This window comes from Poseidonibacter lekithochrous, assembly GCF_018861145.1.
Lineage (GTDB): Bacteria > Campylobacterota > Campylobacteria > Campylobacterales > Arcobacteraceae > Poseidonibacter > Poseidonibacter lekithochrous_A.
In genome coordinates this window covers 1-115,343 of the sequence record NZ_JAHKQT010000032.1, presented here as the reverse complement: position 1 = coordinate 115,343, position 115,343 = coordinate 1, and the positions used below count along the sequence as shown (strand labels likewise).

The 115,343-nt window shown below is 28.2% G+C and carries 120 protein-coding genes and 5 tRNA genes (1 of these 125 running past the window's edge); 14 read left to right on the top strand and 111 right to left on the bottom strand.

The window, feature by feature from the left end:
- The 31 genes from flgL to KO488_RS12075 form a co-directional block, all read right to left on the bottom strand.
- Window positions 1–665: the 5' portion of a flagellar hook-associated protein FlgL gene (gene flgL / locus KO488_RS12225; RefSeq protein ID WP_216059095.1), read on the bottom strand. The gene continues 466 nt to the left of window position 1, outside the view; only the first 665 of its 1,131 coding nucleotides appear in the window; its start codon is at window positions 663–665; its stop codon lies beyond the left edge, outside the window.
- Window positions 662–1,966, bottom strand: a complete 1,305-nt coding sequence (gene fliI, locus KO488_RS12220; protein ID WP_216059094.1) for a flagellar protein export ATPase FliI — start codon at window positions 1,964–1,966, stop codon at window positions 662–664. Before fliI ends, flgL begins: the two co-directional genes overlap by 4 nt.
- Complete coding sequence (locus KO488_RS12215) at window positions 1,966–3,960, bottom strand: putative molybdenum carrier protein (protein ID WP_216059093.1); 1,995 nt, start codon at window positions 3,958–3,960, stop codon at window positions 1,966–1,968. The genes fliI and KO488_RS12215 overlap by 1 nt, the downstream gene beginning before the upstream one ends.
- Window positions 3,961–3,963: 3 nt before the next feature.
- Window positions 3,964–5,013, bottom strand: coding sequence for a flagellar biosynthesis protein FlhB (gene flhB / locus KO488_RS12210; protein ID WP_216059092.1), 1,050 nt, complete (start codon window positions 5,011–5,013; stop codon window positions 3,964–3,966).
- Between the two features lie 11 nt (window positions 5,014–5,024).
- Window positions 5,025–5,774 (bottom strand): flagellar biosynthetic protein FliR, encoded by a 750-nt coding sequence (locus tag KO488_RS12205; protein ID WP_216059091.1) that lies wholly within the window; start codon window positions 5,772–5,774, stop codon window positions 5,025–5,027.
- Complete coding sequence (locus KO488_RS12200; RefSeq protein WP_216059090.1) at window positions 5,774–7,828, bottom strand: flagellar hook-length control protein FliK; 2,055 nt, start codon at window positions 7,826–7,828, stop codon at window positions 5,774–5,776. The genes KO488_RS12205 and KO488_RS12200 overlap by 1 nt, the downstream gene beginning before the upstream one ends.
- A gap of 3 nt (window positions 7,829–7,831) precedes the next feature.
- Window positions 7,832–8,293: a flagellar basal body rod protein FlgC gene (flgC, locus tag KO488_RS12195; RefSeq protein WP_216059089.1), complete on the bottom strand. Its 462-nt coding sequence runs from the start codon at window positions 8,291–8,293 to the stop codon at window positions 7,832–7,834.
- A gap of 9 nt (window positions 8,294–8,302) precedes the next feature.
- The gene (gene fliE, locus KO488_RS12190) at window positions 8,303–8,599 is read right to left on the bottom strand and encodes a flagellar hook-basal body complex protein FliE (protein WP_228319165.1); all 297 of its coding nucleotides are present in this window, start codon (window positions 8,597–8,599) and stop codon (window positions 8,303–8,305) included.
- An 8-nt stretch (window positions 8,600–8,607) separates the two neighbouring features.
- Window positions 8,608–8,937 (bottom strand): hypothetical protein, encoded by a 330-nt coding sequence (locus KO488_RS12185; protein ID WP_216059088.1) that lies wholly within the window; start codon window positions 8,935–8,937, stop codon window positions 8,608–8,610.
- A 66-nt stretch (window positions 8,938–9,003) separates the two neighbouring features.
- Complete coding sequence (locus KO488_RS12180) at window positions 9,004–9,822, bottom strand: P-loop NTPase (RefSeq protein WP_216059087.1); 819 nt, start codon at window positions 9,820–9,822, stop codon at window positions 9,004–9,006.
- Between the two features lie 3 nt (window positions 9,823–9,825).
- The gene (gene flhF / locus KO488_RS12175; protein ID WP_216059086.1) at window positions 9,826–10,977 is read right to left on the bottom strand and encodes a flagellar biosynthesis protein FlhF; all 1,152 of its coding nucleotides are present in this window, start codon (window positions 10,975–10,977) and stop codon (window positions 9,826–9,828) included.
- Window positions 10,974–11,366, bottom strand: coding sequence for a hypothetical protein (locus KO488_RS12170; RefSeq protein ID WP_216059085.1), 393 nt, complete (start codon window positions 11,364–11,366; stop codon window positions 10,974–10,976). Before KO488_RS12170 ends, flhF begins: the two co-directional genes overlap by 4 nt.
- On the bottom strand, window positions 11,353–11,730 hold the full coding sequence (locus tag KO488_RS12165) for a hypothetical protein (protein ID WP_216059084.1): 378 nt from the start codon (window positions 11,728–11,730) through the stop codon (window positions 11,353–11,355). The genes KO488_RS12170 and KO488_RS12165 overlap by 14 nt, the downstream gene beginning before the upstream one ends.
- 10 nt (window positions 11,731–11,740) lie before the next feature.
- Window positions 11,741–12,037: a rod-binding protein gene (locus tag KO488_RS12160; protein ID WP_216059083.1), complete on the bottom strand. Its 297-nt coding sequence runs from the start codon at window positions 12,035–12,037 to the stop codon at window positions 11,741–11,743.
- Window positions 12,037–12,810 carry an OmpA/MotB family protein gene (locus KO488_RS12155; RefSeq protein ID WP_216059082.1) on the bottom strand — a complete coding sequence of 258 codons (774 nt, stop codon included), beginning with the start codon at window positions 12,808–12,810 and terminating at the stop codon, window positions 12,037–12,039. The genes KO488_RS12160 and KO488_RS12155 overlap by 1 nt, the downstream gene beginning before the upstream one ends.
- Before the next feature lie 12 nt (window positions 12,811–12,822).
- Window positions 12,823–13,578 (bottom strand): motility protein A, encoded by a 756-nt coding sequence (locus tag KO488_RS12150; protein WP_216059081.1) that lies wholly within the window; start codon window positions 13,576–13,578, stop codon window positions 12,823–12,825.
- 3 nt (window positions 13,579–13,581) lie between these two features.
- Window positions 13,582–14,457 (bottom strand): FliM/FliN family flagellar motor switch protein, encoded by an 876-nt coding sequence (locus KO488_RS12145; RefSeq protein ID WP_216059080.1) that lies wholly within the window; start codon window positions 14,455–14,457, stop codon window positions 13,582–13,584.
- A gap of 11 nt (window positions 14,458–14,468) precedes the next feature.
- Window positions 14,469–14,777 carry a flagellin gene (locus KO488_RS12140; protein ID WP_216059079.1) on the bottom strand — a complete coding sequence of 103 codons (309 nt, stop codon included), beginning with the start codon at window positions 14,775–14,777 and terminating at the stop codon, window positions 14,469–14,471.
- Between the two features lie 92 nt (window positions 14,778–14,869).
- Complete coding sequence (locus KO488_RS12135) at window positions 14,870–16,873, bottom strand: tetratricopeptide repeat protein (RefSeq protein WP_228319164.1); 2,004 nt, start codon at window positions 16,871–16,873, stop codon at window positions 14,870–14,872.
- 8 nt (window positions 16,874–16,881) lie between these two features.
- Window positions 16,882–17,211 carry a hypothetical protein gene (locus tag KO488_RS12130; RefSeq protein WP_216059078.1) on the bottom strand — a complete coding sequence of 110 codons (330 nt, stop codon included), beginning with the start codon at window positions 17,209–17,211 and terminating at the stop codon, window positions 16,882–16,884.
- Window positions 17,212–17,278: 67 nt separating this feature from the next.
- A complete protein-coding gene (locus KO488_RS12125; RefSeq protein WP_216059077.1) occupies window positions 17,279–19,369 on the bottom strand; it encodes a flagellar hook-basal body complex protein in 2,091 nt (696 codons plus the stop codon).
- 83 nt (window positions 19,370–19,452) lie between these two features.
- On the bottom strand, window positions 19,453–20,934 hold the full coding sequence (locus KO488_RS12120; protein WP_216059076.1) for a flagellar hook-basal body complex protein: 1,482 nt from the start codon (window positions 20,932–20,934) through the stop codon (window positions 19,453–19,455).
- 9 nt (window positions 20,935–20,943) lie between these two features.
- Complete coding sequence (locus KO488_RS12115) at window positions 20,944–21,630, bottom strand: flagellar hook assembly protein FlgD (RefSeq protein WP_216059075.1); 687 nt, start codon at window positions 21,628–21,630, stop codon at window positions 20,944–20,946.
- A gap of 9 nt (window positions 21,631–21,639) precedes the next feature.
- On the bottom strand, window positions 21,640–21,927 hold the full coding sequence (locus tag KO488_RS12110) for a FliM/FliN family flagellar motor switch protein (protein ID WP_216059074.1): 288 nt from the start codon (window positions 21,925–21,927) through the stop codon (window positions 21,640–21,642).
- Window positions 21,928–22,007: 80 nt separating this feature from the next.
- The gene (locus KO488_RS12105; protein ID WP_216059073.1) at window positions 22,008–22,652 is read right to left on the bottom strand and encodes a FliH/SctL family protein; all 645 of its coding nucleotides are present in this window, start codon (window positions 22,650–22,652) and stop codon (window positions 22,008–22,010) included.
- Window positions 22,652–23,653, bottom strand: a complete 1,002-nt coding sequence (fliG, locus tag KO488_RS12100; RefSeq protein WP_216059072.1) for a flagellar motor switch protein FliG — start codon at window positions 23,651–23,653, stop codon at window positions 22,652–22,654. Before fliG ends, KO488_RS12105 begins: the two co-directional genes overlap by 1 nt.
- Window positions 23,654–23,656: 3 nt before the next feature.
- Window positions 23,657–25,384, bottom strand: a complete 1,728-nt coding sequence (gene fliF, locus KO488_RS12095) for a flagellar basal-body MS-ring/collar protein FliF (RefSeq protein WP_216059071.1) — start codon at window positions 25,382–25,384, stop codon at window positions 23,657–23,659.
- A gap of 16 nt (window positions 25,385–25,400) precedes the next feature.
- Window positions 25,401–25,808 (bottom strand): flagellar basal body rod protein FlgB, encoded by a 408-nt coding sequence (gene flgB, locus KO488_RS12090; RefSeq protein WP_216059070.1) that lies wholly within the window; start codon window positions 25,806–25,808, stop codon window positions 25,401–25,403.
- A complete protein-coding gene (locus KO488_RS12085; protein ID WP_216059069.1) occupies window positions 25,808–26,527 on the bottom strand; it encodes a flagellar hook-basal body protein in 720 nt (239 codons plus the stop codon). The genes flgB and KO488_RS12085 overlap by 1 nt, the downstream gene beginning before the upstream one ends.
- 10 nt (window positions 26,528–26,537) lie before the next feature.
- Window positions 26,538–27,584 carry a hypothetical protein gene (locus tag KO488_RS12080; RefSeq protein ID WP_216059068.1) on the bottom strand — a complete coding sequence of 349 codons (1,047 nt, stop codon included), beginning with the start codon at window positions 27,582–27,584 and terminating at the stop codon, window positions 26,538–26,540.
- 14 nt (window positions 27,585–27,598) lie between these two features.
- On the bottom strand, window positions 27,599–27,970 hold the full coding sequence (locus KO488_RS12075; protein ID WP_216059067.1) for a response regulator: 372 nt from the start codon (window positions 27,968–27,970) through the stop codon (window positions 27,599–27,601).
- Window positions 27,971–28,134: 164 nt separating this feature from the next.
- Between KO488_RS12075 and flgG the strand changes: the two genes are divergently transcribed.
- The 3 genes from flgG to KO488_RS12060 are packed head-to-tail and all read left to right on the top strand — an operon-like array spanning window position 28,135 to window position 30,353.
- Entirely contained in the window at window positions 28,135–28,923 is a 789-nt protein-coding gene (gene flgG / locus KO488_RS12070; protein ID WP_216059066.1) for a flagellar basal-body rod protein FlgG, read from the top strand.
- A gap of 15 nt (window positions 28,924–28,938) precedes the next feature.
- Entirely contained in the window at window positions 28,939–29,349 is a 411-nt protein-coding gene (locus KO488_RS12065; RefSeq protein ID WP_216059065.1) for a hypothetical protein, read from the top strand.
- A 14-nt stretch (window positions 29,350–29,363) separates the two neighbouring features.
- Window positions 29,364–30,353, top strand: coding sequence for a hypothetical protein (locus KO488_RS12060; RefSeq protein ID WP_216059064.1), 990 nt, complete (start codon window positions 29,364–29,366; stop codon window positions 30,351–30,353).
- 10 nt (window positions 30,354–30,363) lie between these two features.
- Here the strand turns inward: KO488_RS12060 and rimM are convergent, their stop codons facing one another.
- The 12 genes from rimM to KO488_RS12000 all read right to left on the bottom strand — a co-directional run bounded on the left by rimM (window position 30,364) and on the right by KO488_RS12000 (window position 40,489).
- A complete protein-coding gene (gene rimM / locus KO488_RS12055; RefSeq protein WP_216059063.1) occupies window positions 30,364–30,894 on the bottom strand; it encodes a ribosome maturation factor RimM in 531 nt (176 codons plus the stop codon).
- Window positions 30,895–30,903: 9 nt separating this feature from the next.
- Entirely contained in the window at window positions 30,904–31,143 is a 240-nt protein-coding gene (locus tag KO488_RS12050) for a KH domain-containing protein (RefSeq protein WP_216059062.1), read from the bottom strand.
- Between the two features lie 17 nt (window positions 31,144–31,160).
- Complete coding sequence (rpsP, locus tag KO488_RS12045; RefSeq protein WP_076088164.1) at window positions 31,161–31,388, bottom strand: 30S ribosomal protein S16; 228 nt, start codon at window positions 31,386–31,388, stop codon at window positions 31,161–31,163.
- Window positions 31,389–31,475: 87 nt separating this feature from the next.
- Window positions 31,476–32,828, bottom strand: a complete 1,353-nt coding sequence (gene ffh, locus KO488_RS12040; RefSeq protein ID WP_216059061.1) for a signal recognition particle protein — start codon at window positions 32,826–32,828, stop codon at window positions 31,476–31,478.
- 174 nt (window positions 32,829–33,002) lie between these two features.
- Window positions 33,003–33,755: a pseudouridine synthase family protein gene (locus KO488_RS12035; protein ID WP_216059060.1), complete on the bottom strand. Its 753-nt coding sequence runs from the start codon at window positions 33,753–33,755 to the stop codon at window positions 33,003–33,005.
- A complete protein-coding gene (gene waaA, locus KO488_RS12030) occupies window positions 33,739–34,890 on the bottom strand; it encodes a lipid IV(A) 3-deoxy-D-manno-octulosonic acid transferase (RefSeq protein ID WP_216059059.1) in 1,152 nt (383 codons plus the stop codon). Before waaA ends, KO488_RS12035 begins: the two co-directional genes overlap by 17 nt.
- Window position 34,891: 1 nt before the next feature.
- Window positions 34,892–35,620 carry a zinc ribbon domain-containing protein gene (locus KO488_RS12025; protein ID WP_216059058.1) on the bottom strand — a complete coding sequence of 243 codons (729 nt, stop codon included), beginning with the start codon at window positions 35,618–35,620 and terminating at the stop codon, window positions 34,892–34,894.
- On the bottom strand, window positions 35,613–36,368 hold the full coding sequence (locus KO488_RS12020; protein ID WP_216059057.1) for a Nif3-like dinuclear metal center hexameric protein: 756 nt from the start codon (window positions 36,366–36,368) through the stop codon (window positions 35,613–35,615). The genes KO488_RS12025 and KO488_RS12020 overlap by 8 nt, the downstream gene beginning before the upstream one ends.
- Window positions 36,369–36,377: 9 nt before the next feature.
- A complete protein-coding gene (gene glyQ / locus KO488_RS12015; RefSeq protein WP_216059056.1) occupies window positions 36,378–37,316 on the bottom strand; it encodes a glycine--tRNA ligase subunit alpha in 939 nt (312 codons plus the stop codon).
- A gap of 38 nt (window positions 37,317–37,354) precedes the next feature.
- Complete coding sequence (purE, locus tag KO488_RS12010; RefSeq protein ID WP_216059055.1) at window positions 37,355–37,849, bottom strand: 5-(carboxyamino)imidazole ribonucleotide mutase; 495 nt, start codon at window positions 37,847–37,849, stop codon at window positions 37,355–37,357.
- Window positions 37,850–37,886: 37 nt separating this feature from the next.
- Entirely contained in the window at window positions 37,887–39,194 is a 1,308-nt protein-coding gene (locus KO488_RS12005; protein WP_216059054.1) for a hypothetical protein, read from the bottom strand.
- 14 nt (window positions 39,195–39,208) lie between these two features.
- Window positions 39,209–40,489, bottom strand: a complete 1,281-nt coding sequence (locus KO488_RS12000) for a peptidase U32 family protein (protein WP_216059053.1) — start codon at window positions 40,487–40,489, stop codon at window positions 39,209–39,211.
- 140 nt (window positions 40,490–40,629) lie between these two features.
- Here KO488_RS12000 and KO488_RS11995 point away from each other — a divergent pair, with 140 nt between their 5' ends.
- A complete protein-coding gene (locus tag KO488_RS11995; protein ID WP_216059052.1) occupies window positions 40,630–41,307 on the top strand; it encodes a rhodanese-like domain-containing protein in 678 nt (225 codons plus the stop codon).
- An 11-nt stretch (window positions 41,308–41,318) separates the two neighbouring features.
- On the opposite strand, the gene KO488_RS11990 is transcribed toward KO488_RS11995, so the two are convergent.
- From KO488_RS11990 to rpsL, 20 genes are all read right to left on the bottom strand, one after another.
- Window positions 41,319–44,189, bottom strand: a complete 2,871-nt coding sequence (locus KO488_RS11990) for a cache domain-containing protein (protein WP_216059051.1) — start codon at window positions 44,187–44,189, stop codon at window positions 41,319–41,321.
- 118 nt (window positions 44,190–44,307) lie between these two features.
- On the bottom strand, window positions 44,308–45,468 hold the full coding sequence (locus tag KO488_RS11985) for an HD-GYP domain-containing protein (protein WP_216059050.1): 1,161 nt from the start codon (window positions 45,466–45,468) through the stop codon (window positions 44,308–44,310).
- 77 nt (window positions 45,469–45,545) lie between these two features.
- Window positions 45,546–46,328 carry an alpha/beta hydrolase gene (locus KO488_RS11980; protein WP_216059049.1) on the bottom strand — a complete coding sequence of 261 codons (783 nt, stop codon included), beginning with the start codon at window positions 46,326–46,328 and terminating at the stop codon, window positions 45,546–45,548.
- 36 nt (window positions 46,329–46,364) lie between these two features.
- Window positions 46,365–46,802 carry a DsrE family protein gene (locus KO488_RS11975; protein ID WP_216059048.1) on the bottom strand — a complete coding sequence of 146 codons (438 nt, stop codon included), beginning with the start codon at window positions 46,800–46,802 and terminating at the stop codon, window positions 46,365–46,367.
- Window positions 46,802–47,251 carry an MOSC domain-containing protein gene (locus KO488_RS11970; RefSeq protein WP_216059047.1) on the bottom strand — a complete coding sequence of 150 codons (450 nt, stop codon included), beginning with the start codon at window positions 47,249–47,251 and terminating at the stop codon, window positions 46,802–46,804. Before KO488_RS11970 ends, KO488_RS11975 begins: the two co-directional genes overlap by 1 nt.
- Window positions 47,248–48,063: a thioredoxin family protein gene (locus tag KO488_RS11965; RefSeq protein WP_216059046.1), complete on the bottom strand. Its 816-nt coding sequence runs from the start codon at window positions 48,061–48,063 to the stop codon at window positions 47,248–47,250. Before KO488_RS11965 ends, KO488_RS11970 begins: the two co-directional genes overlap by 4 nt.
- A 114-nt stretch (window positions 48,064–48,177) precedes the next feature.
- A complete protein-coding gene (gene soxB, locus KO488_RS11960; protein ID WP_216059045.1) occupies window positions 48,178–49,941 on the bottom strand; it encodes a thiosulfohydrolase SoxB in 1,764 nt (587 codons plus the stop codon).
- A 22-nt stretch (window positions 49,942–49,963) separates the two neighbouring features.
- Entirely contained in the window at window positions 49,964–50,617 is a 654-nt protein-coding gene (locus tag KO488_RS11955; protein ID WP_216059044.1) for a rhodanese-like domain-containing protein, read from the bottom strand.
- A gap of 82 nt (window positions 50,618–50,699) precedes the next feature.
- Complete coding sequence (locus KO488_RS11950) at window positions 50,700–51,125, bottom strand: hypothetical protein (protein WP_216059043.1); 426 nt, start codon at window positions 51,123–51,125, stop codon at window positions 50,700–50,702.
- Between the two features lie 12 nt (window positions 51,126–51,137).
- Entirely contained in the window at window positions 51,138–52,073 is a 936-nt protein-coding gene (gene soxA, locus KO488_RS11945) for a sulfur oxidation c-type cytochrome SoxA (RefSeq protein ID WP_216059042.1), read from the bottom strand.
- A 37-nt stretch (window positions 52,074–52,110) separates the two neighbouring features.
- Window positions 52,111–52,416, bottom strand: a complete 306-nt coding sequence (soxZ, locus tag KO488_RS11940; RefSeq protein ID WP_216059041.1) for a thiosulfate oxidation carrier complex protein SoxZ — start codon at window positions 52,414–52,416, stop codon at window positions 52,111–52,113.
- Between the two features lie 67 nt (window positions 52,417–52,483).
- Window positions 52,484–52,933 carry a thiosulfate oxidation carrier protein SoxY gene (gene soxY / locus KO488_RS11935; RefSeq protein WP_216059040.1) on the bottom strand — a complete coding sequence of 150 codons (450 nt, stop codon included), beginning with the start codon at window positions 52,931–52,933 and terminating at the stop codon, window positions 52,484–52,486.
- A 19-nt stretch (window positions 52,934–52,952) separates the two neighbouring features.
- Window positions 52,953–53,303 carry a sulfur oxidation c-type cytochrome SoxX gene (soxX, locus tag KO488_RS11930; protein ID WP_216059039.1) on the bottom strand — a complete coding sequence of 117 codons (351 nt, stop codon included), beginning with the start codon at window positions 53,301–53,303 and terminating at the stop codon, window positions 52,953–52,955.
- A gap of 13 nt (window positions 53,304–53,316) precedes the next feature.
- Window positions 53,317–54,387: a c-type cytochrome gene (locus tag KO488_RS11925; protein ID WP_216059038.1), complete on the bottom strand. Its 1,071-nt coding sequence runs from the start codon at window positions 54,385–54,387 to the stop codon at window positions 53,317–53,319.
- Window positions 54,368–55,693 (bottom strand): sulfite dehydrogenase, encoded by a 1,326-nt coding sequence (gene soxC / locus KO488_RS11920; protein WP_216059037.1) that lies wholly within the window; start codon window positions 55,691–55,693, stop codon window positions 54,368–54,370. Before soxC ends, KO488_RS11925 begins: the two co-directional genes overlap by 20 nt.
- A gap of 300 nt (window positions 55,694–55,993) precedes the next feature.
- A complete protein-coding gene (locus tag KO488_RS11915) occupies window positions 55,994–57,529 on the bottom strand; it encodes an AAA family ATPase (RefSeq protein WP_216059036.1) in 1,536 nt (511 codons plus the stop codon).
- A gap of 4 nt (window positions 57,530–57,533) precedes the next feature.
- Complete coding sequence (locus KO488_RS11910; protein WP_216059035.1) at window positions 57,534–58,400, bottom strand: NAD(+)/NADH kinase; 867 nt, start codon at window positions 58,398–58,400, stop codon at window positions 57,534–57,536.
- Window positions 58,401–58,592: 192 nt separating this feature from the next.
- Window positions 58,593–60,701 carry an elongation factor G gene (gene fusA, locus KO488_RS11905; RefSeq protein WP_216059034.1) on the bottom strand — a complete coding sequence of 703 codons (2,109 nt, stop codon included), beginning with the start codon at window positions 60,699–60,701 and terminating at the stop codon, window positions 58,593–58,595.
- Between the two features lie 6 nt (window positions 60,702–60,707).
- Complete coding sequence (rpsG, locus tag KO488_RS11900) at window positions 60,708–61,175, bottom strand: 30S ribosomal protein S7 (protein ID WP_121627994.1); 468 nt, start codon at window positions 61,173–61,175, stop codon at window positions 60,708–60,710.
- A 16-nt stretch (window positions 61,176–61,191) separates the two neighbouring features.
- The gene (gene rpsL, locus KO488_RS11895; RefSeq protein WP_152190696.1) at window positions 61,192–61,566 is read right to left on the bottom strand and encodes a 30S ribosomal protein S12; all 375 of its coding nucleotides are present in this window, start codon (window positions 61,564–61,566) and stop codon (window positions 61,192–61,194) included.
- Window positions 61,567–61,872: 306 nt separating this feature from the next.
- Between rpsL and KO488_RS11890 the strand changes: the two genes are divergently transcribed.
- Complete coding sequence (locus tag KO488_RS11890) at window positions 61,873–63,021, top strand: MFS transporter (RefSeq protein WP_216059033.1); 1,149 nt, start codon at window positions 61,873–61,875, stop codon at window positions 63,019–63,021.
- Window positions 63,022–63,033: 12 nt separating this feature from the next.
- Here the strand turns inward: KO488_RS11890 and KO488_RS11885 are convergent, their stop codons facing one another.
- From KO488_RS11885 to mraY, 24 genes are all read right to left on the bottom strand, one after another.
- Window positions 63,034–63,225 carry a YwbE family protein gene (locus KO488_RS11885; RefSeq protein WP_216059032.1) on the bottom strand — a complete coding sequence of 64 codons (192 nt, stop codon included), beginning with the start codon at window positions 63,223–63,225 and terminating at the stop codon, window positions 63,034–63,036.
- A 9-nt stretch (window positions 63,226–63,234) separates the two neighbouring features.
- Window positions 63,235–63,717, bottom strand: a complete 483-nt coding sequence (locus tag KO488_RS11880) for a hypothetical protein (RefSeq protein WP_216059031.1) — start codon at window positions 63,715–63,717, stop codon at window positions 63,235–63,237.
- A 51-nt stretch (window positions 63,718–63,768) separates the two neighbouring features.
- Window positions 63,769–64,581, bottom strand: coding sequence for a DUF2971 domain-containing protein (locus KO488_RS11875; protein ID WP_216059030.1), 813 nt, complete (start codon window positions 64,579–64,581; stop codon window positions 63,769–63,771).
- A gap of 168 nt (window positions 64,582–64,749) precedes the next feature.
- Window positions 64,750–66,954, bottom strand: a complete 2,205-nt coding sequence (locus KO488_RS11870) for a PhoX family protein (RefSeq protein ID WP_228319161.1) — start codon at window positions 66,952–66,954, stop codon at window positions 64,750–64,752.
- Window positions 66,955–67,015: 61 nt separating this feature from the next.
- Entirely contained in the window at window positions 67,016–67,885 is an 870-nt protein-coding gene (locus tag KO488_RS11865) for an EamA family transporter (protein ID WP_216059029.1), read from the bottom strand.
- Window positions 67,886–68,044: 159 nt separating this feature from the next.
- Entirely contained in the window at window positions 68,045–68,332 is a 288-nt protein-coding gene (locus KO488_RS11860; protein ID WP_216059028.1) for a YciI family protein, read from the bottom strand.
- A gap of 83 nt (window positions 68,333–68,415) precedes the next feature.
- Entirely contained in the window at window positions 68,416–68,820 is a 405-nt protein-coding gene (locus KO488_RS11855) for a hypothetical protein (RefSeq protein WP_228319160.1), read from the bottom strand.
- A 23-nt stretch (window positions 68,821–68,843) separates the two neighbouring features.
- Window positions 68,844–73,373, bottom strand: coding sequence for a DNA-directed RNA polymerase subunit beta' (gene rpoC / locus KO488_RS11850; protein WP_216059027.1), 4,530 nt, complete (start codon window positions 73,371–73,373; stop codon window positions 68,844–68,846).
- On the bottom strand, window positions 73,366–77,511 hold the full coding sequence (gene rpoB / locus KO488_RS11845; RefSeq protein WP_216059026.1) for a DNA-directed RNA polymerase subunit beta: 4,146 nt from the start codon (window positions 77,509–77,511) through the stop codon (window positions 73,366–73,368). Before rpoB ends, rpoC begins: the two co-directional genes overlap by 8 nt.
- Window positions 77,512–77,688: 177 nt before the next feature.
- On the bottom strand, window positions 77,689–78,060 hold the full coding sequence (rplL, locus tag KO488_RS11840; RefSeq protein WP_216059025.1) for a 50S ribosomal protein L7/L12: 372 nt from the start codon (window positions 78,058–78,060) through the stop codon (window positions 77,689–77,691).
- Between the two features lie 50 nt (window positions 78,061–78,110).
- On the bottom strand, window positions 78,111–78,599 hold the full coding sequence (gene rplJ / locus KO488_RS11835) for a 50S ribosomal protein L10 (protein WP_216059024.1): 489 nt from the start codon (window positions 78,597–78,599) through the stop codon (window positions 78,111–78,113).
- A 167-nt stretch (window positions 78,600–78,766) separates the two neighbouring features.
- Window positions 78,767–79,456, bottom strand: a complete 690-nt coding sequence (gene rplA, locus KO488_RS11830) for a 50S ribosomal protein L1 (RefSeq protein WP_216059023.1) — start codon at window positions 79,454–79,456, stop codon at window positions 78,767–78,769.
- A gap of 82 nt (window positions 79,457–79,538) precedes the next feature.
- A complete protein-coding gene (rplK, locus tag KO488_RS11825) occupies window positions 79,539–79,964 on the bottom strand; it encodes a 50S ribosomal protein L11 (protein WP_216059022.1) in 426 nt (141 codons plus the stop codon).
- A 100-nt stretch (window positions 79,965–80,064) separates the two neighbouring features.
- On the bottom strand, window positions 80,065–80,592 hold the full coding sequence (nusG, locus tag KO488_RS11820) for a transcription termination/antitermination protein NusG (RefSeq protein ID WP_216059021.1): 528 nt from the start codon (window positions 80,590–80,592) through the stop codon (window positions 80,065–80,067).
- An 11-nt stretch (window positions 80,593–80,603) separates the two neighbouring features.
- A complete protein-coding gene (gene secE / locus KO488_RS11815; RefSeq protein ID WP_216059020.1) occupies window positions 80,604–80,786 on the bottom strand; it encodes a preprotein translocase subunit SecE in 183 nt (60 codons plus the stop codon).
- A gap of 206 nt (window positions 80,787–80,992) precedes the next feature.
- Window positions 80,993–81,068 (bottom strand) — tRNA-Trp (locus KO488_RS11810).
- Window positions 81,069–81,108: 40 nt separating this feature from the next.
- Window positions 81,109–81,279: a 50S ribosomal protein L33 gene (gene rpmG, locus KO488_RS11805; RefSeq protein WP_216059019.1), complete on the bottom strand. Its 171-nt coding sequence runs from the start codon at window positions 81,277–81,279 to the stop codon at window positions 81,109–81,111.
- A gap of 9 nt (window positions 81,280–81,288) precedes the next feature.
- A complete protein-coding gene (tuf, locus tag KO488_RS11800) occupies window positions 81,289–82,497 on the bottom strand; it encodes an elongation factor Tu (RefSeq protein WP_216059018.1) in 1,209 nt (402 codons plus the stop codon).
- A 227-nt stretch (window positions 82,498–82,724) separates the two neighbouring features.
- A tRNA-Gly gene (locus KO488_RS11795) sits at window positions 82,725–82,801 on the bottom strand.
- An 11-nt stretch (window positions 82,802–82,812) separates the two neighbouring features.
- Window positions 82,813–82,897 (bottom strand) — tRNA-Tyr (locus tag KO488_RS11790).
- Window positions 82,898–82,956: 59 nt separating this feature from the next.
- Window positions 82,957–83,034: transfer RNA gene (locus KO488_RS11785), tRNA-Thr, on the bottom strand.
- Between the two features lie 11 nt (window positions 83,035–83,045).
- Window positions 83,046–83,121: transfer RNA gene (locus tag KO488_RS11780), tRNA-Phe, on the bottom strand.
- Between the two features lie 38 nt (window positions 83,122–83,159).
- On the bottom strand, window positions 83,160–84,335 hold the full coding sequence (gene murD / locus KO488_RS11775) for a UDP-N-acetylmuramoyl-L-alanine--D-glutamate ligase (protein ID WP_216059017.1): 1,176 nt from the start codon (window positions 84,333–84,335) through the stop codon (window positions 83,160–83,162).
- Between the two features lie 17 nt (window positions 84,336–84,352).
- On the bottom strand, window positions 84,353–85,414 hold the full coding sequence (gene mraY, locus KO488_RS11770) for a phospho-N-acetylmuramoyl-pentapeptide-transferase (RefSeq protein ID WP_216059016.1): 1,062 nt from the start codon (window positions 85,412–85,414) through the stop codon (window positions 84,353–84,355).
- Window positions 85,415–85,482: 68 nt separating this feature from the next.
- Between mraY and gpmI the strand changes: the two genes are divergently transcribed.
- The 3 genes from gpmI to KO488_RS11755 are packed head-to-tail and all read left to right on the top strand — an operon-like array spanning window position 85,483 to window position 89,641.
- Window positions 85,483–86,964: a 2,3-bisphosphoglycerate-independent phosphoglycerate mutase gene (gpmI, locus tag KO488_RS11765; RefSeq protein ID WP_216059015.1), complete on the top strand. Its 1,482-nt coding sequence runs from the start codon at window positions 85,483–85,485 to the stop codon at window positions 86,962–86,964.
- Window positions 86,965–86,970: 6 nt separating this feature from the next.
- Window positions 86,971–87,666 carry an ATP-binding cassette domain-containing protein gene (locus tag KO488_RS11760; RefSeq protein ID WP_216059014.1) on the top strand — a complete coding sequence of 232 codons (696 nt, stop codon included), beginning with the start codon at window positions 86,971–86,973 and terminating at the stop codon, window positions 87,664–87,666.
- 1 nt (window position 87,667) lies between these two features.
- Window positions 87,668–89,641 carry a transglycosylase domain-containing protein gene (locus KO488_RS11755; RefSeq protein WP_216059013.1) on the top strand — a complete coding sequence of 658 codons (1,974 nt, stop codon included), beginning with the start codon at window positions 87,668–87,670 and terminating at the stop codon, window positions 89,639–89,641.
- Between the two features lie 103 nt (window positions 89,642–89,744).
- Here the strand turns inward: KO488_RS11755 and glnA are convergent, their stop codons facing one another.
- The 4 genes from glnA to KO488_RS11735 all read right to left on the bottom strand — a co-directional run bounded on the left by glnA (window position 89,745) and on the right by KO488_RS11735 (window position 92,765).
- Window positions 89,745–91,172: a type I glutamate--ammonia ligase gene (gene glnA / locus KO488_RS11750; protein ID WP_216059012.1), complete on the bottom strand. Its 1,428-nt coding sequence runs from the start codon at window positions 91,170–91,172 to the stop codon at window positions 89,745–89,747.
- Window positions 91,173–91,299: 127 nt separating this feature from the next.
- Entirely contained in the window at window positions 91,300–92,091 is a 792-nt protein-coding gene (gene hisJ, locus KO488_RS11745) for a histidinol-phosphatase HisJ (protein ID WP_216059011.1), read from the bottom strand.
- Window positions 92,088–92,531, bottom strand: coding sequence for a molybdenum cofactor biosynthesis protein MoaE (locus KO488_RS11740; protein WP_323134187.1), 444 nt, complete (start codon window positions 92,529–92,531; stop codon window positions 92,088–92,090). Before KO488_RS11740 ends, hisJ begins: the two co-directional genes overlap by 4 nt.
- Window positions 92,532–92,543: 12 nt before the next feature.
- Complete coding sequence (locus KO488_RS11735; RefSeq protein ID WP_216059009.1) at window positions 92,544–92,765, bottom strand: MoaD/ThiS family protein; 222 nt, start codon at window positions 92,763–92,765, stop codon at window positions 92,544–92,546.
- A gap of 70 nt (window positions 92,766–92,835) precedes the next feature.
- On the opposite strand from KO488_RS11735, the gene KO488_RS11730 reads away from it, so the two are divergent.
- Complete coding sequence (locus tag KO488_RS11730) at window positions 92,836–93,483, top strand: MqnA/MqnD/SBP family protein (RefSeq protein WP_216059008.1); 648 nt, start codon at window positions 92,836–92,838, stop codon at window positions 93,481–93,483.
- Window positions 93,484–93,494: 11 nt separating this feature from the next.
- Complete coding sequence (locus tag KO488_RS11725) at window positions 93,495–94,280, top strand: undecaprenyl-diphosphate phosphatase (protein WP_216059007.1); 786 nt, start codon at window positions 93,495–93,497, stop codon at window positions 94,278–94,280.
- Here KO488_RS11725 and KO488_RS11720 read toward each other — a convergent pair.
- Both KO488_RS11720 and KO488_RS11715 read right to left on the bottom strand, forming a co-directional pair.
- Window positions 94,242–95,273 (bottom strand): UDP-N-acetylglucosamine--N-acetylmuramyl-(pentapeptide) pyrophosphoryl-undecaprenol N-acetylglucosamine transferase, encoded by a 1,032-nt coding sequence (locus tag KO488_RS11720; RefSeq protein WP_216059006.1) that lies wholly within the window; start codon window positions 95,271–95,273, stop codon window positions 94,242–94,244. The two genes, KO488_RS11725 and KO488_RS11720, sit on opposite strands and share 39 nt — an antisense overlap.
- 1 nt (window position 95,274) lies before the next feature.
- Window positions 95,275–96,522: an FtsW/RodA/SpoVE family cell cycle protein gene (locus KO488_RS11715; RefSeq protein WP_216059005.1), complete on the bottom strand. Its 1,248-nt coding sequence runs from the start codon at window positions 96,520–96,522 to the stop codon at window positions 95,275–95,277.
- Window positions 96,523–96,550: 28 nt separating this feature from the next.
- On the opposite strand from KO488_RS11715, the gene KO488_RS11710 reads away from it, so the two are divergent.
- The 3 genes from KO488_RS11710 to KO488_RS11700 all read left to right on the top strand — a co-directional run bounded on the left by KO488_RS11710 (window position 96,551) and on the right by KO488_RS11700 (window position 99,523).
- Window positions 96,551–98,425: a peptidoglycan D,D-transpeptidase FtsI family protein gene (locus tag KO488_RS11710; RefSeq protein ID WP_216059004.1), complete on the top strand. Its 1,875-nt coding sequence runs from the start codon at window positions 96,551–96,553 to the stop codon at window positions 98,423–98,425.
- Between the two features lie 14 nt (window positions 98,426–98,439).
- Window positions 98,440–98,940 (top strand): peptidylprolyl isomerase, encoded by a 501-nt coding sequence (locus KO488_RS11705; protein ID WP_216059003.1) that lies wholly within the window; start codon window positions 98,440–98,442, stop codon window positions 98,938–98,940.
- An 82-nt stretch (window positions 98,941–99,022) separates the two neighbouring features.
- Entirely contained in the window at window positions 99,023–99,523 is a 501-nt protein-coding gene (locus KO488_RS11700; protein ID WP_216059002.1) for a YgjV family protein, read from the top strand.
- A 119-nt stretch (window positions 99,524–99,642) separates the two neighbouring features.
- Here the strand turns inward: KO488_RS11700 and groL are convergent, their stop codons facing one another.
- The 6 genes from groL to KO488_RS11670 all read right to left on the bottom strand — a co-directional run bounded on the left by groL (window position 99,643) and on the right by KO488_RS11670 (window position 103,633).
- Window positions 99,643–101,277, bottom strand: a complete 1,635-nt coding sequence (groL, locus tag KO488_RS11695) for a chaperonin GroEL (RefSeq protein ID WP_216059001.1) — start codon at window positions 101,275–101,277, stop codon at window positions 99,643–99,645.
- Between the two features lies 1 nt (window position 101,278).
- The gene (gene groES, locus KO488_RS11690; RefSeq protein ID WP_152189856.1) at window positions 101,279–101,536 is read right to left on the bottom strand and encodes a co-chaperone GroES; all 258 of its coding nucleotides are present in this window, start codon (window positions 101,534–101,536) and stop codon (window positions 101,279–101,281) included.
- Window positions 101,537–101,691: 155 nt separating this feature from the next.
- The gene (locus KO488_RS11685) at window positions 101,692–102,552 is read right to left on the bottom strand and encodes a polyprenyl synthetase family protein (protein ID WP_216059000.1); all 861 of its coding nucleotides are present in this window, start codon (window positions 102,550–102,552) and stop codon (window positions 101,692–101,694) included.
- On the bottom strand, window positions 102,553–102,879 hold the full coding sequence (locus KO488_RS11680; RefSeq protein ID WP_216058999.1) for a YbaB/EbfC family nucleoid-associated protein: 327 nt from the start codon (window positions 102,877–102,879) through the stop codon (window positions 102,553–102,555).
- Window positions 102,872–103,255, bottom strand: coding sequence for an aspartate 1-decarboxylase (gene panD / locus KO488_RS11675; RefSeq protein ID WP_216058998.1), 384 nt, complete (start codon window positions 103,253–103,255; stop codon window positions 102,872–102,874). The genes KO488_RS11680 and panD overlap by 8 nt, the downstream gene beginning before the upstream one ends.
- 15 nt (window positions 103,256–103,270) lie before the next feature.
- The gene (locus KO488_RS11670; RefSeq protein WP_216058997.1) at window positions 103,271–103,633 is read right to left on the bottom strand and encodes a (2Fe-2S) ferredoxin domain-containing protein; all 363 of its coding nucleotides are present in this window, start codon (window positions 103,631–103,633) and stop codon (window positions 103,271–103,273) included.
- 148 nt (window positions 103,634–103,781) lie between these two features.
- On the opposite strand from KO488_RS11670, the gene KO488_RS11665 reads away from it, so the two are divergent.
- A complete protein-coding gene (locus KO488_RS11665; protein ID WP_216058996.1) occupies window positions 103,782–104,312 on the top strand; it encodes a peptidylprolyl isomerase in 531 nt (176 codons plus the stop codon).
- 25 nt (window positions 104,313–104,337) lie between these two features.
- Here KO488_RS11665 and KO488_RS11660 read toward each other — a convergent pair whose 3' ends face one another.
- The 12 genes from KO488_RS11660 to KO488_RS11605 form a co-directional block, all read right to left on the bottom strand.
- The gene (locus tag KO488_RS11660; protein WP_216058995.1) at window positions 104,338–105,693 is read right to left on the bottom strand and encodes a response regulator; all 1,356 of its coding nucleotides are present in this window, start codon (window positions 105,691–105,693) and stop codon (window positions 104,338–104,340) included.
- A 3-nt stretch (window positions 105,694–105,696) separates the two neighbouring features.
- Window positions 105,697–106,086 (bottom strand): response regulator, encoded by a 390-nt coding sequence (locus KO488_RS11655; RefSeq protein ID WP_216058994.1) that lies wholly within the window; start codon window positions 106,084–106,086, stop codon window positions 105,697–105,699.
- Between the two features lie 17 nt (window positions 106,087–106,103).
- On the bottom strand, window positions 106,104–106,580 hold the full coding sequence (locus KO488_RS11650) for a chemotaxis protein CheW (RefSeq protein WP_216058993.1): 477 nt from the start codon (window positions 106,578–106,580) through the stop codon (window positions 106,104–106,106).
- Between the two features lie 71 nt (window positions 106,581–106,651).
- Entirely contained in the window at window positions 106,652–107,905 is a 1,254-nt protein-coding gene (xseA, locus tag KO488_RS11645) for an exodeoxyribonuclease VII large subunit (RefSeq protein WP_216058992.1), read from the bottom strand.
- Between the two features lie 18 nt (window positions 107,906–107,923).
- Complete coding sequence (gene ubiE, locus KO488_RS11640) at window positions 107,924–108,634, bottom strand: bifunctional demethylmenaquinone methyltransferase/2-methoxy-6-polyprenyl-1,4-benzoquinol methylase UbiE (RefSeq protein WP_216058991.1); 711 nt, start codon at window positions 108,632–108,634, stop codon at window positions 107,924–107,926.
- 24 nt (window positions 108,635–108,658) lie between these two features.
- On the bottom strand, window positions 108,659–108,919 hold the full coding sequence (locus KO488_RS11635; RefSeq protein ID WP_228319159.1) for a hypothetical protein: 261 nt from the start codon (window positions 108,917–108,919) through the stop codon (window positions 108,659–108,661).
- A 5-nt stretch (window positions 108,920–108,924) separates the two neighbouring features.
- Window positions 108,925–109,716, bottom strand: a complete 792-nt coding sequence (locus tag KO488_RS11630) for a hypothetical protein (RefSeq protein ID WP_216058989.1) — start codon at window positions 109,714–109,716, stop codon at window positions 108,925–108,927.
- A gap of 5 nt (window positions 109,717–109,721) precedes the next feature.
- Complete coding sequence (locus tag KO488_RS11625) at window positions 109,722–110,363, bottom strand: 3-methyladenine DNA glycosylase (RefSeq protein WP_216058988.1); 642 nt, start codon at window positions 110,361–110,363, stop codon at window positions 109,722–109,724.
- Window positions 110,356–111,183 carry a TIGR00282 family metallophosphoesterase gene (locus tag KO488_RS11620; RefSeq protein WP_216058987.1) on the bottom strand — a complete coding sequence of 276 codons (828 nt, stop codon included), beginning with the start codon at window positions 111,181–111,183 and terminating at the stop codon, window positions 110,356–110,358. The genes KO488_RS11625 and KO488_RS11620 overlap by 8 nt, the downstream gene beginning before the upstream one ends.
- Window positions 111,184–112,003: 820 nt before the next feature.
- The gene (locus KO488_RS11615) at window positions 112,004–113,101 is read right to left on the bottom strand and encodes an aminoacetone oxidase family FAD-binding enzyme (RefSeq protein ID WP_216058986.1); all 1,098 of its coding nucleotides are present in this window, start codon (window positions 113,099–113,101) and stop codon (window positions 112,004–112,006) included.
- Window positions 113,102–113,130: 29 nt separating this feature from the next.
- Window positions 113,131–114,384, bottom strand: coding sequence for an ArsS family sensor histidine kinase (locus KO488_RS11610; protein WP_216058985.1), 1,254 nt, complete (start codon window positions 114,382–114,384; stop codon window positions 113,131–113,133).
- Entirely contained in the window at window positions 114,377–115,057 is a 681-nt protein-coding gene (locus tag KO488_RS11605) for a response regulator transcription factor (protein WP_216058984.1), read from the bottom strand. Before KO488_RS11605 ends, KO488_RS11610 begins: the two co-directional genes overlap by 8 nt.
- Between the last annotated feature and the right edge of the window lie 286 nt (window positions 115,058–115,343).

Sequence of the window (115,343 nt, the reverse complement as noted above, 5' to 3'; positions counted from 1 at the left end):
TCATCAAGTTTTTGGATATCTGTCTTTCCTGCATTTAATTCCCATATTGAACCATCTTGATCAATAATTGTATTACTCTGTGTATCTTTAAAACTAAAAGCTTCCCCAAACGTTGCAGTACTAGAAGGATAAGTCATTACATCATAACCAGTAACTCCACGTTCTCTATAAGAACCATCATCAACCGCAATTTTTCTTAAAGAATTATCTCCTTGATATGATATAACATCAGAGTCATTAGCAAATGGCTTTACTGAACTATCTGAACCAGAGAATAAATATTCACCTTCAATTTGTGTATTAGCTAAATCATAAAGATTTTCCTTAATACCAGCAATATTTAAGGCTATTGCTTTTCTTCCTTCATCACTTGTAGTATCAGTACTTGCTCTAATCAATTCTGTTTTAACTACTTCAAGTAACTTCTTCATTTCACCTATTGCTGAATCAGAAGCATTATTTTGTACAGTTGTTCTTTCAATTTGGTATTTTATACCCTCATAGGTTCTAATTCTATCATCTACAAATATTTCTCTTGAATATCCTGAAGCATCTTCACTACCATTATCAATTTTTTTTCCTGTTGCCATTTGATAGGATATTCTTGTTTGCTCTGCATTTAAGTTAGCTAATCTAAATAACGTTTGATCTGTTTGATTAATCATTTTAAAACCTTTCTAAGCATTGATACAATTTCATTGAAATCATATTTTTTATCAGTTCCCTGAACTAAAAATTCTCTGATCTTTTCTTTTTTTTCCATCGCACTATCTAATTCAGGATCCATACCTTGTTTGTATGCACCTACACGAACTAAAACTTCGTTCTCTTTTATTAAAGATAATACTCTTTTTAACTTTAAAAAGTCATTATAATGCTCTTTATCAACTACTTTATCCATTACTCTTGAGGCTGATTTTAACAAGTTAATTGGGGGATAAAATCCTTGCTCTGTTAATTCTCTAGTTAGCACAATATGCCCATCTAAAATAGATCTACTTTGATCTGCAATTGGATCATTCATATCATCACCATCAACTAATACTGTGAAAAAAGCTGTTATTGACCCTTTTTTATTATTACCCGCTCGCTCCATTAGTTGTGGAAGTAGAGAGAATACTGAAGGTGGATACCCGCGACTAACAGGTGGTTCTCCTGTACTTAATCCTATTTCTCTTTGAGCCATTGCAAATCTTGTAACTGAGTCCATCATAAGTAAAACATCATGTCCTTTATCTCTAAAGAATTCTGCAATTGCCATTGCAGTAAAAGCTCCATATTTACGCATTAATGCTGATTCATCAGATGTAGCTGCAATAATTACAGTATTATCTAAATTATTATCTAAATTATAATGAATAAATTCAGGAATTTCACGTCCTCTTTCTCCGATTAGTGCAACAATTTTAATCTGAGCTTCACAACCTTTTACGATCATTCCCATAAGTGTTGATTTACCAACACCAGAACCTGCGAATATTCCTACTTTCTGGCCTTTTCCTGATGTCAACATTGAATCAATAGATTTAACCCCTGTTGAAAATCTTTCTTCAATTATTCCACGTTCTAAAGGAGGCATTGAAAGTTTATTTATTGCTGAACTTTCTACTAAATCTTTTATTTTTCCTGCATCATCAATTGGCTCGCCCAATGCATTTACTACACGTCCTAAAAGTCCATATCCACATTTTACGGAAAGTCCTTCTTTTTGTAAATAAACTTTGTCATAGATTCTAAATCCTTCAATAAAAGAGAAAGGAACTATAGTGAATTCATCATTAGAAATTGACGCAACCATACCTAAAACTGTAGAGTTATGTTGTACGGATTCAATTTTTACGATATCTCCAACAGCTACTTCTAGACCAATTGCAGTAATTGTTGTTGTTGAAATGTTTTTTATTCTTCCAAAAGCAATTGAAAGATTTGTTGAATCGATATTTTTAATTAGATCTTCAATATCCATTACATTTCATCACACATTTTTTTATATAAACTATCTTTTGTATCTTTTACATCTTTACATTTCTGTATATATTCATCTTTTTTAATTTTATTTCCTGTATTTTCATATAATTTTAAAATATCATAATAGATTTTCACTTCATCATTTGGTTTTAATCTTCTCGTATTTTCTTTTGATTCTAATAAATAATTGATTGATTCTTGAAGCTTATTCTCATTTTTAGATACCTTTGACAATTCAATCTCTACAAAAGGAGAATAAATATTTGCTTTTAATTCTTTTTGTTTTAAATATAATTTATTTAAAACTTCATTTGCTCTTTTTATATCATTTTTCTTAAATAAATATAAATAGTAATCATGGTAAAAATCTACAATTACAGGATTATTTTTATTTAATTCAATAAAATCTAAGTTTTTACTTGTGTAAGAGAAAAACTTATCTAAAGAAAGGCTATCTCCTTTTGATTTCAGAATTTGATATCTATATAAAAATTCTTTTACTAAAACATCTCTATTATCTACCATTTCAACTTTTGAAGAATAATCTAATGCCTCATCAATCAATTTTAAAGAATATGCCATTCTCTCTAAATATAAATATATATTAGGATCTCTACTTGCATTAAAAGTATTTTTAACTTGCAAATAAGCTCTTTCATAAGGTACTTCAATTAAACATTCGAAAAATTTAAACTTAATAGTTTCATCTTCTATTAATTTTTCTAAAGTTTCACTTCTCGAAGTTTTTAATACCTTATTTAAATCAAAACACTTTTCAGTATTTAAGAATTCTTTAATCATTTCAATATTTACTTCATCGAAAATTGCTTCTATTGATTCATATCCAAATCTTTTTGTAATTGAATTTGATATCTTTTTATATATCTTTTCAGATCGTAAAATAAGCTTATATTTTTTATCATCTTTATCATTTATTAATTCTTGTAATAAAGCTTTTTGCTGCATTGATTCAGATGTTTGATATTTTGCTGCAATTACAGAAGGTTTAACTCTTCCTTGTCTCATAAGAATTTCATCAATAGTCATTTTAGATTTTTTTGCATATGAACCTTGAGAATAGTCACTTATAATATCTTTATATAATTCTTTTGCTTTTTCTAAATAAAAATTTGTTCTATCATACATAAGCATATAAGTATTTGCAAGCTTAAATTTAAAATCTTCAATAGATTCTTCTTTTGTAGTTTTATTTAATAACTCTTTTAATATATCAGCCGCATGCTCTGGCATATTAGATTTAATAAGTTTAGTAACTTTTTGATTAGCTAAATATGAATCATTTGCATAATATTCTATATTATTTTTTAATACATTTGAAATTAATTTATTTGCTTTTTCAAAATCTTCACTGGCAATATATACATCAAAAAGCTCATCAGCAACAACAGTAGCCACCATTTTATCATTTGTTTTTGTTAAAATAGTATAAAGTATATTAATTGATTTATCATAAGATTTTTGATATTTATAAACTTTTGCAAGTTGAATCTTACCATATGTTTTAGTAAGTTCATCATCGAAATTATTTATAATGATTTCAGCAAAATATTTAGCATCTTTTGTTTTATTAATTTTTAGTTTTAATTCAACTAATAACATGTATGCTTTTGCTAAATCAAATTGATTTATTGAAGAGGAATTAATAGCATTTTCTAGTAATTTTTCTGCTTCTAATGAAAATCTTTTTGATTCTTTTTTTAAAGATAATTCAGAATATAGAATAATCAAATCCGAATCTAAAACATTCATCTTATTTTTTGCTTTATATGTTTTAATTAAAGTATATGCTTCATCAATTTTGCCATCTCTTGCTAAAAGTTTTGCATTTTCAATTATGTCAAAACCATCACTAATAGTTTGTTTTCTTTTTTCAGAAATTTGTGCTCCAGAAGAATTTATAAAACTATAATAAAAATCTTTTTTTGCATAAAGAAGATTTAATAAAATTAATAGAAGTATTATAATTTTCAAACTTTACCTTTTCTTTTTTAATTCATATACATAAGAAAATATATCTGCTAATGCTTTATAAAATTCTCTTGGAATTTGCTGTTCAAGTTCTATTTGATCATGCAAGGCTCTTGCTAAAGCAGGGTTTTCTATTATTGGTATATTATTTTCTTTTGCAATATCTTTTATTTTTACAGCAATAAAATCAATACCTTTTGCAATCATTTTAGGTGCAGAATCCACTTCTTTATCATATTTTAAAGCAATTGCATAATGTGTTGGATTTGTAATTACAACATCTGCATCAGGAACATCGGCCATCATTCTTTTTCTAGACATTTCCATTTGAATTCTTCTAATACGTCCTTTTACTTGAGGATCCCCATCCATATTCTTAAATTCATCTTTTATATCTTGTTTACTCATACGTAAAGATTTCATATAATAATGTCTTGTAAAATAAAAATCCATTATAGCAAAAATAATTATAATAAATAATATTGCAGCCAGAAAATAAAATGTCATCTGTATCATAGCAGCAATTGATGCAGATGTTTCTAAATCCATCATAGATAAAAATACTTTATGTGTAAATAAAAACAATAAGAACATGACAACTACAATAATTGTAAGTTTAGCAGTTAGCTTTAAAGCTTCAATACCTTTTTTTAAACCAAAAATATTTCCAAAACCTTTTATTGGATCTAATTTTTGAAGATCGAATTTTAAAGGAGTTACTACAAAACCAAATTGCATCCAATTTGTAGCAAATACTAAAACCATTATCAAAGCAAAAAGAGGCATTAACGCTGACAAAAAAGTAGTTACAATGGTGTATGTTAGAGAATAATAAACAGAAGCATCCATATCTTCACCTATAAATCCATAAGTAAACATCATCATTTTTTTTATTTCACTCATAGAATAAGAAGAAAAAAATAGTAGGTACATAGATCCTAATGTTAATATTGCAGCGCCAGTTACTTCTGCAGATTTATTTACATTTCCTTCTGCTTTTGCATCATCTATTTTCTTCTGGGTAGGTTCTTCGGTTTTTTCATCTTCATCAGCCATTATAAACCTCCCTACTCAAATTTTGAAATAAAATAATTTGTAAAAGCTTCTGTAAAAACTTCCATACCAAGAATTAAAAATATAAAAATCAATCCAAATTTCAATTGAAATGTAATAACAAAGGGAGAAAAGGCTGGCATAGATTTAGTTCCATATCCATAATAAATATCCATTATAAATCCAATAAAAAATAGTGGTAATGCGAATGCAAAAGCGAATGCAAACATTCTTTTTATTTCATCAATTGCAATTTGTATTCCATCATATGAAAAGATATCAAAAGTACCTAAATTAATCATTGAAAAACTTTTTATCAAAATTACTAAAGTCATTTCATACATTCCTGTTTGGAAAAACAACACAATAGTAATCCAATATAATAATCTTGATATAAGACCCTCTTGTGAACCAGTAGCTGGATCAAACATTGTAGCCATTGACAAAGCCGTTGCAAAACCAATAAACTCTCCTATTACCCTTACTGATGAGAATATAATATTTATAAACATTGAAGCAACAAGTCCTAATGTAATTTCTGAAATTAATGCAAGAATAAAGGTGTCTTCTGTTACAGAAGTTGTTACATTTACTAAAGGAAAAATAAAGATTGTGATATAAAAAGCAAAAGCTATTCTTATAGTTGAACTAACTGCAGTATGACCAAAAACAGGCATAAAAGCAACAAATGCTATAATTCTTGCAAATAAAAGTAGAAATTGATAAACAATATCTTCATTTAATAAAGATAAAAATGCTTCCATTACATATAATCTAAATTTCTATCTTCTGATTCTAAGTTTTTCTCTCTTGATTCTAAGATACTTTGTGTATTAGACGAATTATCAAATGCTTGATTCCTATCTTCTTTATCATCTGAATTATTACTATTTTGATCATTTGAACTAAAATCTAAATTAAATTCAGTTCCATCTTCAAATGTTTTATTTAAAGCATTTTTTAAACTATTTTGACTATCTACAAAAGCATCAAGAGTTGCAGTGTTAGAGATATTTAAACTTATATTTATTCCACTATCTTTATCACTTTTCATAACAATTGCTATATTTCCTAAAGTTCCAGGAGTTAAATTTATTCTAAATGCTGTTACGGGAGGTTTATAGTTTTCATACATTTGTCTAGCAATATCTGACATCATACTTGACATTTGTTGTCTAGCACCTATAATCTTTGTTTGAATACTTTGTGCTAATACCGGATTTACCGTTAATGAAACTTCATTTTCACTATCTACACTATCTTCCATTATTGCTTTACTTGCTTCAACTGATTTTGTAATTAAGTTTGTAATTTCATTATGTCTTGCATTATTATTTAAAATAATTTTATCAAGACTATTCTTTCTATCAATTAAATTTACTGTATCCTTATTCACTTCTGCCGTTTTAGTTTCTAAACTAATATCTTTTAAATTTAAATCTAATTTTTTAGCATTAACTTTAACTTCTTCAGTACTTGTTGCATTTTTTACTGAATTAATAGCTTCATTTTTATTTGATAATGCATTATTATTTATATTGTTTTTTTGAGAACTTAAGTAAATATTACTAATTACTTCTTTTGAATTATTAGATGTATTTGTATTTTTTAATATTTTTGATTCTTCTTCATTTAATGAAGTTTCATTTTTTAGTTTTTTAGTTTTATCAATTAAACTATCCATTAAAGATTTTGGTTCTTCTTTTTGTTTTGTTAGCAAAGACTCTATTTCATCTTTAGAAATATTTATTTTTTCATTTACTATACTTTCCTTATTTAATGAAGCTAAATCTTTTCCTAATTTTGTATTATTATTTTCATTTGTTTTTGATTCTGGTTTTATATTTATTTCTTCAGAATCTATACTTATTTGTGATGATTTAATCTCATCTGTACTTTCCTGAACTTGTGTTGTTGAAGTAGTTAATGTTGATTCTAATAGTTCAGGTGTTTTAGATTGTTGCATGATTTGAGATGTTTCATTTGTTTTTAATTCAGTCTTTATATTTGTTTCATCTAGTTCTATATTTACTTGTGAAACTTTTACTGTTTCAAGAATTTCTTGGGATTGTAATGTTTGTGTTGTTGGTATTGAAGTAGTCTGTTGTGTCTGTTGATTTATCTTAGGAATCTCTAGATTTTTTACTTCTTCTTTTTTTACTACATCACTATTTTTTATCTCTTCTTTATTATCAACTATCTTTACTGTTTCATTTGTTTTTAATTCAGTCTTTATATTTGTATCATCTGAATCTATTGTTGTTTGTGTTGTTAGTATTGAACCACTCTGTTGCGTCTGTTGATTTATTTTAGGAGTCTCTATATTTTTTACTTCTTCTTTTTTTACTACATCACTATTTTTTATCTCTTCTTTATTATTAACTATCTTTACTGTTTCATTCGTTTTTAATTCAGTCTTTATATTTATTTCTGAAGATTCTAATGATTCCATATTTGATTCAGATGTTGTTTGTTGTGTAATTTGAGATACTTGAGATGTTTGAGTATTTTTTACTACATCTTTTTTTGCTTCAAGAACTAATCTATCAAGTAAAGATGAACTTTTTTGAGGTATTGAATCTTTATCATCATTTACTTTTGATGAATTTTCTGTAGTTATAGGATTTTTAGCTTCTTCTTTATTTGTACTTACCGAAGATAATGATGAATCAGCTTTTTCGTTTGATGCATTTTTAACAGCCCCACCTAATAACTTATCGAATAATGAAGCTTCTTGTTTTACTTCCTTATTTGTACTTGTAGAGCTTGTTGTAACATTTTTTGTTTCACTTGATAAGATATCTAATTGTTTTGTCATAAGCTAAACCTTTAATATATCCAATGTCTTAGAATCAATATTTTTATGAGTATTGAACGAAGCAACATTTGCTTCATATGATCTCATAGCTTCTATTAAATCAACCATTTCAATAACAGGATTAATATCTGGATATGCTACATATCCTTCTTCATTTGCATCAGGATGTGTTGGTTCAAACCTTAAAACAGGTTTTGATTCAGAATCTAATATAGCTTTAACACCAACACCTCTTAGTTCAGGAGCAGTATTTTTATTATTAGTAGTTTCAATATCATTTGAACCTATCTTTTTTGTTTGGTTTAATAATACATCTTCAAAAACAACTTGTTGTTTTTTATAAGGACCACCTTCTTGAGTATGAGTTGTTTTTGCATTTGCAATATTTGCACTTACTACATTTATTCTAGTTCTTTGTGCACTCATTCCTGAAGTAGATACATTATAACCATCAAAAAAACCCATAATTTATCCTTATATTTGCATATTCATAATTTGTTTATATGCACTAACTGCTTTATTTTTAGTTTCTAGTGCTAACTTCATAGATAGTTCTGCTTCTTCAATTTGCTGAACAGCTTCTTGTAAGTTTGTAACTTTCCCTGTAGCAATTCCCTCCATTGCTTTATAACCTTCTACTTGCTCTTTATTTACCTCACCAATAGCATCACTTAACATATTTTGGAATGAAGTATCATTATTGATTTTTTGTTCATTGTTATTTAAACCAAGAGGACTTATAGCATTTGATATTGAAGATATATTCATCATATTATTCCTTAACTAGCATTCGATTTATTATTAGAAGATAAAATCTCTTGAACATTAAGTTCGCTTAACATTGATTCAATTTTTTCTTCGTTATATTTAAAGTTTAATTCATTTTCTTTATTTTCTAAATTAAAAAATGAAATAATCATGGAAAGCATAATATTAGATATGCCTTTTAAAACTATTGTTATTCCAATTATACCAAAAATCATTTCTAGAGGGGTATAAAAGTCTGCATTTACAACAAAGAATATTACAGTAGCGAAAAAGCCTGATGCAATAAATAAACGGAAAATTCCACTATTTATTACACTTTGAGAGAAACGTTCAACAACCATAAATCTCAACTTTTAATAACAATAATAAAGCATTAAACATGTAAAATGCCTGCACCTAACCATACCTTAATAAATATTTTTTAGTAAATATCTTATTACGTCTTGCAGTTGTTTAGTAGAATCATCTTCAAGAAACTCTTTTGTAAACAGTTTTCTTAACCTTCCAGTTGTAGAAATATTTGCAGACGTAGAAACGTTACCTATATATTCTACCATAAAATCCTCTTTTAACCTATTTTTCTTAGCCAAATTTACTAAAGAGTTAGCAATAGTTTCGCCAATTTTATAATTTTTTGTATGATTAAAACATAACATTAATTTCTTTTTATTAAATGACAACATTTTCATTAAAGAGTAAACATCAGTCAAAGCACTAGGATCAGTTGTTGTTAAAGCAATTATATTATCTGAAATAGATAAAAATTCTTTAACAAAATCATTTAATCCTGCACCTGTATCTATAAGCAAAATATCATATTTATCTAGAGAAATAACGTCTTCTACTACTCTTGAAAAAACAAAAGAATTTGAATGATTTGAGTACTGGTATCCACTTTTTCCAGCAAGTAAATATATATTTTCATATGAAGTATTAAGAATTACTTCATCTAAGGATTTATTACCATCAATATAGTCAAAAAATGTATATTTAGGCTTTATATTAAATAATACTTGCATATTAGCCAAACCAATGTCAGCATCTAAAACTGCAACTTTTAAACCTTTTTGAGCAAGTAAAAAAGCAATATTTGCGGTGAAAGTTGACTTACCAACTCCACCTTTTCCTGAAGTAATTGTTACTAATTTAGTTTTTGAATCTAAGTGTTTTTTTTTACGCGTTAAGCTAATTAATTTGCTAGCTTGAGAAGAAATAGTATTGAACAATAATTATTTCCTCACACATTTATTTTTCATAAAACAATCAATTAAAAAAGAAGAATCTGAAACAATTAAATCATCTGGAACATTTTGTCCAATCGAAAAGTAAGTAATTGATTTTTTTGTTTTATGAGAAAAAGATATTAAATTTCCGAAACTTTTAGTTTCATCAAGTTTTGTAAAAGTTAAATAGTCAATATTTAATCTAGAATAATTAGTATAAATATCGAGTAAATCACTCTGCTTAACATTTGCAGGAAGAACTAATATTTTTTCAATAGGTAATTCTTCTACTTTTTTTTGATATTCATTTATTAACTCAATCTTATCAATATCATATTGACTAGAACCAGCAGTATCTATAAAAATATAATTACAATCTTTTAATCGTAAAAGTGCTTCTGATAAATCTTCTGGTTTTTTTACAATTTCCAAAGGCAATCTCATTATATTTGTATATGCTTGTAACTGTTCAATAGCACCTACTCTAAACGAATCTAATGTTACAATACCTACTTTATAATTTTGTCCTAGTTTATAAGCATATCGAGCTGCTAATTTTGAAATAGTAGTAGTTTTTCCAACACCCGTAGGCCCTACCATCATAATTATTTTTCTTTGATGTTTTCGCAAAGGCACTTCAAATTTAATTGGTATTATTCGTCTTAATACTAATTTAAAGAAATCATTAATTTTCGCGGGATTTGACTTTAATGATACAGGTAATTGTTTGATAGTTTTTTTCATAATTGTATATGTCATTTCTTGATCAAACTCATTTTTCTCAAATAATGTATACATATCGATAAATTCATGAGGAATAGTTAAATCATAAAGTTGACTCTTTGGTTCCCAAATAGATTGTTTTACTTGCTCTAGTGCCTTTTGCATCTTAAGAATTTCTTCTCTAAAATCATACACATTAGCTTGCATAGGTTTATTAGGAGGAATAGCTTTTGTTGTAGCTTGTTTAGTATAAGTATGATTGTTTTTGCTACTTTCTTCTTCGATTGCAACAACAACTTCATACATATTTTGCCCATTTTCATTTGCATTTGATATTTTTTTAGTTGATATTACAATTGCATCCTCACCACATTCTTCTTGTGCTAAACGAAGTGCAATAGTAGGTGTTTCTCCTAAAAAAGAGAGCATATTCATCTTAATCGTCCATCTTTATATATTTTTTCTATTTTGCCATTTTCTTTTTTTATACGAATAAAATCATCATTTTGGTAAATAATTTTACCTCTTTTTTCTATTTCAAGCCCACCAAAATTAAAAATTACTGACTCTTTTTTATATATTTTGACATCATTTTGACATATGATAGATTTTTCATTTATATAATGAGTAGTTCTATATTCATTATTTTGAACTTGAGTTAAAGTTAAAGGGATACAAGTTTTTTTTAGTTTTGAAATCTTCATTAATCTTAAATTTGAAGGCTCAAGTTTTTGCTTAAATCCTATTGCTTCTTTTGATATTAATACACTTATTCCAAAAACATTAGTTGTTAAAAAAAAAATTAATATACTAAACTTTAACATCAAATATATTTCCTCCATTAGCAGCAGTAATTTCTTCTACTAATTCCTTATACATTTGTTGAACAGGTAAAACTATTGAAGCTAATTTTTTATTTAAATCATAAAGGTTTTTTAACTCAATTTCTAAGTTATCAACCTTTAATCTATAAATATTTACATCAACACCTTCTTGCATTTTTGTAATTAACTCTTGATTTAGTGTAGCTTTTAACTCAGTTATTTCATTAATCATTTGATGTTTTTCATCATTTCTACTTAACAAAGCTTCATGCTTAGCATCTTTAACATCTTGCATATCAAGTTCAATAGATATTTGTAAATTTTTAACAAGTTCAGACATTCTTTGTATTATTTCATTTATCATAAAATTTTCCTTACTTATTATTTTTACTTAAAAATTCATATAACATATCACTTATTCCAAAAGTACCAGCAGAACTATCGGCAATATTTTGTAAATACATTCCTTTTATAATATCAGAACCTGGACCTTCTCCTGCTATTTTAGTAGACTTTAATGAGACATCCATTATTTGATTTAGAAAAAATGATTCAAAACTATTTGCAACTTCTCTAAGTTCTTTATCTTCTAAATTATCTGTTTTAATATTTTTAAAATCTTTATTTTGTAAAGTAGATACATCTACTAAATTTGAACTATTTAATTCCATTATTCCAACCTATCAAAGAAACTTTCTTCATCTAAAATATCATTTTGATTATCTTGTGCAAAGAATCTCATTTCAACTCTTCTGTTATCAGCAGAATTATCACTTTTTGGATGATAAGAGCCATATGCAGAAACTTTTAAGACACTAGGATCTATTCTATTCTTTATTAATTCTTTTACAACTGAAATTGAACGTAAAGCTGAAATATCCCATGCATCACGTGGTATATTCGCATTTTTTATTCTATTTGTATCTGTATGTCCAATTATTTCAATATTAAAAGTTTGTGGCATTGTTCTAATTACTCTAGCAATCTTGGAAATAAATCTCTTAGCAGCAGGATTAGTTAAATTATATTCTCCATCTTCAAACATAATTGTTGAAGGAATATCAAGAGTAAATTCATTTTTTCCTTGTTCAATACTAATCTCTTCACTCTCATTAATACTATTTGAATTAACTTCATCAATAAGTTCAGATACTTCTTCTGCAGCTTCTTCTGCTGTTGTTTCAGAATCACTTTCTTCATCTGAATCAGAACTGCTATCATCTGTTGAATTTTTTTCTGTTTGTTCTTCTACTGAAGTATTTTTATCAAGAAAACCCATAGCTTTTCTCATTACTTCAAAATACTCTTCAACTTTCTTTTTGTCCATTACAGCCATTGATAATAAAAGAATAAAAAATGTTAATAATAGTGACATTAAATCACCAAATTGAACTAACCAACCTGGTAAACATTTCTCACATTCAGGACATTTATCTTTTGCCATAAACTATAACTCTTATTCTTCAACATCAGTTAAAATTGAATTTAACTGCATTTTAATATTACCAATTGATTCTTCAGCTGCAATCATTGATGCACCTAAAATGATTACTTCACAGGCATCAACTTCTTTATCATGCTTTTGCTTAAGTTTACTCTCTATGATTCCTGCAAATAATGTACCAACTAAAGCTCCATACATTGTTGTTAATAAAGCAACTGCCATTGCAGGACCAACTGCTGCTGGATCTGATAGGTTTGCAAGCATTGCAACTAATCCAACTAATGTACCAATCATACCCATCGCTCCTGCTGTTCCACCAACATTTCCAAATAAAGATATCATTCGTCCATGTCTCTTTCCCATGTACTCTAACTTTGTTTCAAGTAAAGGAGTTAATACTTCAGCTTTTGTTCCATCAACTAAAAGTTGAAAAGCTTCTTTAAAAAAAGGGTTAGTCTCTTCCATAACTTTTTTTTCAATCTGCATTACGCCATGTTTTTTGATTTCAGTAGCATAAAAAGTAATTTTTTCGACTAGTTCTGGTAAAGGTTCAACAGTAACTTCATTAAATGCAACTTTAATAGCAGGAGTAACTCTTTTTAAATCAGAAGCTTCAAATTGTCCTGCTGTAACAGCTATTGTACCACCAATAACAATTATTACAGAAGGTACATCAAGATATGGCCCAAAACCAACACCACCTAGAATAATAGCTAGGGCAACAAGAGCCCATCCTCCACCTAATCCACCTGCTGTACTTTTATCCATAAACTATAATCCTATTTGGTTTAATTTTATATTATCATTACCAATACTTTTAATTTTAAGGCCAAATTTTCCTTCAACAATAACTGCTTCACCTTCACCTATTTTAATACCATTAACTAAAATTTCTAAGGGTTCATTAACCATTTGTTCAAGTTCAATTATTTCACCAATATCCCAACTTAAAATATCTTTTAATAATACTACTTTTGTTCCTAATCTCACACTTAACTTTAACTTTATATTATATAAAAGTTCCAAATTTTTTGGAGTTTGAATATTTGTTGTATTTACAGAAGTATCTTCTTTAATTTCTTTTTCATTACTTAATATGGAAGAAATATTTGAAATAGGCTCAGCATTTTTCCCTGTAATTGCAGAAAAGTAAGGTAAAATTATTTCATCAAAAGAGATGATAACGGGTAGTTTATCTTCATCAAGTGAAATAGTAAATTCATAAGCATTCTTTTTTGAAGATAAAACTCCACCTTCTAAGATAGTTGCACTTTTAACTTCAGATTTTATTGAAGATACATCAAAAAAGCCTTGTGCATTAACAGAGGTACAAAAACTTCCACAAATATTAGATATTATTTCATTTACAGCATCAGTAATTTCATCATCTATATGTTCTTTTAAATCACCCATTCCACCAAGCATAAAGTATTCAAACTTTGTAGCACTTATTGTTGGAATATAAAAATTCCAAGTAGAAGTAATATCTTTAAATTCGAATCTAACTGAACCTTCGATTACTTGTGTAGAATTAAATAATTGAGCATTAAGTTCACTTACTGCTTCAACTTGTGAATTTTTTGATAAAAGTTGCTCTAATGTATTAGATAATTCATCTTTGAATATGTTAGATAAATCTGATGCCAATTATTTAACCCTTACTTTCTATTTTCTAATTCTTGAAGAATAAAAGCTTTTACTTTCATCATATCTTCTGTTGGATATTTATATTCAGCTTCAGCTCTTGTAATTTTAATAAAAAAATCTTTTGAACTTTTGTTATAACCAAACTTTACATTGTCTAACATAACTTCATTTTTAGATAAAACTTGTTCACTTCCTAAAGTTTTTTTATATTCATCATCTTGAATTACTTTATTCTTATCATCAACATTATTAATCTTCTGAACTTTTTCAATATTATTTAATTTTGCATTATCAATATCTGCGACTCTACCTATTTCCATAATATCTCCTTTTATAAAAAGTTACTAGTTTTATATATTATAGCACAAAACAAATAAATTATTTAAGAAATAGTTTTTTTTTATAAAATAAGTTAAAGAGATTCTAGGTATTCATCAAAACCAATTAGTTTAAAGTCAATAAAAGAGTCTAAATATGGTTCCTTTAAGTATTGCTTTGCACTTGATATCTTTAGATCTTGGATTAATTGAACTGCTGTTAAAAAATCTGCACCAGCGTCATTTAAAATTGCTTTTATTAATGATATTTGAACAGATGCATCATTGTATCTTCCTGATTCTAATAGTGCTGCAACCATCAAATACATTGAGTATTTATCTTCTAACTTATACTCTTTTTGCAAATATTCTAATATCTTAATTGTTTCATCCGAAGCATCAAAATGTAAGTCAGTTAACGCTTTTGTTCGAAGATAAGAAGGAGAGTTTTTAGTAGTCATATTTAAATCTGCTTTTGCAAATAAACCTAAACCTTTTAAAATATCAACATAATATTTTGTAACTATTAAAGGACCTTCTAAAAAATTATTATTTAAAGTTAAAGGTATATTATCTTGTAATCTTGAATAGTATGTAAAATCATTCTCATTCTTTTCTCTTTGTACCAATCTAATTAAATAAATCAAAGGATCTTTATTATATTCATTTAATAAGGTATGATTAGATATAGAGAGTCCTTCTTCTAAATTTTGTAAAAAATTTATTGCTTTATAAAATATTGTACTTTCATAAGATACAAATTTATATGAAGTTTTATATTGAGGATTTATAAATATCTTATAAAGTTCTTTTCCAAAATAATTATATAAACCTTTTTCAGATTTAATTGTATTTTCTATATATTCCTTATCTTTTACTTTAATTTTTAAATTTTGTGCAGTAATTAAACTCATACTTGCATACAATTTATTCCCAGGATTTAATTTATAAGCTTTTTCAAAATACTTATAAGCATTATGAAAATCATTTATTTGGGCATAAGATAATCCTAAATTATAATATACATATGATTTTGTATCTTTTTTTAATATTTTCTTTAATTTTACAACTCTTAAAATTGGATCATCTCTAACAATATCTAAAAATTTGGCATTGTACTCAACCATTTCACTTAATGAATTTATATTATCATCTGAGCTAAATAAAAAACCTTTTGCCGAATCATAAATTACTTCTTGTGTATCTGAAAAAATAAAAGGTGCAAAATAATAGATAAAATCTACTTTTCTTTCCGATTTAAGATTTACAACTGCATCTAAATACTCTTTTGGCGTATATTTATTCTTATTAAAATATATTTCTAAGGGGAGTTCTAAATTTGCTTTAAAAGTTCTACTGTTTTTATTTACTAAATCTAAATTCTCTTTTAATTGCTCTAAATTATTAGATTTTAAATCTGTAAAAACACTAAACCACAAAACTTTATTTAAAATATTTGGATTTACAGTTGTTTCTTTTGCTCTTTTTAAAAATATAGTGGCTTGTTTATAATTTTTAAGTTTTAAGTGAAGTAAAGCTTTTTTCAAATCCAAGGCAAATTCCATAGATTCTAAAACCTTTAAAGACTTCTCATACTCTTTTAAAATAATATAAGTATCTGCAAGCATTCGTTTTGAATGTTCTGAAAGTTTTTTATATTTACTTGTAACTTTTATAATAGTATCTAAGTATTTATTATCTTTTGAAATCTGATACAAATAATAACATGATGAAATATAAGAAAAAGTATGATCATTAGCATTTAATTCATTTTCATATATTTTATTTAAATAAACTATTGCGTTATCAATTGAGTTTAATTTATAATAAGCAATTCCAATATTTAAATAAGATGGCACCTGTAATATTTTGGCAGTTGTTTCAAAAATTTCAATTGATTTTTTATATTCATTTTTACTTAAAAGTAAAACTGCTTTATTAAAATCTACTTGAAGACTAAAGTTTTCTTGAGATTTTTTCAACTTATCAAATTGAAATATGATCTCAGGTTGAGATTCGATTAAATCTTTTTTAGCATATAAATTACTACATAATAAAATATAACTTAATACTATTTTATATACTAAATTTCTTTTCAATTTTTTTCCTAAACCATTGTATTAACTTGAGCATAAAGTTCTTCGTTTCTTTTCTCTAAGTCATCAATTTGATGTTTTTGATTCATATTTTCAAGACGAAGTTGTTGTAAATCATCTCTTGCAACTTGTAAATTATCATGGTTAGTTTTTAGAGTTGAAGCACTAGTTTTCACTTGTTTTTCATACCTTGAAATAACATCTTCAAGTTTTTTTAATTCTTTTTCTACTAAGTTTTTCTCTTCATTAACTTTTTTATAGAGTGACTTATAAACATTTGCACTAGAAAAGAAGTAAAGTAATAAAATACCAATAATTATTAATAATAAAAAATTTTCCAAATTTATCCTATTTATAATAAATAAAGCAGGATATACCCTACTTTATTTAAATATTTATATTTGCATCTTATCTTTTAAGACCAATAAGAGTCGTTAAAATTTCATCTGCTGTAGTAATTGATTTAGCATTTGCCTCAAAAGCTCTTTGGAAAACCATAAGGTTTACTAAACTTTCACTTAAATCAGCAGTACTTAACTCAAGTGTTTGACTTTCGATTGTTGCTGCTTTGTCATTATTTAAGTTATAAATAGGATCACCTGACTGTGTTGTTTTAGCAAGTAAATTATCACCTATTGCTTCTAGTCCAATGTTATTTGTAAATAATGCAATTGATGCTTGTCCAACAGCAATTTCTGCTCCATCTTGAGTCATTGTAATTAAACCATTACTATCAACTGAAAATTCCCCAAATGCAGAATCAGATATTCCTAAAGTATCTAATCTTAATTGTAATGAATTTTGAGATGATGTTTGATCTACCTTAGTAACCATCTCAATAAATTCTGCTCCAGCTCCTGATTTTCCACTTAAATCATTATTTTTAGTAAGTGTTTCAGTATTTGTTGCATCTGTTAAAGTTGTACTAAATTCAGCATCATAGTTTGAATCTTTAGTTCTTATTACTAAATTACCATTAACATTAACAGCTTCAACATAATCAGTTAGTACTGGAGTAGCCGTAGCTGCTTGAGTATTAAAATCAGTAACAAACTCATCAACAGTCGTTGCAGTAATAGTAATTGGAGCGCTAAGAAGAGGTGTACCATTATCATTAGGTACAGGAATTGATTCCCCAGCATCTTCGTCATAGATTGATATAGCAAATTCAAATGAAGTTGCCGGAGTAGTAGCATCAAAATTTAAAGCACTAGTAGTATAAACATCTTGTTGTTTTCCACTTATTAATTGTGATAAAGCGTCTCTTGCTGATTCAACTGCTCCTGTTCCACTTCCTGTTAGTGAGTTTACACTAGTTTGGAAATCACCTTGAATAGTTGAACTTCCAGATACTTCTCCTACTTCAGAAATTATAAATTCTTCACCTGGTATTAAAGATTTTATTTGAATAATACCTTTCATCATATCTGCTGTGCTAGTAGATAAGCCAAAAGTATCATCTTCTTCTAATGTATCAGAAGTAGTTCCTCCAACTTCACTTGACATATATGCAACTAAACCTGATATTTCAGAAATTGTATCGGCAAGACCTTTATATGTTGCAATTTTACTTGCTGCTTGATTATATTCAGCAACTATTGCTTCATCTGCAGCATCATAAGGTACTGTCAGTCCAGTCGAACCAGGATCAGCAGTTTCTATAGCTTCAAGTTCTGCTATAAGTTCAGTATCAGCAGTAGTTGGTATATAAGATTGTGATATTTTATTTCCATCTATATATACATAAATTTCATCACCTTCTTTACTAATTATTGAGTCACTACCTGATTCAAAATTTATTTCCGATCTTTGTGCCACTGATGAAATTGATGCGCCATCTGGTGTATCTTGTAATTTTTGTAACCAACTTGTATAATTACTTATTGCTGCTTCTACATCTGATATTTTCGCTGATTTTGTTTTTAATCCTGCACCTGAAAATACTGATTCAGAATCAGATTCAGCACTTGCTGCATAATCAGTTGCTTTTGCTGTAAATGTTTCTACATAATTTGAATGTGATACAATTTTTGAAGTTAATAGTTTCGTATAATCATTTGTGAACATACTGATATTTGAGTTTGTCGAAGTTACATCATTATCTGTATCAATTGCGCTCATTGCCCAACCTTGAACTTCATTCCCATTTGCATCTTGAAGTGTTCCATTTTCTCCCATTCTAAAGTTTCCGGCTCTAGTATAGTAGTTTTCTGTTGTTCCACTAGCACTTGCATCTGTAACGGTAAAGAATCCATCACCGCTAAGTGCCATATCATAAGATACACCTGTTAGCTTTAGGTTTCCTTGAGTATATAATTTTTCTGCATCAACTATCTTTGATCCTTTACCAATACCATCTTGGTACATTTGATCTGCGAAAGATATTCTTGAGGCTTTATAACCTACTGTATTTACATTTGCAATATTATTTGACTCATTGTCTAAAGCTGTTTGTTGTGACGATAATCCTGAGATTCCTGTCCATAGTGCTCCGATCATGATTTATCCTTTTGAATAAAATAGTGAACTTTTATGTTCACATATTAATATTTGAATTCAAATACTAATATGAAAACACGCAGCTATTTGATTAAATCCATAGCTGTTGTTAACATTTCATCAGATGTTGTAATTGATTTTGAATTTGCTTCATATGCTTTTTGATAAACTAATAAACTAGTAAGAGAAGTACTAATATTAGCATTACTTAATTCTAAACTACTACTAATTAAAGTATTCATATCATCAGCCTTTAAAGCTATCCCAGATTCAGCGGTATTTCTATATAAATTATCACCTAAAGGATCTAACCCTTGTTCATTCTTAAATGTAGCCGTTTCAATTTTACCAACTAAAAATGAATTGTTCCCATCTTTTAAATAAATATTCCCATCATCAATAATTACACTCCCAAAAGATTCTTCAACTAAATCTAAGTTATCTAGTTTCATTTGTATTTCATTTAATACTAAAGTATCTTCATTTAAAGATATTTCACTAGTAATATCAATTAACTTCGCATCAGCAGTTTCAAGTGCATTTTTTAAAGCAGTTCTTGAACTATCAACTAATCCTTGCCCTGAACCCAAGCTTGCAACTTGTGTATTTGTAATCAGTGAGTAATTATTATTTATTGAAGCTTCAGAAATAGTAACTTCTTTTCCTGGAATTAAAGACATAATTTCTACAATTCCTGTAGTTGTATCAACAGTTGAAGTTAATCCTTTAACATTTGATAATTTATCAGAAAACTTATTTAGTGTTGTTTGAATATCCGTATCAAACTGCTGGCTTATTTTTGAGTTATTTACAAATACATTAATAGAATCATTTTCATCAACTAAATTTGTAGTTAAGTTACTATAATCAATTGTAGTTATTTGAGAAATCGATACTGTCGATTCTGAATCAGCAGATAATGAATAAGTTTCTAATTTACTATTATAATCACTCATTAAAGCATCAATATCTGATATTTTGGAATCAGCACTTTTATAACCACTACCTGAAATACCACTATCTTGTGCACTTACTAAGTAATTTGTTGCTTTTGTATTTATAGTTTTTATAAAATTATCCGCAGGAACACTTTGACTATTTTCATTTGAGATAGTTTGACTTGCTATAAATGTATTATACTCATTTGTAAATGTTGTTTCATTTTCATTTGAAGTAACTATAGAAGTTGTTTGAGGAGTCATACCTAAAACTTTTAAAGAATTAGCAGTTTGTAAAAGTCCGTCTTCACTCATTTGAAAATTTCCAGCTCTTGTATATGCTGTATCTCCTGTTTCTCTTTCTTCTACAATAAAATATCCCTTACCATCAATTGCAACATCATATGAATTTCCAGTAACTTGTAATCCGCCTTGAATTGTTCTTTTATCTATAGATTGAACAGCAGAACCATTTCCATATCCATTTTGATACATAAGATCTTCAAATCTAATATCATCAGCTTTATGGCCAACAGTACTTACATTTGTAATATTATTTGATTCAACACTTAATGCTTTATCAAAAATATTTAAACCAGAAAGTCCATTCCAAAGTCCACCAATCATTTTAAACTCTTAGAATATCTTAGTAATTTGAGAAAAAGGGATGTCAGTTAGTTCATCAGAATAAACAGCTGAGCTAAGACCAGCTAATGCATAATTATGATCTGAAACTTCAGTATTATCTGCGTCATATATAACTAATGATGAATCTTTAATAATTGGATCTCCTGGATTATTTAAAGCAACTTTATATCCAGTTTTATTTCCATTTGCATCAATAATTTCACCTGCTGTATTATAATCCAATAAAATATCATTTGAACTATCGTCAGGATCTGTTAATTTAATCTTACTTTCAAGATAAAGCATTTCTTGAGCCCTAACTAGAACTTGACCATCAACACTTTCAACAGATGTAACTGTATACGCTTTATTAATACCATTTTCACTAATGTTTCCATCCTCAATATTTTTTCCAATAATATTAGATGCATTACTTAATGCAGTTTGAGAAAAGGATTGTTGTAAAGATTGCATTGCAGTAACCATGTCTTGATTAGTATTGATTGTTGACATTTGCATTTGAGTCTGAAGCATTTGTGCTGAATCAGTTGGACTTGTTGGATCTTGTAACTTTAACTCTGTTATCATAAGTGTTAAAAAATCATCGTTCGTTAATTCATCGTTACTAATCGAGCTTGTATATGAATTACCATCCAAACCTGTACTTGAATTAACTGCTATATTATCTGTTGCCATTATAAACTCCTATGTCATATTTTCTTCGAAGAAATATCTTACAACATTATCAGAGTCCATAGTATCTTGAACTCTAACAGCAAGCTTATCTTCGATTACAATAATATCGCCAGTTCCAACTATACGTGAGTTTACATATATATCCCCACCTGAACCAGCTGCTTTATTTAAAGAAATTATATCACCATCACTTAGTTTTAGAAACTCTGCTACGCTAATATTTGAATTACCTAACATTACATCAACAACAATTTCTGTGTCAACTAATATATCATAATCTCTTTCACTAATTTCCATATCTTATACTTTTTAAATAAATTATTTATTGATATTATATCATAATTGTGGAGTATTTGTATTTAAGTAGTTAATTTTAATTAAATTACCATATCAAGTGTTTCAAGCATAGAAGCAACTTTTGCTTCTATATTACCATCAAAATTTCCTAAATCACTAGCAATTACAACACCACCAGCTGATACATTAGCATCCTGTCGAAGCTCAATAAAACTTTCTAAATTTAATTGATCTTTTAATAATTCATAATCTTTTGGATTTAAATGTATTTGAACTTTTGAAGCAGTTTTAATTTTTTCTAATAAATGAGTAATTGTCTGTTTTGCCATATTTGCAGAATTTTCACCAACTTCAACACTAATTATTTTTTGAGCAATTGAAATAGAAGTTTTTAATAACTTTGATTCCATCTGAAAAGTAGCTTGTTCAAAAAATGCTGCATAGTGTTTTAAATCTTTTATAGCTTGAACTACTTGTGCATCAATATCTTTTCCAGAGATACCATCATTTTCAATATTTGTAACTTTATCTGTAAGTAATGATAATTGAGAACTTAAATTTCTTACTTCTACTAGTAAAGGATCAACTTTACCATTTAATTCTCTGTCATCTAAAACTGGTTTTGGCGTATTATTGTTAATAAATGTACCTAACTCATATTTTTCGACATTGTTATTACTATTATTAACTACTTTTGCGTTTGAATATACGTTATCATTTGCCATTATTCATCCATGTCTCTATCAATTACGCCATCCTCTATCATTTTTTGCGCAACATCAAGCATTTTTCTTTGTGCATTTTCTATATCTTTTATTTTAACTTTATTAAGCATTTCAAATTCTTCTAAGAATCTATCTCTTGCTCTTTGTGACATTGCGCCTGTAATTTTCTCTAAATCTTCTTCAGGAGCATTTTTCATGGCAACAGCAACATCTCCAGTATCAACATTTTGTAATACTTTCATTATATATTCTGCTTCAAGATTTAATAAATCTTCAAATACAAACATATTCTCTTTTATTTTAGTTGCAAGTGAAGTATCAATACCATTTATATTTTTTAAAATATCTTGCGATTTTGGACCTAATTTATTTAACATATCAGCAACAACTTTTACACCACCAACATCAACAATAGAAGAAAGCAGTGATTCAAGTTTTTTCTCTAAAATAACAGAGATTGTTCTTACAACATCTGGAGAAACATCTTTAATAGTTGCCATTTGCATTGTAACTTTAACTCTAGTTTCCTCTTCTAATTGCATTAAAACATCTGCAGATTTTGAAGAATCCATATGTGATAAGATTACAGCAATAGTATGAGGAGATTCTTCTTTAATAAAATCTGATAACTGCTTAGGATTTATTGCATCTAAATATGTAAAAGACTGTGAAGCTAATTTCATTCTTGAAAGTTTTGCTAAAACTTCATCTGCTTCACCTTTTCCTAAAGACTTATATAAAATATCTCTTGCAAAATCATATCCACCTGAACTAATAAAACTTTTTGATCTCGTGTATAAATGAAACTCTTCTAAAATTGCTAAGGATACATCCTTATTAATAGAAGATATTTGAGTAATAGCAGTAGAGATTTCTTCTACTAATTCCTTTGGTAGGTGTTGGAAAATCTTAACAGTAGATTCTTCACCAATTAAAACAAAGAATCTGGCTACTTTATCCATCATAGACATACCTTTTAGTACATCATTATTTTCAGACATTATCTATTTTCCTTGCTTAAAATTTTTATTACCTTCGGAAAGAAGTAATTCAATCATTCTAGCAATTTCTTCTGGGTAACTATTAATCTCTTTATCTAATTCTTCAATAAACACTTCATATTTTGCTGCAGATTCTTCATCTAAGCCATCAATATTATTTATAATTTGACTTTTGATTTTTGATTTTAACCTTCCTTGTGCAGAATCAAGATCAAATTCATTTTCATAATTTGTTAAATTACTATCTTCTATATCTATATTGTTATTTTCAGTAGCAATATTCTTATCACCTAAAATTACAACTTCATGATTTACTATAAATTTTTTATAAAAAACAAATAGTAATATTGCAGCAATTAAATATTGGAAGTATTCACTAAACTCTTTTAATATTGATTTTATCATAGTTAGAGTATCAACAGGACTAGAATTATCTACAGATATTACATTTCCATTCTCATCTACTTGTTGCTTTACTTCATCAAGAGCTTTTACTCCAATAAACTTAAAATCTTTTACAGTAATTTTATCCCCACGTTTTTGGTCATATCCAATTGTATCTTGGACAATTGATGCAATTGAAGATAAAAATTCTTCTTTATTTTCTATATCTATTAATACACTTGAATCAAAAGTAACAGCTGCATTTATTCTATTTATTTTTGAATAATTATTATCTTGTTGTTTTATAATCTTTTTTGAGATTTCATAGTTAGTTACTGTATTAGTACCTTCACTAGAAGAATTTGAACTCCCAGTACCATTTGTACCACCTGGTTCTTGAATATTATTATCAACTCCAGCAACTCCACCTGTATTTGCTGTCGTTCCTTGAGAGTTAGCTGTATTTTCAATTACTTGTTGCGCTCGTATTGTTCCTTCAGGATCATATATTTCTTCTTCAATATTCTTTTTTATAAAATCTAAGTCAACATTAACTCGAGCTACAACTCTTCCTAATCCAACAAAAGGTTCTAATAGTGCTACTATTTTTTTCTCATAATCATTCTCGATTTTATCTTTATATTTATTCTGATTTAAAGATTTAATATTATCCATATCATCAGAAGATTGTTGGAGTAAAGATCCATCTTGATCTATTAATTTTATATTTTCTTGTTTTAAATCAGTAACAGCAGAGCCTATGAAGTTTTTAATACCATCAATTTGTTTTTGTGTTAAAAAAACACCTGGTTTTAAGGATAATACAGCAGAAGCAGTAGTATCAGATTTTCTTTCAGTAAAAATAGAATCTTTTGGTATTGCAATTTTTACACTTGCTCTTAAAATACCAGATAAAGACTCTAAAGACCTTGATAACTCACCTTCTAAAGCTCTTAAATATTTAACTTTATTTTCAAAATTTGTAGTACCTAAAGAAGATTTCTCAAATATCTCCCATCCAACATGTTGGCTTGTAGAAGCTTCACTAGTTACAAGTTTTATTTTTGCTATATTGATAAACTCTTTTGAAGTTTTTAAAGTAAGATTATTTCCACTTCCAATTACTGAAAATTGTATTCCTGAAGCTTCAAGCTCATCACTTGCTAACATAACTTGAGATTTAGTTAAATTTGAAGCAATTGTATAATTTAATTTTTTGTCTTCGGCTTTTATATTTGAATAGACTAATAATCCAATTAAAAGAACGAATAACAAAGAAAATCCTCCAATTATTACAGCTCTTTGCGCAGAATTCAAATTATTTACAAATTTTACAAGTTGATCCATATATTACTTATCCTGTTTAATTTTTAGCAGATGATTCAATTACTGATCTAAATAATGTAGAATCTTTTTTTATAGCTGCTTGAACAGCATCAAATAAAACTTTGTTTTTTGACATTTCACTCATTTGAGTATCTAAATTTACATTGTTACCATCATTTTGTTCCTGTAAACCTTTCACTTGAATTAATGATGGTCCTAAAATATTATTGTTACTTTGTACATTTGAAAAATGATTACCTTGTGTTTGCGATAATTTTAGAATTGGTGCATCTTGTGCATTCTTTAATTCATTTTCAAATGTTAAATCTTTTGTTTTATAATTTGGTGTGTTTATATTTGCTATATTACTTGAAATTACTTTTTGTCTTTCAGCTCTAAAGTTAAAATTATCAAAAAGTGTACTTGTTATACTACTTGCATCCATTAGTTAGTATTACTCCCTACTTTTTCAATAACTTTTCCATTTAATTCATCAATAGTTTTTATTGCTTTTTGAGATTGATCAAACCTTCTATGGGCATCTATTAATTCAACCATTGCTGTAACTGAATTTACATTTGATTTTTCTATTGCACCTTCTACGATTAAACCATCATTATTATCATAAATAGCAAACTCATTGTCATCTTTTAATTTAAAACTATTATTTCCAACTTTTTCTAAATTTGAAAAAGGTACTTGTGTAATTCCAAGCTGCTCTCTTACATTACCATTAACTTCAATAGGACCATTATCAGCATTTAAGATAGTATTCCCATTTGAATCTACTAAGAAACCATCTGAGTTTTTAAATGCTCCATCTCTTGTATAAACAATATCTCCGTTTTGGTCTTGAAATTTAAAAAAAGTATCAGGTTGTTCTAAAGCAAAATCTAGTTTATTGCCAGTACTTGCAATTGCTCCAACTTCACCATCTATATACATAGCATCAATTTTAGGTATATTATTTGTAACTGTATTTATTTTTGTTGGAGTAAAGCCTTCATCTTGCGCTCTTTGTAAATAATGATTAAAAGTAGTTTCCGTTAGACCATCTTGTTTAAAACCATGAGTATTATTATTTGCTAAATTATTACTAATTTGATCTAAACGATTAATTTGATTAACCATTGATGCAGCTAATGGATATGTACCTTGATTCATTATTTACCTTTTATTTTGAAAATTCATCTATAAGTTTATCTAAATCTTCGCCAATTAAATCATGGTTTCTATCCCCATGAATATGTTTAGCAACTGCAATTTCTTGACTTGTTCCATCATCTTCAAATAAATTATTTAAATAAAGAGATAATTTTCTAATAACCGACATAACTCTTTCTATCTTTTGTCTATTAATATCATTAAATTGCATTAATTCCATTGCTTCAAAAATTTTCATATCTTCTGCATTTACTATATCTGAAATCTCTTTTATATTATTAGATATTCTCTCCGCTTCTTTTTTCTGAGCATTAAATATTTCAATATTTGGGAATTTAGTACTTAATGAAGTTAATAATTCTAAGTCTGAAGCTAAAAATTTATCAAAATCAGCTAGTTTAGATCTTACATCATTATTATTATCTAAAGTTAAACTTAAAACATCAAAAATTTGAGATACTTTTTCTTCAGAATCATTTGCTACTTGACTTAATTGATTTACCACTTTTGTATCATTATCTGCAGGAAAAGGGAACATTCCTTCATTTATTTTTGTATCTGCCCAGTCTTTACCTATTTCTTCTTTATCATCTTGATTTTTGTCTAAAGTTTTTGCAGTAGTAGATTCAACAATACCTTCTTCATCTGCGGAAACATCATCAAAATTTTGTGATGTCAAATCACTAGTAGCTAAAGGTTCAACATTAGCACTAGTAAGGTCATCAAATAAATCATCCTCAGGTTTTTCTTCTTTACTTTCAACTAATTCTAAATCTTTAAGTAAGGCATCAATATCATCATTATCCATTGTTCCTGAGTTACTATTAGTATTATTTACAATTTCATTAGTTGAAGTTTCAGTTAATTCAGATACTTCTTGCGTTTCTTTTGTACTTGTTTTTTCATTTTGAGAAATCAATTCTTCAATTTCATCAGTATTTACAACAGGTGCATCTTCTAAGACTATTGGTGTTTCTTCTTCAACAATAGAATCTTCATCATCAACTATTTCTAAACCGTTCATTAAAGCTTCGATTTCTTCTTGACTCATACTCATACTAAAACCTTATATTATTTTTTTAATACTCCATCAAGCTTTTCTTTTAAAATTTCTGCATTAAAAGGCTTAACAATATAGTTATTAACACCAGCTTTTAAAGCTGTGATAACTTCTCCTTTACCACCCTCAGTAGTAATCATAATAATTGGTGTTTTCATGTGAGACCCCTCACCTCTAGTCTTTTTAACTAGTTCTAAACCATTCATATTAGGCATATTCCAATCTGTTAAGATTACATCATATTGAGATTCACCAAGAAGTTTCCAAGCTTTTACACCATCTTCAGCTTCATCAAAATCTTCTTTTTTAAAACCTAATTGTTGAACTACATTCCCAATAATTCTTCTCATTGTAGAACTGTCATCAACTATAAGAATTTTCATTACTTAACCCTTTATTATTTATTATAATTTTAATATATCACTTATTATATATGATTTGTTTTAAATTTTCACTTAATATGTAAAAAATAATTTTTAAGATTTATCTAATTTTAATTCATCTTAAAATATAATGATAAAATATATAAAACTCTAAAGGAAAAACTATGATTAGAGGACTTTACACAGCAGCTACAGGAATGAATGCAATGCAACATCAGATTGATGTTACATCAAATAATATTGCAAATGTAAATACTAGTGGTTTTAAACAAGATAGAGCTGAATTTCAAGACCTAATGTATGAAACGTTAAACTATACAGCAGGACAAACATCACAAACAACAAGAAATCCTACTGGAATTGATACAGGGCTTGGTGTTAGAATCTCAGGAATACAAAAAAATTTTTCTGAAGGTGATTTGAAATTAACATCAAATACTTTGGATTTAGCAATTGAGGGAAATGGTTTCTTTCAAATTACACTACCTAGTGGAGAAACAGCATATTCAAGAAATGGTGCTTTTAAATTAAATTCAGAAGGTACTATTGTGAATGGTAATGGATATGAATTAGAACCACAAATAGTAGTTCCTGATAATGTTACTGATGTTACTATTGGAACGGATGGAATAGTAAGTGCTACAGATCCTTCAACTGGTGTATCACAAGAGTTAGGTCAAATTGAACTTGCTGATTTTATAAATCCAGCAGGTCTTATTCCTCTAGGAGAATCTTTATACATGGAAAGTGATGCATCAGGAGCAGTACAAGTAGAAAATCCAACTACAGATCAGTTTGGAGGGATTAGACAAGGAATGATTGAACTTTCAAATGTAAAGCTTGTAAATGAAATGGTTGATTTAATTACAGCACAAAGAGCGTATGAAGCTAATTCTAAGGCAATAACTACAACTGATAGTATGCTAGATACAGTAAATAGATTAAAAAGTTAGGTAAATAGATAATAGATGAATTTAGAAGAGTTAAAAAAACTTCGAGAAAAAAACTTCTTAAAACATAAAAAAAAGAAGAAAGAATATTATTTAAAGAAGAAATTTACAAATAAAAGTAAATCTAAAATTAAAGAAATTGATTATTCAAAAGAATTTAATAGTGAAAACTTTAAGAGTAAAATTAAAGAAATAGCAAAGGCTCAAAAAGCTCATGTTGATGATAGAAAAGAGTTAATTGTTGCAAAAATAAATGAATACAAAAATAGAAAAAAAGAGTATTATGCTGAAAATAAAGAGAAAAGATTAGAATATGATAAAGAATATAGAGAAAAGAAGAAAGAAGAATTAAGACAGTATCGAAGAGATTATTATCAAAAAAATAAAGAAAAAATATTAGCTAAACAAAAAGAAAAAAGAAAATCCTAAAAAAAGAGTACATGATGCAAGATGACACTATTGAAGAAATAAAAGAAGAAACTCTTAATATAGAAGAGGAAACTAATAATTCTGTTAAAATAGATGAGTCTAATGATAAAGCTCAAAAAATACATGATCATAATCAATCGGAAGATAAAGAAATAAAAAAACAAAAAAAAGTTCCATTTTTAAATAAAATATTATTTGGCTTAGTAGGATTTTTATTATTAGTTTTAATAGTGGGAGCTATACTATTTTTTATGGGTTTTTTTGAAGAAAAAGAAGAACCAAAGAATACAAAAATAATAGAACAACAAAACCCCATAATAAAAGAAAATAGTTTTAATATAAGTGATATCAACTCAAAGAAGTTGAATAAACAGCTCTTATTGCTTACAAATAAAAATATAATTGCAGAAGAAGAAAATAATAGAAGAGAAAAACTAGAAGAAGAGAAAAAAATAAAACTAGAAGAAGAAAAGAAAAAGAAAGAAGCTTTAGTTTTGGAAGAAGAAAAAATATCTAAAGAGAAAGAAGAATTAGAAAATAAGAAAATTGCATTAGAAAAACAAAAAAAAGAACTAGAATTACTGAAGAATGAAGCTATTGTATTAAGAAATGAAATGATAGATAGTAAAAATTTACTAGAAATGCAAAAAGAAGAGTTAATAAAGAAAGAAGTAATAGAAAAAGAAATAGTTCTTCAAGAAGATCAAAAAAACACTAAAGAACTAGAAGTAATTGTAAAAGAAGAAAATAAATTTATTCCTTTAATTAATGTTGCAAAAATAAAAGGTGAACTATATAAATCTTATTTAGATAGAATTACTGCTATTAGTAGCAATATAAAGCTTTGTAGAGATGAGTTAAATAGAATAGAGATATATTATGGACCATTTGAAGACAATACACTTAGAAATGAATTATATAAGAAATTACAAGAAAAAGGTATAGTTAATTCGTATAAAGTTGAATTAACGAAAGAAGAATTTGATAAAAGATGTAATTATTAAAAGAAGACTTTTAAGAGTTTTCTAAAATAGAATAAGCATCTTTAACTTTTATCTCTTTATCTTGTATATTTACACTTGTAATATATGTATCAAAGATATGTGGTAATAAAAAAGTTTCAGGAAGATTTTTAGTAACTAAAGATTCATCAGTCTGAATTTCAAGATAATCACTAATTGGATACCTATGTATATCTTTTACTAAACCTAGTTTTAAATCATTTTCAAACACTGTACATCCAATTAAATCAAACCAAAAGAATTCATTCTCTTTTAAATTACAACTTTCTCTTGTTTGTTCAGGTGATGCAAAAAGTTCTTGATTTATAAGTTTTTTTGCAAGATCAATATTTTCATAGTTTTCAAATAAAACTATATCTCGACCTGCATTGTATTCAACAACTTTTAAAGTAACTTTTCGGTTACTTATAAAAATTGCATTTTTTTTAAATTGTTCAGGAAAATCTGAGTCTATATGAAGCTTTAAATGCCCCTTTAATCCTACAGTTTTTCCTAATTTAGCTACGTATATATTATTGTTCATATTCCCAGACTACTTTGCAATAACTTGAATTTTATATGATACACCATCTTTTGCTTTACAACCATTTGCCATAGTTTTTAAAGCATTAATCATGTTACCATTTTTCCCAATAAGTTTACCAATATCTGAACTATTTGCCTCAACTGTAATCTCAGCAAAAGTTTCATCAATTAACTTTTGACTTACAGTTACATCTTCAGGCACACTAACAATCAGTTTTGCATAGTTTTCAATAAAATCAGTAATCATAGCTATTAATCAACTAATTATTTAGCTGCTAATTTTGCAACTTTTTCAGAAGGTTTAGCACCAACACTTAACCAGTAATCATATCTTTCTTGGTCAATTTTTAATACTTTTGGCTCTGCAACTGGGTTAAAGTAACCAATTGATTCAATCCATCCTGAATCTCTTCTTTTTCTTGAGTCTGTTACAACGATTCTGTAAAATGGTTTTTTGTTTCTTCCCATTCTTGTTAATCTAATTACTGTCATGTTTTTTTCCTTTTTTTTTATACTTTTATTATAGTATTGAAATCTAAACTCCAAGTGAGTTCACAGCTCAACACTATTTATAATTTACTACCTTGGTAACTTAGGCATTCCACCAGGCCCCATTTGAGACATCATATTTTGTAAGCCTTTCATTCCACCTTTTGATGATAATTTCTTAGCCATTTTTGAAGCATTCTTAAATTGTTTTAAAATTTTATTTATTTGTACTTCAGAAAGTCCAGAACCTTTTGCAATTCTTTTCTTTCTACTTGGATTCATTAAAGAAGGTTCAATTCTTTCTTTTTCAGTCATAGAACCTATTAAGGCTTTAATTCTTTTTATTTCATCAGAGTTTTCAAAGTCCATATCTTTTAAAGGTCCCGCCATTTGTGAAAGACCTGGAATCATTCCAATAATTGATTTCATAGAACCTAATTTACTCATCATTGCAAGTTGGTCTAAAAAGTCATTAAAGTTGAATTCACCTTTTTTGATTTTTCTACTTACTTCTTTGGCTTTCTTTTCATCAATTACTGCAGATGTTTTTTCAGCTAAACCTTCAATATCTCCAAGTCCAAGTAATCTTGAAACTATTCTATCTGGAATAAATACTTCAAGGTCAGGCATTTTTTCACCAGTACCTATAAATCTTAATGGAACACCAACTTGAGAAGCAATAGATAAAGCAACCCCACCTTTAGTATCACCATCATATTTAGAAAGAATTACACCATCAATTCCAATTTGCTCTTTAAATGAAGATGCTGTTTTTGTAGCATCATGTCCTGTTAATGAATCTGCAACATAAAAGATTTCATCTGGATTAACTGCATCTCTTACATCTTTTAATTGAGTCATTAATTCTTCATCAATTGCAAGACGACCTGCCGTATCAATTAATAAAACATCGTAATGTTCTTTTGTAGCTTTCTCTTTTGCTCCAAGAGCAATTTTAATAGGATCTTTTTCATTATCATCAAAATACACATCAACTTCAATTTGTGTTGCAATTTGTTTTAACTGCTCTACAGCTGCAAGTCTTTGTAAATCACCAGCTGCAACTAAAACTTTTTTCTTTCTTTGTTTTAAATAAGTAGCTAATTTACCTGTAGTTGTCGTTTTTCCAGAACCTTGAAGTCCTGTCATTAAAATCGTAGTAGGAGGAGTGTTTGAGTAAACGAAACCTTGGTTTCCTTGAGTTGTTAATACTTTAACTAATTCACTTTTTAATGCATTAATAAATGAATCTTGTCCAATACCAACTCTTTTAGTTTCAAGCTCAATTGCTGTTACTAATTCTTTTGTTGTTTTATGATGTACATCAGCTTTTAATAAAGATTTCTTTAATTCTAATGTTGCCTTTTTTAATGAAGCTACATCATCTTTATGTCTTATTTTATTAACAGCATTTTTTATTGAACCGGTTATTGAATCAAACAAAGCTCAACTCCTAGATTTTTTTAAATTTTGTGGATTATACGTTTTTTATACTTCAAGATAGATTAAATATGTAATTTTTAAGATTAGTTTTAGTTTTTATATATTTATATATATACCAAAATCCCTTTAAATAGGACTTTTGATATTTTGATCTTATGTTTATTCACTTAATTTTTAATTAAACTCGTATACTTTAAATTCTCTTGGTTCTTTAGACTCAAATACATAATCAAAGATTTTTGTAACTTTTGAATGTAATAATACTCTTGTAACATTTGTTGCAGTTCTTCCATAAACCCCATCACCAATTATTGGTAAACCAACTGAGTTTAAATGAACTCTAATTTGATGAGTACGCCCAGATTCAATCACAACTTTTATTTTTGATTTGTTACCTTCAACTAACATTGGATAAACAGTTGATTTTGCTGGTTTACCTTTTTTAACATCAATTTTTGATTTGGCCATTCCTCTATCTTTTGTAGTAAGAATTGGCTTATCAATAACAATTTCTTCAATAACCTTACCTTCAACAATAGCAACATACTCTTTATAAACTTTATTATGTTTAAATTCTTTTATTGCTCTATTTTGGAATAATTCATTTTTTGCAAACATCATTACACCACTTGTTTCTTTATCAAGTCTATTAAGTAAAATTGCATCAGGATATTTTTTAGCAACTTCATCAGCTGTTAAAAAGGCAGGTTTATCTACTACTAAAATATCATTATCTTGAAAAATTACTTTTATTGGAGCAATATCTTTTACAATGAAATGTGTATCACCACTAATCTCACCACGTGCAATCATTACTTTTTTTCCACCAACTCTTACCAAGCCTTTATCTATTAACTCTTTTGCTTTAGAATTTGAAATTCCTTCTTGAATTGCTAATAGTTTGTATGCTTTATCTCTTGCAGGCATTTATTTCCTTTATTATTGGATCTATTGAACCAGTTTTTGTTAAAACTGCTTTTCTTAGATTCTTTATATTATTTAAATATTTATTTAATTCATCATTATCAACTAAATAAAAATATTTTACACATTCAAAAAGTGGTTTTTGATTAAATATATTTTTACCACTAATTAACTTGCATTTGAAAAATGCAGGTTCAATTGGATTATGTCCTCCAACTTTTTCAAATGCACCACCTAAAATTACTACATCTGATATAGCAAAGATATCATTTAAAATACCCATTTTATCTACTAATATTATATCAGATTTAAAATCTTCTTGTATTGAATACCTATGATAAGTTAAAGACTTACCTTTTATATACTCTTTGATTAATAAATCAACATTCTCAAACCTTTCAGGATGACGGGGAACTATTACTAATTGTCCTTGTTTTTTATCATATGCTTCAAGTATTAACTTTTCTTCATTTTCATGAGTACTCGCTGCTGTTATTAAAGGCTTAGTACCTTTTGTAAATATATTATTTATTTTTGGCTCTTGAGCTAATTTAATATTACCTATTACTTCAACATTTGAAGCACCAAGTTGTTCTAATCTTTTTTTATCTATATCACTTTGTGCAAAAACTTTATCAATATTCTTAAAAATTCTTTTATAAAAGAAAGAAAATCTTTTATAAGAATTATATGATTTATCAGAAATTCTTGCATTTATTAAAAAAGTTTTTGCACCTTTTTTCTTAGCAAAAAGAAATAACATAAACCATAGTTCAGCTTCCATAACTACTAAAACCTTTTGTCTACTTATCCAAAATGGTAAAAATATTTCAAAAGGTAAATAACGTACATTTGAAGTAATTTTTAAAGCTTCTTCAAAACCTGTATTAGTAATTACCGAAACATTGGCCTCATCTTTATAGTAATCAATCAAAGGTTTAATAGCTTTTGTTTCACCCATTGAACACGAGTGAAACCAAATACCATCTTGTTTGAATCTAGGATTATTACGAAGAAAAAATTTTGAGGGGATTGCTTGTTTATATTTAGGGTTTTTAGATTTAAAAATTAAATATGGAATAGCTAGTATATAAATTACAAACAATAGTAAGTAATAAAATATACTAAAAAGGCTCAAGTTATGCCTCTTTAGTCTCTTCAGTTTCTGGTTCTTTATAAAGAATTCTTCCACAATGTGGACAGTTAACAATTTCTTCTGATTTAATCACTTCAGCATAAGTTTTGTCATTAATTTTCATATAACAACCGTAACATGCTTGTTTTCTTACAGGAACAACAGCAGAATCTTTTGCCCATCTTTTTATTTTTTCATAGAATGTTAAAATTTTATTATCAAATTTCTCTAATAATTCACTTCTATCTTGATATACAACATTTCTTTCTTTGTTAATTTCTTCAATAGTGTTATCAACTGCAACTTGAATATCTTTAATTGACTCTTCTTCTTCAGTTAATTTTTCTTGTAAATCTTTTAAGTTTTCTTCTTTAGATTCAGCTAAAGTATCTAATCTAACTATCTCTTCATTTGCAAAAGAAATTTGTTCTTTAGAAATCTCTTCTTCTAATTGTAAAGCTTTTAATTCTTTTTCTGTATGAATATTATCATTTTTCTTAGAAATACTCTCTAACTTAGATTTTAACTCAGATAAATGAATATTATTCTTTGTTCTTTTTGATTTTATATCATCAACCTCTAAATAAAGAGTATTAATTGATGCTTTAATATCTTCTGCTGTTTCAACAAATGTTGCTAATTTTGCCTTTTCATTTTCAATCTTTGGCTCAAACATACTAATTGCTGTATCAAATTTTGATAATTTAATTAAATCCTGTAAATACTTATTCAATCGTTTCTCCTTCTATAAAAAACTCAAATGGATTTTTTGAAGCTGTTATTATAGCTGTTAATTTATTTTTTTTCAAATATTCTGAAAGAAGTCCTTCTAGCAAGTTGCTAAAGTATCTTTCACTCTCATAATGTCTTATATCAATTAATGAAATACCTCTAGCTTTTGCTTCCATGGCATCGTGATATTTAATATCACCTGTTAAGAAACAATCAGCTTTAACTTCATCAATTAAAGACATACCTGAACCTGTAACTATTGCTACATTTTTTATAAAGTCATTACATCTAACTGTTTTGACAGTTTTTAAATCTAATTTTGTTGATATATATTTTACTAAATCATTAAACTTCATATTTACACTTGCATAAGATATAAACTCATCAGTGTTTTCAAGTTTTAAACCTAAAACTTCACTAACAACATATTTATTCAAATGTGTTTTATCTATATTAGTATGCATAGAAATTAAAGATATATCTTTTTTAATTAACTTTTGTAATAACTTTGTACTATAAGAGTCATAATTAACTCTTTTTAATCCTTTAAAAATTAAAGGATGATGAGTAATAATTAAAGAGTTTTCTTCTATTTCTTCAACTAATTCTTCATCTAAATCAATACTAATATATACTTTTTTTATTTCATCATCAAAAGAACCTACAAGTAAACCTGCATTGTCCCATTTCTCTTGCAAGGCAAAAGGTGATAATTCATCTAAAAAAGTGTATATATCAAGAATTTTCAAGAATAAATCCTAAACAAATAATTCTGGATTATTTGTTTTTAATTTTTCTAAAGCATCCAAAGAAGACTTAGTATTAACTCTTGCTAATCTTTGAGGTTCTTGGCTCTTATATAGAACAGCACAACCTTGAGATAATTCTCTCACCTTTAAAATATAGTTCTGTCTTTCAGTTACAGAAATTGCTTTTCTTGCGTCTAAAGTATTAAAAGCATGAGAAGCAATCATACATTGATCATATGCAGGAAGAGGAAGTTCATTTTCTAAACAAACTTTACATTCATTAAATGCATCATCAAAATGTTTAAATAGCATATCAACATCTGCTACTTCAAAACTATATTTAGAAAATTCATATTCACTTTCTTTATGAACATCAGCATAAGTTGTAACACCATGTGCATTTTCATTCCAAACAATGTCAAATACAGAATCAACACCTTGTAAATACATTGCAAGTCTTTCCGTTCCATAAGTAATTTCAACGGCAACAGGATCACAAGGAAGTCCTCCTACTTGTTGAAAGTAAGTAAATTGAGTAACTTCCATACCATCAAGCCAAACTTCCCAACCAAGTCCCCAAGCTCCAAGAGTTGGAGATTCCCAGTTATCTTCTACAAATCTAATATCATGCTTAGATAAATCTAAACCTAAAAACTCTAAAGATTGTAAATATAAGTCTTGAATATTATCAGGACTTGGTTTGATTAAAGTTTGGAACTGATAATAAGCACCTAACCTATTTGGGTTTTCTCCATATCTTCCATCAGTTGGTCTTCTACTAGGCGCAACATATGCAGTTGACCAAGGTGTTGAATCTAAACTTCTTAAAAGTGTTGCAGGATGAAAAGTACCAGCACCAGCTGGAATATCATAAGGTTGTACAATATTACATCCTTGATTAGCCCAGAACTCTTGTAATTTTAATAGAATTTGTGAAAATGTAACCATCTATTTAATTCCTAATTATAAATTTGATCTGTGTTTTATTATAGAATCACTTCTATTTCTCTAGAATCCGTTTCAACTTTTTTAGCTTGAACTATTCTATCTTCTTTTAATTTTATAGCTAATTCTTTATCAGAAATTGCAAGTATTTGCATTGCAAAGTATGCCGCATTAATTGCACCTGATCTTCCAAGCGCTACAGTTCCTACAGGCATACCAGCTGGCATTTGAACAGTAGAAAGCATTGCATCCATACCATCCATTGCTCCACCTTTCATTGGAACGCCAATAACAGGTTTAGTTGTACCTGCTGCAAGTGCTCCAGCTAAGTGTGCAGCCATACCAGCAGCTGCAATAAAAGCAACAGCGCCTTTTTCCTCTGCTTCTTTGATATATGACTTAGTTCTAGCAGGAGACCTGTGAGCTGAAGATATAATAAGTTCATATCTTACATTAAACTTTTCAAAAGTATCAGCACAATGCTTCATAATTTCATAGTCAGATTTACTACCCATAATAATTGATACGAAATTCATTCTTAAATCCTTGTTTTTATATAAAAACACGATTATATCAAAAAGTATCTAATAGTTTTATAATCTTCGATATTTTCACACTTTGCCATGATTTATACTTATATAAAGTTAAAGAATCATCATCATAAATAAACTTAGATAAAGACTTTGATTTGTCTTTAATTTTAACAGTTTTAAGATGTTTATAATACTTAGTTTTTTTGTCAATATGATTATCTGTAGATAAAACAATTGTAGGAATCATAAAAGCATCTGAGATATGAAAAGTTGAAGTATCCGTTGTAATAATTGAATCCACACTAGAAACTATATAGATAAAATCATTTATTGTTTTAGACTCTTTTGATAAATTTACAAATCTATCATCAACAACTTTTGGATCTATATTTAAAGTTGAAATTATTGTATAATCATCCATTTTTGATAACAATTTCTTCAACATTAAAGAGGCAATATGTTGTGGAATTGTTTTATTTGCACTTGCTGAAAAAGGATGAAATAAAAGGATCTTACCTTTTAATTTTAATGCTTTCAATTTTTCTTCTAAATTCTTTGAAACTTTTAAATTATCAATATTTAATTCATTATGTTTTATTAAAGACGATACAGATTTATAATCTATACCAAATTTATATAACCACGCATCTACAATATTTAAAGTATCAAAATATGCAGATTTTTCCATAACAGAACTATTATCTATAAAATAATCATAAGTGCAAAGTTTTTTACTTGTAATACTTAAAGGCAATACATTATTTATAAACTTTTGTTTTAAATAAATCTGTTTATCTCGTGAATAAAAACTATTATTTGAAGCATTAATATAAATATCCATTTTAACACTTTTATAAACTTCATTTAATTTATTATATAAAATTCGTAAAGCAGTACAAGAAGAAATTATTTCACTAATATTTCGGCCAACTCCACCAAGGATTACAATAGATATTTCTCCTTTAATCTTCTTTCTTAATTGCTTATACATATCGACTTTTGGGGATTTATCAAATAAAGACAATATTTCTTCTTCATTTCTTACAAGATTTTTTTCCGTACTGTTTTTGAATTCTAAAGATTTTAAATATTCATCTTTATTACTAATTCCTAATTCAAGAGGAAAAGATTTTAAATCTCTTACTCTATTCTCTTTTAAAAGTCTCGTAGTATATTTATCTTTATCTACATTTCTGAAAACTTTTTTTAAATCTATAAAGTCTTTTTCACTTGTAATATAAACCGTATCATTTTCTAAATTTGATGGCATTTTAAACTTATAATAGTTTACTAAAGTGCCATCAGTTGTTTTAATATTAATATTTTGAGAAACTCTAAAAAAAATCATATACGTTTACACAATTATATTTCAGTATTTTCAGTTCTTAACATTGTTAAATACGGTAAAGTTCCTGGTAGTTGAATCTTATTTGTATTACCACTATGTACTGACTCCATCTCTTTATTAGTTTCTGTTAAGATTTTTTTGAAATTAATATAATAAACTCCATCTTCTTTTTTGAAAATCTTTCCAATTTCATTATCACACTCTTGAATTTTACTATTTCTAGGAGGGAAAATTTCTATATCTTGATTTGGGTAAACTTTATATTTACACATAAAGTATTTTTCATCTTCAGTAATTAATCCTGTAACTTCATATGAACCTTTTGATATTGCATATTCATGATTTTGTGAATCTAATTTATCAAATGGTCTATGCACTAAATAAGCATCTGTAAAACCTCTGTTTTTTGTTGTATGTAATTCTCTTTGATATTTATCTGCATCAAATGTTCCTGCATAATAATCATCAATTGCTTCTCTATAAGCATTTGCTGTAACTGCAGCATAATATGGAGATTTTGTTCTTCCTTCAATTTTAAGTGAATCAACTGCACCCGAATCAAGAATTTCTTGAATATGTGAAGCTAAATTCATATCTTTTGAATTAAAGATATAAGTACCAACACCTGGATCTTCTTCAAGTCTAAATAATGTATTTTGGTTTTCACTTTCAGCATATAAAGTATAATCAAATCTACAGTCATTTGCACATGAACCTCTATTTGGAACTCTTCCACTTTGAACAGCTGAAATTAAACATCTTCCAGAATATGCAAAACACATTGAACCATGAACAAAAATTTCAATTTCCATTTCAGGTAAATGTTTTTTAATTTGGATTACATCTTTTAATGAAATTTCACGTGCAACAACAATTCTTTTTACACCTAAATCCCAAAATACTTGTGCATCTAAATAATTTAATACATTTGCTTGTGTTGATAAATGAACATCAATATCTGGAGCTATTTCTCTACATAACTTAACAACTCCTGGAGCTGCAACAATAAAACCATCAGGTTTTAACTTTGCCATATTTTCAATATGTTTTTTTAGTAAATCAATTTGTGAGTTAAAGGGAAAACCATTAATTGTTGCATATACTTTTTTTCCACGAGCATGTGCATAATCAATTCCTTCTTTAAACGTCTCAAAAGTAAACTCTTTTCCTGCTCTAATTCTTAAACTAAAGTGACTAACTCCAGCATATACAGCATCTGCACCATAATTTATAGCAATTTTTAATTTTTCTAGATTTCCAGCTGGAGATAATAATTCTACTTTTTTATTATTCATAATATTCCTTAATAATATTTATATTTTATATTTTTTAAAAATTTCGCAATTATACCTAAATTTTATATAATTATTATATCAATGTATTTTAGTCAACTTTCAAATTATTAATATATAATATTAAAAAGGAAAGGATTAAAATGAAAAAAATTATATTATCAAGCTTACTTACAAGCTTACTTTTAAGCGCAGCTGATTTACAAAGTATAGGTGTTGAAGTTACATATACTGATGTAAATGATGAAGAAAAAAATATTGTAATAAAAAGGGAAACTCCTGAAAATTGTAAAAGTGTAAAATTCTCACCAAAAAATATTTTAGGTGGTAATTTAGTTGATGCATCAGTACCTGAGAATTGTAAAACGACTGTTATTAAATATTTAGGGAAAATATCTCCGATAAAGTTTTCACCCAAAATTGAAACATATGGAGAAGTAGAAGTTTTAGAATTTATGGAAAAAGCAAATGATAATGAAAACATGCTTTTAGTAGATTCAAGAACTGTAGATTGGTATATAAATCAAACAATCCCAAGTGCGATAAACATTCCATTTATTCATTTAAACAAAGGTCAATATCCTGATGATTTTATAGATGCTCTTGAAACAATTGGAGTTGAAGTTAGAGAGGATGGTACTTATAATTTTACAAATGCAAAAGAATTATTACTATTTTGTAATGGTGTATGGTGCGGACAATCACCTCTATCTATGAAAAATTTAATCTCAATTGGTTACCCAGAAGAAAAACTTAAATGGTATAGAGGTGGAATTCAATCTTGGTTAAGTTTAGGCTTAACTACAATAAAACCTAATTAAGGAGAAAGCTTTTAAAAGCTTTCCCACTCGTCATCATCTTTTGATACTTTTGCTTCAACTACTTTTGAAGTTACAGGAGATGATGGTCTTTTAATTACAGGTTTTTCTTCTATTATTTCTGAAGACTTAATTGTTTTCTCTATTTCTTTTTCAACAACATTATCTTTTTTTATTTGCTCAAGAGATTTAAATACTTCTCGTGTTGCTTTATCTAAATCTATAGAATATTTATTTAATAGATTATTATCTGAATTTTCTTTACACGTTTCATTTATGTAATCTTGAACATTACTATGAACATCATTATGATATTGTTTTAAGTTTTTCCAATTTGAATTCTTAGTAAACTCTTTTGAGTTTTGTTCTTGTTCTGTCATCCACTTACCTAAATCACAATCAGTTGGTTTTGTAACAGTCCAAGCACTTTTTGTATTTCCAATTTTTTCAAAATTTGTATTTTTAAACTGTATATGATCATTTTTTAATTTAGAAATTTTAAATACTAAATCAATATCCGCAATTGCTCCAGCACTTGATTCATTAAATTTTGCTCTATCTGCAATTTTTAATAAGTTCTCAGATAAACAAAGAACTTCATTTGCTAAATTACTTATAGTTGTTGCAGAATTTGCATTTACTTGTGTTGCTCTGTCTAGAGTATTTATAGCATCATTAATTTGAATAATTCCACTCTCTTCTTCAGCACTTGCAGTTGAAACATCTTCTATTAATTCTAATGTTTTATTAATATTATTATTAAGTTTTGTATATCCACCAATCATTTCATTAGCAATAACTTTTCCTTCATTTGCTTTTGATGTTGCAGTTTCAACAATACCTTTAATCTCTTTAGCAGCATCAGCTGATCTATTAGCTAGATTTCTAACTTCTGCTGCAACTACTGCAAATCCTTTTCCAGCTTCTCCAGCCGTTGCTGCTTCAACAGCAGCATTTAATGAAAGAATATTTGTTTGGAAAGCTATTTGATCAATTACTGTAATTGCATCATTAATTGAACTAACTTGTTTATCAATATCATCCATTGCTTGAGTAGTTCGTGAAGCTAGGTCTTGACCTTCACTAGAAGAAGTTTGTAAATCACTAGCTAAAGATGACATTTCATGTACTTTTTGAACATTTGATTTAACAATAGATGTAACTTCTTCTAAAGCAGCTGCTGTTTCTTCTAATGATGCAGCCTGTTCATTTGCTGAACTTGACAAACTATTAGCAGAACTTGATAAAATATTTGTATCTTCATTTAGTTTTTTACCACTTGATACGATCATTGATAAGAATTCTGATACGGTAACCCCAATTAGTCTTGTACTTGAATTAATAGATGAAACAATACCACTTATTTCACTTGAGTTGTTATTTGAATCAACAGTAAAATCTGAATTTCCATATCTTAATAAAGTATTATTTAAAATAGTTAAATTTTCATTTGTTTTTTCAATCATAGAATTAATTGAATTCTTTAAATCTTGAACTTGAGGATTTATAGAATTTTTTTCAACTTTATATACATAGAAACCTTTATTAACTTTTGAGATTACCTCATCAACTTCGGCAATAACAATTGCATCTGACTCGATACCTTCTCTTAATTTTCTAATATATCCATTAAAACTATCAACAAGTTCTCCAACCTCGTCATTAGATGATTTTTCAATTTCTTTAATATCAGAACCTGGATTATTCATGTTTTTAATAGTTTCATTTAAAAAAGAAAGAGGTTTAATAATTGCTTTACTAATTAAGTATGAATACATAATGTATATTAATACTATAGCGATTAAAGAAAATATCACAATCCCCATTATAATGTCATTTATTTTTTCCGAAGTTTGTTTTTGCATTAAAGAAATATCAGCTTCAATATCATCAACATAAACACCAGTTCCAATTACCCAATCCCATTGAGGGAATCTCTGTACATAAGAAAATTTTTGTTGAGGAGCTTCAAAACTAGGTTTTGGCCACATATATTTAACCAATCCACCTTCAGGATTTTCATTTGCTACAACTGCGAATTCTTTAAATAAGTACTTTCCTGCTTTATCTTGCACATTTGATAAATCTTGTCCATCTAAATTTGGCTTTATCGCATGCATAATCATTTTAGGAGAAGAGTCATTAATCCAGAAATATCCATCTTTCCCATATCTCATTTTATTAATAGTACTTAATGCTTCTTCTTTAATCTTTGCAGAAACATCAGAAACATATTCTCCTGTTCCTATTACCCAATTATATTCTTTAAATAACTTTACAAAAGAGACTTTTGATTGTGGTGCATCAAATCCAGGCTTTGGCCATACATAATCAACGAAGCCTTCACCTTTTGTTTTTGCAACTTGTGCAAACTCTTTAAAAATCTTTTTTCCACCTTCATCTTTATAGTTAACAAGATCTTTGCCATTTAATTGTGGTTTAAAAGGATGCATAACAATTACTGCATCAGTATCATTAATCCAAAAGTAACCAGTCTCACCATATCTACTTTCTTCAACAATTGTTTTTAATCTATATTTCAAAGCATCTTCAGATAAAGTATCTTTTAACTTATTATATTCCCCTTCTAAAATAGAAAATAAAAAGTTCGTTTGCATTTTCAAGTCTTCTTGAACTTCTACTTTTATCTTATCAATAGATGTTCTTTTATGGTAAGCTTCAACTGTTTTCATAGCAAGAGAAACATAGTTCTTTAACTCTTCTTCTTTTTTAGTATATGAATCTTTTTTATACTTCTCAACATTTTCATGAGAAAATTCATTTATAGAATAAATAGCTTGAACTGCTACAGATAAAGATACTAATAATATTGTACATAATGCTAATATTAATAACTTTACTTTTATAGACATACTTTTAAACATGACACTCTCCATTATTTTTAAATCTTATACTTGTATAATACCTATTAAAGCTTAATATTACAAGAATTTTTATTATTATTTTATTCTTTTTTAATAAAATAATAATTTTAGCAATTTATTATTTTACTAATACTGTTTTAATATCATTAACAATTGAAGCATCAATTTTTTTCTTCTTTACCATATCTCTTAAAATATCAAGAGCTTCACTTTTTGAATATGCATTTCTAAAACTCTTTTTCTGTGTTAAGGAAGTATAAATATTTACAGTAGCTAATAACCTATCTTTTAAACTCATATCTTTTGCACTTAAATTATAAGGGTAACCACTCTCATTAAGTAATTCTTGTATTTTAGAACTCCATAATGCAATATCATTAAATCCCATAATATTACTTAGTATTTTTTTATTATAATGAGGGTAAGATTTAATCTCTTCATATTCATTTTCACTTAATGCATCTTTTTTATCCAAAATATTTAGAGGTATTAAAAATTTTCCTATTTTACTCATTGAGGCGGCAATTAAAAAAGTATATTTGTCTTTATGTTCAAATTCATAAAATTCACACATTTTCTCACAATTAGAAATTAGAACTGAATCTTGTTCTAGAATATTTAAAAATGTTTTTGTTATATTTAATACCTCTTCAAAATCAAGTGCTGTTGTAAAATCATGTAAATTATTAAAAATAAACTGTAAAATATCATTTTCATTTTGAATATCTAACCAAAATTCGATATTAGAACTTATTTCAATAAATATATCTGATATACTCTTATCAAACAAAGTATTATTATTCTTTTTTACAAAATTTATAATATCTTTTCTATTTTGGATATCTTTTTTTGATAAATCAAACTTTTCATCTAAAATATGAGAGAATCTTAATATTTTAGACAACAGAGGTATTTCCTCATCTTTTAATCCAAAAATTCCACTTCCATCAATATTTTCATTTTGATACTTTAATATATCTTTGTAAGTAGAGAGAAAAGGGTATTCTTTTATTTTCATTTCACTTAATTTTGCATACTCTTCATCTTTATTTTTTGTTTCATTTAAAGCAATGTCATGAGATAAACTATAAGCACATAAATCAAACATCTCTTTAGGATTAAGATTAAGTTTTTGTGCTATTTTCAAAGATAAAAAAGCAATTCTTTTTGAATGGTTTTCTTTTGTATTATTATATTGTGACTCTATAAAATCTAAGGTATGAGAAGTTGATAATAAAAAATTATTTAAGTTAAATATGAGTTGTTTTTTCTTGTCCATTTATAGTCCTATAATGAGTTTTGATTTCACTATATTACTATAAATGCACCTATGTATATATTAAATATTTAATAAGTTTACTCTTCTTCAAATAATGAGCTAATTGCTTCTATACTAGTATCTGTCATATCTAAATCAATATGTACTGCCCCTTTTACTTCAACAAGTTTTACATTTAAACCTTGCTTTTTCATTTTCTTATAAAAATCTTTTGTAACACTTGGTTTTGATATTTCATCTTTAGTTCCATAAATCATTACAAATTGAGCATTTTTATTCATCTTATCTAAAACATCAATAGCTAAAAGATGTTTTTCATTTGCATAAGCAGGTCTCTCATATCTTCCTGCTACTAATACAATATTTTTTAATAAGCTATTATTTAAACCTGCTAACGATCCACTTATCATTGCACCCGCAGAGTGACCTATTAAAGTAACTTCTTTACTTTCATATTTATCTTTTAACGCAATTACTAATTTTTCTAAAAACGCTACATACTCTTTAGTAGCTGCTTGATGATTATATTCTTTACTTCCAATAGATTTTAACTTATTTAAAGAAGAGCCAGAATATCCAGGAAGTGCTACTGCAATAGTACTTATATCAGTAGACATATTTAAATTTTCTGCAAATGGTGCATAACGACCAAGTACATTACTTCCTTCATCCCATGTTCCATGAACTATAATAATTAACTTATCATTATCATCCCCTTCAAACATTGCATAATTTATACACTCATCTCCTGCATAAATATAGCCTTCACCTTTTTCATTACACTCTTGCTTTGTAATAGTTTTTGAAAACAAAAAACTTGTAGATAATAACATTACTACAACTAAAAATTTTTTTATCATAAGGAACTCCTCTTTTTTATTTATAAATTACATCTTTTAATAAGGTGTTATACCAATAAACCCATCAACTTGTTTTTCAATTGCTTCAACAATACCTGCTTGAACATAAATAATATCATCTATAAAATCATCTTCAGTCCATTTCATACTTTCCATGGTATTTCTACATCCATAAAAATCTACATCATATTCCATTAAAGATTGAATTCTTTTAATAGTATTAGCATCACCATCTTTTTTAATATGCCGCATACCTGGACCATAAGTAATCACTACAACTTTTAAAGTTTCAGCTGGATACTCTTTTAAAATATTATAAATAGTACCAATAATATGATTTGTTTTTTCAACATTGGCATCATACAATCTAACAACTAGTTTTCGTGGGTTCTCAAATGTTGGTTGTGGATCTGAAAATGTAGATTCAGCATATGAGAAAATAGTAACTAATAGAATTAAGATTATTTTTTTCATTAATTGTCCTTTTTTGTAACTTGAATATTTTTTACTATTTTACCATCATTTAAAACTCTACAATATAAACCTCTATGATGTTTTACTAAAAAGGGTAACTCTTTTCCAAAAATGCTCAAGTGGTTACAGATTGTACAAGCTTGTGTTATCTCTAACTCAACCTCACCAACTTTTAAAATAGTCCCTACTTTGTATTCATGTGGATCAAAATCAAATAATATATTCTCACCAAAACTTCCAAATTCTAAATCTATTCCATTTTCTTTTGAAATATCATAAGCTTTCATTCCTACAATCATTACTGATTTATCTTCATCTTTTCCTGCAAACTTATCATTTTTAATTCCAAAACCTTTTATAATATCTAGTTCTTTTACAATAGGTCTAGGAAGTCCTGATGAATCTTTTGTAGCGCTAAAAATTTCAATTACTTTTCCAAAATCTTTCATTTATTTTTATTTTCCTTTAATATCAATAAAAAGTCTTTTTTATTCCAAGACCCTGGATATTTATTTTTAAGTTTTCCATCATTATTAAGAGCAAAAAAAGTTGGAGTCATTCCTCTGTAACCTTTTGATAGATTAAAAGGCAAAGATACATCTTCTATATCAACTTTTAAAAATATAAAATCTTTTTGTACTTCTTCTTCGACATCTATTAAACTAAGTACTTCTTTATCCATCTTTTTACAAAAATGGCAAGTTTTTGAAGTTGCATAAACTAATATTTTTTTATTTAAATCTTTTGCTTCTTTTAATAACTCTTCTTCTTTAAAGTTATTTGATAATACTCTTACTTTTTTTGGATTCTTTTTTAATCTTTGATTTTTATAATCCATAAAGTAAATTGATAGATTAGATATATCATCATCATTTAATTTATAATCTACAAACTCTTTTTCATCATAATATTTAATAATAGATGGCTCACAAATACTATTGTTTAAATCAGGATTTTTAAGATAACTTTTTAAAAACTCTTCTATCTCAATTTGTTGCATTTCAGGATCTTCTCTATTACCTATATGCTTTGGACTATCTATCATTGCATAAGCTAGCATATTTACAGTTGGAGTTCTTAGTTTTAAAAGTTTATTTTCTTTTTCAAAAAAATTAGTTTTTAGTAATTTCATATCAATATATTCACCATGACAAGATGAACATTTTTCTAAAAATATTTCTTGACCTTTTTGATAATTTACATTTGCATTTAAATTACTAATAAGAATTATAAATATTAGTAAAAACTCTTTTTTAAACAATACCTATTCCTTTTTCAATTTAATAAATAGTCTAAAATTATCAAAACTACTTATTACATTAAAAAAGTATAAAGATAATTCTTTATACTTTTTCATATATTTATTTAAGAAATACTAAACGATTCCAGGGTTGTTTTTAACACCTATAATATCAGGAGTATCAACTCTTAAGTTTGCAATATGTTTTACATTTCCTAAGTAAGTTTCAACTGTTTCCCAAACAGGTTCACCTGGTGATTTAGCACCAACAGTAGACCAACCTGCAACTTTGTAAGATTTACTAGCTTCAAGTTTAGCCCCATTTTTTGTAAGTTGAAGATTAGAAATTCTATTCCCCATCTTAGCTTTTGGATCAATTGTATATGAAATACCACCAGTTCTAACCATATCCCCACCTTGTTGGTAGAAAGGATCTGCATTAAATAAGTTATCAGCAACATCTTCTAAAATGTCTTTGATTCCTTGCCCTGTAATATCTCTTGCATAAGTTTCTGGATAAGTCATAGCAGTTTGAGTCATTAAATCATCAAATGTTATATCTTGACCAGGCATTACTGTTGTACCCCATCTAAATCCAGGAGATAATGAAATATCTGCACCTTTTACATCAATTAAAGCATCACAAATAATCTGATCCCAAGAACCATTAAAGTTACCACGTCTAAATAGAGTTTCCTCTGTAGTTGCAATAGTTCTATTTAAATCTTTTATATAAGGTAATCTAACTTTTTCAATATATGCTTTCATATCCTTATCCTCTGGCACTAAATCAGAGAAAATTGGAAGAAGTGTAAATTTATGATCTACAATCTTTCCATTTTGAATATCTAAATCAAGAACATTTAAAAATTTACCATTTGATCCAGCATTACATACATAAGTAGTACCTTCTTCATTTTTAACAGGAACTGCTTCTGGAACGCCATCATGAGTATGTCCACCCATAATAAAGTCAATCCCAGTACAAACTTCTGCCATCTTTTGATCAACATCAAAACCATTATGAGAAAGAACAATAACTGCATCAGGTTTTTCTTCATCTCTTATAGTATCAACTAAGTCTTGCATCTCTTCATCTTTAATTCCAAAAGTCCAATCTGGAATAAATCTTTGAGGATTTGCAATTGTAGTATAAGGGAAGGCCTGTCCAATAACTGCAACTCTAGCATTACCCATTTTTTTAATTGTATAAGGTTTAAAAGCTAATCCTGAATCTTCATCATAAGCTTCTGCACCTTCCATTAATGCATCTTCTTTTACAAAAACATTTTGCGCTAAAAATTCTGCATCAAGTTCTTTTACGTTTGCTAATATTTCTTCAGCTTTATATGTAAACTCCCAGTGTCCAACAGCAATATCAACACCAAGTAAGTTCATTGCACCAACCATATCTTTACCACGAGTATAAAGAGCTGTTGCACTTCCTTGCCAAGTATCTCCACCATCTAACATAAGTGTTTTTTCAGCACCAAAGTTATTTCTTAAGTGATCAATTACAGTTTTAAGTTGTGCGAAACCACCAACTCTACCCATAACTTTTGCATGTTTTTCAAAGTTTACTGATGAAAATGCATATTCTAACCTCTTATTACCTTTAATACCATAATAATCTAACATCTTCTCACCTACAATATGAGGTGGTTTACCATAGTTTTCATGAAAACCTAAGTTTACGCTTGGTTCTCTAAAATATACAGGCAATAGTTGAGCATGAGAATCTGTCATATGAAGAAGTCTAACATTTCCAAAATTCTGTAATTTATAATAATCCTCTAACTTATTTGTGTTTGCCATTCTAGTGTGAGAATTTGCAAATACGGGAGCAGCACCAAGTACTGACATCATATATATAAATTCTCTTCTACTTAATTTACTCATATTACTTCCTATTATATAGTTTTTATTTCCCAGATCCTACAACAGTAAAACCTAATGAAGTCCAAGCTTGCATACCACCTCTGTAGTATTTAATCTTTTCAACTGGATATCCCATTTTTAATAATGCGAATTCTGCATTTTTAACCATACCTGGAGTTTGTCCACACCAGTAACCATTACAATATAATGCTAATGTTTTTGCATTTGAAAAATCTAAAGTACCATCATCATTTAGAACAACACCCATTTCATCTTCCATCATTTCAATAGCAGTTTCTTTTTCATCAAAGTTTGTAAATGGAACATTTATAGCACCTGGAATTCTTAATCTTTCAAACCAACCTGGCTTTCTAGAATCTATAATTGCAATATTTTCATCAGTTTGAGCTTTCTTCATATAATCAATAAACTCTAACTCACCTAAAGTTTCTAAACCAACAGCCAAACTAATTGGTTGAGGAATTCCTCTAAATGTAGTGTCATATAATGTAGAAATTTTATTTCCTGCAGTTTGATTTCTCATAATGGTAAATTTTTCACCATTTAATTCCATATCAATTGATTTAACACCTTTTGAAATGGCTACAAAACTTGATGTTTCTTCAGCAGCTATACCTGATATGGCAAAAAGTCCTGTAAATGCAGTTGAAATAAGTAATTTATTAAGTAATTTCATATTAATTCCTTTAATTTTTGTAAAAAAAAAGCCAAGACTTTATTCTTGACTTTTTATGTTTTAAATTTAAAAATACTAATTTTTAGTATGAATAACCATCACCAGGAATTGCTAATCTCCAAGTAGATTTTGCTTCTTGGGCTTGTTGTAATGCTCTAATTGCAAACTTACAAGATCTATGTGCTGCAAAATTTGTTTCTAATTTAGTTTTTGATGCTTTTCCTTTAAAATCTTTGGGATTAACTTCTTTAGCTTTTGTCTTAATTGCTTCTTCAACAGAGGCAATTAATCCAGAGTTATTAACTGTTAATCTTCTAAATTCTAAACCTTCTTTAATAGCAATGTTATTGTATTTTTTTGCAGTTTCAATAACGTTTTCAATTCCATTAGTTTTTACATTACATACTTTCTCTACGTCAATTTTTGAATAATCACTTGCATTAGCACTTAAAAATCCAGAACTTAAAAGCGTAATAGATGTAAGTACTTTTAATGTTAATTTTTTCATAATTTTCACCTTTTACTTTCTAATATCTGGGCCATCAACTGGTAAACCATTTGATATATATGCCATAAAGTATAATAATTCTTTCATTGTTTCTGAAGTATTTTTTGGTGGAACTTGTCCTTGATCTTTAATACATCCAGACATTCTTCGCTCTAAAGTACCTAGTCCATCATTATTTTTGTCAGATGCAGCCCATTTTAATCTATAAACAGGAAAATGAGTTGTTTGTCCTAATGATTGTGATAGAGATTCATTTCTAACTCTTTGTCCCGCACCTTGAATATGACACGTTGCACATGAAAGGTTTAAATAACCTCTTTGAGTAAAATAATATTCTTTTCCTCTTTCATAAGCTGCAGCTGCAGCTTTACTTTCAATTTTAATATCAACTCTTTTTTCAGCATCTAAAGATTCTTGAGCTAAAAATGCTTGTAAATGTGCCATCTTACCTTTTTTCTCATTCCATACTTTTTCACCATTTGAAGTCAAACACTCATTAATAGTTTGAGTTAAAGATATAACTTGAGCTCTTTTTTCATCATAATATGGATAGTCTCCAACAATATCTGTTTTAGGAAAACAATCTTTAAAAGATTTTCCATTTGCAAAAGGTTTATTAAATAATTCTTCACCTTTTTCTACAAACTCTTCAGTTGGTGGGAACTCCTTAATTTCATCATAAGATAATCTACCATTTTTTGAAAATGCATAATTACCTTTTGAAAATTCATCACCTTTAATATTTTTAATATAATTATTCTTTAACTCATCATCTGTAGAGTATGGGAAAAATGTGTTTTTATTTTTTTCAGGATCTGAAAATTTTGCTTCAAAGTATTTTACAATACCCTCTCTATCTTTTTCTGCTTGTTTATTAAAGTCTCCAGCAACTGCTGCACTAGTAACTAGTGCAGCTAAAGCTGTAGCTCTTACAATTTTAAATAACATGATCTCTCCTTAGATTTTGTTAATTACGATTAAGTAATTATTTAATTTTTGCCGAACTCGTTTGAGTTTCGCCTTTTAAATCTGTCCAAGTAATTTCAATTTTATCACCTTTTTCAGCACCTTTAAATTGAAATTTCATGTATGGGTTTTTAGATAAAAATTGACTTGTTGATACTTCATAAACAATTTTATCATTAACTTTTGCAACCATATAAGTAATAAAGTTAACTTCTTTTTTAGCTTTTTCAGCTTCTTGGTAACTTAACATTGCATGAGATGCTAATGCTTTAACAGTTACAATACCTTTTTTTAATTTTGCTTTAATTCTAGTTTTTTTTGCCATAATATTTTTCCTTTTAGTTTCTATTCATTATTTAATTTATTAATATTTATGTAAGTGTTGAATTAAATCAACCTCCACATCCACCAATTGTAACTTTTACAAGTTTTGATGTAGAAATTAATTTTCCATCAACTAATGCTACAACTGTAACTGTACCTGTTTTAGCCATTTTAATTCTTATTGAATAGTCAACTATTCCATTTTCAGGAACTGTAAATACTGCAACTGTACTCTCTGGATTTGCATCTTGGAAAATTGCTACTGTTTTAGCATTTAATTTTGTAGAAACTGTTACAGGAATAACTGCACCATTTTCTGCAATATCTGGAGCTTTTAATTTAATTTTACCTTCACCTTTAGCTGCATCACCAAAAAGTTCTTTTATAGCTGCATCTACTTTAGTTTCAGTCCATGCTTTTGGTTTTGTATCTCTAAAGTTAATAGCACTTAAAGTTGATGGAGCCATTGAAACTGCCAATGCACCTAATCCTAAGCTTAAAAAATTTCTTCTGTTCATTTTATTTCCTTTTATAATATTATTTAATTGTTTTTAAATAAGCAACTACTGCTTTTATTTGTGAATCACTTAACCAACCATTCTTACCAAATGCAGGCATCGCTGAAATTGGATTAGTTGTATATGGATTATATATCTTTTGATATAATGCTTCATCCGGCCAATATTGTAAAGCTTGTAATTTTGGTCCCATACTTCCAGGTCCATCTACATTTTTTCCATTTGCCGCATGACAAGCTAAACAGTTACCTAAATCTTTTGTCATAAAGATTTTTTCACCCTGTTTAACTAAATCATCATTTGCAAAACTACTTGTTGCTATTAAACCACTAATTGCTGATGCTATTAGTAAACTTTTTGCTAATTTCATTAGTTCTCCTATTTTATTTACTTGCATTAATCATATAGTCAACTATACTTTTAAGCTCTTGATCAGATATATCTGCACCACCTTTAGGAGGCATTGCATTTATTCCATTAATCGCATTTGTATAAACAGCGTCTATACCTTTTTTAACAACTTCAGCCCAAGCTTCTTTATTTCCAAGAACAGGTGCTCCAATTGCTGCGTTTGCATGACATGCACTACAACTTACTTCATAAGCTTGTGCCGCTTTTGATACTGTAGCATTTTCTTTTGCTTTTGGCAAGTCTTTTACTGTACTAATTACAGGATCAAATCCAACATCAATTTCAGCATTAATACTTACGGGTTCTGGCTGCTTACAATCTTTCATACATCTAATACCTTGTGCTAAAGGACCTCTTTGTTCCTTTAAATCATTTCTATCTGGATGAACAGGATAGAAACCATCAGTATTATTCATTTTGATATCTTTAAAGTTTTCGTTACTTAAAACAAACTCATCATCCATTTCTTCACCTGCAACAGTAATCCCATTAACAGACAATAAATAAGCAGTAAGTGCATAAACTTCATTATCATTTAAAGATTTAGGATGATTAAAAGGCATTGCTGTTTTAATATACCAATAAAGTGTACTTGCATATGGCCAATAAGAACCAATAGTTTTTCTAGGACCTTCAGTACCTTCTAAACCTAATTGATTTTTAAGTGAACCTTGCCCTCCTGCTAATGTAGGATAACCACCTACTCCACCAGCACCAAAGTCTCCATGACACATTGAACATTGTGCTTCATATAATTCATCACCATCTTCGACAGAACCTTCTCCAATAGGTAAACCATGCCCATCAGGCATTACATCTGTATCCCAAGCTTTAATTTCATTAGCAGTTGGTTTTCTACCATATGAGCTAAAACCTTTTTTCTCTTGTTCATTAACAGCGTAATCTGTGTACATTCCATCTTTTACAGGATATATAACAGCACCATCAATATTTTTCTTTTCAGCAGCAGTAGCATTTGTTATTAAAAGTGCAGAGAATACACCAACAGCTAATAATGATTTTTTAAGATCTAATATGAACATTATTTACAACTCCTTTTGATGTTACTTCCCATCCAACAATTGGATTTCTATGGTAAATACCTTCAACTCCAACATTTTCAATTAACTTATCAATTGAAGGTTGAATATGACCAGTATCATCAATTGCTCTTGATAATAGTATTTTTTTCTTTCCATCCCATTTAATAATATATGAGAATCTTGTCCAAGACTTTGGTAATATTAAACCTTTAAGTTCAGCTTCAACCCAATTTTTACCACCATCTAAAGAGATATCAACAGTTTTAATAGTACCGCGACCTGACCATGCAATTCCATTAATTTCAACCATGTCACCTTTTTTAAGATCAGTCCATGGAACTTCAGGACAAGGAGATGTAATAATAGAATTTACTTCCATTGGCCAGAAGAAATTAATCGCTTTACCACTTGGTTGTAACATTGTATATTTAGATGTTTCTTCTTTAGCATGCCATGGCTTATCAGAGAATTCTATTCTTTTAACCCATTTAACATTTAAGTTACCTTCCCAGCCTGGAACTAATAACCTAACTGGATATCCTTGTTCTGGTCTTAATGGTTCACCATTTTGTCCCCAAACAAGCATAGCATCATCTAGAATTTTTTCAATTGGAAGAGTTCTTCCCATTTCTGAGTTATCACTACCTTCAACTAAAGCCCATTGTGCTTCAGGCTTAAGACCTAAATCTTCTAATAAAACACTAAGTTTTACTCCAGTCCATTCAGCAGAACTCATCATTCCTTTAACAAATTGTAAGTTATTAAATTGTGGTCCTCTCCATCCAGTTGAGCCATTTGCAGGACACTCAATAAAGTGAATTCTAGATTCAGATGGATACCTTTTTAATTGTTCTAAAGTTAAAACAATTGGTTTTTCAACTAAACCATGAATCATAAGTCTATATTTATTAGGATCAATTTGAGCAGTTCCACCATGATTTCTTGTAAAAAATAAACCATTTGGTGTAATAATACCTTCTTGCTGATGTAAGGGAGACATTGATACTGTTGCATATCTATCTCCTGAAGATAATAAATCATGTACTCTTCTTACATTATTATGCTCATATGCTGAAGGCATTCCATATGGGTATTTATCAACTTTATCACCAAGCTTTGTTCCCCACTCAACATGTTGAGTAATATTTTCATCATCAGCTTTTAATTTAATTGGGGCTAAAACTGTAGCTGCAGTTAAAGCACTCGCTGAATAAATAGCTGTTTTCTTAAAAAAGTCTCTTCTACTAGATTGCTCTACAGAGTTTGACTTCAAACTCTTAACAGAGTCTTTACTAATTTTCCTCATTTTCCCTCCTCATTTAATTTGGCAATATATAAAATACCAACTAAAACATACAATTATAGTTTTAATATCTTAATCAAAACTAAAATTAGTAGTATTAATAATACTTATTTAACACTTCTTACTTTAAGTAAATAAATATAACTAAAACTAATATAGTATTTTCTTATTAGTAAGTTTAATTTTACTTATATTACTATTCTTATAGTTTATAAATAAGGTTTTATTGGGGTATTTTAAAAAATGAGTATTTTTAAAAAAAGTATAATAAAATATGGTAATAATATTTTTACCATATTAATTTTATTTTTTTATTAGTAAATTTTTTGCAAAATTTATTGCATTAGATGTTATTTCTTCTCCACTTATCATTCTCGCAATTTCATTTATTCTTTCTTCTTTGCTTAAAAGAGTTATTGTAGATACTCCATCTTTTTTATCAACAAGAAAATGTTGAGATGAGGCGGATGTTAGTTGTGGCTGATGAGAAATTACAAAAATTTGATATGATTTAGCTAAAGTTGATAACACATTTGCAATAGCATCACTTTCTTTACCACTTAAGTTAGCATCAATTTCATCTAAGAATAAAACACCATTTTCAATAATATCAAATTCACTCATTGAAGTTAATAATGCTAATCTTAATCTGTTATATTCTCCTGAACTAATAGTATTTAAATTAACTCCATTTAATTCAAAATAAACTTCATCAATTCCATAGGAATCAAGTTTTTTTTCTCTTAAAGTGATTTTTGCATTTGAAAGGTATAAAAACTTTAAGTATTCATTTATTTTCTCTTCAAGAATTAATACACTTTTTTTTCTATATAAAGAAATTGTAATTGATAATTGATTTATTTCTTCAGTTAATTTCTCAATCTTCTTTTCTAAAACTGATTTTTCAAAAGTTATATTATCATAAGATAAAAGCTCTTTTTTCTTCTCTTCTTTATACTCTAATGCTAATTCAATTGAGCCAAACCTTTTTTGTAAAGATGATAATTTCTCAATTCTATTTAAAACTGTTTCAATATCTATATCTTCTAATTCAAATAATGAATCATTAAATTGTTCAAATATATTATTCAATTCATTCATTGTTTCATCAAAAAAACTTGATTCAACTTCAAGTAATTCTAATGTATTTGAAACACTATGTCTATAGTTTAAAATTTCAGAGGCATCTTTAATTGCATCTTCAATTTTATCTTTTTTTGAAAGTTTTCTTTTTAATAAGTTTAATTCTTCATATTCGTCTAATGTAGGATTAATAGCTTCAATTTTTTCAATTTCAAATTTTGCAAACTCTTTTAAATCTTCAATTCTTAATTCATCATTTTTTATTTTCTCAAGTTCTTTTTTTACTACAATAAGATCTTTATATAATAAATCAAAGTTTTCTTTTATTTCAATAAATTTTGTATTATTTATAGCTGATAATTTATCTAAAAAATTTAATAATTTAGAACTCTCAAAATCAGAAATATCTTTTAAATTTAAATGCTTAATTAATTTTGAAGAAAACATATTTAAATTTTTTTTTGAAATTGTCTGGTTATTAATAAAAAATCTAACTTTTTCTTTTTTTATAGTTTTAATCACTATTTCATCATTTAAATCTAAATCATAGAGATCATCTACAATTTTAGAATCACTAATTAAAACTTCACCTAAACTAGCTTTTACATCACTTTGAGCAAATAGAGACAATATAGCTTGCATAAGTATCGATTTACCAGCTCCACTTGGACCTGTAAAAACATTTAGTCCTTTGTTAAACTCTAAGTCAATCTCTTTAAAAGATAAACAATCTTTTAAGTAAATTCTATTAATCATATAATTAATTTCCCCATCTTAATTTGTCACTTAAAACTTCAAAATAGTTTCTTTGACATCTATATATCATTTTTGCGTTTTGATTTGAAATCTTTATTTTTATAATCTCATTCTCTTCTGCTTCATAAATATCTTGTCCATCAACAATTACAACCGCACCTTGAGAATCTGTAATAGTAAATTCAATTTGAAAATCTGCAGGCATCACTAATGGTCTTTGTGTTAAGGAATGTGGTGCAATTGGAGTTACAATAAAAGCTTCAGTTAAAGGATAAACTATTGGTCCTCCAACTGAAAGGTTATATGCTGTTGAACCTGTAGGAGTTGAAATTATTACACCATCTCCATAATAAGAATTAAAATGTTTATTATCAATTTTTGCATCTATTTTAATCATTGACGATATTGATTTCCGAGAAATTACAATATCATTAAAAGCAACAAAAGTATTTAAATTAATTGTTCCTTTTATCATCATTCTATTATCAATTTTGTAATTATTGTTTTTAAAATCCTGTAAAAAATCTTCTAATTCATCCATTGAAATATCAGTAAGAAAACCAAGTGTACCTAGGTTAATACCTAATACTGGTTTATTATAATTAAAAGATTTTCTTACTACAGATAATAAAGTTCCATCTCCACCTACAGAAACTAAGAAATCTACTTTTTCACATAAGAGATCTAAGCTTAAACCTTTTTCTCCAATCATAATCGCAGAATTATCTTCTAAAAATACTTCAATATTATTTTTAGTAAATATTGATTTTATTTCCTCAAAAACTTCTTTTAATTCAGGACTTGAAGGTCTTAATATTATTCCTGCTTTATTTGTTGATTCTAATAATTCTAAATTTTTATTTAATTTCAATGTTAGCAACTCTATCTTTCATCTAATAATATCAGTTTTGGTGATTATTTCTAAATAGTTTTTGTTAAGATTATATAATAAATACTTTTAAAAGATACTATTTATAGTGTAAGATTTTATTTAATTAAAAATTAAATAAAAAAAAAGCCTCATCCGAAGATGAGGCTTTTTTTATTAGTTAATATTTAAATACTAACCGTTTCTCTTTTTAATGATTTCTTCAGAAACATTCTTAGGAACGTCCATGTAGTTATCAAAAATCATAGAATATGTTGCTCTACCTTGAGACATAGATCTTAAGTCTGTAGAGTAACCGAACATTTCAGCTAATGGAATCATTGCAACAACTAATTTAACACCAGCTCTGTCATCCATAGATTGAACTTGTCCTCTTCTTTTGTTAACGTCACCGATAACATCTCCCATATAATCTTCAGGAGTTTCAATTTCAACTTTCATAATTGGTTCAAGAATTACAGGTTGAGCAGCGTCTGATCTACAACCTTTTTTGAATCCCATTGAAGCAGCAAGTTTAAATGCCATTTCAGATGAATCTACATCATGGTAAGAACCATCATATAAATCAACTGCAATGTTAACTAATGGATAACCAGCAAGGATACCACCAGCCATAGCTTCTTGACAACCTTTATCAACAGCAGGAACGTATTCTTTTGGAACAGATCCACCTTTGATAGATGATGTAAAGATATAGTTTTCTTCACTATCTGAAGGCATTGGAGTAATAGTTAAATATACATGACCATATTGACCTTTACCACCAGATTGTTTAGCGTATTTATACTCTTGTTTAACTGCATTTTTAATAGTTTCTCTATATGCAACTTGAGGAGCACCAACTTCAGCTTCAACAGAGAATTCTCTTTTCATTCTATCAACAAGGATTTCAAGGTGTAATTCACCCATTCCTGAAATAATAGTTTGTCCAGATTCTTCATCCGTAGCAACTTTAAATGATGGATCTTCTTGAGCTAATTTTCCTAAAGCAATACCCATTTTTTCTTGGTCAGCTTTAGTTTTTGGCTCAACTGCAACAGAAATAACTGGCTCTGGGAAATCCATTCTTTCTAAGATAACTGGATCTTCTGCAGAAGCTAAAGTATCACCAGTAATTGTAGTTTTTAAACCAACAACTGCACCGATTTCTCCAGCATATAATTCGTTAACTTCTTCTCTTTTAATTGCATGCATTTTAAGAAGTCTTCCGATTCTTTCTTTTTTCATTTTTGTAGAGTTCATTACGTAAGTACCAGACTGTAATACACCTCTATAAATTCTTGCAAAAGTTAATTGACCAACAAATGGATCTGTCATAATTTTAAATGCAAGTGCAGCAACTTCACCGTCATCAGTAGAAGGAACAATTACAGGCTCACCATCTTGAGTTTCACCTTTAATATCTTCAACTTCTAATGGAGATGGTAAATACATTGCAACTGCATCAAGTAAAGTTTGAACACCTTTGTTTTTAAATGCAGTACCACAAGTCATTGGAGTAACTGTCATATTAAGACAACCCTTCTTAAGACCTGCAACGATTTCATCTTCAGTTAACTCAACACCTTCAAGGTATTTTTCCATTAATTCATCGTCAGCTTCAGCAGCAGCTTCAACCATTTGTTCTCTATATTTTGTTGCAGTTTCTAATAAATCAGCAGGAATTTCTTCTACATGATAACTAGAACCCATTGCAGCATCTAAATCCCAAACAATAGCTTTCATTTGAACTAAATCAACAACACCTTGGAAATTTTCTTCAGCTCCAATAGGAATTTGAATAGGAATAGCGTTAGATTTAAGTCTTTCGTTTACTTGAGCTTCAACATTAAAGAAATCCGCACCAGTTCTATCCATTTTATTAACGAAAATCATTCTTGGAACTCTATACTTGTTAGCTTGTCTCCAAACTGTTTCAGATTGTGGTTGAACCCCACCAACTGAACAGAATACAGCAACAGCACCATCAAGTACTCTCATAGATCTTTCAACTTCAATAGTGAAGTCAACGTGACCTGGAGTATCAATAATATTAATCATTAAATCATCATTAGTCTTTGGGTGTTTCCAGTGACAAGTTGTAGCAGCTGAAGTAATAGTAATACCTCTTTCTTGCTCTTGTTCCATCCAGTCCATTGTTGCAGCACCATCATGTACTTCACCAATTTTATGTTCAACACCTGTATAGAATAGAATTCTTTCAGTTGTAGTAGTTTTACCAGCATCAATATGAGCTGCAATTCCGATATTTCTTAATCTGTTTAGGGGAGTTTTTCTTGCCATCTCAGATTACCATCTATAGTGAGCAAATGCTTTATTTGCTTCAGCCATTCTATGCATATCTTCTTTCTTCTTGAATGATGCACCTCTGTCGTTAGCACATTCGAATAATTCGTTTGCTAATCTTTCTACCATAGTTCTTTCATTTCTTTTTCTAGCAGCTTCAACTAACCATCTAAGAGCTAAAGTTTGTCTTCTTACAGGTCTAACTTCAACAGGTACTTGGTATGTAGCTCCACCAACTCTTCTAGATTTAACTTCTAATAGTGGTTTAACATTTTCAATTGCTTTTTCAAAAACTTCAATACCAGACTCTTCACCTCTTGTATCTAAGTTTGCAATTGCACCATACATGATTTTTTGCGCAGTAGATTTTCTACCATCTAACATAACTGTATTAATAAATTTAGTGATCACTTTACTATTGTAGATAGGATCAGCCATTACTTCTCTTACGGGAGCTTTTCTTCTTCTCATTCTCTTATCCTTCTACTTATTTTTTTGGCTTTTTAGTACCGTATTTAGATCTTGCAACAGTTCTGTTTGCAACACCAGCAGTATCTAAAGCACCTCTAACAACGTGATATTTAACACCAGGTAAATCTTTAACTCTACCCCCTCTTACTAACACAATCGAGTGTTCTTGAAGGTTATGACCTTCTCCACCGATATATGAAATAACTTCAAAACCAGTAGTTAATCTAACTTTTGCAACTTTTCTTAAAGCCGAGTTAGGTTTTTTTGGAGTTGTAGTATATACTCTAGTACAAACTCCTCTTCTTTGTGGACATTTGTCAAGTGCAGGTGATTTAGATTTCTTAATCACTTTTTTTCGCTCTTTTCTAACAAGTTGATTGATAGTTGGCATTCTTTCCCTTTATATAGTTGTAGAGTAATCTATTGATATAATGTTTATATGTAAGACTCTCTATTTCATTTGGTTAGAGCAATTAAAGCAATGCTCATGCTTCTCGTTTACCTCAACATAAAGCTGAAACGATACTTCCATTCTAGAGAAACAATTAGGTTTTCTAAAAAGTAGAAGGATTATACTGAATTTAAACTTAATTACTCTTTAACAGAATCTTTTGCAAATAATAGTTATACTTTTTAAGTTAATAATAAAATTTTATTCCTATAATTTCAAAAAATCAATTTAAAAAGATACTAAACAATGACAAAAGAATTATTTCCATTAGCCTTAGGCGGTTTAGCAATTGGTACTACTGAATTTGTAATAATGGGATTACTCCCTGATATTGCAAGTTCTATTAATATTTCAATTCCAGTAGCAGGTCATTTGATTTCTGCTTATGCATTAGGTGTTGTAATTGGTGCACCTATATTAGTTGCACTTAGTGCAAAATTTCCACCAAAATATATTTTAATTACATTAATGATTATGTTTACAATATTTAATGCTTTTTCAATTATTGCACCTGATTATAATACTCTTTTAATATCAAGATTTTTATCTGGTCTTCCACATGGAGCTTTTTTTGGTGTTGCTACTGTTGTAGCTTCTAAATTAGCAAAAGAAGGGAAAGCGGCACAAGCTATTGCTTCAATATTTACAGGATTAACCTTAGCAATTTTACTAATGGTTCCTCTTGTTACTTTTTTAGGGCATCATCTTCATTGGAGATATGCTTTTGGTATTGTTTCATTTTTAGGATTACTAACTATTTTATTTCTATATCTATATTTACCACATTTAAAAGCACTTAGAAGTGTTACATTTAAAGAAGAATTAGAGTTTTTTAAAACAATTAAAGCATGGCATATATTAACTATTGTTTCTATTGGATTTGGAGGTTTATTTGCTTGGTTTAGTTATATAGCTCCTCTTCTTATTCATGTATCAGGATTTGAAAGTGGAAGTGTTTCTTATATGATGGCAATTGCAGGTGGAGGAATGGTAGTTGGGAATATTTTTGGTGGATATTTAGCTGATAAAAAAGATCCCGTAATAGCTTCTATATTTTTACTTACACTAATGGTAATTGCCCTTATTTTAGTATTTTTATTCTCAGAAAATAAAATAGTATCAATAATACTTACTTTTATTTGTGGAGCGCTTGCAATGTCAATTAGCTCACCTATTAATATGATTATGTTAAAAAGTGCAAAACATTCAGAAATGTTAGGAGCTGCTTTTATTCAAGCAGCTTTTAATGTGTCAAACTCTTTGGGTGCATTATTTGGAGGTATTCCATTATTATTTGGACTTAGTTTTAATTATCCATCACTTGTGGGTGCAGGAATGGCTTTAATTGGAGTTATTTTATGTTTATTATTTTATAAAAGATATAAAGGTATATAACCTTTATATCTTTTATAGAATCTCTTGGACACGTCCAACTTCACCAAAAGTAGTTCTAACTTTTATTCCATGAGGATGCGTAGGAGATTTTGTTAGAATATCTTGCACTACACCTTTTGTTAATCTACCAGTTCTTTGGTCTTCTTTTAAGACAATATTAACTGTTATACCTGGTTTAATATTAATTCTTTTTTTACCATCCATAATATATCCCTAAGCTTTAAAAGTTAATGTATCTTTTGCAAATTCAATATTGTAAAAGAATATGATTTTAAACATTAAATCAACTTTTGTTTTTTTTACTTCACTTGAATCTAAAATATCTACGGCAAAACCTGAACTACTATCTTCATTTCTAATAGAGATTGTAACTGGTTTTAAAGCTCTCATCATATTCATTGTTTCTTTATAAACTTTTGGATTTAAACCATTTAAAATATCACCATCTTTATCTTCTTTTCTCATCGCGTTAAATAATTGAGTTAATGTATCTTTATAAATAGATTTACTCCAAGTAATTTTTCCTTTAGTATAATGAAAAATTGCCGTTTTATTTAATAATGCATTTGGTTTTTCATTTCTAATATCTTCAATCATTTGAAGAAAAAAATTAATTCCTCCAATGCTATTTGCATGTTCAGTTATTTGTTTATTAAGTTCTTTTTTCGTATCTAAATCTAAATCATTAAATCTCATATTTATCCTATTATATTTTCTAATTAACATTATATCTAAATAAAATATCTTTTATCTATAAGACGATTTAGAACTTTTTATATCAACAGAATAAAAACCATTATTTGAAAGAAATATTTTTGCTTCTTCATCTATAAACTTGTTCTTAGGACCTTTTATGATTTCGAATATTGCTGGTATTTGTTTTTCTTTTTCAAATTTTAGTTCAAAATAAGGAATAAGATTTCCATAAACAGAACGAAACATCATTTGAGATATATTATCTTCAAATATATATTTTTTATTCTCTTTATCATCTATTATCTTAGGAGTGTGAACTAGTCTAACTTCTTGTTCTTCTTTAAACAGTTCATTTTTAGATTTAGCTGATAGGTTATTAATATCTATAATTATATTTTTACAAATTTCAACAAATTCTAGCGATTCAGTATCAATATTTTGATCTAATTTTTCCAAAGGGGATAAGATTAAATCAATTTGTTTTTCTTGTTCCAACTCATCATATAATACAACTGAAGTTTGAACAAGTTTATTTTCTTTAAAATACTCACTATTAAAACCAATTGCAACACCAAAGCCATCATTTGCATACGCACGCCATTGACTTAAAAGATCTGATCCTTCAGAAAAAGATGCTATATATACATTTGGAAGTTGATTAGAATACAACTCTTCAAAACTTTTATATTTTAAAAAGTTGTCCTTTGTTACTGAGCTTTTGATTTTCTTAAAAATTTTATCTTTTATCCAATGAATTTCTTTATAATCATTTAAATTATATACCGAGCTTAACCATAATGTTTTATTTTCAATTATAGCTCTAAAAGATTCAACACTACAATAATGATAAATAATATTTCCCATAATATGCTCCTATAGAATAGAGTATACAGTAATTAATATCTATATATTCTAAGTAATAACACTTACTTCAATATCATATAATAAGTATTAATAAATATAAATTTACTAATACTTTAAGTTTAAAAATTTTAAAGAGAATACTTTCCTTATTTTGACTTTTGAACTTTTTTACGAGCCAACAATTCCACCATCATCTTTTGTAATAACAATAGTAGCAGACCTAGGTCTTGAACTACTGGCATCTGGCCAATGGCTACCATATGAAGTTGTATCACTTAAATCTTTTGTTTTCTCTCCTGGATGTTGAATATTTACAAATATTGCTTTGCCATCAGGAGTTTCAGTAATTCCTGTAATTTCACACTCTTTTGGTCCAACTAAAAATCTTTTTAGATTTGTATTAGAAGCTTCAGCTCCTACATAAGTAGTAATAGTTTCATCTACATTTGAATTACTTGGTACAGATTTATTTATAATTTTTGTAGTTTTACCGTCATTATATTTTCCAGGTAGTGCTGCTAACATCATACAATTTGTTACATCTGTGTAATAACCATCATCTGTTTGTAACCACATTAAACCTTTTGATGCTTGACTAAAATATAATCCATCTGGGCTTGAAAAATCATTGTCATCTGTCAATTTAGAAATATTAATATTCTCATTGGCATCAGCTTGGGCACCAAATAGATAAATATCCCAATTAAACGCAGTTGCACTAGAACTATTCCCAACTTCTTGCATTCTAATTAGATGTCCATTTACATTTCCTTTAGAGGTTTTTCCATCTTTATCATCTGTATAATACCTTGGATTAGAAGCATCAAGTTCTGAACTGACTCCACTAGCTTTACCTCTATTTGTATTATTTGTTAAAGTAATATAAATATCACCAGTATTTGGATGGACTCCTGTCCATTCTGGTCTATCCATTGGAGTTGCTTTAACTGCATCTGCTGCATGTCTTGTATTTACCAGAATATCACCTAAGTCATCAAAACTGTAAGATGCATAGGAAGTAACATCAGTATTATTCATTGAAAGCTCTAGCCATTCTCCTGAACCATCATCATTAAATTTTGCAACAAAAAGTTTTCCATCATCTAAATATTTATCTCCTACATCTAATCCACCATTTAAATCAGATTCATCCCAATTTAAAGTAGATACATATTTATAAATATATTCACCTTTTGAATCATCACCCATATAATAAACTAAAGGTTCACCATTTTTTATAAGTCCTGGCATTGCACCCTCATGTCCCATTCTTCCAAAGGCTGTTCTCTTTCTTGGAGTTGATGTAGGATTAAATGGGTCAATTTCAACAACCCAACCAAATGTATTTGCGGCATTTCTATAATCCTCTATTTGATCACTACCCTTTGGAGTAATATCCCATCTGTCATACAGATCATTATTAGTCGTAGAGTTTGCCCAACCATAAGAACCATCTGAAGCACTTGAACCCATATATCTATTTTGAGTAGCTTGTGCTTTTATATCAATTAAAATACTACTTTCAGGTCTTTTGAAGTATCCAGCCCAATTCTCTTCACATGTAAGATATGTTCCCCATGGTGTTAATCCATTAGCACAGTTGTTTAAAGTTCCTCTTGTTTTATCTCCAGTTGTTGAATATTTAGTTTTTACTAAATCGTGGTTTTTTACTGGTCCATTTATATTTATTTCTGTTTGAGCAGTTATTCTTTTATTGAATACAGAATTTTTGTTTATTGAAAATTCTGTATTTCCTTTTTGAATTTCAATAACAGAAACACCATGTGCAGAAACTTCTTTATCAATTTCGGGAGATGGTCTTGCAGTTTTGTCATAAGCTGCTCTTTGATCTTCTGTGTGCATGAAAATTTGAGTCATATTTTCATGATTCATACAGAGTAAACCTCTTGAAGAATTTGATAAGTCTTTAAAAGTTCCTTCTTTATTCATACCAAAATAAGCCATACCATCATGATGATCTCCTGCTCTATAATTAAAGTCTGTATCACTTCCATCATTTGAATATTCAGAAGTAAAGGAATTAATTGGATCACCTAATCTATATAAAACTTGTACTGAATATCCTTCTGGTACAGTTACCATATCATCAATATTTTTTGCAACAGAATCGAAATCTAATAAAGCTGTAGATGCCACAGGAGATAATGTATTATTACGACTGCTACCACAACCAGTTAAATTCATTCCAAAAAAGCTTCCTGCAACAACTGCTAAACCGCCTTTTATTAAAGTTCTTCTTGAAACTCTAGTTTCTGTTATTTCTTCTAGTGTTAAATTATTTGAATTATTTTTAGAGATAGAGTCTTGTCCATTTGGTGACATAGGATGGTTTTTTGTAAGTACATCTTTCATAATTTCTTCCTTTAAATATTTTCTGTATTTTAAGAAGACTTGATTACAGAATGATTACAATTTAAGAAACTTTATTTTTATCATATAGTTTAATAAAATAGTAGTGTAAATATAAAGATAAAGCCATAACTATACTTCCTAAAAATAGTAAAAGATAATTACTTGATTTTTCCCAAATAATTAGATTTATAAGCAATCCTACTGGAACTAAGGCATTATTCATAATTGCAAGTACACCTGAATCTACTAGACAAGCTCCTTTATTCCATAAAAAATATCCTAATCCTGATGCTATAACACCTAACCAGATTAAAACACCCCATTGTGTTAAAGATGGTGATATCTTCTCTAAATTAGCAAATAATAAAAAGGATATAACACTTACAATCAATGCTCCAAAATGAAAATATCCAAAAATATCTCTTTGTCTAATTTCTTTATTTGATTCCATTATATTTTTGTAAGCACTTTGTCCTAGTGCAAAACAAATACTTGCTCCTTGTACCATTAAAAAACCTATAATAAAATCTTCATTTATATTTTGATATCTGATGATATATGCACCAAATACAGCTAATCCAGTACTAATTAAGTAAAGTAGTTTAAATTGACCTTTTAATCCATCATAAAATAATGTTACATAAATGGGAGTAAATATGGTAAAAAGTAAAACTTCGGGAACAGTTAAGAATAAAAAAGATTTATATAGAAATATATACATTAACCCAATTTGGACAGTCCCAATAAACATTATTTTAAGCTTTAATTTTGTTTGAATACCTCTAAATTTTGTAAATGGCAAAAAAACTAGTGATGCTAAAACAACACGAATAAGTACAGCAAAATAACTATCAACTTCACCTGCTAAAACTTCACCTATAAAACTAAAAGAAAATGCCCAAAGAAAAGTTACTAAAATTAAATATTTCATTTATTGTTGTTTTAAATAAGGATTTAACATAAATAATAATTCTATCATTATTTGATTCCTTCTTAGTTTTCCAATATCCCTATTTTAAGTTATAATTATAGGGATATCTTTTAAGTATAGAATTATATCATAAGAGACTTAGTAGTTAAATAACATTTTCTAAAGTTTTGGCATCGCTTTTACAGGTACGATCTGAATTTCATCCATATTCCAAACTCCACCCTTTACATAAGGTTCATTTTCTAACCATGTATTTAATTCATCTTCACTATCAAAGTTTGTTAAAACAGAAGATCCAACCATTTCATCTTCTTCAATCATTGCACAAGCACTAATAATTTTACCTTCAGTCATTAATTTTTGAGTAGCTTCAACGTGAGCAGGTCTAGATTCCATTCTTTTTTCAATTACACCATCATTATCATATGCGATTATTAAATATTGCATGTATATCCTTTTTTATTTATAATAGTATATTAGCAAAATATATATGTGATAAAATTAAAATATTGTTTATATTTTTATAATTGTTATATCAATCCCGTAGCAAATACAAAAGAAAGTGGATATATAATTACATTCATATATCTAAATATAGGTGTCATTTTTACATTTATTGGCATTACTTCTTCTAAAGACACATCATTAGAAAGTTTTTTCATCATATTTAATTTAAAGGCAATATCCAAAAACTTTATCACCAAAATAGAACTCATCCAAAATGAGAAATTAACTAAATAAATAGAAACAAAGATTGTGTAAAAAAAAGAAATGTGTAAAGTAAAGTATAAAAAGATACTTTTTTTATACATAGTAAAATTATTAGAAATTAATCCATACATAGAATCTGACTTTTGCCAATTTGATTCAAATAATTCAACAGCTATAAAAATAAGTAATAGTGAAAATATATCCATAAAGTAAACTAACAACAAGGCAAAGCCTTATTGTTTATTTTTTAGTGTTCAGATGAAGAAAATTTAACTTTTTTGTCTTTGTATAGACCAGTTCCAACAGGAATAGTTCTACCAATAACAACATTTTCTTTTAAGTCTTCTAACATATCCATTTTAGCTGATATTGCAGCTTCTGTTAATACCTTAGTAGTTTCTTGGAACGATGCAGCTGAAATAATTGAATCAGATGTAACTGCAGCTCTTGTAATACCAAGTAATAATGGTTCAGCAATTGCAGGTTCTCCACCAAGTTTAATAATTCTAGCATTTTCGATTTTGAATCTCTTTTTAGAAATCATATCTCCAACAATAAACTTAGTATCTCCACCATCAAGAATCGAAACTTGTCTTAACATTTGAGATGTAATAACCTCAATATGTTTATCGGCAATATTAACCCCTTGAGATCTATATACTTGTTGTACTTCAGATACAATAAAGTAATGAAGTGCTTTATCACCTAAAATTCTTAATACGTCATGAGGTGATGTTTGACCATCCGTTAAAGCTTCACCGGCATGAACAAAGTCACCTTCATTCACTAATATTTGCTTAGATTTCTCTGCTAGATATTCTGCTTTATTACCAATTTCATCAGTAACAATAATTCTAGTTTTATTTCTTAATGGTTTACCAAAAGAAACGATACCGTCAAATGATGATAAAAGTGCAATACTTTTTGGTCGTCTAGCTTCAAATAACTCAGATACTCTTGGAAGTCCACCAGTAATATCTTTTGATTTTTGAGTTGCTTTTGGTGTTTTACCAATAATATCAGCAATTTGTACTTTTTGACCTTCTGCAATATTTAAAGATGTTTTAGGATCTAAAGAATACCTAATAATTTGATCATCCTCTGTTGCCAATACTACAGTTGGTTTATAACCACTTGGAATATATTCATTTACAACTAATTTAGAAGTACCAGTTAATTCGTCAAATTGCTCTGCAACTGTAATACCAGGAATAATATCTTCAAATGAAATTGTTCCGGCTTTTTCAGCAATAGTCGGATTTGCATATGGATCCCATTCTGCAATTACAACTTGTTCTGAAGTTTCAGGAACTGCAATAACAGATTCTTTTTCTACTTCTACATTATCATTTAATTCAAGTAATGAACCTCTAGCAATATAATGTCTTAAAGCTTCTCTACCTTCACCATCAACAATAACAGCAAATAAACCTTTATCAACTACTTTATCTCCAGCTTTAACATCATCTCTTCTTTCTAAATAATCACCAGTTAATTTGTAATACTTAACTGTACCTTTAGAGCCAGAAATAATTTTAGAAGTAATAGGTGCTCCATCTTCAACTCTTAATTCAGAAGCGAAAGGAACTCGGTTAGGAACATTCCAACCATCCTTAATTATCTCAACGATAGATTCATTTTCTTCAACTTCTTCACCATTTTTATATGGTAAATATAATTTACCTTCTATTTTTCCAGAAACACCTGCAAGCTCATTAGCTTTTGCAACATCACTCTTTCTTAAATAGAATTTTTTTGTATCTTTTGCATTTGAAATAGTTAAAATTGTATCTTCATGTAATGTTTCAACAGAAACTTTACCTTTAAATGGAGCATTTATCTTAGGTTCAACTAATAAGATACCTGCATTTCTTCTATTTGCAACAATTGCTTGTCCAGCTGAATTAGTATATTTCTTGATATTGTAGTATCTAATGAAACCTTCTTTATCAGCTTTTAATTCTCTTTCAGTTTGAGTAGCACTTGCAGTACCACCAACGTGGAAAGTTCTTAATGTAAGTTGTGTTCCAGGCTCTCCAATAGATTGCGCGGCAACAACACCAACAGCTTCACCAGGAGTTGCTTTTCTTTGCTCACCTAGGTTAAGACCATAACATTTTGAACATAAACCATGCTCAACTTTACAAGTTAATGGTGTTCTAATTACAACAGATTTAACTTCAGCTTCTGCAACAACTCTTGCATTTTCTTCAGTAATTAATGTACCCTCAGTAAATAAAATTTCATTTGAAATTGGATCAATAATATCTTCTGCAATCACACGACCTGTGATTCTTTCTTCTAAACTTTCAATTAATTCATTACCTGACGTAATATCCGTAATTTCAATACCTTCATGAGTTCCACAATCTTCGATTGTAATTCTTACATTTTGAGATACATCAATTAATTTTCTTGTTAAGTACCCTGCATTGGCAGTTTTTAAAGCTGTATCCGCAAGACCTTTTCTAGCACCGTGAGTAGAAATAAAGTACTCAAGTACATTTAGACCTTCTCGGAAGTTAGAAATAATTGGTGTTTCAATAATAGTCCCATCTGGTTTAGCCATAAGACCCCTCATACCTGCAAGTTGTCTAATTTGTGCCGCAGAACCCCTCGCACCAGAATCAGCCATCATATAAATAGAGTTAAATCCATCTTTATCAGTTTCAACTAAGTTCATCATCTCAGAACCAAGTTTATTATTTACTTCTGTCCAAATATCAATAATCTTATTATATCTTTCTTGCTCAGTTAATAAACCTTGAGAGAATTGTTTTTGAACTTCAATAACTTCTTTCTTAGATTTAGCAACGTGACCAGCTTTTGATTCAGGCACGTTAATATCATCAATAGAAATTGAAATACCTGCAGATGTTGCAAATTTGAAACCTAAGTTCTTTAAGTTATCTAAGAATTTAGGAGTTACTTCGTAACCACCATGCTTATAAATATAATCAACTAAAATACCAATATCTTTTTTCTTTAAAACTTTATTCCATAAATTAACAGGAACAAAATCAGGTAAGATATCATGAATAATTAATCTTCCAACTGTTGTATGAATAATTTTCCCATCCATTTGTGTTCTAATTTTTGCATGTAAATCTACTTCTTTCATATCTAAAGCAATTGTAGCTTCATCAACACCTGTAAATAATTTATGCTCACCTTTAACACCATCTTTTTCTAATGATAGATAGTAAATACCTAAAATCATATCCTGTGAAGGTACTGCAATAGCACGACCAGATGCAGGTAAAAGAATATTCATAGAAGACATCATTAAAATTTTTGCTTCTGCAACAGCTTCTTGTGATAATGGAACATGAACTGCCATTTGATCTCCATCAAAATCGGCATTAAATGCAGCACACACTAATGGGTGAAGTCTAATAGCTTTTCCATCAATTAATACAGGATGAAAGGCTTGAATAGAAAGTTTATGTAGTGTTGGTGCTCTATTTAACATAATTGGATAATCATCTACAATTTCGTTTAAACATTCCCAAACTTCATTAGTTTCACTTTCAATTAATCTCTTTGCAGATTTTAATGTAGTTGCGTAACCTTTCTCTTCTAATTTAGCCATTAAATGTGGTTTAAATAACTCTAAAGCCATTTTCTTAGGAATACCACACTGGTCCATATTTAATGTAGGTCCAACAACAATTACAGATCTACCTGAGAAGTCAACTCTTTTACCAAGTAAGTTTTGTCTAAATCTACCTTGCTTACCTTTAATAATTTCAGATAATGATTTTAAAGGTCTTTTATTTGCACCCTTAACAGCATTAGCAGTTTTACCATTATCAAATAAAGCATCAACAGCTTCTTGAAGCATTCTCATTTCATTTCTAATAATAATTTCAGGTGCATCAAGTTCTGTTAATCTTTTAAGTCTATTATTTCTATTAATAACTCTTCTATATAAGTCATTTACATCAGATACAGCAAATTTTCCACCATCAAGCGAAACAAGTGGTCTTAAATCTGGTGGAAGAACTGGTAATTGAGTTAACATCATCCATTCTGGTCTATTTCCTGAATTAATAAAGTTTTCAACTACTTTTAATCTTTTGATTAAAGTTTTTCTTTTAGCTTCAGATTTAGTTGCACCCATATCTTCTTTTAATGTAACTAAAAGTTCAAATAAATCAATAGTTTCTAATAAATCCCTTACAATTTGTCCACCCATATTTGCAGCAAACCCAGTGTGTTCAAATAAATCAGAGATAGTTCTATATTGTTCTTCATTTAAAATATCATATTTTAAAACTTTTTTAGTTTTTTCATTATCATAATAAGCATCACCCGCATCAGATACAATGTATGCTTCATAATATAATACTCTTTCAAGATCTTTAAGTTTAACACCTAGAAGTGTACCAATTCTTGTAGGAAGAGATGAAACCATCCAAATATGTGCAACAGGAGATACTAAATCAATATGTCCCATTCTGTGTCTTCTAACTTTTGAAGAAGTTACTTCAACACCACATTTTTCACATACAACACCTTTGTATCTCATTTTTTTGTATTTACCACAAAGACATTCGTAATCTTTTACAGGTCCAAAAATTTTCGCACAAAATAAACCATCTCTTTCAGGTTTAAGAGTTCGGTAGTTAATTGTTTCAGGTTTTTTAACTTCACCAGATGACCAAGAAAGAATCTTCTCAGGACTTGCAAGTCTTAATTGAAAGGCCGAAAAATCTGTCGGTCTTTCTAATTCTTTAATTTCAATAGGACGTAATATTTTTTGTGTTTTACTCATCGTTTTCTACCTCTTCAAAAATCTCTACATCAAGTCCAAGAGCTTTAAGCTCTTTCGTTAATACGAAGAATGTTTCTGGAACACCAGAAGCTGGAACATTTTCACCGTTTGCAATAGCTCTGTAAGCTCTTGTACGACCTTCAACATCATCAGATTTAGTTGTAAGCATTTCTTTAAGAACATTAGTTGCACCATATGCTTCTAAAGCCCAAACTTCCATTTCTCCAAATCTCTGACCACCAAATAATGCTTTACCACCAACAGGTTGTTGTGTAACAAGTGAGTAAGGTCCAGTAGATCTTGCATGCACTTTTTCATCAACAAGGTGATGAAGTTTAAGCATATACATATAACCTACATTTACTCTTTCTTTCATAATTTCACCAGTAGTACCATCAGTTAACGTAGTCTTACCATCTAAATCAATTTTTGCTAATTCAAATAATTTATCAAACTCATCTTGTTTTACACCATCAAATACTTGTGTAGCAAATCTTACACCTTTAGTCCAATCTTGACCATACTTAATTAATTCTTCATCAGATAAAGAATCCATAAACTCTTTTCCATTCATTAATTTAGCAACTTGTGCAATTTCACCCATTTTAGTTCTTAATTCTTTAATAAAATCAGCTTTTTTAGCATCAAATATATCTTGAATTTGAGCTCCTAGTTTCATTCCAACTAGACCTAAATGAACTTCAAGAATTTGTCCAATATTCATTCTTGATGGAACTCCAAGTGGGTTAAGAATAACATCAACTGTTGAACCATCTTCTAAGTAAGGCATATCAACTTGAGGTACAATATTAGAAACAATACCCTTGTTTCCATGTCGTCCTGCCATTTTATCCCCAACTTTAATCTTTCTCTTAGTTGCAATATAAACTTTTACTTGCTTAATAACACCAGAAGGTAAGATATCATCATGTTCTAAAACTTGAAGTTTTTCTTCATGATTATCTCTTAATTGAGACTTTTGTTTAATAAAGTGATCTTTAATATCATTATATTTATTTTCAATATCAGAACCAAATGATGCAACAACTTTTTTCATTGCAAATCTATTTACATTTTCTAAGATATCTAAAGGAATATTATCACCTTTTGAATATGTTACTTCGTCTAATTCAAGATCTTTAGTTAAGATAGCTTTAGATAATAAATCATTAATTTTTAAGATTTCTTCTCTATCTAACATTAATAATTTATCATGATGTTTTACATCTAACTCAGCTTTTTCTGCTTCAATTTCTGCAACAGCTCTTTCGTCTTTTTCATATCCTTTTTTAGTAAATACTTTAACGTCAACAACTGTCCCTTCCATAGAAGTAGGAGTTACTAATGATTTATTAATAACATGTCCAGCTTTTTCACCAAAAATTGCTCTTAATAACCGTTCTTCAGGAGTTGGTTTAATTTCACCTTTTGGTGTAACTTTTCCAACTAAAATCATTCCTGGTTTAATGTAAGTACCAACTTTAATAATACCAGAATTATCTAAGTGAGTAATAGACTCTTCTTTTACACCTGGTAAATCTCTAGTGATTTCTTCATTACCATGTTTAAGCTCTCTACATTCAACATCTTTTTCATAAATATGAATAGAAGTAAATGCATCTTCTTTAATTAGTCTTTGAGAAAGAACGATTGCATCTTCATAGTTATATCCATTCCAAGGCATAAAGGCAACCATTGCATTAACACCAACAGCTAACTCTCCATTATCCATAGAAGGACCATCAGCGATTACTTGACCTGCTTCAACAACTGCACCTTCTTTTGTTCCAATTCTTTGACCAAAAGAAGTATTATTATTTGTTCTAACATTTTTAGCTACATTATAATGATCAATGAAAGCACCGTTTTCATCTTCACCTCTAATATAAATATTTTTAGCATCAGCTTTTTCAATTACACCAGCTCTATTAGCTTTAATAGCTTCCCAAGCATCACGCGCAACTGTTTTTTCTAAACCAGTTCCAACAACAGGAGCATTAGGACTTAATAATGGAACAGCTTGTCTCATCATATTTGATCCCATTAATGCTCTATTGGCATCATCATGTTCTAAGAATGGAATTAAAGATGCAGCAACACCCATAACCATTTGAGATGAAATATCAATTAAATTAATTTTATTTTTATCAACTAATAAAATTTCACCGTCTTTTCTAGCTTCAGTTAAGGCTTCTAATATCTTTCCATTTTCATCAACTTTTGTTGATCCTGGTGCAATTATTAATCCTTCTTCTTGTGTTGCAGTATAGTATTTAATCTCATCACTTACAATACCATCTTTAACAGTTTTGTATGGTGCTTCAATAAATCCTAATTCATTAACTTTAGAGAAAGTTGATAATGTATTAATAAGACCAATATTTTGACCCTCAGGAGTTTCAACGGGACAGATTCTTCCATAGTGAGTTGCATGAACATCTCTTACTTCAAATCCAGCTCTTTCTTTTACAAGTCCACCTTCACCAAGTGCAGAAAGTCTTCTTTTATGAGTAACTTCTGATAATGGATTAGTTTGATCCATGAATTGTGATAACTGACCAGATGTAAAGAACTCAGTAATCGTTGATGTAATCATCTTAGAATTAACTAAATCATGAGGCATAATATCTTCTAAAGTACCAGATAATGTAGTCATTTTATCTCTGATAGCTTTTTGCATCTTAATTAAACCAGAATGTAATTCATTTGATAATAACTCACCAATTGCTCTAATTCTTCTGTTTCCTAAGTGATCTCTATCATCAATATGACCATGACCTGCTTTAACTTTTACAAGATATTGAACTGTTTTTATAACATCCTCGTAAGTAAGAACTGTTACATATTCAGGAACATTAACACCAAGTTTATGGTTCATTTTCATTCTACCAACTTTAGTTAAATCATATCTTTCTGGATCGAAGAATAATTTCTTAACAAATTCTTTAGCAGCTTCTTTAGTAACAGGTTCACCTGGTCTCATAACTTTATAAATTCTAATTGCAGATAAATCATTTTCATCATCTAATTGTTCTGTTTGTTTTAATAATTTTAAAGATTCAGCATCAGCTTTAAATGCATTAATAATAGAATCATCAACACCTGTTGCTAAATCATTTGCTATATCAAAGTTTTCAAAACCTAAGTCTAATAGTTTTTTTAATTTTAATTCATCTAAATTAGTTAATGCATCAAATAATACTTCACCAGATTCAGGATCAAAAATAGTATTTGCAGTATGTCTTTCCATTAATAATTCAATTGGATATTCAACTAGTTCTAAACCACCTTCAACTAAAGCTTTAGCTTTTCTATCAGTAAGTCTTTTACCAGCAGCAATAATTAAATTACCTTTTTCATCTTTTACATCAAATTCAATTCTACCTGTAAAATCATCAGGATTAAATTTTGTTAAGAATTTATTATTCTTGATTTTAACATTTAAAATTGGATAGAATAACTTGATAATATCTTCTTTAGAATAACCTAAAGCTCTAAAAAGAATAGTAACTGGAACTTTTCTTCTTTTATTAATCCTTACATAAAGAATATCTTTAGCATCATACTCAAAGTATAACCAAGAACCTCTATCAGGAATTATTTGTCCTGTATATATAAGTTTATTATCAGCAGTATTTGATTCATCTTCTTTGAAAATAACACCTGGAGATCTGTGAAGTTGATTAACAACAACTCTCTCAACACCATTTACAATAAATGAAGTTCTATCAGTCATCAAAGGAATTTCTCTAATAAATAGAGCTTGTTCTTTCATATCTTTAACACCGATTTTTTCACCAGTCTTTTCGTCTAAATCCCATAAAGTTAATCTAATATTAATTTTTAATGGAATTGAATAAGTAAGACCTCTTACCATTGATTCTCTAACATCATATTTTGGTTTACCAACATCACTACCTAAGTAATCTAAAGTAATTCTGTTTTGGGCATCATGGATTGGGAAAATTGACTTAAATACTTTTTCTATACCAGCAGTCGATCTGTCTTCTTGACCAACTTTTAAAAATGTTTCATAAGAGTTTTGCTGTAATTGTAATAAGTTCGGAATTTCGATTTGTTGAGGATTTTTTGCAAAATCAACTCTAAGTCTATTACCAGATTTTAAAGAGTTTAACATTATCGGCCTTGTAGTAAATTTTGGTTAGTTAAGCTTTATAGCATATAAAGCACAAAAGCATCCGTAAAGGATAGGGTTAAAATTCCATTAAAATTCTAACCTTAGCCTTCAAAGATGCTATTCTTTATACAAGGCAATTAAGCCTTGTATAACAAGTTTATAAAATTACGAGTGTAATTATTTAACTTCTACAGTTGCTCCAGCAGCTTCTAATTCAGCTTTTGCAGCTTCAGCATCTTCTTTAGATACACCTTCTTTAACTACAGAATCTGCAGCTTCAGCAGCAGCTTTCGCTTCTTTTAATCCTAAACCAGTTAACGCTCTAATTACTTTAATAACGTTAATTTTTTTAGCACCAGCATCTTTGATAATAACATCAAATTCTGTTTTTTCTTCAGCAGCTTCAGCAGCTCCACCAGCTACACCAGCAACTGCAACAGGTTGTGCAGATACACCAAACTTTTCTTCAAATTCTTTAACTAATTCTGATAATTCAAGTACAGATAAACCAGAGATATATTCTAATACGTCTTCTTTAGAAATTGCCATTTATTATTCCTTATTCTTTATATTTATTTTTTATTACAAGCTTAATAAAATTAAGCTGCTTCTTCTTCTTTTTTCTTTCTAAGAGCATCAAGCCCAATAGTAAAGTTTGTAAGTGGTGCCATCCAAGTAGCTGCAAGCATACCAAGAAGTTCATCTCTAGATGGTAACTTAGCGAATGCATTAACAGTTGCAAGATCTGCAATCTCACCTTCAATAATCCCTGATTTGATCTCAAATTTATCTTTTTTAGTTGAAGCAAATGTATCTGCTACTTTACAAGCAGAGATTTGATCTTCAGACCATAAGAAAATATTTGTACCAGTTAAGGCTACATCTCCTAACTCAGCATTTTTAACTGCTACAGTTACAAGAGTATTTTTAGCAACTTGAACTTTAGTTCCATTAGCTCTAGCATCGATTCTTAATGATTCTAACTCTTTATGAGTAATTCCATTATATCCACATACTACAATAGCTTGAGAATTTTTAAATTCAGATGTTAAATTTTCAATTATTTCAAATTTTTGTTGTTTATTCATAAGGTTCTCCTCCCTTCAAAACATCGACTTCGGTAGGACTTATTAGAAACGAGGAACGAATCTAACCCACTGTCTTCAGTTTTTATTTCAGTGCTTTGAACACTCAATAATAAAGATATTTTATCTGTATTATTGAATGTTAAAAAAATTAAATAAGGAAAAAATCCTTATTTAATATCCATTAATTCTGAAGCATCAACATTAATTGATGGTGACATAGTTAATGATATTGCTGCATTAGCAATATATCTACCTTTAGCAGATGCTGGTTTTTGTTTGTTAATAGCTGCAACAAATGCTTCAATATTTTCTTTGATTGCTTCAGTAGAAAAAGAAATTTTTCCAACTGCAGCTTGCATGTTACCTTTTTTATCAACTCTATATGCTACTTGACCACCTTTAGCATCACTAACTGCTTTTGTAACATCCATAGTAACTGTTCCAACTTTAGGATTAGGCATTAAACCTTTTGGTCCTAAAACTCTACCTAATTTACCAACAAGTCCCATACAATCAGGAGTTGCAATTAAAACATCAAAATCAATATTTCCAGCCATTACAGTTTCAACTAAATCATCGTTACCAACAATATCAGCACCTGCTGCTTTAGCTTCATCAACTTTAACACCTTTTGCAAAAACTGCAACTCTAACAGTTTTACCTGTACCATTTGGAAGTACAACTGCACCTCTAATCATTTGATCAGCATGTCTTGGATCTACATTTAAATTAAGTGCTACTTCAACACTTTCGTCAAATTTTGTAGATTTTAATTCTTTTAATAAATTACAAGTATCAGCAAGAGAGTAATCTCTTTGTTCAATTTTTTCTTTTAATGATTTATATCTTTTTGCCATTTTAATTCTCCGCAATATTTTATTTTTTTGCTTCCAGCGTTTAAAAAGTCTGCTGGTTAGACTTAAGAAAAACTAGTGAATATTATAATTCAGTTGTAATTCCCATTGATCTTGCACTTCCTGCAACAATTTTTGCAGCTTGATCTTTATCATCAGTATTTAAATCAGCGATTTTCATATCAACAATTTCCATAATTTGATCTTTAGTTAATGAACCAATTTTATTTTTAAGTGCATTATCAGAACCTTTTTTGATCCCAGAAACTTTTTTAATTAAATCAGTCATTGGTGGTTGTTTTAACTCAAATGTGAAACTTTTATCTGAATAAACAGTAATTTCTACAGGGATATTAAATCCAGCTTTATCTTTTGTTTTCTCATTGAATGCTTTACAGAATTCCATGATATTAATACCTCTTTGACCTAATGCAGGTCCAACAGGTGGTGATGGGTTTGCAGCACCAGCAGGTATTTGTAATTTAAGTTTACCGTCTACTTTCTTTGCCATACTATTCCTTTTTATTTTAATGATTTTTTAATGATTAGGCATTAGGGAATAAAACTATGTAAGAAGCAAGTTTTATTGCCTAATGCCTAAAAAAGAGTACTTAAACTACTCTTTCTACTTGTGAATATGAAATTTCAACTGGAGTATTTCTTCCAAATATTGAAACATTTAATTTTAATATACCAGAAGCCATATCAAAATCTTCAACAATTCCATTGAAGTTTGCAAATGGGCCTTCATTTACTCTAACCATTTCACCTTCATCAAATGAAACTTTTGGTTTTGCAGCTGCTCTATTATTAACTTTATCTAAAATAGCTGTAATATCTTTTTCAGATAAAGGAGTTGGTTTTTTCGATTCACCAATAAATCTACCTACTTTAGGCATTGCTTGTATTCCATGCCATAATTCTGTATCTAATTCAATCTTAGCAAATGCATATGCTGGATATAAAGGTCTCTCAATGATTGACTTTTTACCTTTTTTAATTTCAATTAAATCTTCTGTTGGAACTAAAACTTCAGCTATTCTACCATCAGCCATTTCTTCTGATAACTGTATTAGTGCTCTTTTAACTGCAAGTTCACTACCAGAGTAAGTTTGAATTGCGTACCATTTATGTGCCATTATTCTATTCCTTAATTCATTATAGAAGATAAGCTTACTGACATTACGGCGTCAATTAATGCTAAAAATAAAGATATTACAGTAACAACAATAAATACAGATAAATATGCTGATCTAATTTGTTCTTTTATAGGAAAGATCACTTTAAATAATTCTTCTTTAGCATTTTTATAATAAGTTTTTAATTTATTCACAACGACTCCAAGGTTTAAGTTAAATAAGCTTTTAAATTCTTTTAAAAAAAGTCGAAACTACTTTTAAAAAAACTCTTAAGTATATTAATAGGACGGGAATTATATCGAAAAAAGCTTTAGGTTAGCTTAGTTTTACTAGTTTTAGATTATATATATTTAAAATGAATATAATTTATTTTATGAGTATTATTTTGATTTAAAAATAATGGCAGGCCAGGAGGGACTCGAACCCACAACCGTCGGATTTGGAATCCGGCGCTCTACCATTGGAGCTACTGACCTATTTATAGAAGAGGAAGAAGCATAGCTTCTTCCTAAAGTCTTATGATTTTAATTTCACTTCTTTATGTAAAGTGTGTTTTTTTAATCTTGGACTATATTTTTTAGTCTCAAACTTTTCAGTATGAGTTTTTGGGTTTTTCATAGTAGTGTAGTTAATATCACCACACTCTTGACATTTAAGTCCTATTTTGATTCTTGATCCAGTAGCCATCTATTATCCTTACTTGATAATTTCAGCAACAACACCAGCACCAACAGTTCTACCACCTTCTCTAATAGCGAACTTTGTTCCCTTTTCAAGAGCGATTGGAGCAACTAAAGCTACAGTCATTTCAACGTTATCACCAGGCATAACCATTTCAGTACCTTCTGGAAGTGTACAAGAACCAGTTACATCAGTTGTTCTAACATAGAATTGTGGTCTGTATCCTGAGAAGAATGGAGTGTGTCTACCACCTTCCTCTTTAGAAAGAATATACACTTCACATCTAAATTCAGTATGTGGAGTAATTGTTCCTGGCTTAATAAGAACTTGTCCTCTTTGAACATCTTCTTTTTTGATACCTCTAATTAAGATACCAGCATTATCACCAGCTTCAGCATATTCCATTTCTTTTCTAAACATTTCAACACCAGTTACAGTAGTTGTTTGAGTGTCTTTTAAACCTACGATCTCAATTTGATCACCTAAGTTAATTCTACCTTTAGAAATAGCTCCAGTTACAACTGTTCCTCTTCCTGAAATTGAGAAAACATCTTCAACAGGCATTAAGAAATCTTGTTCAGTATCTCTTTTTGGAGTTGGGATATATGTATCAACAGCATCCATTAGTTCCATAATTTTAGCAGACCATGGTCCATTAGTTCCAGCTTTAGCTTCTTCTAATGCTTGGAATGCAGATCCAGCAATGATTGGTGTATCGTCACCTGGGAAATCATAATCAGAAAGTAATTCTCTAATTTCCATTTCAACTAATTCTAACATTTCTTCTTTATCTTCTTCATCTAATTGATCTTCTTTGTTCATGAAGATAACAATGTAAGGTACACCTACTTGCTTAGATAATAAGATATGCTCTCTAGTTTGTGCCATTGGTCCATCAGTAGCTGCAATAACTAAGATAGCTCCATCCATTTGTGCAGCACCTGTAATCATGTTTTTAACATAATCGGCGTGACCTGGACAATCTACGTGTGCGTAGTGTCTAGTTGCTGTTTCATACTCAATATGAGAAGTAGCAATTGTAATTCCTCTTTCTCTTTCTTCTGGTGCATTATCAATTTGATCGTAATCCATCATAGTTCCACCACCAGCATTTGTTAAAACTGCTGAGATCGCTGCTGTTAATGTAGTTTTACCGTGATCAACGTGACCGATTGTCCCAATATTTACGTGCGGTTTACTTCGTTCGAATTTTTCTTTTGCCATAGAATTTTCCTTCTAATTTTTTAGGTTATTGCCCTCTGAGTAGATAAGCCCAGTAGCTTCTCTATTCAGAGGGGATTGTATTGTTATTGTTTATAAATATTACTATCTATAATTTTGTGCGTGTATTATATTAAATAAATACTAAAAAAAAACTTAGTGGGATAAAAATTTATAAAGAGTTATAAAATTTGTGCTTAAAACTAAGCTCCCAATAATCAATAAATTAATGGAGCGGGAAACGAGACTCGAACTCGCGACAATCTGCTTGGAAGGCAGAGGCTCTAGCCAACTGAGCTATTCCCGCGCTCATTATAGTGGTGGGAAGAGAAGGACTCGAACCTTCGAAGCCGTAGGCGGCGGATTTACAATCCGCAGGATTTGACCACTCTCCAACCTTCCCGTTGAAAATTATTGTTTCGTTTAGTGTTATTCTATATATAGATAATGCACTATTTAAAATGGAGCTGGTGAAGGGACTTGAACCCCCGACCTGCTGATTACAAATCAGCTGCTCTAGCCAAGCTGAGCTACACCAGCGCCTAATTTAATGGTGGCTCGAGACAGAATCGAACTGTCGACACAAGGATTTTCAATCCTTTGCTCTACCGACTGAGCTATCGCGCCATTCCTTAAATTGGAGTGGAAGTATACACATAGGATGTTTAAAGTTTACTTAAACTATTGACTAAACTTTTAAATTCTTTTCCTCTATGAGCGTAAGATTTATACTGATCAAGTGATGCAGCCGCTGGAGAAAGGATTCCAATGCTATTTTCTTTTAAATTTTTATTAATTTTTTTTACTGCATTTTCTAAAGTTTCACAATTTTCTACTTCTATATTATATTTATTACAGTTGTTTTCTATTCTTTTACTATTTGTTCCAATTGCATAAACTTTAATATTTAGAGTTTTTATATATTCAAATAAAGGAATTAAATTTGCACCCTTATCATCTCCACCTAAAATTATATGTATATTCATTTTTTTATAGGGTACTAAAGCATTAATTGTAGCATCTATATTGGTTGCTTTTGAATCATTTACCCAAATTCTATTTTTCTTATCAACAAATTCTTCAACTTTATGCTCATCAATTGTAAATGTATTTATTCTTTCATAATCAATTTCATTAAATATAATCTTTTTACTACATAAGGCTAAAAGTGCATCCAACAAAAAAGGTTCTTTAAATTTTAATTTACTTTTATCTATTTCAAATTTTTTGCATAAGTCATCACTGTCTTTATAAGTTATCTTAGATGCATCCGATTTATAATCTTTATATTTTTCTGGAATTATTGCAATATCACCCTCTTTCATTAAAGTCAATGGTTTAAGTTTTGCATCTTCATATTCTTTAAATGTGCCATGCCATGTAATATGGTCTTCTGAAATGGGAAGAAGTAAATACAAATTTGGTTTCGCCATATTTGTATAATGTAAAGTAAATGAAGATGTTTCTAAAATCCATATGGAAGCTTCTGGACTAAGTTGAGAGAGAGGAGTACCAATATTCCCTCCATATACAGAACCATAGGTAGCTAATATATGTTGACACATTTGAGTTGTAGTAGTTTTACCATTAGTTCCTGATATCCAAATTGAAAAAGGCATAACCTCATCAAATAAATCATACTCACTTTGTACATTATTTGCATTTTGTATCATTTGATTATAAGGTGGAATTCCAGGACTTACAATAGTCTTTTCATGTGAACTTTTGTCATAAAACTCAAAATCCTTATCATCATATAATATTGCATTGGGAAATTTATCTTTAACAGCTTGAGCTGTTAATCCCTTTCCTAATACTCTTATTTCATCATTAAAATTCATATATACTCTTTTCTTGATTATCGTATTTTTAAGCTCATTAAAGCAAGTAAATTAGTCATAAAAGAGATAATCCAAAACCTAACAATGATTTTATTTTCTTTCCAGCCTTTTTGCTCAAAATGATGATGTATTGGTGCCATTAGGAATACCCTTTTTTTTCTAAGTTTATATGAACCTACTTGCAAAATTACAGATACAGTTTCAAGAACAAAGATAAATCCAATTATTACCAATAATATTTCTGATTTTGAAACAATTGCCATATACCCCATAAAAGCACCCAAAGGAAGTGACCCAGAATCTCCCATAAATACTTCAGCAGGATGTGAATTAAACCAAAGAAAAGCAATTAAAGAACCTCCCATTGCTGCACCCATAACAGCTAATTCACCTGCAAGTTTTATATTTGGAACTAAAAGGTATGATGAAAATATTGCATGACCTGTAATGTATACTAATATTGAAAGAGTAAAAAAAGCCATAATTGATGGTACTGTTGCAAGTCCATCTAATCCATCTGTTAAATTAACAGCATTAGATGCTGCAACCATAACAAGCATCCAAAATAAAATAGCAAATATTCCCATATCAAACAATGGCAATTTATAAAATGGAGTAAAAAAGGTAGTTGTATGAGAAAAATAGTATAAAATAGCAGCAACGATACCTGCACATAAAAATTGTAATACTAATTTTACCCTTGCGCTTAAACCTGCAGAATTTTCATTCTTTGAAATTTTTGAGTAATCATCTTGAATCCCTATTAAAGAGAATAATCCAATAGTTACAAGCCCACCTATTATATAAAAGTTATTTAATTTCGCAGATACTATTGTTGCTACTATAGTTGCAAAAATAAAGACCATCCCTCCCATAGTAGGAGTTCCTGCTTTTTCTTTATGTCCATCAGGTGCATGTTCATATATGGGTTGAGATGCATTTTTCCTTTTAGCCCATTTAATGAATTTAGGCATCAAATACATTGTTAAAAGAAACGCAATTATAAAACTTATTCCAGCTCTAACTGAAATATATTGGAAAATATTAATGTCTAGATGTCTATAAAACCAGTAAAACAAACTCAAACCTTCATTTTGATATAATTGCTGCGATTATATTATATTATACTTTTTAAAAGGTTTAAACAATGACAAACAAAACTATTCTTGTAATTACTGATGGTATTGGACATAACGAATCATCTGATTACAATGCATTTTCTCAAGCTCTAACTCCAACATATGATGATTTATTTAAAAATACTCCATATTCACTTATTCATACATATGGTAAATATGTTGGTTTACCTGATGGACAAATGGGAAATTCGGAAGTGGGACATATGACTATTGGTTCAGGAAGAGTTTTATATCAAGATTTAGTAAAAATTAATATAGCCATTGAGGAAGATTCATTAAAAGATAATACTGTATTTAAAGATTGTATGGAAAAATCAAATACTATTCATTTACTCGGGTTATTAAGTGATGGTGGAGTTCATTCACATATAGACCATATTATTGCCATGGCAAAAATAGCAAAAAAAGAGAATAAAAAAGTTTTTATTCATATGATTACAGATGGAAGAGATGTAGCTCCTGATAGTGCAAAGACATATATTAAGCAAATTATTGATATTTGTGATGAAGATATTAAAATTGCTACTATTGCTGGAAGATACTATACAATGGATAGAGATAATAGATGGGATAGAATTCAAAAAGGCCATGATGCAATTGCACTAGCTCATCCTAAAACTTTTTTATCTGCTCTTGAATTTGTAGAAAACTCATATAAAGAAGATATATATGATGAATTTATTATTCCTACTGCTTTTGAAGGATACACGGGATTAAAAGAAAATGATTCAATAGTTTTTTGTAACTTTAGATCAGATAGAATGAGAGAAATTTCTTCAGTATTTGCAGATAAAAACTTTTCTCATTTTCCTAAGTTTGCAGAATCTTTAAATATTGCAACAATGACTCAATACGATAAAAACATGCCATTGGCTGTTTTATTTCCAAAGGAAAGTCCAAAGAATACTTTAGCAGAAGTAATTTCAAATGCAGGATTAAACCAACTTCATACAGCTGAAACTGAAAAATATGCACATGTTACATTTTTCTTTAATGGTGGAGTAGAGGAACCTTTCTTAAATGAAACTAGAGTTTTAACTCCATCACCAAATGTTGCTACTTATGACTTGCAACCTGAAATGTCAGCACCAAAAGTTGGACAAAATGTAAGAGATGCAATGGATAATCAAACTGACTTTATAGTTGTAAACTTTGCAAATGGAGATATGGTTGGGCATACTGGAGATTTTGATGCAAGTAAAAAAGCTGTAGAAGCTGTTGATAAAGAACTTGGATTAATTATTCAAAAAGTTAAAGAGCATGGATATAACCTAATATTAACATCTGATCATGGAAATTGTGAAAGAATGAGAGATGAAGATGGCAATACTTTAACTAATCATACAGTAGGAGACGTTTATTGTTTTATAATGTCACCAAAAGTTAAAGAAGTAAAAGTTGGAAGTTTAAATAATATTGCACCAACTGTATTAAAACTTATGAATATTGATATTCCTGATGAAATGGATGAGACTTTAATTAAAAGTTAATTTTTTATGTTCAATATTGATATTCAAAAACTAATTATAAAAAGCCCTGAAAAAGAGCTAGTAAATATATCTTTAAAGATATCCAATGCCACTGCTCTTATTGGTCAAAGTGGTAGTGGAAAATCACTAACTCTAAAAGCTCTATTAAATCTATTACCAAATTCACTTCAGTGTGAAAAAGATATAAAATCTAATTTTATATTAGATTTTAATTCAATTGGATTTATTCCTCAAAATCCATTTACCTCTTTATCTCCTATGACAAAAATCAACAAACAATTTTTCTGTTCAAATGAGAAAAAGCAAGAAGTATTAAAACTTGTAGATCTAGATACTTGGGTTTTAGAAAAATATCCAAGTCAATTAAGTGGTGGACAAATTCAAAGAATAATTATTGCAATTGCATTAAGTAAAGAAATTAAATTTTTATTACTTGATGAACCAACAACTGCTTTAGATATTGAAAATAGAGATAATATAATTGAATTAATTGATTCATTGATAAAAGATTTAAATATTTTAATTCTTTTTGTAACCCACGATATTGACTCAGTAAAAGATATATGTAAAGATATCATTATAATAAAAGATGGAGTTGTAATTGAAAAAGGATGTACTAATGATATTTTATCAAATCCCAAACAAGAATACACAAAAACATTAATTAACTCAACATTTAAAAATAAAGACTTTAGGAAATAATATGATTAAATACATTTTTGGTTTTTTTCTACTTATAGGATTAGCTGTTTTAGGATGGCTATATACATTATATGATGAAATAAAACACGATATTGATAAAGTAGTAAATTACTCACCTAAACAAAGTACTCAATTCTTTGATAAAAATGGAGAACTTATAGCAAATACTTTTGTAGGTGAAAACCGTGAATATGTTAAATATGATGACATTCCCGCAAAGATTATTGAAGGATTAGTTGCTATTGAAGATACACAATATTTTGAACATATTGGAATAAATCCAGATGCAATTTCTCGTGCAATTATAAAAGATATAAAAGCTGGTGCTTTTGTAGAAGGGGCTAGTACATTAACACAACAATTAATTAAAATGCTTGTTTTATCAAGTGAAAAAAAATTAATAAGAAAAATTAAAGAAGCACTATTAGCAATTAGACTTGAAACTATTTTAACAAAAGAAGAAATACTTGAAAGATATTTAAATAATGTATATTTTGGACATGGTTATTATGGTATCAGGACTGCTGCGCGTGGATATTTTAATAAAGATTTATATGAATTATCATTAAAAGAAATGGCAATTTTAGTTGGACTTCCTAGAGCCCCTAGCTTTTATGCACCTACAAAGAATTTAAAAATATCCCTAGCTCGGGCTAATCAAGTAATTACAAGATTAAATACACTTGGATGGATTAATAAAGATCAATATGAAAGTGCAATAAAGGAAGTTCCAAAAATTTATAAACAGACATTAACAAAAAACAAAGCTCCATATGTAATTGACTATGTATTGAAAACATTAAAAGACGATATCCCTGATATTAAATCAGGTGGATACAAAATCAAGTTAACAATAGATTTAGAAGCACAAGAAATTGCAAGAAAAGCTTTAAGATTATCACATGAAGATGCACTAAAAAGAGATTTAGATTTCAGAAAAAGATCTAAAAACTTAAATGATGACTCATATACAAAGAATTTAAACGGTGCAATTGTTTCAATGGAAAGTAGTACTGGTAAGATTTTAGCACTAGTTGGAGGAATTGATTATAAAAAATCTATGTTCAATAGAGCAGTCCAATCAAAAAGACAACCAGGGAGTGCAATAAAACCATTTCTATATCAAACAGCTTTAAATGAAGGTCTAAATCCCGCATCACAGCTTATTGATATATCAAGAACATATGATTATAAAGTTGATGGGAAAAATAAAAAATGGCAACCTAAAAACTATGGGGGGAATTTTAAAGGTGTTATAAATTTACGAGAATCCTTAGTATCATCAAGAAACTTATCTACTATAAACTTAGTTACAGATACAGGTATCGATATTATATATAAAGGTTTAGAATCATACGGATTTAAAGATTTACCAGCTGATTTATCTATTACTCTAGGAACAATGTCTGTTACCTTACTTGAATTAAGTGAATATTATAGTGTTTTTGCAAATAATGGAACTCAAGTAAAACCATATATTATTGAACAAATTACAAATAAGGCGGGAGAAACAATAACTTTTGAGCCAAAAACAAAAGAAGTAAATTCTCCTGAGCAAACTTTTTTAATTACATCAATTTTAAGAGATGTAGTAGATAGAGGAACAGCAAGAAGAGCAAGAGTAGAGGGAATATCTCTTGCAGGGAAAACTGGTACAACAAATAATAATGTTGATGCATGGTTCTGTGGATATTCACCATCAATTCAAACAATTATTTGGTTTGGTAATGATAATAATAAACCAATGAGAAAAACAGAAACAGGTGGTAAAATAGCAGCACCTGTATTTTCATACTTTAATAAAAACTATTTAGAATCTCACCCTGAAATACCTAGAAGTTTTATAAAACCAGCAAAAGTTTATTCATCTAAGATTAATGGAAAGCTTGAATATTATACAGAGAAATCTCCTCTACCTGAAATAGAATTAGAAATACCTCCTGAAAATCAAGGAGAAGAAGTTATAGAGTTCTAGTTTCTCTTAACTTTATTATCTTTATTTAAAAAGTTTATTAAGATATAGACATAAAAAAAGGTAAGTTCAATTGAACTTACCTTTTTTGTAGCTTATTTTCTGATTAACAAGAATAAGTTGATTTAAATTCAAATGCTGTTGGTCTAGCTTCATCAGGGTGAACCTGAGTTTCAAATTTATAATGTTGATAAGTTTGAACCATATCTTTTGTGAATACTGGTTGTAAGAACTCATTATCTCTAATTAATGCTTCTAATGAACCTCTTAACGTATGAGGCATTTGAGGGATTTTTCTTTCTCTAATTTCATCTAAAGGCATTTCATATAAATCTTCATCCATTGGACCAATAGGTTCAGTTTTATTTTTAATTCCATCAAGTCCAGCCATAAGCATTGCAGCAAATGCTAAATAAGGACAAGCAGATGAATCAGGGAATCTCATTTCAACTCTAGTTGCTTTTTCTCCCGCTCCATAAGGAACTCTACAAGAAGCAGATCTGTTTTGAGAAGAATATGTTAAGATTGAAGGTGCTTCAAATCCAGGAATTAATCTTTTATATGAATTTGTTGAAGGGTTAGTAAATGCAGCAACTGCACGAGCATGTTTAAATACTCCACCAACATAATGTCTAGCCATTTCAGAAAGGTTACCATATTCACCTTCTGTATAGAATAAGTTTCTACCATCTTTCCAAATTGATTGGTGCACATGCATACCATTACCATTATCACCAAACATTGGTTTAGGCATAAATGTACAAGATTTACCATTTAAATGTGCAACCATTTTACAAACGTACTTATATTTTTGTACATTATCAGCAGCTTCAATTAATCCATCAAATACAATACCAATTTCACCTTGTGCTTGTGCTACTTCATGGTGTCCAAGAATTACTTCAAGTCCTACTTGCTCTAAAACTAACATCATTTCAGCTCTTAAATCAACCATCGAATCTGTAGGTTGTGCTGGGAAATAACCACCTTTAGTACCAGGTCTATGACCCATGTTACCACCTTCATAATCTGTTGATGAAGACCATTCACCTTCTTCAGAATCAACTCTATAAGATGATTCATTAATATTATCAATAATTTTTACGTCATCAAAAATAAAGAATTCATTTTCAGGTCCAAAATATGCAACATCACCAACACCAGACTCAGATAAATGAGTTAATGCTTTTTTAGCAATAGATCTTGGACATTTTTCATACATTTCACCTTTATAGATGTCATAAACATCACATATCATAATGATTGTAGAATCAGCAGTAAATGGATCTAGGAAAGAAGTTCCAACATCTGGTTTTAAAATCATATCTGATTTATTAATTGGTTGCCATGCATCAACTGATGAGCCATCAAAAGGCATACCAAATTCTAATTGACTTTCAGTAACTGCACTCATCATATACGAGATATGATGCCACATTCCTTTCATATCTGTAAATCTAAAATCTACAAACTTAACTTCATTTTCTTCACAATATTTAAAAAACTCTTCTGTATTATTAACAAATTTACCCATTGGTGTAACTCCTTGAATTTATATATTAATAATTCTATCAAAAATAATAAAAATTAAGATAAATTAACTGTATAAAAAGTATACAAGTGAAAGGAAAAAGTATATTTTTTCCTAATATACCCAAAATTTAGAAACTAACTAATTTTGAATCTCTATTGGAAAATGTCATACATTTAGTAAATCCAATCTCTTTAGCAAATAAACTTACTTCTTCATATTTAAAACCAACTTGATCAATAGCATGAGCATCTGAACCAAATGTAATATTTATATTCATCTCATAAGCTAATTCAAGAAGTGTTCTTGATGGATATGTCTCTTTTATTGGTTTTCTTAAACCTGCTGGGTTAATTTCTAAGACCATATTAGAGTCTTTTATAGCTAGTAACGCTTTTTTTGCTAATAATCTTACATCTTTTTTTGGTAAAAACTTGAATACTTTGATTAAATCTAAATGTCCAACAATATCAAATAAACCAGTTTTGGCCATTGCTTCAATCGCATCAAAGTATTCACTCCAGATAGTATCAATATCTTTAGACTTATAAACACCTATAAACTCCGGATTATCAAAGCCCCACATATCTTGTTTATTCTTTAAAAAATGTACAGACCCAATTAGATAGTCAACTTTTGCATGAACTATTTCATCTAGAATAAATCCATCTAAATAATCTACTTCGTAGCCAAGTAAAACTTCTATATCATTTTTATATATTTCTTTTAAATCTAATATTTCTTTTTCATATAAGGGTTTAGCAGATATATCCATTCTATATTTAGGATCATAAGGCATTGGTGCATGATCTGAAAAACCATATACATCAATTCCTAATTCAATAGCTCTTTTTATGTATTCTTCAGAAGTTCCAGTTGCATGATTACATAAAGTTGTATGGTTATGTAAATCTACTCTCATGATAAAAGTCCAGAACCTTTTATAGCAGTACTTCTATCTTCAGCATATATTCTATTTCCATTAAGAATGTCGTATTTCCAAATAGGAGCTTGAGCTTTAAAATCTTCAACAAACTCATCAATCAATTCTAAAGCAACTCTTCTTTTGGGAGAACAAACTGCAGCTATATATGAACTTTCATGATTTAATACATCCCCTCGACTATGAGCCATTAATACTATTGCTTTTAATTCTTTAGCTTTTTCTTCCCATGAATTAAACCAATTATTTAAAATTGGTTCATATATATCAAAAGATAAACCATCAATTTTATTTTCATCTCTTACAACACCTACAAAAGTAATAATTGCACCATAATTTGAATTTCTATATTTGTCATACCAAGCATTTGTGATTCTCTCAACGGGTAAACTACCTTCAAATAATTCTAGATTTTCCACATTCAACCTCTATCATCCACCACATACAGGAGGTAACAATGAAATTTTATCTCCTTGAGAAAGTTCTATATCTTTTTTCGATACTAAAGTATCATTTATAGCAACAGCACAAGTATCTAGCCAAGTTAAAACTTGTTCATCATTTTTTAAGATTTCACTTAATTCTGAAAGGTTTGAAATATCAACTTTCATTGGCTCTTTATTAATTGGTCCTAGGAATTCTACATCAACCACTTTAACCCCTTATTTATTGTTTTTTAATTATTATACCAAAAGAATTTTAAGGTAAAGGACTCATCATTTTATGATATTCGCAAAAATAGATTTTATCAATTTATTACCATTTCATATTTATATAAAAAAAAATATAAAATCAACACAAACTAAAGCAATTATTGAATATAAGAAATCTTATCCATCATTAATAAATAAAAAATTTAAAAAAAGAGAAGTAGATTCAGCATTTATATCTTCAATTGCTTCAAGAAATGAAAAAAAGTTAAATTTAGGAATTGTTGCTAAAAAAGATGTATTATCAGTATTATTAATTCCTGGTAATTATGAAAAAGATTTTCAAAGTGATACATCAAATGCATTAGCAAAAGTATTAGATTTAGAAGGTAAAGTTTTAATAGGTGATAAAGCACTAAAATATTATCATAATAACGAAAAAAAAGATTTTATTGACTTAGCGCAATATTGGAATGATAAATATAACTTACCTTTTGTCTTTGCAGTTTTGTGTTATTCATCAAATAAAAGACAATTAGTAAATATTATAAAAAAATTTAATAAAAATCATATAAAAATACCTACATATATTTTGAATCAATATTCAAAAAGAACAGGTATCTCAAATAAGAACATAATAGAATACTTAAAAAAAATTGATTATAAAATTGGAATTAAAGAAAAGAGAAGCTTAAAACTTTTTTTAAAACTAACAAAATAAAGGGCGCATAAATGACAATATTTGATACTATAATTTTAGGAATAATTGAAGGTATAACAGAATTTCTACCAATATCTTCAACTGGACATTTAATAGTTGCCAGTGAATTTTTAGGTATTGAACAAAATAATATTAATAAAGCATTTGAAGTAATTATACAATTTGCAGCAATTTTAGCTGTTATATTAACTTACCCTTCAAAGTTTACACTTTCACATATTGATTTATGGACAAAAGTAATGATTGCATTCTTTCCTATTGCAATTATAGGTTTTATATTCTCTAGCCAAGTTAAAGCGATGTTTTCAATTGAAATAGTTGCCTATATGTTTATTATTGGTGGTATTATCTTTTTAATTGTAGAAAAGTTTTATGATGAAAAAGAAACTCACACTCTAGATGTTGAAGATGCAACTTATAAACAAGCAGTATGGATTGGTTTTGCTCAAATCTTTGCATTAATTCCAGGAACTTCAAGAGCTGGATCTAGTATTATTGGAGCGATGTTAGTTGGATTAAATAGAAAAGCCAGTGCAGAGTTTTCTTTTCTCTTAGCTTTTCCTGTTATGTGTGCTACAACTGCATATGATTTATTAAAGCATCATGAAGAACTTCTTTCAAATGCAAATATACTAAATCTTGCAGTTGGTTTTGTTGTATCTTTTATTGTAGCTTTTTTAGCAATCAAATTATTTTTAAAATTCCTTGAAAACTTTACATTTGTAGCCTTTGGTGTTTATAGAATAATCTTTGGTATTTTACTTCTTGTTATTTTGAATAATAATATTACATATTAAAGCTACTGCATTTGAATTAATAGAAGAAGCTAAACTTTTACTAATACTATGAATATCACTATTTATTGCATTAAAAAAGTCTTCTTCTTTTAACTCACCTTCTCTTTGTAAAAAACACAATCCTCTATCTTTTAAATCTTTTGCATTATAATACTGGTGATCTCCTGCTGCATATTTATATGGAATAAAAAATGTAGGAAGACAGTTTGCACAAAGTTCCCATAAAGTAGATGCTCCTGCCCTACTTACTGCAAAATCTGCTTTTTGCATTTTACTTGGAATATCTTTAGAAAAATCAAAGATATCTGCATCTATACTTAATTTAGCATACTCTTCTTTTATTCTTTGATAATCATTCTTTCCAGCTTGATGAATGATTTTTATATCCATTTCATTTAATTTAACAGCTACTTTTAAAGCAAAATCATTTATAGCAATTGCACCTTGTGAACCACCAAAAAAAGCAACTGTTTTAACCTTATCTCTAATTCGTCCTAACTCAAAGAACTCTTGAGCTACAGGATAATCTTTTATCTTAGATGAATTAGTAAATGAAGAAAAAACTTCAGTAGCAAATCTAGATGTAACTTTATTTAAAGTTCCCATTACAGAATTTTGTTCATGAATATAAAGTTTACAACCTGGTTTTACAATAGATGCAAAAGTAGCTGCTGCAGCGGAAAAGCCTCCTACAGAGATAACCGTCTTTACGTTGTATTTAGAAAAAAGGCCTAAACAATAATTTGTTTTAGAGATAATATTAAGTAAAGAGCTTATTTTTCCTAAAGTATTTTTATTTACTACACCTTTTGTATCTAAAAAATATATAGCTTTTAATCTTTTATCTTGATCAAACCATTGTTTATCTTGACCATTAGAAGAACCAATAAAAATAACAGGAATACCTCTTTTATTAAATTCCTCAATAAAAGCATCAGCAACTTTTAAATGACCTCCTGTACCACCTCCTGTAATTACAACATTTCCTTTCATATTAAACCTTTCCTTCTTTTATTTCTATATCTTCATCACTTACAACTCTACTAATAGATAAAACTAAACCAATAGCAATTGACATAGATAGCATTGAAGATCCTCCATATGAAAGTAAGGGTACTGCAATACCTTTAATTGGTATCATCCCAGATATTCCATATGAATTTATTAAAAATGCAATTATAATCATCAAAGCAATACCTAATGTAAACAAATGATAAATAGGATTTTTAACTCTTCTACTAATTCTAAATATACGCCAAATTATAGAAAACATAATTCCAACAATACACATTAATCCCAATAGGCCTATCTCTTCAGTAATACCAGCTAATACAAAATCTGTATGAACTTCTGAAAGAAATCCAACTTTAATATCCCCATTAGAAATGCCTTGGCCTAAAAAACTTCCATTATGCATTGCATTTAAAGAATGTGATACTTGATATGGCTCAGGTAACTCATCAATACGTAAATAAGATTCTGCCCAAGAAGGCAGCACAGAAAGAATTCCATCTTGAACCATTGCCCACCAAGAATATATTCTTTGAATTCTATGAGGAGCCGCAAGTATTAATCCGGCTAAACCTAAAAGTGCTCCTGCCCCTAAAACTAAAAAGATTTTAAAAGACCTATTTGCAAAAATCAATAATATAACTAGAATAATTCCTAAAAGTACAACTTGTCCTAAATCTTTTTGTAAAAAAGCTACAATAAAAACTACAGCAAAAAACGTTAAAAAGTATGGAGCTAAAAGAATTGACTCTTTTCTTAAACCAATTTTTTTTGGTTGATCCATAACTTTTCTATGAAAAGACCAAGATAAAAAATAAATAAAACCTATTTTAAAAAACTCTACAGGAGACAGTGAGAATCCTGGTAATCGAATCCATCTATTAGCACCACCAGATGCTGTTACTAGAGAAGATGGAAGTGCAGGCATTAGTGCCATTAAAAAAAAGAATAGTAAAAATAGTGTCATCCCAACTTTTCCAACTAATTTATCTGGGTCTATTAATGAAAAAGACCACATAATAGCAATTGCAACTATAGCAACCATTGTCTGTCTAATAAAGAAATGAAATTGACTATATCCATAATACTCGACAGTATAAATACTTAAAGAGTATGAAAACACCACACTTAAAGTGATTAGTAAAGATACTAAAATGAGCAATAGATAATCTGCTTTTTGACAATTTAAATTATTTTTTATTGATTTAATCTTATTTTTGTTAGAATACATACTCTATTATATAACATTATGGATAAATATGTCTTCAAACAAAATCGAAAAAATTAATAAAACTAAAAAAATAGCAATATTATTTATGATTATTTTCTTATTTTTACTAATACTTATTATTTCTGTATTCCGAACAATAACTGAATATAGACATATGCCAACATTACAAAGTGAAAAAAAAGAATTATCAGTGCGTGGGGATATCATTAGTTCTGATAATTTTAAAATTGCTTCATCTAAAAAACTATATAAAGCATCTATAGATACAAGACACTTGGCAGAAGATAAAAAAGAGCTATTTTTACAACTTTTTTCAATTTATAGTAAAATTCCTTATAAAAAATTAAAAGAGAAACTAACAAAAGCAAAAAATCGACCAGGAAATTTAGTATTATCTTATAATATTGATTCAAGAACTGCAAAGAACTTAAAAGAACTCTCTTTTAAACTACGACAACTTAATGTATTTATATCAAGAAAAGTTAAAGGTGGAAAAATACTTAGAGGTTTAAGTATTCAAGAAAGCGGAGAAAAAAGATTGTTTTCATACGAAGATACATTAACTCCAGTTGTAGGTTATATATCAAAATTTGAAAGTAAAAATGGTACAACAAAAGTAAAAGGTATCAAAGGACTTGAAAAAAGTTATAACAAAGTTTTAAATGAATCTAAAGATGGAATTTTACAAGGGAATAGAGATGTATTATCATATATATCTTTTGATAAAAATTCATTAATTAGAAAAAGAATTGATGGTGCAACTTTAAATTTAAATATTCCATTAAAACTTCAAAAAAACAATGAATTAACACTTGATGTACATAAAGAGAAATTGAGTGCAGATGAAATAATGGTTTCAATAATGAATAGTAAAACTGGTGAAGTATTAACACTTGCATCTTCTAATAGATTTAATCCAGAAAAAATTAGACAAAAAGATATTCCATCATTAAATGTAAATGCAATAGAATATCAATTTGAACCAGGATCAATAGTTAAACCCTTATCAATATCTCTAGTTATGGATAAAAATAGAATTAAAAAAAATGAACTCTTTTTTGCCTATAATACAAAAGGAAAAGCTAATAGCAAAGGAGAATTCCCTAGAGGAAAGTATAAATTAGGTAGATACACAATTGGAGATGATCATAGATTTAAAAAACACTATTTAACACTAAAAGATGTAGTAATTTATTCTTCAAATATTGGTACCTTAAAAATTGCCCAAAGACTTACAGGTCCTGAATTTTATGAAGGATTTAAAAGATTCGGATTAGCAAGAAAAACAGGAATAGATTTACCATATGAAAAAAAAGGTGTAATCCATAGTATAAGACAATATTCAGCTGGGGATAGAGATAAAGAAGATAATATTTTTAAAGCTACAGATTCATATGGTCAAGGTATTACAGCAACTTTTATGCAAATGATGAAAGCTTATACAGTTTTTAGTAGTGAAGGATATATGTCCACACCAAAGATTGTTTCTCACTTATCTCATAATGACAGTAAATATAAAGCCTATGATAATAAACCAGAGAAAGTGATTTCTAAAGAAACTGCAAATAAAATGAAGCAACTTTTAATACAAACAGTTGAAGAAGGAACAGGGAAAGCAGCAAGAATTGAAGGTTTAGAAATAGGTGGAAAAACAGGAACTGCACAAATTGCAAGAGGAGGAAGATATCTAAAAAAATATATTTCTTCATTTTTTGGTTTTGTTAGTGATGGAGAAAATTCTTATACAATTGGAGTTACTGTAATGAATCCAAATTCTACAGGAAAGTATTGGTATTATCGATACGCATCATCATCTGCAGTTCCTGTATTTAAAGAAATTATACAAAATCTAATTAAATTAAACTACCTTACACCTAAAAACGATATAATTTCAAAAAATTAATATAAAGGCAGATAATGTTCGGAAAAGAATTAAAAAAATATGATTATACAACAGAAGAGTTAGCAAAATTTCAATATGCAAAAATTACTACAAGTAAAGGTGTTATTTTAATTAAATTATTTAATGAAGATACTCCAAATACAGTTGCAAACTTTGCTACATTAGCAAATGATGGTTTTTATAATAACCTTAACTTCCATAGAGTAATTCCTGGGTTTATGGCACAAGGTGGTTGTCCTGAAGGTACAGGAACTGGCGGGCCAGGATGGTCAATTCCTTGTGAAGTAGATAAGAATAAACAAGTTCATAATCAAGGTAGTTTATCAATGGCACATGCAGGTCCAAATACAGGAGGAAGTCAATTCTTTATATGTTTTGATGCTACACCACATTTAGATAGACATCATACTGTTTTTGGTGGAATTGAACCAGAAGATGCTGATAGCTTCGAAGTATTAGATTCAATTGAACAAAATGATGAAATTATTTCAATAGAAATATTAGAATCAAAATAGTTTATCGTTTAGTAATAAAAAGGTCAGTATAAAAACTGACCTTTTTTTATACATAAATATTTATATAAAGGAAAGATAAAATATGACTCCTTTTATTATTTCACAAATATTAGTACTACTAGCTATTTCCTTTGATTTAATGTCTTTCCAATTTAAAAATCGTAAATATATTTTAATATGTTTTAGTCTTGCATCATTATTAATTTCAACACATTTTATCCTACTAGAGAAGTGGACAGCGGCTTCATTAATGGCGCTTGCTGTTATTAGATTTATTGCAAGCTATTTTAGCACTTCTTTAAAGATGAGAAATTTATTTATTACTCTTACTATTTTAATTTCTATATTTACATTTCAAGGCTATCTAAGCATTATAAGTTGCATTGCAGCTATTTTTGGAACACTTGGATCTTTTCACAAAGAAGATAAACAATTACGTCAATTAATGATGATTTGCAGTTTATTATGGATTATTCATAATGCCTTATCACTTTCACCCGCCGCAGTTATTATGGAGTTTTTATTTATATCTAGTAATTTATTTGGTTATTATAGGTTTTATATTAAACCTTCTAATAATTAACTTTATTAATTAAAATATTTAACATGTAAAGAATATCTATAAGAAAGAAAAAAGGATTATCAATAAAATTGATAATCCCTATCGAGTTTGTGTATTATAAAGAATGAGTCTTTCTCAGACTACATTCCCATACCAGGCATTCCACCCATACCCATGTCAGGCATAGCAGGAGCACCGGCATCTGTTTTAATATCTGTAACTGTAGCTTCTGTAGTTAATAATAAAGAAGCAACTGAAACAGCATTTTGCATTGCAACTCTTTCAACTTTTGCAGGATCTACAATACCTGCAACGAACATATCAACATATTCACCAGTTGCAGCATTAAATCCTAGGTTTTCATTTTCTGATTTTTCAACTTCGTTTGCAACAACACCAGCATCAAAACCAGCATTTAAAGCAATTTGTTTTAATGGCGCTTTAATGGCTCTTAAAACAATAGCAGCACCAATAGCTTCATCACCTTCTAGTTCTAATTTAACTTTAGCAGCAGCTCTAATTAAAGCAGCTCCTCCACCAATCACAATACCTTCTTCAACAGCAGCTCTTGTTGCACTTAATGCATCATCTACTCTATCTTTTTTCTCTTTCATTTCAGTTTCACTTGCAGCTCCAACTTTAATAACTGCAACACCACCTGAAAGTTTTGCTAATCTTTCTTGTAATTTTTCTTTATCATACTCAGATGAAGTTCCTTCCATCTCTGCTTTGATTTGATTTACTCTAGCTAAAACAGCCTCAGCTTCACCAGCACCATTTACAATAGTAGTATTATCTTTATCTATTACAACTCTAGCAGCTGTTCCTAAAGCTTCCATACCAGTTGATTCAAGCTTCATTCCCATTTCTTCGGCAACAACAGTTCCAGCAGTTAAAACAGCAATATCTTCTAACATTGCTTTTCTTCTATCACCAAAACCTGGAGCTTTAACAGCTGCAATATTTAATGAACCTCTTAATCTATTTACAACTAAAGTAGAAAGTGCTTCACCTTCAACATCTTCAGAAATGATTAATAAAGGTCTTCCTGTTTGATTAACTGCTTCTAAAATAGGTAACATTTCTTTTAAGTTAGAGATTTTTTTCTCACATAATAAAATAAATGGATTTTCCATTTCAGTAGTCATTTTTTCAGTATTTGTAATAAAGTATGGAGATAAGTAACCTCTATCAAATTGCATACCTTCAACAACATCTAATTCATCAGAGATACCTTTTGCCTCTTCAACAGTAATAACACCATCTTTTCCAACTTTATCCATTGCTTCTGCAATCATTGCTCCAATTGCAGTATCAGAGTTTGCAGAAATAGTTGCTACTTGTTCAATCTCTTTCTTATCAGCAACAACTCTAGAAGCAGCTTTAAGCTCAACTAAAATAGCTTCAGTTGCTTTATCCATACCTCTTTTTAAAATAATAGGATTAGCTCCTGCCGTTACATTTCTTAAACCTTCTTTGAAAACACTATGAGCTAATACAGTTGCAGTTGTAGTTCCATCACCTGCTTCATCAGCAGTTTTTGAAGCAACTTCTTTTACAAGTTGTGCTCCCATATTTTCTAAAGTGTCTTCTAATTCAATCTCTCGTGCAACAGAAACACCATCTTTAGTAATTGTAGGAGCTCCAAAAGCTTTTTGTAATAATACATTTCGCCCTCTTGGACCCATTGTAACTTTTACAGCATCAGCTAGTTTTTCAACACCTGTAAATAATCTATTTCTTGCGTCATCACTAAATTTTACTTCTTTTGCCATCTTACATAACTCCTATAATATTTTCTTGTTCTAACACTAAATAATCTACACCATCAAGTGTAAATTCAGTTCCTCTAAATTGTTCAAAAACAATAGTATCACCTACATTAATTTCAGTAACTTCTCCACCAATTGCTTTAACTTCTGCTGTATTTGGTTTTTCTTTAGCTGAATCAACTAAAATAATTCCACTTGCAGTTTTACTCTCTACTTCAGTTCTTTGTACTAGAACTCTTTTCCCTAATGGTTTGAAATTCATGTTAATCCTTTGATTAAGTTTTATAATATTTTTTTATAATTTTTATGTTTAGCACTCTAATTTTTTGAGTGCTAGATTTTATATAATTTTTGCAAATTTGTCAAGTACTATGAGTTAAAATGACTAAGAGTTTGATTTTAAGAGGAGAGATATTACTATTTATGTCTATTTATATACTTTAAAAGTAGTTCTTCAAGCGAAAGTTTCAATTTATTATCAAGCCTATTCAAAACTTTTTCACACTTTATTGCTAAATTGTCAGCAGCTTTTATAGCTCCTTTTAAACCTAATAAATTAACAAAAGAATTTTTTGATTCATCATTTTGTGTTGTTTTACCAGCTTCTTCATCGCTTAGTGTTTCATCAATAATATCATCTTGAATTTGAAATAACAATCCTAAATCAATTCCAAAATTATATAATTTTTCTTGAGTTTCTAAATTATATTCAGAAATAATAGCACCCATTTTTAAAGAAGCAGCTATTAATTTAGCCGTTTTATGTATATGTAAATATTCTAACTGAGAAAGTTCAAGTTTTTGATTTTCAAAATAACAATCAATTGCTTGACCAATTATCATTCCATCAATTCCACCATTACTAGATAAACATTTAACTAACTCTATTTTTACATCATTGTGTAAGGGAGCATTTGCTATTTTATTAAAAGCTTCAGTATTTAACGCATCACCTACTAAAATAGCTGTAACTTCATCATATTTATTATGTAAGGTTTTAAAACCACGTCTTAAATCAGCATTATCCATTGAAGGTAAGTCATCATGCACTAAGGAATAAGTATGAAGCATTTCAAGACCTAAAGCAACAGGCATTGAATTTTTAATAATTAAACTTTTATTTGATTTTACAACAGAGAGTAAAAGCATTGGACGGAATCTTTTTCCACCAGCTTTTAACATATCAGCTAATGCATCTTCAAAATATGGATGAAAAGTTTTTGAACTTGGAAGATTATTTAATAAATAATCTTCAAATTCATTTAATAAGTTCTTCATTTAACTATTTTTTTGCCCCATAGAACCTAAACCACCCATCATATTCATAGCTGTCATTTTTTGATTTTCTTCAGTTTGTTTAATAACATCATTCATACATGAAATTAATAAAATTTGTAAAGAATCTTTATCGTCTAGTAATGAATCATCAATTTGTAAATCAATTACTTCTGAGTTTCCATTTACTGAAATTTCAACCATTCCTCCACCAGCTTTTGATGTAAATATTTTTGAAGCATTTTCTTCTTTAGCATTCGCAGCCATATCTTGAAATTGACCCATCATATCATTTAAGTTTAAATTTTTTAAGTCAATTCCATCAAACATGATCACTTCCTACTAATTCATTTGTTATCATATCAATATTATTTTCATCATCAACAATTACAACAATTGGTTTATAATTTTCTAACTCAACTTCAGAATAAGAAGCATAAGAAATTACGATAATTTTGTCACCAATTTCAACTTTTCGTGCAGCTGCACCATTAAGACACATGTCTTTACTTCCAGCTTTACCTTTAATAACATAAGTAGCAAATCTTTCACCATTGTTTACATTAACAATTTCAACTTTTTGTCCAACTCTTAAACTTGATGCATTCATTAAATCTTCATCAATTGTAATTGATCCAACGTAATTTAAATTAGCATCAGTAACAGTAGCTCTATGAATTTTACTATATAGCATCTCAAATGTCATATAATTTAGTCCTCTTTAACTTTGTAAATTTACAGCGTCACCCCAATACTGCTCAGGTATTAAATACTCAGCAACAGGGTTCCCACCTAATATATGTTCTTCAATAATTTTATCTATTTTTTCCTTAGACAATTGACAATACATGTGATGTCCAGGCTCAATTAGCATAATTGGTCCCATTTGACATCTACCTAGACATGAAGTTCTTATAACTTGAACTGGTCCCATTAATCCCTTTTTCATTAAAGATTGTGTCGTATGATTAAATAAATCTCTTGTATCTGGAGTTACACATGATGGTTTTGGCATACCTGGAGGGGAAGCTTGTTCACACTTAAAGATATAAAACGTTGGTTGCGGAATTGAAGGCATTGCCATTGTTTAGTCCTTTTATAAATAAAAATTTTATAATTTTAGTGAATTTTAACACTTTTTTATTAAAACCTAATAAAAATAGCTATTTAATTTTTTTTTAAATCTAAAATAATATACTTATTTTTTAAAATCTAAAAATTAAAGGCTATATATGAAAAAAATATTTTTCATTCTTTGTTCATTTATGTTACTTTTAGAGGCATCAAATCCAATTGCTGTTTTTAAAACAACTCAAGGAGAAATTGAAATTGAGTTAAGACCTGATTTAGCTCCAAAAGCTGTTGAAAACTTCGTAACTCATTCTAAAAATGGTTATTATGATGGTTTAATATTCCATAGAGTAATCAAAGGATTTATGTTACAAAGTGGAGATCCTACAGGTACAGGAAGAGCTGGAGAATCAATCTGGAAGAAAAACTTCGAAGATGAATTTTCACCAAATGCATTATTTGATAAACCGGGTATCTTAGCAATGGCTAATAGAGGAAGAAATACAAATGGTAGTCAATTCTTTATTACTACAGTTCCAACATATTGGTTAAATGGAAAACATTCTATTTTTGGTTATGTTACAAAAGGTATGGATATAGTTAAAAAAATTGAAAATGTTCCTACAAATGGAAGAAATGGTGGAGACAAACCATTAAGTGAACAAAAAATATTAAGCATTACGATTAAATAAATCAAGTTTATCTTGATTTATTTAATTATCCAAAAATCTTATTCATTATCTCTTTGTCACCATAAGTCATAATTTGTTTTTCTAAAGTTTCAACTCTTTTAGATTCATTATTAGCTTTTTCTTTCCAATATTCAAGTTTTTGTACTAAAACATCATTTGTTTCAATGGCTTCAAACTTTTCTGTCATTTTTACTAATTTTTCGGTAAGTTCATCAATCTCTATTTGAAAATTAACTTCAATTTGTTTTTTCTCTTTTTCAAACTTACTTTTAATATCTTCAATTTTAATTTTTAATCTTTTAATATCTAAACGTAAATCACTATTTTCTTTTGTTAATTTTAAAGAAGTATTATGTTTATCTGCATTTTTTTTATAAGTAGCTAATTCACTTTTTAAATTTCTATTTTCTAAAGAGTATTTTTCTGCTATATAAATATATTTATCATTATTTCTTTGAGCTTTAAAAAACTCTTCATTAGCATCTTCAAGTTTCATTTTTAAGTCATTGATTATTGAATGTTGCTCTGCATTTCCTTCTTTGCTTCTAATAAAAATTTCACTTTTATCTTTCATTAATGCACGTTGCATTTCTCTTTTTTTAGATAATTCTTCTGTAATATCTTTTTGTATTGATATTGCACCATCAATTTCACCAGCGTCATTTAAAATTGTAATCATTGAACAATCAGTTGTAAAAGTACCATTTTCTTTTGTTTTATTCTTTAAAGTACCATGCCATGATTTATTATTTAAAACATCCGCATACATTTTTACATATAAATCATTTGAAGTGTCATTATGCTTTAAAAACTTAAAATCTTGGCCTATTAATTCTTCTCTTGAATAAGCAGAAATTTTACAGCATAAGTCATTTACCTTTACAATTTTCATATGAATATCTGTCTCAATAACAATATTATTTAAATCAGTTACTTCTTTATATTTTGATAATTCTCTATTTTTCTGATCAATTAAAAACTCTTGATATAAAACACCTGCTAAGTCATTCATTAAAGAAAGAAGCTTTCTTATATCAATAGGTTTAATTATATATTCATGTATTTTTAATTTAATAGCTTCAGATAAAAATTCATTATCAGAATGTGCAGTTGCAAAGAAAATTGGAACTTTAGAATCAATTCCTCTTATTGTTTTTACCATATCAATGCCATTCAATTTTGGCATATTAATATCAGATAATATAATATCTATATCATCTTGATTACGAAGATATATTTCAAGACCTTCTTTTCCATCTTCAGCTGTATAAACATTTTCAAAAAAGTTTGATAGTAATTGAGATAATTCTGTTCTAATAACAGCATCATCTTCAACATAAAGAATTCTTAATCTTTTTAGTAACTTTTTATCTATTGCCATTTTTTATTTTATTTCCATACTTGTAATAAGTTCAATAAATTTAATAAAATCAAAGGGCTTTAATAAATACTCATTAACTCCATACTCTTTTGCTTTTGTGATATATTCAATTTCTGTGTGTGCAGACATCACAATAATTGGAATATTTATACCTTGATTTATAATATTTTCAATCATCTCTAAACCATTCATTAAAGGCATATTTATATCTGTAACAATTGCATCAATATCAGGATTATTTTTTAATATTTCTAAAGCTTCTATTCCATTATTTGCAGTTAAAAAATTCGCTTCTAATTTTGTTAAGGCATCAGAAATTATAGAAAGTAAGTCTTCTTCATCTTCAACAAAAAGAAGTTTCAGACTTCTTAGTTTTTCTATTTTTTCATGCATATTTTTTTCCAATAAATTTAGTCTTTTAACTCTTCTTTATTTACAACTCTTTCAATATCCATGATAACTAACATTTCATTATTATCTAATCTTACATAACCTTTTAAGTATTTAGATGGAATTGCTGAACCCATTTCAGAAACAGGTGCTAATGTACTTGTATCTAATCTTTGAACATCATCAACTAAATCTACAATAATTCCAACCATTCTTTTATCTTCAGTTATAACTGCTATTACAGATGTATTTTCATCATAAGTACCAGCACTTGTATTAAACTTTAATCTAATATCTAAAATTGGAACAACTTCACCTCTTAAATTAATAAGACCTTTTACCCAATCAGATGTATTTGGTAAAGGTGTAATATTATCTGGATAAGTTAATATTTCTCTAATTTTTGGTAATTCAATTGCATACTTCATTGCACCTAGTTCAAATGTCATAAACTCACTAGTATTAGCATAATCAATTACTTTTTCTTCATTATCCATAAATATTCCTTTTACTCAAGTTCTTTATTAAATACAAATTTATCTTATTTTATCAATTCTAAACTTAAAGCTTATTGTTTTTTTAAATTATTTATTGTACACATAGCAATATATTTCGGACTTTGTAAAGATACTATATCCCCTACTTCCAAATTATCTAGTGATACTATTTTATTTTCTTTTGATATTTGAACAAAACCATTTTTATCTTTTTTATCAGGATGATTTAATTCGAAATTATTCTTTAACAAATCAATACTATTTTGTAGTTTCATTAGATATTGAGAATAATTGTTTTCATATGTTCTTTTTAACATTTCTAGCTCATTTTGAGAATTAGAAACTTTTTGAGCTAAAGTTGATTGAAATGACGACTTTAAAAATTTTATTTCTGACTGTATAAATTCGAATTTAGCTTCAATTGAGTTTTGTTTAAATAGTTTCTTCAAATTTGATACATTTTCTTCTTTATTAAATAAGATTTGTTTCAATAAGTTATTAAACTCATTTGATAAAGAATCTAAATACATTCTGTGTTCATTAATATCAGGTAAGACTATTTCAATAGCATTCGAAGGAGTTGCAGCTCTTTTATCTGCCACAAAATCTGAAATTAAATAATCAACTTCATGACCAACGGCGGATACAATAGGAGTTCTTGATTCATAAATAGCATTTGCTACAATCTCTTCATTAAAAGCCCATAAATCTTCAATACTTCCTCCACCACGACCTACAATCATAACATCACAAAATAAAGTATCTGCATATATTATAGAATTTGATATATCAAAAGCAGAGCCTTCACCTTGAACTAAAGTAGGTATTAAAATAAACTCGACTAAAGGCCAACGATGTAAGGCAACTTTTTTCATATCTTCAATAGCTGCACCTGTTGCAGAAGTAACTAAAGCAATTTTTTTAGGATACTTAGGAAGTGCTTTTTTTATATCAGGATTGAAGTATCCTTTTTGTTCTAATTTAGTTTTTAACTGTTCATATGCTAGAGCTAAAGCTCCTTGACCAGCGGGTTGAATCTTATTACATAAAAGTTGATAATTACCTCGAGGAGCATATACTGTGATATTTCCTGTAATTACAATTTTTTGTCCAACTTCTAATTGAAATTTTAAATATTTAGTATTTCCTCTAAACATTACACATGAAATTGTAGAATTTTGATCTTTAACTGAAAAGTATATATGTCCAGAATTATGGTAAGTTAAATTTGAAACCTCACCTTCAACGTATACTTGAATAAATGTAGTTTCAAGTAGAGATTTTATTTGTGAATTTAAAGTAGAAACGCTAATAGGTGTATTCATAAAACCTCCTTCTTAATTTTAAAGTTTTCTTGCAATAATTAATGTTGAAATATTCATAGAAAAAGCTTTTACATGAATAGGCTCAAGACCAGCTATTTTTAATTCATTACATAAATTATCAGTTGTTAAAAACTCATCAATTGAATTTGGCAAATATGTATAAGCTTCTTTGTTTCTTGAAATCATTCCACCTAAGGTAGGTAGTATTTTATTCATATAAAAATCAGTTACATAATCTAAAGGATTCCTTTTTTCATTCTTTGTAAATTCAGAAATTACAACTAAGCCATCTTTTTTTAAAACTCTTGCAAATTCATCAAAAGCTTCTTGTCTTTGGACAACATTTCTAATCCCATAAGAAATAGAAATAATATCAGCAGAATTATCTTCTAATGGCATAGAAGCAGCTCCTGCTTCTATAAATTCAACCTCAGGAAGTTTTTTCTTTCCTACTTCCATCATTCCAACACTTGGGTCTACTCCAACAATATTTTCTATCTCAATATTATTAGATTCTGCGATTTTTTTCCAATGCTGAATCATATCACCAGTTCCACAAGCAACATCAACAATTTTTTCTATTTTATCTTTTCCATAAAAGTTAAAAGCTAAATTACAAGCTTTATTTCTCCAAGATTTATCAATTCCCATTGATAAAACTCTATTTGCTACATCATAAGTTCCAGCGATATCATTAAACATTGATACAATTTTTTCTTGTTTACCCATTCTTTATCAATCCTATTTTAAATTTTATAATATATATTTTCCAATTAAAAGACCTAAAATAAAACCAATATTAATAGCTACTGCTAAAAACATATATGACATCTTTTTATCTAATTTAGGTAGTTTTCCTAGAATCTCTTCTTGTTTATTTAAAGTTTTATCAAAGTTTTCACTAGCTTTTCCAAAAGTTTTATATGATTCATCTAAAACTTTTGTAGCATTTTTAAGTGCAATTTCTGAAAATTCCATTCTTTCAACAAGCTCCTTAGCTTGTTTAAAACTCATTTCACTCATTTTTTAATATCAATCCAAGTATCTAAGTCACAAAATATTTTATTTAATACATTAATTACATAATCTTTTGCATCTGTTTGTATTCTTCTAAAGAATAAATATTTTCTTGCACTTTCTATATCGCCTAATTCTTTTGCTCTAATAGCTTTTTGTGCAAAATCAGTATTATTATAAGCCATTTCCCATACAGTTGACCCTAAATATCTACTCATAGTAATTACTTTATCATTCTTTACAGGAAAATATCTTGGATCTTTTACAAAATCACATATTACAGAGTTTGAATCAATATATTTATGACCAAAAAAATTAATAAATTGTTCTTCAATATAATCCGGTTTCATAGAAATTGCTCTGTTTAGTGCAAACATAATATTTTCTGATGGGTTTTCTTCAATTTTTTTTATTTTTTTCATAGTAGCAATTGCATTTTTACCATCAAGTTCACCATCACCTAAAGGAATAATCCATTTAATATTATTAAAAGTTCCAACTTTTTTTATCTCATCCAAAACAAGTGATGAAGTTTTATTTCCGCCAACATCAATAATAACCTCATGATTATCATCCATTAAAATCAACTCATCTAACTGTGTTAATTTATTAGTACCTAACATTCTTTTATTTACTATTTCAGTTCTTGTAAATGATTTAGAATCATTATTTTCATCATCAATTTCAATATATGTAATTTTTTTGCCATGTTTTTTATAAAGATAAGGAGCTATTACTTGCATTGCAACTGTAGACTTCCCTACACCACCTTTTGTTTGTGGAATAATAATCATATTAATTAACCTTTTGGATTACGTTTCATAAACTCGATAATTTTTCCATGAAATCGTGCATAAATTTTATTTAATGAGATTTCATAATTATATAATTTGGCTATTTTATCGTAATTTTCATTAATTCCATATTCACACCAAGCTTGTAATTCTTCATAAGTTTCAAACTCATATCCAAATCTTTTTAACAATCTATTAGTATAAGAATCAACAACCATATAATCTTGCTTACAAGAATAACAAAGAATTGCATCAGCAGTTTCTGGGCCGATTCCTTTTTGCTCTAAAAGCCAATTTCTATCAGCTTTTAAACAAAAGTTTTCAAAGGTATTAAAATCTTCAATTATTTTTTTTGCTAAAGCGATAAGTCTTACAGATTTTTGATTTTTAAAACCACTTGGAGTAATAGCTATTGTTAATTCTTCTAAGTTAATACATGATAGTTTTTCTAAATTATCTATATCTAATTTTCTTAAATTCTCTAAGGATTTTTCTGCATTAACCCATTTAGTATTTTGAGTTAAGATAGAACCTAATAATATTTCAAAACTATTATCATTGGGCCACCAAAACTCATTCTTTTCATCTATTAAACTTTCTTCTTTCAAAAAACACAATAAATCATAAGAAGAAGATATACTAATCAATCATAGCCTTTGTTATTATATATTCAGGATTATTACATAGCTTTTTAATTTTAAAACTATTAGTGGCTTTCCCTTCTTCGTTTATATCTGTAACCATTATTTGAAGTATTGTTTTACATGAACTTGGAACTTCAAAATGACCACCAAGACCAGTTACAACTTTTTGAATAGGTATTTTTTTATCCATTCCAATAACATTATCTCTACATCCAGTTAACCCAATATCAGTTAAATAAGCTGTATTATTAAAAATTTGTAAATCATCTGTTCCAACATGAGTATGAGTTCCACATATCATACTAACTTCGTTTTGTAACATCATTAGCATTATTCTTTTTTCACTTGTTACTTCAGCATGAAAATCTATAAAAATACTTTTAATACCATCTGCATAAAGTTGATCAACAAGTTTACGTGCCCAATTAAAAGGATTTTCAACTGTTGGCATTGTATATTGACCCATTAAGTTTATAACAGCTAGTTTTTCAATTCCATTAGCAGTTTGTATATCACAAACTTTTAATCCACTTCCTATTAAACCAGGAGGATAATTGTCAGGTCTTAAAACTGGTTTAGTTTCAAGCAAAACCATCATCTCTCTTTTCTTATCAAAAGAGTGATTTCCACCTGTTATTAAATCAATACCCATGTTAAGTAGTTCATCACAGTTTTTTGTAGTTAATCCGAAACCATGACTTGCATTCTCGCCATTAGCAATTACAAAATCAATATCATATTCTTTTCTAATTTTTGATAAATTTTCTTTTATTATTTTACGGCCAGGACGACCTACAATATCACCAATAAATGCAATTCTCAATTGAATCCTTTAAGTTGTAAATATATTTTTGTGATTGTAGCAAGTGTAAGTTTAGGTATAACTTCAGTTTAAGTTATAGCTTACCTTTTTTTCGCAAAGATTAATTTACATTTTTTCCATTAACTTTAATTTTTCCTTTTTTAAAATCAATATTAAATACTACTTTACCATTATTTCTAAGAGCATATGTATATATAACTTGTTTCATACTAGGATGCATTCTTGAAGATAAGTTTCTGTAATCACCTTCAGATAACTCTAATTTAACTTTTGCATTTAATGAAGTTTAAAGAGAAAGTTTATTAACAGAATTCATTTTTATTAGCATTAATATCTATATTAAATTTATCAAATTTAACATCAGTAATAATCGTAGTATCATTAGAATTATTAGTAAATTCATGACCTAATATTTGAAATCTAGCCTGTATTTTTTACCTGATTTAGAAGTTGCCTTTATATTTTCATCAATATCTTTTAAAGACAATGTTTTTATTTTTGCTTTACTATCAAATAGGAGATTAAGTGTTAGAGATTCATCAAAATTTTTAGTATCATCTTTTTTTAAATTATTTATAAATATTTCATAGATAGGATATTTCTCAAATAAAATATCTGTTGAATATTCTTTTAACTTTTTTTCATTTGTAACTGCATGGGCAAAATCTCTTTTAGTATTTAAATAACCTTCATGCTTATCAATAGATAAAAGAATCCATTTTTCATTTAATTTTGATTTTTGTGATTCAATAGGAGCTAAAATAAATGCAGTTAAAGCAACTCATCCCAAAATGGCTTTTTTACTTATTCTTTTTCATTATTAAATATTTTTAGCACAAATATTTGCTTGAGCAAATGCTATTTGAAAATTGAAGCCACCTAACTCTCCCGTTATATTTAGACATTCGCCAATAAAATATAAACCTTTTTGCTTTAAACTCTCAAAAGTTTCATGATTTATTTCATCAGTACTTATTCCACCTTTTGTAACTTCAGCTTTTGTGTATCCAAAGTTTCCTGCAGGGGAAAACTCATAATATTTTAAAATAGATAGTTTTTCTTTTTCATCTTTTTTCAATGAAGAAATAGCCTTGTCTTCTAAATCAATAGATTTTAAAAACTCTTCCGTAAATCTTTTAGCAAAAGGTAATGCTGAAGATATCTTTTTATTACTTCTAAAAAAATCTTCCATTTTATTTTTAGGTAAAAAATCAATAGCCATCTTACCTTTTTTCCAATATAAAGATGACGTTAAAATTACAGGACCAGAACATCCTTTATGAGCAAATAAAAATGAACCTTCAAACATTCTCCCTTCAACAAAAGTATTAACATATGTTGAAACACCAGATAAGTTTTTAAACCAAAATTGATCTTTTTGAACTGTAAAACCAACAAGTGCAGGTTCAAGTTTTTCAACTGTATGTCCAAATTTTAAGGCAGTATCAAAGCCAATTGAAGTAGCTCCTAATACAGGATAAGACAAGCCACCACTTGCAATTACTACTTTTTTTGATTCAATAGTGTTTCTTGTAGTTTTTATTTTATATGTTTTATCAAAATCTATTTCTATTACTCTTGTATCTAGATATTTTTTTACATGAGTAGTTAGTTTTAAAAACATATCAATCACATCAGATGAACTGTTACAAAAATAAGTACCTTTTACAATTTTTGGATTTATTTTAGGAAATACTCCATTTGAATTTAAGAATTTCAGTAATTCATCTTTTGAATACTTAGATAAAATCTCTTTAACAAAATCTCTATCTCCTAAATAGTTTTTACATGTAACTAACTCATTTGTTATATTACATTTAGCTCCCCCAGAAACTTTTATTTTAGAACCAACTTTTGAATTTGAATCAATTAAACAAATGTTTTTATATTTTCTTTTATCTAATTTTGATGCCAGCATTAAAGCACTAGCACCAGCACCAACAATTGCTATATCGTAGATGAATTATCCTTTTTACATATAAATCTATTTATTCCATTTTTATATTCATACTCTAATGAATAGCCATTTGCTTTTAATATATTATGAACAATATATAAACCCAAACCAAAAGAATCTTTAGATTTATCTTCATTTGCAAAAAATGGCTCAAAGTATTTTTCTAAATCATACTCCAGTTTTTTTCCATTATTTTCAAAAATAATATTTCCATCTTCTGTTTTAATAGTAACTTTTTTGTCATTCGAATATTTAATTGCATTATCAATTAAATTTTTTATAGCTATTGAAAATAGTTTAAAATTAATATTTATTTTTTTATTATCATAAGACCCAAGTATTATTTCATCTTCAATCATTAAGATATCTTTTGCATTATCAATTACATCATCTAAAAAATAGAACTTTTTTTCAATATTTTTAGTTGAAGAAATCAATTCTTCTATTGATGCAAACTCATTAATAAGAAGTTCAAGTCTAGAAAAAACTGATTTTAATTTTTCATTATTTTCTTTATTCTGTTCCAATTGCGTTAAAAAATTACCTTTTGTAATTGGAGTCTTTAGTTCATGCATTATATTTCTAATAAATACATTTCTAGCTTCTTTTAAACTCTTAAGTTTTAAAGCAGTTTTTTTAAATTCCATACCTAAAAGAGAAACTTCATCTTTTGAATCACTATTGCAACAATCAAAATCAAAATTTTCATCACCAAGAGTTTTTACCTTATCTTTTAACCTTTTTAAAGGCATTAATTTACGTATTGTTATTAAATACATTAATATGATAGTAATAATAACTATAGCAAAAACTAAAACTATATAAATTTGTGTATTTGTATCTGAAATTGAATTATCTTTAATTAAAATTGTTTTCTTCTTCTTTTTTATATATAAATAATTATTATCTTTTAATTTTAATACTCTAAATATAATTTTATCTCTAACATCTTTTCTTTCAAGTAAGACTTTTGTTAAAGGATTATAAGTAATTGCATTAATATTTCCTTTATTATTAAATAAAGTAAAATTAGAATCTTCTAAACTTTTTGCAAACTCTAAGTTTAACCCACCTTTATGATGTTTACGTAAAACAACTTTTATAATAGGTATATATTTCTCAAATAATTGTGATTCTTTTACTTTATAATTTTCAGTCATTAAAATACCAAAACTAACAATAACTAAAATAATTGATATTATAAAACTAACCGTAATAGTAAAAAATATTGATTGTCTATTCATTATAAAACTTGTACCCCATTCCTCTAATTGTATGAAGATATTTTGGCTCTTTTGGATTATCTTCAATCTTTTGTCTAATTCTATTTATAATTACAGCTAAAGAGCCTGAACCTTCATAATCTTGATTTAATAAATCTGAGTTATCAAAAATATCTTCACGTGAAATCACAAAACCATCTCTTTTAATAAGTAATGATAAAACTTCGAATTCTGCAGCTGTAAGTTTAACATATTTACCATTTTTTGTAATCTCTTTTTTATCACAATCTAAAACAAATGCTTTATTTTTTATTTCATCTTGTATATTTGAGTGATTAAATCTTCGTAAAATAGTTTTTATTCTAATTTCTAATTCTCTTGGGTCATATGGTTTTGGTAAATAATCATCTGCCCCTAATTGTAATGCAGTAACTTTATCAGTTATATCACTTCTTGCACTTGAAATTATTATAGGAATATCAAAATCTTTAACAATAGCTTTACAAACATCTAATCCATCCATACCAGGAAGTGTTAAATCAAGTATAATTAAATCATAAGTATTTAATTTTAAAGCAGAAAGAGCTAAAAATGGCTCTTCATAGTTAGTTACTTCAATATTAAATTGCTTTAAATATTCTGTTAAAACAATAGCTAATTCTACATCATCTTCTATCATTGCAATTTTAATCAAATTATTCCTTTTATTTAGAATCTAAAATATTACAAACTTTTTCAATCATATCCACTTTAAATTTTATCATATTCTGTCTTTTTTCACTCATTTTTTTGACAAATTCTTTTTACTTAAAACTATTTTATTTAAGATTATGACATTAGTTTGTTAATGATATATAAATTCAATATTAACAGAATATAACTCAAAAAAAGAGGCCTAAAAGAGAATAAAAAGAAGTAAAGCCCAAAAAGAAGGCTAAAAAAAAAGCTTAGCATAAACAACTGAAAGTTGAATAAGCTAA

What these genes read in the sequence shown, in the direction of transcription:
- fliI (WP_216059094.1), bottom strand. Translation starts at nt 1,966, where the DNA reads ATGGATATTGAAGATCTAATTAAAAATATCGATTCAACAAATCTTTCA.
- flhB (WP_216059092.1), bottom strand. Translation starts at nt 5,013, where the DNA reads ATGGCTGATGAAGATGAAAAAACCGAAGAACCTACCCAGAAGAAAATA.
- KO488_RS12205 (WP_216059091.1), bottom strand. Translation starts at nt 5,774, where the DNA reads ATGGAAGCATTTTTATCTTTATTAAATGAAGATATTGTTTATCAATTT.
- KO488_RS12200 (WP_216059090.1), bottom strand. Translation starts at nt 7,828, where the DNA reads ATGACAAAACAATTAGATATCTTATCAAGTGAAACAAAAAATGTTACA.
- flgC (WP_216059089.1), bottom strand. Translation starts at nt 8,293, where the DNA reads ATGGGTTTTTTTGATGGTTATAATGTATCTACTTCAGGAATGAGTGCA.
- fliE (WP_228319165.1), bottom strand. Translation starts at nt 8,599, where the DNA reads ATGATGAATATATCTTCAATATCAAATGCTATAAGTCCTCTTGGTTTA.
- KO488_RS12185 (WP_216059088.1), bottom strand. Translation starts at nt 8,937, where the DNA reads ATGGTTGTTGAACGTTTCTCTCAAAGTGTAATAAATAGTGGAATTTTC.
- flhF (WP_216059086.1), bottom strand. Translation starts at nt 10,977, where the DNA reads ATGAATATGCTCTCTTTTTTAGGAGAAACACCTACTATTGCACTTCGT.
- KO488_RS12170 (WP_216059085.1), bottom strand. Translation starts at nt 11,366, where the DNA reads ATGTTAAAGTTTAGTATATTAATTTTTTTTTTAACAACTAATGTTTTT.
- KO488_RS12165 (WP_216059084.1), bottom strand. Translation starts at nt 11,730, where the DNA reads ATGATAAATGAAATAATACAAAGAATGTCTGAACTTGTTAAAAATTTA.
- KO488_RS12160 (WP_216059083.1), bottom strand. Translation starts at nt 12,037, where the DNA reads ATGGAATTAAATAGTTCAAATTTAGTAGATGTATCTACTTTACAAAAT.
- KO488_RS12155 (WP_216059082.1), bottom strand. Translation starts at nt 12,810, where the DNA reads ATGGCAAAAGATAAATGTCCTGAATGTGAGAAATGTTTACCAGGTTGG.
- KO488_RS12150 (WP_216059081.1), bottom strand. Translation starts at nt 13,578, where the DNA reads ATGGATAAAAGTACAGCAGGTGGATTAGGTGGAGGATGGGCTCTTGTT.
- KO488_RS12140 (WP_216059079.1), bottom strand. Translation starts at nt 14,777, where the DNA reads ATGGAAATAGGTAGAGTCGCAGATATTGATAATGCAAAATTAAATAAT.
- KO488_RS12125 (WP_216059077.1), bottom strand. Translation starts at nt 19,369, where the DNA reads ATGATCGGAGCACTATGGACAGGAATCTCAGGATTATCGTCACAACAA.
- KO488_RS12120 (WP_216059076.1), bottom strand. Translation starts at nt 20,934, where the DNA reads ATGATTGGTGGACTTTGGAATGGACTTTCTGGTTTAAATATTTTTGAT.
- KO488_RS12115 (WP_216059075.1), bottom strand. Translation starts at nt 21,630, where the DNA reads ATGGCAACAGATAATATAGCAGTTAATTCAAGTACAGGTTTGGATGGT.
- KO488_RS12110 (WP_216059074.1), bottom strand. Translation starts at nt 21,927, where the DNA reads ATGGAAATTAGTGAAAGAGATTATGATATATTAGTTGACACAGAAATT.
- KO488_RS12105 (WP_216059073.1), bottom strand. Translation starts at nt 22,652, where the DNA reads ATGGCAAATGATAACGTATATTCAAACGCAAAAGTAGTTAATAATAGT.
- fliG (WP_216059072.1), bottom strand. Translation starts at nt 23,653, where the DNA reads ATGTCTGAAAATAATGATGTACTAAAAGGTATGTCTATGATGGATAAA.
- fliF (WP_216059071.1), bottom strand. Translation starts at nt 25,384, where the DNA reads ATGGATCAACTTGTAAAATTTGTAAATAATTTGAATTCTGCGCAAAGA.
- flgB (WP_216059070.1), bottom strand. Translation starts at nt 25,808, where the DNA reads ATGGATGCAAGTAGTATAACAAGTACACTTTTTGATAATTTTAACTTT.
- KO488_RS12085 (WP_216059069.1), bottom strand. Translation starts at nt 26,527, where the DNA reads ATGAATCAAGGTACATATCCATTAGCTGCATCAATGGTTAATCAAATT.
- KO488_RS12080 (WP_216059068.1), bottom strand. Translation starts at nt 27,584, where the DNA reads ATGAGTATGAGTCAAGAAGAAATCGAAGCTTTAATGAACGGTTTAGAA.
- KO488_RS12075 (WP_216059067.1), bottom strand. Translation starts at nt 27,970, where the DNA reads ATGAAAATTCTTATAGTTGATGACAGTTCTACAATGAGAAGAATTATT.
- flgG (WP_216059066.1), top strand. Translation starts at nt 28,135, where the DNA reads ATGATTAGAGGACTTTACACAGCAGCTACAGGAATGAATGCAATGCAA.
- KO488_RS12065 (WP_216059065.1), top strand. Translation starts at nt 28,939, where the DNA reads ATGAATTTAGAAGAGTTAAAAAAACTTCGAGAAAAAAACTTCTTAAAA.
- KO488_RS12060 (WP_216059064.1), top strand. Translation starts at nt 29,364, where the DNA reads ATGCAAGATGACACTATTGAAGAAATAAAAGAAGAAACTCTTAATATA.
- rimM (WP_216059063.1), bottom strand. Translation starts at nt 30,894, where the DNA reads ATGAACAATAATATATACGTAGCTAAATTAGGAAAAACTGTAGGATTA.
- KO488_RS12050 (WP_216059062.1), bottom strand. Translation starts at nt 31,143, where the DNA reads ATGATTACTGATTTTATTGAAAACTATGCAAAACTGATTGTTAGTGTG.
- rpsP (WP_076088164.1), bottom strand. Translation starts at nt 31,388, where the DNA reads ATGACAGTAATTAGATTAACAAGAATGGGAAGAAACAAAAAACCATTT.
- KO488_RS12035 (WP_216059060.1), bottom strand. Translation starts at nt 33,755, where the DNA reads ATGCCTGCAAGAGATAAAGCATACAAACTATTAGCAATTCAAGAAGGA.
- glyQ (WP_216059056.1), bottom strand. Translation starts at nt 37,316, where the DNA reads ATGGTTACATTTTCACAAATTCTATTAAAATTACAAGAGTTCTGGGCT.
- purE (WP_216059055.1), bottom strand. Translation starts at nt 37,849, where the DNA reads ATGAATTTCGTATCAATTATTATGGGTAGTAAATCTGACTATGAAATT.
- KO488_RS12005 (WP_216059054.1), bottom strand. Translation starts at nt 39,194, where the DNA reads ATGATTTTTTTTAGAGTTTCTCAAAATATTAATATTAAAACAACTGAT.
- KO488_RS12000 (WP_216059053.1), bottom strand. Translation starts at nt 40,489, where the DNA reads ATGAATAATAAAAAAGTAGAATTATTATCTCCAGCTGGAAATCTAGAA.
- KO488_RS11995 (WP_216059052.1), top strand. Translation starts at nt 40,630, where the DNA reads ATGAAAAAAATTATATTATCAAGCTTACTTACAAGCTTACTTTTAAGC.
- KO488_RS11990 (WP_216059051.1), bottom strand. Translation starts at nt 44,189, where the DNA reads ATGTTTAAAAGTATGTCTATAAAAGTAAAGTTATTAATATTAGCATTA.
- KO488_RS11985 (WP_216059050.1), bottom strand. Translation starts at nt 45,468, where the DNA reads ATGGACAAGAAAAAACAACTCATATTTAACTTAAATAATTTTTTATTA.
- KO488_RS11980 (WP_216059049.1), bottom strand. Translation starts at nt 46,328, where the DNA reads ATGATAAAAAAATTTTTAGTTGTAGTAATGTTATTATCTACAAGTTTT.
- KO488_RS11975 (WP_216059048.1), bottom strand. Translation starts at nt 46,802, where the DNA reads ATGAAAAAAATAATCTTAATTCTATTAGTTACTATTTTCTCATATGCT.
- KO488_RS11970 (WP_216059047.1), bottom strand. Translation starts at nt 47,251, where the DNA reads ATGAAAGATTTTGGAAAAGTAATTGAAATTTTTAGCGCTACAAAAGAT.
- soxB (WP_216059045.1), bottom strand. Translation starts at nt 49,941, where the DNA reads ATGAGTAAATTAAGTAGAAGAGAATTTATATATATGATGTCAGTACTT.
- KO488_RS11955 (WP_216059044.1), bottom strand. Translation starts at nt 50,617, where the DNA reads ATGAAATTACTTAATAAATTACTTATTTCAACTGCATTTACAGGACTT.
- KO488_RS11950 (WP_216059043.1), bottom strand. Translation starts at nt 51,125, where the DNA reads ATGAAAAAATTAACATTAAAAGTACTTACATCTATTACGCTTTTAAGT.
- soxA (WP_216059042.1), bottom strand. Translation starts at nt 52,073, where the DNA reads ATGTTATTTAAAATTGTAAGAGCTACAGCTTTAGCTGCACTAGTTACT.
- soxZ (WP_216059041.1), bottom strand. Translation starts at nt 52,416, where the DNA reads ATGGCAAAAAAAACTAGAATTAAAGCAAAATTAAAAAAAGGTATTGTA.
- soxY (WP_216059040.1), bottom strand. Translation starts at nt 52,933, where the DNA reads ATGAACAGAAGAAATTTTTTAAGCTTAGGATTAGGTGCATTGGCAGTT.
- soxX (WP_216059039.1), bottom strand. Translation starts at nt 53,303, where the DNA reads ATGAAATTAGCAAAAAGTTTACTAATAGCATCAGCAATTAGTGGTTTA.
- KO488_RS11925 (WP_216059038.1), bottom strand. Translation starts at nt 54,387, where the DNA reads ATGTTCATATTAGATCTTAAAAAATCATTATTAGCTGTTGGTGTATTC.
- soxC (WP_216059037.1), bottom strand. Translation starts at nt 55,693, where the DNA reads ATGAGGAAAATTAGTAAAGACTCTGTTAAGAGTTTGAAGTCAAACTCT.
- KO488_RS11915 (WP_216059036.1), bottom strand. Translation starts at nt 57,529, where the DNA reads ATGATTAATAGAATTTACTTAAAAGATTGTTTATCTTTTAAAGAGATT.
- fusA (WP_216059034.1), bottom strand. Translation starts at nt 60,701, where the DNA reads ATGGCAAGAAAAACTCCCCTAAACAGATTAAGAAATATCGGAATTGCA.
- rpsG (WP_121627994.1), bottom strand. Translation starts at nt 61,175, where the DNA reads ATGAGAAGAAGAAAAGCTCCCGTAAGAGAAGTAATGGCTGATCCTATC.
- rpsL (WP_152190696.1), bottom strand. Translation starts at nt 61,566, where the DNA reads ATGCCAACTATCAATCAACTTGTTAGAAAAGAGCGAAAAAAAGTGATT.
- KO488_RS11890 (WP_216059033.1), top strand. Translation starts at nt 61,873, where the DNA reads ATGACAAAAGAATTATTTCCATTAGCCTTAGGCGGTTTAGCAATTGGT.
- KO488_RS11885 (WP_216059032.1), bottom strand. Translation starts at nt 63,225, where the DNA reads ATGGATGGTAAAAAAAGAATTAATATTAAACCAGGTATAACAGTTAAT.
- KO488_RS11880 (WP_216059031.1), bottom strand. Translation starts at nt 63,717, where the DNA reads ATGAGATTTAATGATTTAGATTTAGATACGAAAAAAGAACTTAATAAA.
- KO488_RS11875 (WP_216059030.1), bottom strand. Translation starts at nt 64,581, where the DNA reads ATGGGAAATATTATTTATCATTATTGTAGTGTTGAATCTTTTAGAGCT.
- KO488_RS11870 (WP_228319161.1), bottom strand. Translation starts at nt 66,954, where the DNA reads ATGAAAGATGTACTTACAAAAAACCATCCTATGTCACCAAATGGACAA.
- KO488_RS11865 (WP_216059029.1), bottom strand. Translation starts at nt 67,885, where the DNA reads ATGAAATATTTAATTTTAGTAACTTTTCTTTGGGCATTTTCTTTTAGT.
- KO488_RS11860 (WP_216059028.1), bottom strand. Translation starts at nt 68,332, where the DNA reads ATGCAATATTTAATAATCGCATATGATAATGATGGTGTAATTGAAAAA.
- rpoC (WP_216059027.1), bottom strand. Translation starts at nt 73,373, where the DNA reads ATGAGTAAAACACAAAAAATATTACGTCCTATTGAAATTAAAGAATTA.
- rpoB (WP_216059026.1), bottom strand. Translation starts at nt 77,511, where the DNA reads ATGTTAAACTCTTTAAAATCTGGTAATAGACTTAGAGTTGATTTTGCA.
- rplL (WP_216059025.1), bottom strand. Translation starts at nt 78,060, where the DNA reads ATGGCAATTTCTAAAGAAGACGTATTAGAATATATCTCTGGTTTATCT.
- rplJ (WP_216059024.1), bottom strand. Translation starts at nt 78,599, where the DNA reads ATGAATAAACAACAAAAATTTGAAATAATTGAAAATTTAACATCTGAA.
- rplA (WP_216059023.1), bottom strand. Translation starts at nt 79,456, where the DNA reads ATGGCAAAAAGATATAAATCATTAAAAGAAAAAATTGAACAAAGAGAT.
- rplK (WP_216059022.1), bottom strand. Translation starts at nt 79,964, where the DNA reads ATGGCAAAGAAAGTAGACGGTAAACTTAAATTACAAATACCTGCTGGT.
- nusG (WP_216059021.1), bottom strand. Translation starts at nt 80,592, where the DNA reads ATGGCACATAAATGGTACGCAATTCAAACTTACTCTGGTAGTGAACTT.
- rpmG (WP_216059019.1), bottom strand. Translation starts at nt 81,279, where the DNA reads ATGGCTACTGGATCAAGAATCAAAATAGGACTTAAATGTCAAGAGTGT.
- tuf (WP_216059018.1), bottom strand. Translation starts at nt 82,497, where the DNA reads ATGGCAAAAGAAAAATTCGAACGAAGTAAACCGCACGTAAATATTGGG.
- murD (WP_216059017.1), bottom strand. Translation starts at nt 84,335, where the DNA reads ATGAATTTTAATGATGAAATAAGAGTATTAGGAAAGGGATTAACAGCT.
- gpmI (WP_216059015.1), top strand. Translation starts at nt 85,483, where the DNA reads ATGACAAACAAAACTATTCTTGTAATTACTGATGGTATTGGACATAAC.
- KO488_RS11760 (WP_216059014.1), top strand. Translation starts at nt 86,971, where the DNA reads ATGTTCAATATTGATATTCAAAAACTAATTATAAAAAGCCCTGAAAAA.
- KO488_RS11755 (WP_216059013.1), top strand. Translation starts at nt 87,668, where the DNA reads ATGATTAAATACATTTTTGGTTTTTTTCTACTTATAGGATTAGCTGTT.
- glnA (WP_216059012.1), bottom strand. Translation starts at nt 91,172, where the DNA reads ATGGGTAAATTTGTTAATAATACAGAAGAGTTTTTTAAATATTGTGAA.
- hisJ (WP_216059011.1), bottom strand. Translation starts at nt 92,091, where the DNA reads ATGAGAGTAGATTTACATAACCATACAACTTTATGTAATCATGCAACT.
- KO488_RS11730 (WP_216059008.1), top strand. Translation starts at nt 92,836, where the DNA reads ATGATATTCGCAAAAATAGATTTTATCAATTTATTACCATTTCATATT.
- KO488_RS11725 (WP_216059007.1), top strand. Translation starts at nt 93,495, where the DNA reads ATGACAATATTTGATACTATAATTTTAGGAATAATTGAAGGTATAACA.
- KO488_RS11720 (WP_216059006.1), bottom strand. Translation starts at nt 95,273, where the DNA reads ATGAAAGGAAATGTTGTAATTACAGGAGGTGGTACAGGAGGTCATTTA.
- KO488_RS11715 (WP_216059005.1), bottom strand. Translation starts at nt 96,522, where the DNA reads ATGTATTCTAACAAAAATAAGATTAAATCAATAAAAAATAATTTAAAT.
- KO488_RS11710 (WP_216059004.1), top strand. Translation starts at nt 96,551, where the DNA reads ATGTCTTCAAACAAAATCGAAAAAATTAATAAAACTAAAAAAATAGCA.
- KO488_RS11705 (WP_216059003.1), top strand. Translation starts at nt 98,440, where the DNA reads ATGTTCGGAAAAGAATTAAAAAAATATGATTATACAACAGAAGAGTTA.
- KO488_RS11700 (WP_216059002.1), top strand. Translation starts at nt 99,023, where the DNA reads ATGACTCCTTTTATTATTTCACAAATATTAGTACTACTAGCTATTTCC.
- groL (WP_216059001.1), bottom strand. Translation starts at nt 101,277, where the DNA reads ATGGCAAAAGAAGTAAAATTTAGTGATGACGCAAGAAATAGATTATTT.
- groES (WP_152189856.1), bottom strand. Translation starts at nt 101,536, where the DNA reads ATGAATTTCAAACCATTAGGGAAAAGAGTTCTAGTACAAAGAACTGAA.
- KO488_RS11685 (WP_216059000.1), bottom strand. Translation starts at nt 102,552, where the DNA reads ATGAAGAACTTATTAAATGAATTTGAAGATTATTTATTAAATAATCTT.
- KO488_RS11680 (WP_216058999.1), bottom strand. Translation starts at nt 102,879, where the DNA reads ATGTTTGATGGAATTGACTTAAAAAATTTAAACTTAAATGATATGATG.
- panD (WP_216058998.1), bottom strand. Translation starts at nt 103,255, where the DNA reads ATGACATTTGAGATGCTATATAGTAAAATTCATAGAGCTACTGTTACT.
- KO488_RS11670 (WP_216058997.1), bottom strand. Translation starts at nt 103,633, where the DNA reads ATGGCAATGCCTTCAATTCCGCAACCAACGTTTTATATCTTTAAGTGT.
- KO488_RS11665 (WP_216058996.1), top strand. Translation starts at nt 103,782, where the DNA reads ATGAAAAAAATATTTTTCATTCTTTGTTCATTTATGTTACTTTTAGAG.
- KO488_RS11660 (WP_216058995.1), bottom strand. Translation starts at nt 105,693, where the DNA reads ATGGCAATAGATAAAAAGTTACTAAAAAGATTAAGAATTCTTTATGTT.
- KO488_RS11655 (WP_216058994.1), bottom strand. Translation starts at nt 106,086, where the DNA reads ATGCATGAAAAAATAGAAAAACTAAGAAGTCTGAAACTTCTTTTTGTT.
- KO488_RS11650 (WP_216058993.1), bottom strand. Translation starts at nt 106,580, where the DNA reads ATGGATAATGAAGAAAAAGTAATTGATTATGCTAATACTAGTGAGTTT.
- xseA (WP_216058992.1), bottom strand. Translation starts at nt 107,905, where the DNA reads ATGAATACACCTATTAGCGTTTCTACTTTAAATTCACAAATAAAATCT.
- ubiE (WP_216058991.1), bottom strand. Translation starts at nt 108,634, where the DNA reads ATGGGTAAACAAGAAAAAATTGTATCAATGTTTAATGATATCGCTGGA.
- KO488_RS11635 (WP_228319159.1), bottom strand. Translation starts at nt 108,919, where the DNA reads ATGAGTTTTAAACAAGCTAAGGAGCTTGTTGAAAGAATGGAATTTTCA.
- KO488_RS11630 (WP_216058989.1), bottom strand. Translation starts at nt 109,716, where the DNA reads ATGATTATTATTCCACAAACAAAAGGTGGTGTAGGGAAGTCTACAGTT.
- KO488_RS11615 (WP_216058986.1), bottom strand. Translation starts at nt 113,101, where the DNA reads ATGCTGGCATCAAAATTAGATAAAAGAAAATATAAAAACATTTGTTTA.
- KO488_RS11610 (WP_216058985.1), bottom strand. Translation starts at nt 114,384, where the DNA reads ATGAATAGACAATCAATATTTTTTACTATTACGGTTAGTTTTATAATA.